Below are 112,337 nucleotides of genomic sequence, written 5' to 3'. Positions count from 1 at the left end.
CAGGCCCACTTCATGGACCTTGGCGGCCCAGCCCAGCAGTTCGCGCCAGACCCCGTCAGCCAGCTCCCAGGCATCCGCCACCTGGTCGAAGGCGTGCAGCGCCTTGCGCTCGACCCGTGCCGCCTGTTCCAGGTCGACGTGGTAACGCTCCATCAGCGAGCTGAGGGTGCGTTCGCGCACGTCTTCGTGGTGATGGCGACCCAGCAGGTCGTAGAGCACGCCTTCGCGCAGGGCGCCGTCGCAGTGGTCCATGCGTTGCAGGTCGAGGGCGTCGAAGATCGCTTCGAGAATCGCCAGGCCGGCCGGGAAGATCGCCCGGCGGTCGGGCTTGATCCCTTCGAAATCGATTTTCTCGGCATCGCCGAGCTTGAACAGCTTGCGCTTGAGCCAGGCCAGCCCTTCGGCATTCACTTCGCCGCTGCCCTGGCCGCCGGCCTTGAGGGCCAGGCCGATGGCGCGGATGGTCCCGGAGGAGCCGATGGCCTCATCCCAGGTCAGGCGGTGCAGGGCGTGCTCGATGCTCATGATTTCCAGGCGCGCCGCCGTGTAGGCCTGGGCGTAGCGGGCCGGGGTGATCTTGCCGTCGCGGAAATAGCGCTGGGTGTAGCTGACGCAACCCATTTGCAGGCTTTCGCGCAGCAGCGGCTCGAAGCGCTGGCCGATGATGAATTCGGTACTGCCGCCGCCGATATCGGCCACCAGGCGCTTGCCCGGGGTGTCGGCGAGGGTGTGGGACACACCGAGGTAAATCAGGCGGGCCTCTTCACGGCCGGAAATGACTTCCACCGGGTGACCGAGGATTTCCTCGGCGCGGCGGATGAATTCGCCGCGGTTGCGGGCTTCGCGCAGGGCGTTGGTACCGACGATGCGCACGGCGCCCAGGGGCATGCCGTTGATCAACTGGGCAAAGCGCTTCAGGCAGTCGAGCCCGCGCTGCATGGATTCTTCGGTGAGCTGACGGTCCTCGTCGATACCGGCCGCCAGCTGAACCTTCTCGCCGAGGCGCTCCAGGATCCGGATCTCTCCGTTCTGGGCCTTGGCCACGACCATATGGAAGCTGTTGGAGCCCAGGTCGATGGCAGCGATCAGGGACAGATTCTTGGCTTGGGAATGCGGCATGGTTGAAGGATCTCGGTCGATAACCTCGCCATCGTGCCACGATCAGGCCCGGACGCCAACGTAGGACGCCTGTGAGCATCAGGCCTGGGGCTTGCAGCGAGGGGGTTGGAAAATCATTACTTCAATTTTCCTACATAAATATTTCATATTGATGACTTGGGTCATGACTTGTGACGACAGCGATATTTATTAAAGTTGGCGGTGTTTGTCTATCCGTCGTACCAAGAGCGTGGCCGCTTCCGGTTTTCTTGTCAGGTGCCAGCGTGGAAACTAGCGGCCGGCGATTATGCCGGGGTGTTAATTATTTATCGGACTGCAGTCGGGAGGCCTAAGCGCTGACTCTTTTTCGGGTGTGAACCTGGATTGAATTCTGCAGTTCTGAATAACAAGCATCTGCTTACACTTGATAATAGGGAGTAGGAAAATGAAGTTGGTATCTGGATGGACGCTCGGTGCTCTGTTGGCTGTACTGGGGGTCAATGCCAACGCGGCGGACTTGTTGGTGAAGGGGACCATCGTCCCGGCCAGTTGCACACTGAGCCTGCACAATGGTGGTGTGGTCGATTTCGGGAAAATCCGTGCCGCTGAACTGAGCGCCAATGCCTATACGCGCCTGCAGCCCAGGGGCGTGCCTTTTACGGTCAATTGCGACGGCGGCACCCGGGTGGGGGTGAAGACGCTCGACAACCGCTCCAGCAGCAAGGTCCCGGGCATCCTGCAGGCGGCCCTCGGCCCGGGCTATAACGATGCCTACAACTACGGCCTGGGGACCACGGCGGTCGGTCAACGGGTCGGCGGCTATGCCCTGAGCGTGAAGGATTCCGTGGCGGATTTCCCGCTGGTCAACACCATTGTCTCGACCAATAACGGTTTGAACTGGAGCCGTGGCAACGGTGCCTTGGGCCAGTATCAGAACATCATGTCCTGGAGCGGCTTCTTCGCTACTCATCCGGCGTCGGTACAGCGGGTCAGCGGTACCCTGGAAGTTCAGCCGGTGATCAATAAGACCTCCGAATTGGATGTCACCCAGGAGCTGTATCTGGATGGCTTGGCCACGTTGGAACTGCGTTATCTCTAACTTTCGTTGATGTCAGTAATCAGGCTGCCGGCACAGGACTCTGTGCCGGCACTCTCTTTCTATGTCTGTTGAATAATAAAAATAGATTCGCAAGGAGCGTATTGCTTGAAAGTTGTGCCTCTTATGCCGATGTTCAGTTCATTGTCTATCGGTGTGCTGTTCTTTTTCCTGGGCGTGTTCTGGAGCGCCGCCCGTGCCGATGGCATGCAGCCGGAAACCACGGTGGTGATCCTCTATGAAGAGGAGGGGGAAGCCAGTATCCAGATCAAGAACACCGACAGCGGTCCGGCCTTGCTGCATTCGGCTGTCGAATCGATTCCCGAGGATCTTGAGTCGCTGGTGGTGATCACGCCCCCCGTGACCCGGGTCGACGCCGGCGAGACCCAATTGGTGCGGTTTCTCAGCGCCAACGGCGAGCCACTCAAGACCCAGCGCCTGAAACGCGTCACCTTCGAAGGTATTCCCCAGCGCAAAACCGGGCCCGGCGCTACCGTCGGCGTCACTCTGCGCCAGAACCTGCCACTGATCCTGCATCCCAAGGGACTGGCCCGGCATCCGGCGCCCTGGAAGGAACTGACCTGGCACCTGGAGAAGTCCCGGCTGGTGGTGCGCAATGACAGTCCCTATGTGGTGCGCCTGTCGCCGGAACTGGAACTCAACCCGCACAAGGTCAGCGTGATGCTGAGTCGCGATTATGTCCTTCCGGGGGAGACGCTGGCGGTGGAAATAGACACGACTCAGCCCACGGCCACCTCGGTCACGCTGCAGCCGGCGACTGTCTATGGTTTTGCCGTGGCCCGTCACGAAGCGCCCATTCTGCTCGAGGCGCTGTGACGTGGGATCCCTAGGCAAGCCGGCCCCTGTCTCGAGGCTGGCGAAGGTACTGGCGCCGCGCCGGGGCCTGGTGAGCGGGCTGGGCGTCGCGGTCTTGCTGGGACTGGGCGAGCCGGTCGCCGCCGAGAAAAAGGACGATGCGGCTGACGCGGAGTTTGACCTGTCGGTGCTTTCCGAGCGCGGTCTCGATCCACAGGTGGCCGACTATTTCCGCTCGGCGCCGCGCTTTCGTGAAGGAGCGCAGCGGGTGACGCTGGAACTCAACGGCAAGCGCCTGGGGCTGGCGGAGCTGCGTTTCGACCGGGACGGCGAGTTGTGTTTCACCTCCGGGTTGCTGGACAAGGCCGGCTTGAAGAGGCCCGACGTTGGCGCGGATGCCGATGAGGACGCCTGTCATGCCTTTGTGCGTGAGTACCCGCAGACCCAGGTCATCCTGCGACCCAACAGCGAGGAGGTTGTCCTGCTGGTGCCGACCCAGGCCCTGCGCGGACCGGAGCTCGACAGCGGGGTCTACGCCCGTGGCGGCACGGCCGGACTGCTCAACTACGAGGTGCTGGGTTTCGATACGCGCTCGCGCCAGGGCGGCGGGCGTTTCTTCTCGGCGACCACCGAGGCCGGGTTCAATGCCGGCGACTGGATTGTCCGTAGCCGTCAGTTGCACGTCTCCAATGACGGGCAAGAGCAGACCGAGCATCTGTATGCCTATGCGCAGCGGGACTTCCGACCGTGGCAGACGACCTTCCAGGCTGGCCAGATCAACAGTGCCGGGCCGGTGTTTGCTGGGGTCCGGCTTTCCGGTGTGCAATTCATGCCCGATGGCGCGCAACGAGGCCAGGCCGGGCGCGGTGTCCTGGTCGAGGGGGTGGCCTTCGACGCGTCGCGGGTCGAGGTTCGCCAGTCCGGGGCTTTGATCCATACCAGCCTGGTGCCGCAAGGCCCGTTCAGCCTGGGCGGCTTGCCGTTGCTCAATGGCACCAGTGACCTGGAGGTCAGGGTGATCGGCCAATCCGGCAGCGAGCGCCGCTTTGTCGTGCCGGCCGCATCCTTTCCGGGCGCCACGGCGGTCCAGCCCGGCTACTACATGGCCCTGGGGCGACTGCGCGGCGCCACCGGTCGCGGCGAAGAGCCGCCCTTGCTCGCCACCGGCAGCGGCACCTGGGGACTGGGCGAGGCCACGTCATTCAGCGCCGGGCTGCTGGGCAGCGATGACTACCGTGCCAGCGGCTGGGCGCTCGACAGCCGCCTCTGGCAGCAGGTCGGTGTCGGCCTGCGCAACAGCCTGTCCCATGACACCCGGCGTTCGCTGGCGGGGAGCCAGAACAGCCTGTCGTTGAACAGTCCGTTGGGGGCGGGTGTCGACCTGGACCTCAGTGCCACCCTGCGCAGTGCCGGCTATCGCGATCTGCTGCAAATCGGCGAGGTGGGGCTGGCGGACGATCCCGGCTCACGCTTCAAGCACCAGTACACCGCCGCGCTGGGCTGGTCGGCCCCGCAACTAGGTGGTTTCAGCCTCGGTTACTCGCGCAGTGTGATGTTCGACGGGAGCTTGTCCCGGCGTCTGCACGGCACCTGGAGCAAGAGCTACCGCTACGCCAGCCTGAGCCTCAGCGTGGATTCCGACGTCGGTTCGGGCGGCGACCGCCATGCCGTCGACTCGGGCCTGGGGCTGCGGTTGGGGGTCAGTGTCCCGCTGGGCGGCGACCGGCGCATCAGCAGCTACCTCAATCGCCGTGGCGAGCGCCTCGATATCGGCGGCGACTACCGCGAGCGGGTCAACGATACCCTCAGCTATGACCTGGGGCTGGAACAGGACCTCAAGGGCGACCGGCAGATCACCCGGGGCAACCTGAACCTGATGCCGCGTTACACCCAGGTCGGCCTGGGGGTGACACGCAGCGACTCCAGCAGTAGCTACAGCGGACATTTGTCCGGAGGCCTTGCGCTGCACGAGGGCGGCCTGACGTTCTCGCCCTACGCGATCCAGGAGACCTTTGGCGTGGTCTCGGTGGGCGATCTTTCCGGCGCCCGGATCACCACGCCCCAGGGGCCGGTCTGGACCGACTTCAGCGGCCAGGCGGTGGTCGCCGGTCTGCCGGCCTACCGCAGCAGCCAGTTGGAAGTCGACACCCGCTCGTTGCCACGGCGGATCGACCTGCGCAACGGAACAAAAAGCCTTGAAGCCGGGCGCGGCTCATTCAATCGGGTGGATTTCGCGGTGGTGAAGGTTCGACGGCTGCTGCTCAAGGTCACTGATGAAAACGCCGAGCCGTTGCCCCAGGGCGCCTCGGTGTTCAGTGAAGACAAGGCCTTCCTGACCACGGTGGTCGGCGGCGGCATGATTTTTCTGAGCGATGTCGAGGCCGGCCAGCGGCTCACGATCAGGCGGGCGGATCACACGGCCTGCACGCTGCCGGTCGAAATACCCGAATCCGCGGACAGCGATCGGCTTTATGAAACGGCCACGGCGGTTTGCCGGGCAAGTCAACCCTATGGAAGACCTCTATGAACTCTCGTGTCCGCGTGGTTTTACGACGTTGTTGCGTCGCGCTTGTCCTGTTTTCAGCCCCCGTCGGGGCCAATGACTGCACGCTGTCGCTGAGCCAGTCGCAGATAGAACTGGGTGCACTGCGCCCGGGAGCTTTGGTAGTGGCGCCCGGCCAGCCTGACCTGTTCCTCGGGACCCGGCGGCTGAGCCTGAATATTGCCTGTCCCTGGCCGACCTCGATGGTGTTGCGGTTCGATGGGCCGGCCGCGGGGCCGCAGGCCTTCCGTTTTGATCGCCAGGGGCGTTTCACGGTCGGCCTGAGCAATGCCCGGCTCGACGGCAAGCCGGTGAGCCTGGCCTCGGCGCAGCGTCCGGCCGAGGCCTCTGCCAGCCACCTGATGGCGCCGGGCCAGAGCCTGGTGGTGCTGGCCCGGGACCTGCCGGCCAAGGGGCGGTTTTTCTCGGCGCAGGTCGAGATCGACACGCACCTGCCGGTCAGCGCGACCCGGGTACGCGACGAGACGTCGGTCGAAGGTCGCGGACGTTTCGAACTGCTGCCGGGCGAATAACCATTCAGGCCGGCTGTTCCACGCTGCCGATAAAATTCGCCAGCTCCGGCGTCTGCGGATGGGCGAAGAGGATCTTGGGATCGCCCATTTCATGCACCTTGCCCTGGTGCATGAACACCAGCTTGTCGCCGACTTCCCGGGCGAAGCGCATTTCGTGGGTGACCATGATCAGGGTCATGCCCTCCTTCGCCAACTGGCGGACCACGCTGAGCACTTCATTGACCAGTTCCGGGTCCAGGGCCGAGGTGATCTCGTCGCACAGCAAGACCTTGGGCGACATCGCCAGGGCCCGGGCAATCGCCACGCGTTGTTGCTGGCCGCCGGAGAGACGATCCGGGAAGGCGTCGAACTTTTCCCCCAGGCCGACCCGTTCGAGCATCTGCCGCGCCAGCTCGGCGGCCTTGGCCTTGGGCATTTTCTGCACCACCTGGGGGGCGAGCATGACGTTTTCGCCGACGCTCAGGTGCGGGAACAGGTTGAACTGCTGGAACACCATGCCGACCGTTTGCCGCAGGCTGCGCAAATCGGCGCGGGCGGCGTCCAGGTAGTGACCGTCGACCTCGATCACCCCGTCGTTGATCGACTCCAGGCCGTTGAGGGTGCGCAGCAGGGTGCTTTTGCCCGAGCCGCTGCGACCGATGATCGCCACCACCTGGCCTTCCTCGACGCTGAGATCGATGCCTTTGAGCACGTGGTGATCGCCGTAATACTTATGCAGGGCAGAAACTCTAAGAAGCGGCATGCAGTCTCCTTTCCAGGTAGCGCGCACTGAGGGACAGGGGGTAGCACAGGGCGAAATATCCGAGGGCTACCAGGCCATAGATCGTGAAGGGTTCGAAGGTGGCGTTGGCGAGCATGCCGCCGGTCTTGGTCAGTTCGGTGAAACCGATGATCGAGGTCACGGCGGTGCCCTTGATCACCTGCACCGAAAACCCCACGGTCGGCGCCACGGCAATGCGCAAGGCCTGCGGCAGGATCACATGGCGCAGTTGTTCATACGGGGTGAGCGCCAGGCTCGCCGAGGCCTCCCACTGGCCGCCCGGAATCGACTCGACGCAGCCGCGCCAGATCTCCGCCAGGTAGGCGCTGGTGAACAGCGTCAGGGCGATGGCCGCCGCCAGCCAGGGCGAGATGTCCACTCCGAGCAAGGCCACGCCGAAAAACACCATGAACAGTTGCATCAGCAGCGGGGTGCCCTGGAACAGCTCGATATAGGCCCGGGCGAAACCCCGGGCAAAGCCGTTGTCGCTGATGCGCAGGACCATCACCAGCAGCCCGATCAGTCCGCCGCCGACAAAGGCCGTCAGTGACAGGGCGACGGTCCATTGCAGGCCCGCCAGCAGATTGTTGAGGATGTCCCAGAAGGTGAAATCCATCAGCGGTTCCTCGCGATATAGCGGCGTCCCAGCCAGTTCAGCAACTGGCGGATCAGCAACGCCATGACCAGGTAGATCAGGGTGGTCAGGGTGTAGGTTTCAAAGGCGCGGAAGTTGCGTGACTGGATGAAGTTGGCGGCGAAGCTCAGCTCCTCGGTGGCGATCTGCGAGCAGACCGCCGAGCCGAGCATGACAATGATGATCTGGCTGCTCAGGGCCGGCCAGACCTTGCCCAGCGCCGGTAGCAGGACCACATGGCGAAAGGCTTCGAAGCGGGTCATGGCCAGCGCCGCGGCGGCTTCCAGTTGTCCGCGCGGGATCGCCTGGATACCGGCACGGATAATCTCCGTGGAATAGGCGCCGAGGTTGATCACCATCGCCAGTACCGCCGCCTGCCACTCGGAAATCTGCAGGCCGAGGGATGGCAGGCCGAAGAAAATGAAAAACAGCTGCACCAGGAACGGCGTGTTGCGGATCAACTCGACGTAGACGCCGAAGATCGCCGCGAAGGGGCGGATCTGCCAGGCCCTGACCACCGCCCCGACAATGCCCAGGCTGACCCCGAGCAAGGTGCCGATGGCGGTCAGCTCCAGGGTGAACAGGGCGCCGCGCAACAGCAGGTCGGCGTTGTGCAGCACCGGCAGGAAGTCGAACTGATAAGCCATGGGGCGGACCTCAGGCGAGCGCGATCAGAGATCGGCCGGAAGCGGTTGCTTGAGCCACAACTGGGCGTTCTTCTCCAGGCTGCCGTCGGCCTTGGCCGTGGCGAGGATCTGGTTCACTTTTTCCAGCAGCGCCGGTTCGTTCTTGTTCACGCCGACGTAGACCGGCGAGTCCTTGAGCTTGACCTTCAGCGCCGGAATGCGTTTCGGGTTGCGTTCGGCGATGGCGACCATCACCACGTTGCCGCTGGCGATCAGGTCGACCTGCTTGGCCAGGTACGCGGCGATAGTGGTGTTGTTGTCCTCGAAGCGCTTGATGGTCACGCCTTCGGGGGCCACGGCGGTCAGCTCGATGTCCTCGATGGCGCCTCGTGTGACGCTGATGGTCTTGCCCTTGAGATCGGCCAGGCCGTTGATCGGCGCGTCCGGCGGACCGAACACCGCGAGATAGAAGGGCGCATAGGCCCGGGAAAAGTCGATGACCTTCTCCCGCTCCGGGTTCTTGCCGAGGCTGGAAATCACCAGGTCGACCTTGCCGGTGGTGAGGAACGGAATGCGGTTGGTGCTGTTGACCGGGGTCAGTTCCAGCTTGACCTTGAGTTGTTCGGCCAGCAGCTTCGCGGTGTCGATGTCCAGGCCGCGGGGTTTCATGTCCGGGCCCACCGAGCCGAACGGCGGGAAGTCCTGGGGCACGGCGACCTTGAGGGTGCCACGGGCGATAATGTCGTCCAGGCCATTGGCGTGGGCGGGGGCCTGGCTCAGCATCAGGCTGGCCAGCAAGGCAGTGAGCAGGGCGCTGCGGCGTTTGGTCATGGCAACTCTCCGAATCCAGAAGGCGATCTCTGTCCGGGGCAGTGCACAGCCCATGCCACACTTACCTCAAGCCGTGCCCCCGCTGCTGTGGCAGGGTTTTCATGGTCTTACTGGTCTGAACAGTTGCGGGGCTTTCGCACCCTTATCGAGCATGGGTTCGCGGCGTTGAACCAGCGCTGGGCGTGACTTGCCGGATCTTGCCAATAGCTTTACAACTAGCGCTTTCCCGGACTGACAGCTGAAAAAAACGATGAATTCGATCTCCCGCGCCGTCCCGGAAGTGGCGCTGCAAGCTATTCGCAAACTGATTGCCGACGAGGGTTTCGGCCCGGGGGACGTGCTGCCTTCGCAGCGCGACCTGGCACTGCGCCTGGGGGTGAGCCGGGCGTCGCTGCGCGAGGCATTGTCGTCCCTGAGTGCCCTGGGAGTGATCAGCGTGCAACCGGGCAAGGGCGTCTTCGTCCAGGCGCCGGTGGAGTTGGCGCCTGCGGCCGGTGGCCTGGCCTGGCCGTTCGCGGCCCAGGCCTCGGCGGAGGATATCTTCCAGTTGCGCTATGCCCTGGAGGGTTTTGCCGCCGGCCTGGCGGCGGTGACCTTGACCGCCGATGAGCTGGATGCCTTGCAGGACAACGTCGAGGCCTTGCGGCTGGAGCTCAAGGCCGGGGATTTCGAGGCGGCCGCGCGGCTGGATTTCGATTTTCACCGACGCATCCTGCTGGCCAGCGGTAACCAGGCCATGGCCAGTATCCTCAGCGCCAGCGCCGAGCTGTTCCTGGAAAGCCAGAAGTTGCCGTTCATCCGTGCGGAGCGGGCCATGGAAACCTGGCAGGAGCACCGCAAGATCCTCCGCGCCCTGGCGCGTCGCGCCTCGGGGCCGGCACAAAAGGCGATGCAGGAACATGTGCGCAATGCCGCCCTGCGCACCGGTATTGCCTTCGTCACGCCCGGCTGACCGTTGGTATTTGTGTGCGGGGGCCGTATTGGCTATACCCAAACTGATCATTTGTCATAGTTAGACTCAATCAACTGCGGCTTCCTGTACGTAGGAAGGACGGCTATGATGGGCAACGTTTTTTTTGGCTTACAAATCCGGAGACTTCCATGAGCAGCGATCTGATCAAACACGTTAGCGACGCTAGCTTCGACGCTGATGTACTCAAGGCCGAGGGCGCTGTACTGGTCGACTACTGGGCTGAATGGTGCGGTCCCTGCAAGATGATCGCCCCTGTGCTGGACGAAGTTGCCGAGACCTACAAAGGCAAGCTGACTATCGCCAAGCTGAACATCGATGAACACCAGGAAACCCCGGCCAAGCACGGCGTGCGTGGTATCCCGACCCTGATGCTGTTCAAGAACGGCGAGATTGCCGCGACCAAGGTCGGCGCACTGTCCAAGTCGCAACTGACCGCGTTCCTCGACGCTCACCTGTAAGGTCGGCATCGGCAAAAAAGGCCCCGCAAATAGCGGGGCTTTTTTCGTTGTCAGGGGCTAGACGTTCACAATTGCAGGTGTTACATTCGGCCCCGCACTGGTTTCTCCACTGCCCCCTGCAAGCCGTCGCCGACGCTCTCCTTTTCGAACAAGTACGCGATCCTGTCGCCTTCTCCGCGGCGCGGCCTCATTAAGCCAAAAGCTTAATTTCTCCCCCCTCCATAAATGATTACGTCATTCCTATATGAATCTGACTGAACTCAAGCAAAAGCCGATTACCGAACTGCTCGAATTGGCCGAACAGATGGGCATAGAAAATATGGCCCGTTCGCGCAAGCAGGATGTGATTTTCTCCCTGCTGAAAAAGCACGCGAAAAGCGGCGAGGAAATCTCCGGTGATGGCGTGCTGGAGATCCTCCAGGACGGCTTCGGCTTTCTCCGCTCTTCGGATGCCTCCTACCTGGCCGGCCCGGACGACATCTACGTCTCGCCGAGCCAGATCCGCCGCTTCAACTTGCGCACCGGTGACACCATCGTCGGCAAGATCCGTCCGCCGAAGGAAGGTGAGCGTTATTTCGCTCTGCTCAAGGTCGACACGATCAACTTCGACCGTCCGGAAAACGCGAAGAACAAGATTCTCTTCGAGAACCTGACGCCGCTGTTCCCGACCGTGCGCATGAAGATGGAAGCCGGTAACGGTTCCACCGAAGACCTCACCGGTCGCGTGATCGACCTCTGTGCGCCGATCGGCAAAGGCCAGCGCGGCCTGATCGTGGCACCGCCGAAAGCCGGCAAGACGATCATGCTGCAGAACATTGCGGCGAACATCACCCGCAACAACCCGGAAGTGCACCTGATCGTCCTGCTGATCGACGAGCGTCCGGAAGAAGTGACCGAAATGCAGCGCACCGTGCGCGGCGAAGTGGTCGCCTCGACGTTCGACGAGCCGCCAACCCGTCACGTGCAAGTGGCCGAAATGGTCATCGAGAAGGCCAAGCGCCTGGTCGAGCACAAGAAAGACGTGGTCATCCTGCTCGACTCCATCACCCGTCTGGCCCGTGCCTACAACACCGTGATCCCGAGCTCCGGCAAGGTCCTGACCGGTGGTGTCGACGCCCACGCCCTGGAGAAACCAAAGCGTTTCTTCGGTGCCGCGCGTAACATCGAGGAAGGCGGTTCGCTGACCATCATCGCCACCGCGCTGGTTGAAACCGGCTCGAAGATGGACGAAGTGATCTACGAAGAGTTCAAGGGTACCGGTAACATGGAACTGCCCCTGGACCGCAAGATCGCTGAAAAGCGCGTCTTCCCGGCGATCAACATCAACCGTTCCGGCACCCGCCGCGAAGAGTTGCTGACTGCCGACGACGAGTTGCAGCGCATGTGGATCCTGCGCAAGCTGCTGCATCCGATGGATGAAGTCGCTGCCATCGAGTTCTTGATCGACAAGCTGAAACAGACCAAGACCAACGATGAGTTCTTCCTGTCGATGAAACGCAAGTAAGTCGAGCAGGGCCGCAAAAGCCGGGGAAACCCGGCTTTTTGCTGTCCGGGTGTTGTTCGATTGCGCGGTATCGGGGCGAACCGGGTAAACTGCCCACCCCGAACGCCACGGATCTACGAGGCTCACGCATGCAGTATCGCGACTTGCGCGACTTTATCAGCGGCCTGGAACAGCGCGGCGAACTCAAGCGCATCCAGGTTCCGGTGTCCCCTGTCCTGGAAATGACCGAGGTCTGCGACCGCACCCTGCGGGCCAAGGGGCCGGCGTTGCTGTTCGAGAACCCCACCGGTTTTGATATCCCGGTACTCGGCAACCTGTTCGGTACGCCCGAGCGCGTGGCCCTGGGCATGGGCGCCGAAGCGGTCAGCGAACTGCGGGAAATCGGCAAGCTGCTGGCTTTCCTCAAGGAGCCGGAGCCGCCCAAGGGGCTCAAGGACGCCTGGTCCAAGCTGCCGATCTTCCGCAAGATCATCGCCATGGCGCCGAAGGTGGTCAAGGATGCGCCCTGCCAGGAAATCATCATCGAGGGCGATGACGTCGATCTCGGCAAGTTGCCGGTCCAGCATTGCTGGCCGGGCGACGTCGCGCCGCTGATCACCTGGGGCCTGACGGTCACCAAGGGGCCGAACAAGGACCGCCAGAACCTCGGTATCTATCGCCAGCAGGTGATCGGCCGCAACAAGGTGATCATGCGTTGGCTCAGCCACCGTGGCGGTGCGCTGGATTATCGCGAGTGGTGCGAGAAGCATCCGGGCCAGCCGTTCCCGGTATCCGTGGCCCTGGGCGCGGACCCGGCGACCATTCTCGGTGCCGTGACCCCGGTGCCGGACAGCCTCTCCGAATACGCCTTCGCCGGCCTGCTGCGGGGTAACCGCACCGAGCTGATCAAGTGCCGTGGCAATGACCTGCAAGTGCCGGCGTCGGCGGAAATCGTCCTGGAAGGCGTGATCCATCCGGGGGAAATGGCCCCGGAAGGCCCTTACGGCGATCACACTGGCTACTACAATGAAGTCGACAGCTTCCCGGTGTTTACCGTGGAACGCATCACCCACCGGATCAAGCCGATCTACCACAGCACCTACACTGGCCGGCCACCGGATGAACCGGCGATTCTCGGCGTGGCGCTGAACGAAGTGTTCGTGCCGATCCTGCAGAAGCAGTTCCCGGAAATCACCGACTTCTACCTGCCGCCGGAAGGTTGCTCGTACCGCATGGCCATCGTCACCATGAAGAAGTCGTATCCGGGCCACGCCAAGCGCGTCATGTTGGGTGTCTGGTCGTTTTTGCGACAGTTCATGTATACCAAGTTCGTTATCGTCACCGACGACGATATCAACGCCCGCGACTGGAACGACGTGATCTGGGCCATCACCACGCGCATGGACCCCAAGCGCGACACGGTGATGATCGATAACACGCCGATCGACTACCTCGACTTCGCCTCGCCGGTGTCCGGCCTGGGTTCGAAGATGGGGCTCGATGCCACGCACAAATGGCCCGGCGAGACCACGCGTGAGTGGGGCCGGGTAATCGTCAAGGATGAGGCCGTGACCCGACGGGTCGATGCCATTTGGAATCAGTTAGGAATAGATTGATGCGTGTGACCTTGCAGCCGTCCGGCGCCGTGCTTGAGATACGGCCCGGCGAGCGGATTCTCGACGGTGCCCGGCGCCTGGGCTATGACTGCCCGCAGAGCTGTCGCAATGGCAACTGCCATGTGTGCGCCGCGCTGCTGGTGGAAGGGCGGGTCGCGCAGGCCGGTGACGTGCGTGACCACGGCGAGTTCTACACTTGTATTGCCGAACCCCTGGAAGACTGTGTGGTGCTCTGGGATGGCGTGCTCGCGCAAGGAGAACTGCCGGTGCGCAAGTTGGCCTGTCAGTTGATCGAATGCGCCGAGATCGGTGGTGATGTCTGGCGCGTGCGCCTGCGCGCGCCGGCGGGCAAGCCGCCGCGTTATCACGCCGGCCAGTACCTGATGATCGAGCGCGACAACGGTGAGAAATCGGCGTTTTCCCTGGCCTCGGCGCCCCATGCCGGGCGCGATCTTGAGCTGCATGTGCTGGTGCGCGAAGCCAGTGCCCAGGGTTTGATCGAGCAGTTGCAGCGCAACGGCATGGCGCGGGTCGAACTGCCGTTTGGCGATACCCACCTGGCCCAACTGCCCGAGGGGCCGCTGGTGTTGATCGCGGCGGGTACCGGCATGGCGCAGATGAGCAGCCTGATCGAGCATTGCCGTTCCAGTGGCTTCCAGTACCCGGTGCACTTGTACTGGGGCGTGCGTCGGCCCGAGGACTTCTACAGGTTGGAGCATTGGGAGGAGTGGAAGCAACTGCCGAACCTGTTCCTGCACAAGGTGGTCAGTGATCTGTGTGGCTGGGAAGGGCGTTGCGGGATGCTGCACGAGGCGGTTCGCGAAGACATTGCCGACCTGTCGGGGGTGAGTGTCTATGCCAGCGGCTCGCCGGCGATGATCTATGCGACGCTGGACGCCCTGGTGAACGCCGGGATGGATGCGCATCAGATGCGTGCCGATGTGTTTGCCTACGCGCCCAGGCCTTAGTGCCTGGCGTTTGATTCTTCTGCGCCTGTTCCATCGCCTTCGCGGGCAAGCCCTGCTCCTACAGTACGGCGTCGATTGCAGATTTTGTGTACGACACAGAACTGTAGGAGCAGGGCTTGTCGGGACGCCGCACCGCCGCGAAGAGGGCTTCAAGACCGCTGCAAATCCCTCAGAAACGCACCCCGGCGGTAAGCATCGCCGCATTAAAACCCAGCAACACCACCTCCGCCGCCACCGGCCCGTAATGCGCGCCGACGGAAGGAATGATCACCGGCGCAACGCCCAGGTGATTCAGCGGGATCTTGTCGCGATATTCGCCTTTGTATCCCTGAAGTAAGCCACCTGTGACTTTCAGGTACACCGGATAGTCGGCGCTCTCGAAGCGTTTACCCGCATAGGCGTAATACGAACGCTGGCTGAACGAGTTGCGAAACGTCGCCGCCCCATAGAGAAACCCCGAGGCGTCATTGCGCTCCAGGCCGATCAGGTCCTGGTGATTATTGTGGTCAGGGTCCGGTGAGAAGTGACGGGTAACGACGCTGGTTTGCAGGTACCAGAAGCCCTTGCCAGCCGCGTCCGAATCGTTCGACGCCCAGGCGCTGGGCGCCAGCAGAAACAGGCACAGGGCTTGGATAAGGAGTGATGGGTTCATGGTCATTGGCCCCTGGTGAAAACGTAGCGATTGAAGTAGGCGGCCGTTATACGTAAGTCCAAATCGGATTATCAGATCGTGGCCTCTGAAATATCTGTAGGGGTTTTCCCGTACGCGATGTTTAGCTTATCGTTATATGATTTTGATATTTAATTTATTTGTTACATAACATTAGGCTATATGCCCATCGGACCACCGGCTTTGTATCTGCCAATCAACACCACAATGACCGACACCGTTCGCCACACGGACCGATCGTGCGAACTCGGGGCAAGACGCCTCGACCTTGGATTCAAAGGGGAGCGGTATGGGGAGCAACACGCAACAACGTTTGTACACGGCGATTTTGTCGGCACATTTGCTGACCGCCGCCAGCGCTTTTACCTTCAGCTCGACGGCTGCCGCCGAGGCGGAAAGCGCCGAAGCGCCAAAGCTCGATACCGTTATCGTCACCGGCACGCGCTCCCAGGAGCGCACGGCCAGCCAGTCGCTGTCGCCCATCGATGTGATCAGCGGCGACAGCCTGCGCGGCACCGGCTCGGATGAGCTGGGCACGGTGCTGGCGAAGTTGATTCCGTCCATCAACTTCCCGCGGCCGAGCCTGGTGGACGGCGCCGAGCTGGTGCGCCCGGCGCAATTGCGCGGGCTGTCACCGGACCAGGTGCTGGTGCTGGTCAATGGCAAGCGGCGCCACACCAGCGCCTTCGTCAACCTGGGCGGCGCGGTGGGCCGGGGCTCGGCACCGACCGACCTGAATGCGATCCCGCTGTCGTCGATCGACCATATCGAAGTGCTGCGCGATGGCGCGTCCGCCCGCTACGGCTCGGACGCGATTGCCGGGGTGATCAACATCATCCTCAAGAACGCCGACCATGGCGGTTCGATCTCCAGCAAGTTCGGTGAATACAAGAAGGGCGACGGTATCCAGCGGCAGATCTCCGGCAACAGCGGGTTCGCCATCGGTGATAACGGTTACTTCAACCTGTCCGGCGAAGGTGCCGACAACGATTACACCAACCGTGCCGGTAACGACTACCGTCCCGCCAGCATCGGTTCCACCACCTATGGCCAGCAAGTGTTCCGCCAGGGGGAGCCGGCCAGCGACGAAGGCAAGTTCGCCTTCAACTCGGCCTACAGCTTCAACGACGCCGCCGAACTCTACAGCTTCGGTGGCTACAGCAAGCGCCGGGGCGAAACCGCCGGCTTCTATCGCGCCAGCAATGCCTCGAACAACCTTCCGGCGATCTTCCCCAACGGTTATCTGCCGCTGATTCGCGGCGATCTCGAGGACACTTCCCTGGTGGTCGGCCTGCGCGGCCTGCTGACGGATAACTGGCACTACGACCTGTCCGCCAACTACGGCAAGAACCAGTACGACCTGAGCACCGAGACGATCAACACCTCCCTGGGCCTGAACACCCCGCGCAAATTTGAAAACGGCGCCCTGAGCAACGACCAGCGCCAACTGAGCCTGGACCTGTCGCGGGAATTCAGCCTCGGCTGGCTGCCGTATCCAGTGTCCGTGGCGTTCGGCGGCGAATACCTGCGCCAGGGTTACCAGATCAGCGCCGGCCAGCCTGAGTCCTATTACCAGACCGGCAGTTCCGGCCTTGGCGGCTTCCGCGAATCGGATGCCGGCAGCTATTCGCGGCATAACTTCGCCCAGTACCTGGACCTGGAAACCAACTTCACGGAAAAACTCAGTGCCTCGGCGGCGGTACGTCGCGAGGACTACAGCGACTTCGGTGCCAACGTCAGCGGCTCGTTGTCGGCGCGCTACGATTTCACCCCGCAGGTGGCGTTGCGCGGCAGCGTCTCCAACGGCTTTCGCGCACCGTCCCTGGCCCAGCAGAACTTCGCCTTTACCTCCTCGCAACTGATCGGCTCGACCGTGCAGGAGACCGGGGTGTTTCCGGCCAACGGCAAGGTGGCAAAGTTGCTCGGCTCCGATGATCTCAAGCCGGAAAAATCCCGCAACTACAGCCTCGGCCTGGTGCTGCAGCCGACGGACAACCTGACGCTGACCGCCGATATCTACCGGATCGATATCAGCGACCGCATCAGCCTGTCGTCCAACCTGTCGCTGAACAACGCGGCGATCGCCTATCTGCAGGCCAACGGTGTGGGCAATATCAACTACACCAGCGCCCGCTACTTCACCAATGCCACCAGTACCCGCACCGACGGCATCGACCTGGTGGCCAACTATCGCTACCAGCTGGACAACGGGGTGCGCTGGAACAGCACCCTGGGCTACAACTTCAATCACACCAAGGTCACCGACGTGAAGGCCAACCCGGCGATTCTCAATCAGTTGGGGGTCAATCTGTTGCGGGTCGACCGCCGTGAAGAACTCGGTCTGCTGGGTGACAGCACGCCGGAGCAGAAACTGACCCTGGGTAACGACTTCAACTACGGCAACTGGACGCTGCACACGACCCTGGTGCGTTATGGTTCTTTCACCAGCTACCAGGCCGATCCGACCTATGACCAGACCTTCAAGGCGGCCTGGCTGCTGGACCTGGCGGCGGACTACAAGCTGAAGAACTGGACCTTTACCGTGGGCGGCGACAACGTCACCGACAAATACCCGGAGAAACTCAATGCCTACGCCAGTAACGGTGGCAACCTGGCCTACAGCACTTTTTCGCCGTACGGTTACAGCGGTGCGTTTTATTACGGTAAAGTGACTTACAACTGGTAATGATCAAGAACCCCGCGCAATCCGCCATGACCGCTATCGATCCCGCGTTGTCGAGTTTGGCCTATCCGCCGCGCCTGGAACTGGGGGCGCAACTGACCCACGAGCAACTGCTCTGCTCCATGCAGGCCACCATGGCCCGGCACAAGGGCGGACCGGTCTGGCTGTTCGCCTACGGCTCGTTGATCTGGCGCCCCGAGTGCTCCGCCGTGGAGCGGGTGCGCGGGCGGGTTCATGGTTATCACCGGGGTTTGTACCTGTGGTCCCATGAACACCGAGGCACGCCGGAGTTTCCGGGGCTGGTGTTCGGCCTCGATCGTGGCGGTTCCTGTAGCGGTTTTGCCTATCGGTTGCCGGATGATCAGTTGGAGGCCTCGCTCTATGCCTTGTGGCAGCGGGAGATGCCGGTGCCGTCCTATCGGCCGCACTGGCTCAATTGCCGCCTGGCCACGGGGCAGACGGTTCAGGCGCTGGGTTTCGTGCTCGAGCGGCACTTGCCCAGCTATGCCGGTAACCTGCCGGACCATGTGCTGAACCAGGTGCTCGAAAGCGCCTGTGGGCGTTATGGCACCACCCGCGACTACGTCGAGCAGACCGCCAGCGCCCTGCGCAGCCACGCCATGCCGGATCGCAATCTGGAAGCGCGACTCAAGCGCTGCCGTTCGGCCTCGCATTAATATCACGGCGATGTTTAAAACCATTCAGTGAAATATACCGCCCTATTTTTATAATCTTCAAAAGCGCTATTTGATATCGATGTGGAAGACGTTATCAAAAAGAGAGACTCTTTGTGGGGTCGTTTTTATGTTCAAGAATTGTTTCATTATCCGCGTTCATCAATGAGCTGGGGCAGTGCTATAACGAGTGATCTTTTGCACTCGGGTAAAGCTCCATATGAAACTGAATATAGTGCGTGGGCTATCTGCCATTGTCAGTACCGGCATGCCAATACAACATGGACGAGCCTTTCAGCGTGTGGCCGACACTCATGAGTGTGTCATTGCCGTGCGGGCCGTGGGGCCTTGCGCCACGGGGTTGTTGTTGGAAAGTTATGCCACCAAGGGCTTTCACAATAAAGCCAAAAGTTGCACCTGGGGGCCGATGGCCGGGTTTGTCCTAGCGGATCCAAGATTTACCAAAAACCCGGATATCGCCAGTCAGCGTAAAGCCTTGCAAGGAGCAGTCAGTTCAGGGGGCGACGAGACGCCGTTGTATATAACCAATGAGCGACGCAAGGCACTGGAAACTCAGCTGAAGTGCATGACGCTGATGGGTGGGAATAACCAGGAAATGCGTTATATGGCGTCTGGTCCAACGGGTGTTTCCATGAGTTTCATATTGAAATATACAACGGGTGTGGCGGGCACCAAGGGCGAGGGACTCTGGGGCGTGTTTTATGGACCGCAGGAAAGCCGCCTGTCCAATAGCCTGACGGGACTCAACCAGGCACAGGATCGGACAAACCTGCTCCCGGTCATGGCCATTGTCGACCCCTATTGCCCGGTGGAGGTGCGCCAGACTTATCGGGCCGCGACCACCTGTGATTATGACCTGTGGGCGGTTTTCCCCCGGCGCAGCAGCTATTCCCGCTCAGGGGCGGACCGACGTCGGGTGCCGGGCAGTGATCGCCTGCGTCAGGGGCTGAAGTCTTTTATCCAGCATGAGGATCCCCACCTGGGCAACATCACGCCACGTATCAATCTACTCCGGACCGCGCTGAACACTGCGGTTCGTACGGAAGGCTATCAGGGCGGAGACGTGGTGCACCACAGCGACGAAGCGGGGCGTCCGCTGGTTTCGGATATCGATTTTCCCTGCCTGTTCTTTATCCCCCATGAAGAGGCCTATTGCGCCCGTAATGTGCACGATGTGAAGCACCTGCTCAGTGTGTTGAGCTTTGACTATGTCCTCGGCCTGAATCCGGGTTGGCATCGTCAATTGGGGCTCTCAGTCAGCCGGGAAGGACACTACGAGGTTTAGCGTTTATCAGCCGGGAAACGCCGGTTCATCGACCTTTTCGCTGCGGGACTCGATCAACTGCCCTTTGTGGTCAAAGCGCAGCACGATCAGCCAGTCATATACATCCTCCGGCCAATGCTTTTGCCCGGTCAGCTTTTTCGCATCGCCACCGAAGGCCTCGATCAGGTTGTCGATATGCCCGTGGTGCCAGGCGATCAGTACCACCGGCACGCTGTTGTCCTTGCCCAGGGATTTGACCAGCTTGTCGACTTCGTCGTCGGCATAGGGTTGTTCGATGGGCAGGTTCAAGCGCTGCGACAGCGGGGTGAGGGTCAGGCGTGGCCGGTCGCTTTCCTTGCTGTCGCTGGTGGCAATCAGGCGTTGCGGGGTCAGTTGTGCGCCGTCCAGCGACAAGGGATCGAAGTAGCTGGCGTAGGCCTGGGCCCGATGTTCACCCGCGGGGCTGAGCCCGCGACCCTGGTCGGGTTTTTCCGCGTGGCGGACGATCAGCACCGTGACATCGCTCAAGCCGACTTCCTTGTGGGCCATGGCCGGTGTGGCGGGTATCAGCGCCGAGAAAGCGAGTACGCCGGGGAGCAGGGTCTGTAGCAGTTTGAGCATGGATTTGCCTCGATGGGATGCAGGGGCGCGCCCGTCATGAGCGCGCCCGGGCCATGGGCAAAATATAGCGGTATTCAGGCAGCGTGCCGGGTGAAACTGTCGTCAGCGGCTCAACGCACCTGCACCACCACTTTGCCGACGGCCTTGCGCTGGGCCAGGTCATTGATGGCCTGGGCGGTCTGGGCCAGGGGATAGGTCTGCGATACCAGCGGCTTCAATTTGCCTTCGGCAAACCAGTTGAACAGTTGCTGGAAGTTGGCGGCGTTGTCCTGGGGCTGGCGCTGGGCGAACGAGCCCCAGAACACCCCGATCACCGCCGCACCCTTGAGCAGTGCCAGGTTCACCGGCAGTTCCGGGATTCGCCCGCTGGCAAAACCCACCACCAGCAGGCGGCCGTTCCAGGCGATGGAACGGATGGCCTGGTCGAACAGGTCGCCGCCGACCGGGTCGTAGATCACGTCGACGCCGTTGCCGTCGGTCAGGCGCTTGATTTCATCCTTGAGATTGTCCTGGCCATAGTTGATCAGCTCATCGGCGCCGAGGGCCTTGGCCACCGCCAGCTTCTCCGCGCTGCTGGCGGCGGCGATCACCCGGGCGCCCATGGCCTTGCCGATTTCCACGGCGGCCAGGCCCACGCCTCCGGAGGCGCCGAGTACCAGCAGGGTTTCCCCTGGCTGCAACTGCGCACGCTGCTTGAGGGCGTGCATGGAGGTGCCGTAGGTCATGCTGAAGGCGGCGGCGGTGGTGAAGTCCATGGCGGGGGGGATCGGCAGCACGTTATAGCCGGGCACTTTCACCTCTTCGGCAAAACTGCCCCAGCCGGTCAGGGCCATCACCCGGTCGCCGACCTTGAGGTGGCTGATCTTCTCGCCCACCGCGACGACCACGCCGGCCGCTTCACCACCCGGGGAAAACGGGAAGGGCGGCTTGAACTGGTATTTGCCCTCGATGATCAGCGTATCCGGGAAGTTCACCCCGGCGGCGTGTACCTGCAGCAGGATCTCGTTCTTCGCGGGCACCGGGCTGGCGACCTCTTCCAGCACCAGCGTTTCGGCGGGGCCGAAGGCTTTGCAGAGCACGGCTTTCATCGGGCTATTCCTTTGGGAGTGATGGCCGATAAGTGTAGGTGTGTGAGTCGAAGGGTCAACGAGCATGCCCCACCCTGATAGTCCGCCATAAGCTTTTGCTTGGGCAGGGCGGTGCGGGTCGCTATGCTAGGCCGCAAACCGGATAAGGAGCGAATTGTGAAAGCGTTGATCATGTTGATGTTGGCCTTGTCCCTGCCGTTGGCGGCAGTGGCGGCGGAAGAAGCCAAGGAAGGGGAAGGCGCGGGTCCGAAAGTCAGCTATATCAGCCTGACGCCGCCGTTTGTCGGTAACTATGGTCTTGATGGCAGTCCGAAACTCAAGGTCTACAAGGCCGATGTGGCCTTGCGCGTGACCGGCGAGGAAGCGGCCAAGGCGGTCAAGGCCAACGAGCCGTTGATCCGTAACCAACTGGTGGCGCTGTTCGCCCAGCAGACCGTGGATTCGATGAGCAACGTCGACGCCAAGGAAAAGATGCGCCAGGAAGCGCTGAAGCAGGTTCAGCAGGTGATGAACGACGAAACCGGCAAGCCGGTGGTCGAGGACCTGCTGTTCAATAACCTGATCGTTCAGTAAACCTAGGACGCCAGGCTCCTGCGGAAGCGCGCCAGGGCCACGCTGAAGAACACCAGGCCGATGCCCGCCAGCGCCAGCAGGTCGGGCCAGACCACGCTGACCCCGGCATCGCGGAACAGGATCGCCGACGCCAGGCTGACGAAGTGCGTCGACGGCGAGCCCTGCATCACCCATTGCAGCCAGGTCGGCATGCTGTCCAGCGGCGTGCTGCCGCCGGACAGCAGGAGCATGGGGATGATCACCGGGATCGCCAGCAGGCCGAACTGCGGAGTCGAGCGGGCCAGGGTCGCGAGGAAAATCCCCAGGGCCGTGCTGGCGAACAGATACAGCGCCGTCACCCCCAGGAACAAGCCCAACGAGCCGGCCAACGGCACGCCCAGCGCGCCCTTGACGATCACTTCCAGCGATACCCAGGTGCAGATCACCACCACCAGCAGGTTGCTCCAGATTTTCGCCAGCATGATTTCCAGGGCCGTGAGCGGCAGCACCAGCAGGTGATCCAGGGTGCCGTGCTCGCGTTCGCGCAGCAGTGCGGTGCCGGTGAGGATGATCGCCAGGATGGTGATGTTGTTGACGATCTGGATCACCGCCAGGAACCAGCCGCCCTCCAGGTTGGCGTTGAACAACGCCCGGCTGGTCAGTAGCACCGGCGTCTGGCTCGCGGCGTCGGCCTGGCCGCCGTACTCGAGGAGTTCGCGCTGGAAGATCCGCCCGATATAGCCGGCACCCATGAATGCCTGGCTCATGGCGGTGGCGTCGACGTTGACCTGCACGGTGGGTGAGCGGCCGGCCAGCAGGTCGCTCTGGAAGTTGGCCGGCACATTGATCACGAAGGTGTACTGGCCGCTGTCCAGGGCCGCGTCCAGGCGGTCGTAGGCCAACGGTGCCGGGCGCTGGAATTCCGGCGGTTGCAGGGCATCGCCCAGTTTGCGCGACAGCGCGCTGCGGTCCTCGTCCACCAGGGCGACACTGGCGTTGTGCACGCCGATCACCGAGCCGGCCGCGGGCATGTAGATCGCCACGCTGAAGGCATAGAACAGGAACAGCAGCAGGACGCTGTCATGGCGCAGGCTGGTCAGTTCCTTGATGCCGAGGCGCAGGATATGGGCGAGCTTGTGCATCAGGCCTCCTGCTTCTTGAGCATGAGCAGGCTCAGGCCGGTAAAGGCGACGAAGAACCCGAACAACGCCAGGCACTGCGGCCATAGTTCGCGCAGGTTCAGGGCCTTGGTGAAGGTGCCGACGGCGATATCGAGAAAATGCCCGGCGGGGAACAGCATGCCCATCAATGCGGCACCGCCGTCCAGCGACGAACGCGGCACGATCAATCCGGAAAACTGGATGGTCGGCAGGCTGGTGATGATCATGGTGCCGAGGATCGCGGCGATCTGGGTGCGGGTGAAGGCCGAGATCAGCAGGCCCATGCCGGTGGTTGCCAGCACATAGAGCATGCCGCCCAGGGCCAGGGTCAGGCCGCTGCCCTTGAAGGGCACGCCGAACAGCCAGCGGTTCATCGCCACCAGCAGGGCCAGGTTGATCAGGCTGACCGCCAGATACGGCGCCTGCTTGCCCAGCAGGAACTCCAGGCGGGTCAGGGGCGTGGCATAGAAGTTGGTGATCGAACCGAGCTCCTTCTCCCGAACAATGCCCAGGGCGGTGAGCATCGCCGGGATAAAGGCCAGGATCAGCGCCATGACGCCGGGGCCGATGGCATTCACGCTGACCACGTCCTGATTGTAGCGAAAGCGGGTTTCCAGTCGGGCGGCGGGGCGGGCGTCGTAGGCCGGGCTGCTTTGCGCCGCCAGTTGCTCAAGGTTGGCCTGGTGCACGGCCTCGACATAGTTGCGGCTGGTTTCGGCGCGGAACGGCATGCCGCCGTCCAGCCAGGCGGCGACCGTGGGCTGGCGCCCGGCATACAGGTCGCGGCCGAAGCCCGGGGGGATCTCCAGCGCCAGCTTGATCTCCGAGCGTTGCAGGCGCTGGTGCAGTTGCGCGGCATCGCGGATCGGGGTTTTCTCTTCGAAGTAACGCGAGCCGCGGAAGGCTTCCAGGTAGGCCCGGCTTTGTGGCGTCTGGTCCTGGTCATAGACGGCGAAGGCAAGATTTTCCACGTCCAGGGAAATCCCGTAGCCGAAGATCACCATCATGAACAGCGATCCCAGCAGGGCGAAGGCCAGTCGCACCTTGTCGCGCAGCAGTTCCTTGCCTTCGCGGCTGGCCACGGCCAGCAAGCGTGCCGGACTGAAACCGGTCTTGTTCGGTGCCAGGCCGGACGACGGCAGCGCTGTGTCACCGCTGGCGGCCTGCGGTTCCGGCGAACTGCCTTGCGCCTGCTCCAGGCAGCGGACAAAGGCGGCCTCCAGGGTGTCGCCGTGAAACTGCCGTTGCAGGGCATCGGGGGTGTCGCAGGCGAGCACCTGGCCGGCATGCATCAAGGAAATGCGGTCGCAGCGCTGGGCTTCGTTCATGAAGTGGGTGGAGAGAAAGATTGTCACCCCCTGTTCCCGGGACAGTTCGATCAGCAGGCGCCAAAAGTCATCCCGTGCCGCCGGATCGACCCCGGAGGTGGGTTCGTCGAGGATCAGCACTTCCGGGCGATGCAGTACCGCCACCGCCAGCGACAGGCGTTGGCGCAGGCCAAGGGGCAGGGCGCCGGACGGCTGGTCGGCGATCTCGCCAAGGTTGAAGCGCTGGATCAGTTCCTCGATCCGGGTCGCGCTGTCGGCCTTGGGCAGGTCGAACAGGCGCGCGTGCAATTCAAGGTTCTGCCGCGTACTGAGTTCGCCGTACAGCGAGAAACTCTGGGACATGAAGCCGACCCGCTTGCGCGTCGCCAGGTCTGCGGCGTCCACCGGTTTGCCGAGCAGCGTGGCACTGCCTTCGCTGGCGGGCATCAGGCCGGTGAGGACCTTCATCGTGGTGGTCTTGCCGCAGCCGTTGGAACCGAGAAAACCGAAGATCTCGCCGCGACCGATGGCGAAGCTGACCTTGTTCACCGCCGTGAAGTCGCCGAAGCGCAAGGTCAGTTCGTGGGCTTCGATGGCGATATCGGTCTGGCCGGCGTCCCGGGGCGGGATCACCAGGGGCTGGTTGTCGTGGCCGCTGTCGCCCTGGAAATGGGTGAATGCGTCGTCGAGCTTGCCGCTCGCGGTGCTGGCGGCCAGTTCCTGGCTCAGGCCGGCGGCGATCAGGCGGCCACGGTCGAGCATCAGGCAGTGCTCGAACTGTTCGGCCTCCTCCATATAGGCGGTGGCCACCAGCAGCGTCAACTGCGGGCGCTGGCGGCGGAATTCATCCACCAGTTCCCAGAAGCGCCGCCGCGACAGCGGGTCGACGCCGGTGGTGGGCTCGTCGAGGATCAGCAGGTCGGGGTCGTGGATCAGCGCACAGCACAGGCCGAGCTTCTGCTTCATGCCGCCGGAGAGTTTGCCGGCCGGCCGCTCGCTGAAGTGCTCAAGGTCGGTGGCGCGCAGCAGACTGTGCATGCGCAGGTCGCACTCGGCCTTGCCCAGCCCGAACAGCGTGGCGAAGAAACGGATGTTCTCGCTGATCGACAAGTCGGGGTAAAGGTTGCCCCCCAGGCCCTGGGGCATGAAGGCGATGCGCGGGTACAGGCTGCTGCGGTGGCGGCGCTCGTCGATGGCCCCGCCGAGCACCTGCAACTGGCCTTGCTGGAGTTTCTTGACCCCGGCGATCAGTCCCAGCAGGCTCGATTTCCCGGCGCCGTCCGGGCCGATCAGGCCGCAGCGGGTACCGGCGGGCAGGCTGAAGGCGATGTCGATCAGGGCCTGCTGATCGCCGTAGCGATGCTGGATGCCACTGGCTTGCAGCGCCAGGTCGCTCATTTCAGGTTGGCCGGCCAGTCCACGGGACTTGTGCGCACGTAACCGGCGCCGGGCATGCCGGGCTTGGCCTGGGGCACGGCGGCGGGTTCGGTCAGGCGCAGTTTGACCCGGAACACCAGTTTCTGCCGTTCGTCGCGGGTTTCCACTTCCTTGGGGGTGAACTGCGACTTGGCGGCGACGAAGGCGACTTTCGCCGGCAGGGGATGTTCGGGCAGGGCGTCGAGCAGGATCCGCGCGTCGTCGCCCTGGGTCAGGCGGCCGACCACGGAGGCGGGCAGGTAGAGGTTCATGTACTGGTCGTTGGGGTCGATCAGCAGCAACACCCGGCCGCCGGCGCCGAGAACTTCCCCGGGTTCGGCCAGGCGCAGCTGGATAATGCCGTCGAGGGGCGCACGCAGGCTGCTGTCATCGATTTCGCTGGTCAACTGGGCGACCTGGGCCTGGGCCGCGCCGATGGCGGCGTTGGTGGCCGAGACCTGGGCCTTGGCGGCGGTCAGCGCGGCGGTGCTGGTGTCGTAGCGGGCCTGTTGCTGGTCGATCACCTGGCCGCTGGCGAAACCGCGCTGGGACAGTTCGCGAAAGCGCTTGAGCTCCTGGCCGGCCAGCAACAGTTCGCTTTGGCGCAGTTGCACGTTGGCCTGGTTGGCGGCGAGGTTCTCGCGGGCGCGCAGCACTTCGGCTTCGGCCTGGTTGCGCTGGGCTTCGAGGGTGCGGGTGTCGAGGCGGGCGAGCAGTTGGCCCCGGGTGACCTTGTCGCCTTCGTTGACCAGCACTTCGGCCAGCCGGCCCGGGGTTTTGCTGGCGATCTGCACTTCGGTGGCTTCAAGGCGGCCGTTGCCCATGCCGAGGCCTTCGGGCAGGCGGTCGTGAAGGGACTTCCAGTAGCCGAAGCCACCGGCGGCGGCCAGCAGCACGAGCAGGGCACCGGCGAAAAGACGGGAACTGTGTTGATTCATCGACATTACGGCATCCTGCGTCAGTAGCGTCCAATTTTGACCGGATACGCGGCGAAACGCGTTGATATTGGTCAAATGAACGGCAAGCCTAACCTGAATCGGGTGGGGGATGCATGGTCGGATGATGTGTTGTCAGTGCGGGCCTCTTCGCGGGCAAGCCCTGCTCCTACAGTATTGTGTCGTACACAAGTGGGCTGAACGACGCAGGACTGTAGGAGCAGGGCTTGCCCGCGAAGAGGCCAGTCGCTTCAGCGCAAAGCCAGAACCGCAGCCCACTGCTCGGGCGTCACCGGCATCACCGACAATCGGCTGCCTTTCTGCACCAGCGGCATCTCCGCCAGCTCGGCCTGCTGCTTCAGATAGCCGAGCCCCAGCACCTTGCCAAAGGTCTCGACGTGCGCGACCTGCAACGCGCTCCAGGGATTTTTCTCGGCACTGGCCTTGGGGTCGTGATACGGACTCTCCGGGTCCAGCGCCGTCGGGTCCGGGTACGCCGCCGCCACTATCCGACCAATCCCGGCAATCCCCGGCTCCGGGCAGCTGGAGTGATAGAAGAAAAACTCATCACCGGCGGCCATCGCCCGCAGGAAATTGCGCGCCTGGTAATTGCGCACGCCATCCCAGCGTGTCTCGCCGAGCTTGGCCAGGCCTTCGATGGACAGTTCGTCGGGCTCGGATTTCATCAGCCAATAGGCCATGGTTTTGCTCCTTGGGCAATTTGTCGGGCAATTTCGGGCACTAACCGACGGTCGGTTGACGCCAGTGTTTGCGTAGTGCTTCACGTTATCGCAAAATGCCGGGATTTTAAGCTTGACGCTGCTGCACGGCCTATAACGAAAACCGTTGCTGTCATCGTGGATCATTTGCCTAGGGGGGCAATCGATGAAACGCAAACCGGATTTACTATGGATTTTGGTGATTTTGTTCGGTTTGGGCGTGGTCACTACGGGCTATGCCCAGGGCCTCTGGTCCGGCAAGAAAGACGTGCCGGTGGAAATCGTCCAGAAGCAGCCTCAGCAGTCGACTCTGTTCAAGCGCTGATCCCGGCGGTTCTTGCCGGATCCAGCCGATTCTTTATTGCGCGAAATACCAGGCGCGGTCGGTGACCGTGCCCTGTAACGGCACATCCCAGCTGGCCTGATTCAACTTCGCGACTTTCTGACATTCATGGGCCAGCCCCAGCAGCGTCGGCTTGCGCCAGCTTTGACGGCGGGCCAGGTACGCCAGGCTGCGGTCATAGAAACCGCCGCCCATCCCCAGTCGTCCGCCTTCCACATCGAAACCCACCAGTGGCAGCAGCACCAGGTCCAGCGTCCAGACCTTGCGTTGCGCGGCCAGCTTGACCCTTGGCTCAAGGATGCGAAAACGATTGGGTTGCAGCTTCTCCCCCGGCCGAATGCGCTGGAACACCATCCGCGTGCGCGGCCAGGCGCTCAGCACCGGCAGATAGGTGTGCTTGCCGCGCCGTTGTGCTTCACGCAGCAGCAGGCGCGGATCGATCTCGCCGTCGGTGGGCAGGTACAGGGAAATATGGCGGGCGCGGCGAAACAGCGGGTGTTGCGCCAATTGCCGATACAGGCCACGGGCCGCCTGGCGTTGTTCGCTGGCGCTGAGCGCGCGGCGGGCTTTGCGCAGCAGTCGTCGAAGTTGCGGGCGGGAAGGCGGCGCAGGTTCGGTCATGGCATCTGGCTTGGGCAATCGAGCGGCCAGGACGGCAACTCGTTAACACCAATGCCGGCAGTGAAAGCCGGCACTGGGTTGAAATCAGGCTCCCCGACGTACCGCTGTCGGCTTAGCCCTTGAACCCGAGAGTTCAAGGTGGAAGTTGCAGGAGGCCTTAAGGCTTTCCGTCTAGCGGACATGCGCACCGGCCCCAACGTGCAACTCCCGTGGTTTTGCGAATCGGCTCAGGGACATCACCAACTGGCAAGCACTCCAGGGAGTGGCATCAGTATACCCGAAACTCGCTGTAGGAATCAGCCTTTGCTGTTGTCCGGATCAGTGGACAGCGCCAAATCGACACGCTCGAGCAGATCACGCACCTGTTCGCGGGTCGAGCCGCTGGCCTGCACGTCCGGGCGTTCCTGGCGGTGCAGCAGGTCGTGGGTAATGTTCAGCGCGGCCATCACGGCGATGCGATCGGCACCGACGACTTTGCCGCTGCTGCGGATTTCGCGCATCTTGCCGTCCAGGTAGCGAGCGGCACTGACCAGGTTGCTGCGTTCTTCCTGCGGGCAAATGATCGAATATTCTTTATCGAGGATCTGCACGGTCACGTTATTGCTTGAACTCATGAGTCTTGCTCCAGGGCTTTGAGGCGCGAAATCATGGATTCGACCTTACGCCGGGCGATTTCGTTTTTTTCAATGAGGGTTGCGCGCTCCTCGCGCCAGGTCTTTTCCTGAGCTAGTAAGAGTCCATTTTGGCTTTTTAGTTGCTCGACCCGGGTAATCAACAGTTCGAGTCTGGCCATCAGCGCGTGCAGGTCGGTGTCTTCCATCGGGTATCCACTGAATATGACTGATGAGCGGTAGTAATCACAGCGCGGAGCAAACGTTTGGACGGCCGATGGTCTGGCTCGTGCGCGAATGCTAGGATACAAGGCCTTCATTCTAGACATTGCGCCGCTTGGCGCCTAGCCGCCCATGCCCATTCAGAATTCCCCGTATAACGCCTTTGCCACCCTGCTGAGCACCAGCGGTCATCCTGTCTCGCCCGCCGAACTTCACGGCCTGTTGCTTGGCCGCAGTTGCGCCGGTGCCGGCTTTGAAGCCGACAGCTGGCTGGTGGACGCCGCCGAGCTGCTCGAAGGCGAACCGCAAGACAACGTGCGCAACGCCCTGATCGGCCTGCAAGAGATGGTCAAGGGCGAGCTTACCAGCGATGACATGACCGTTGTCCTGCTGCTGCCCACCGACGATGCGCCCCTGACCGAGCGCGCGATTGCGCTGGGCCAGTGGTGCCAGGGTTTCCTCGCCGGTTTCGGCCTGACCTACCGCGCCAATGCCCTGAGCGCCGAGGCCACCGAGGTGCTCCAGGACCTGGCGGCCATCGCCCAGGTGCAGGAAGCCCTGGAAGAGTCCGACGACGGTGAAAGCGACTATATGGAAGTCATGGAATACCTGCGGGTCGCGCCGCTGCTGCTGTTCACCGAAATCAACAAACCGGCTGAACCGGCTGCCAAGCCTTCTCTGCACTAAGAAGCCTTCAGACAGGGAGCTCCATCTGCCCATGATCCATATCCCGAAAGCGGAATACGCCCGGCGCCGCAAGGCCCTGATGGCGCGGATGGAACCCAACAGCATCGCGATCCTGCCGGCCGCCGCCGTGGCGATCCGCAATCGTGATGTCGAACATGTCTATCGCCAGGACAGCGATTTCCAGTACCTGAGCGGCTTTCCCGAGCCCCAGGCGGTGATCGTGCTGATCCCCGGCCGGCCCCACGGCGAATACCTGCTGTTCTGCCGCGAGCGCAATGTCGAGCGCGAGCTCTGGGACGGCCTGCGCGCCGGCCAGGAGGGCGCGATCCGCGACTTCGGCGCCGACGACGCGTTCCCGATCAACGATATCGACGACATTCTCCCGGGCCTGATCGAAGGGCGCGACCGGGTCTATTCGGCCATGGGCAGCAACCCGGAGTTCGACCGGCACCTGATGGAGTGGATCAACGTGATCCGTTCCAAGGCCCACCTCGGTGCGCAACCGCCGAACGAATTCGTTGCCCTGGATCATCTGCTGCACGATATGCGCCTGTATAAATCGGCGGCGGAAGTGAAAGTGATGCGCGAGGCCGCGGCGATTTCCTGCCGTGCCCATGTGCGGGCGATGCAAGCCAGCCGCGCCGGATTGCATGAATTCAGCCTGGAAGCGGAGCTGGACTACGAGTTCCGCAGGGGCGGGGCGAAGATGCCGGCCTACGGTTCCATTGTCGCGACCGGGCGCAACAGCTGCATCCTGCACTATCAGCAGAATGACGCGGTGCTCAAGGACGGCGACCTGGTGTTGATCGACGCCGGTTGCGAGATCGACTGCTACGCCAGCGATATCACCCGCACCTGGCCGGTCAACGGGCGGTTTTCGCCGGAGCAGAAGGCGATCTACGAACTGGTGCTGGCGTCCCAGGAAGCGGCCTTTGCCGAGATCGCGCCGAACAAGCATTGGAACCAGGCCCACGAGGCGACGGTGCAGGTGATTACCGCCGGGCTGGTGGAGCTGGGGTTGCTGCAGGGCGATGTCGACGAGCTGATCGCCAGCGAAGCCTACAAGGCCTTCTACATGCACCGCGCCGGCCATTGGCTGGGGATGGATGTGCATGATGTCGGCGACTACAAGGTCGGCGATCAATGGCGCGTGCTGGAGGTCGGCATGGCGCTGACCGTGGAGCCGGGGATCTATATCTCCCCGGACAACCAGAGCGTGGCGAAGAAATGGCGAGGTATTGGCGTGCGCATTGAGGACGATGTAGTGGTGACCAGACAAGGCTGTGAGATTCTCACCGGCGGCGTGCCCAAGACCGTGGCCGAGATCGAGGCGCTGATGGCGGCTGCCCGGATCCAGGCGGCATGAGTCGGGTCAATCTGGCGATCATCGGCGGTGGCCTGGTCGGTGCCAGCCTGGCGTTGGCCTTGCAGGCCGGGGCCAAGGCCCGGGGCTGGAAGATTACCCTGATCGAACCGTTCGCCCCCGGCGACAGTTATCAACCCAGCTACGACGCGCGTTCTTCGGCGCTGTCCTTCGGCGCCCGGCAGATCTATCAGCGCCTGGGTGTGTGGCAGTCGATCAGCCCGCGCGCCGAGCCGATCAAGCAGATTCATGTGTCCGACCGCGGGCGTTTCTCCACCGCGCGGCTGTCCGCCATGGAGGAGGGCGTGCCGGCCCTGGGTTATGTGGTGGAAAACGCCTGGCTGGGGCAATGCCTGTGGCAGGCCCTGGACCAGGAAGTGATCAGTTGGCGCTGTCCGGCCGAAGTCACCCACCTGCAACCGCTGGAAGACGGCTATCGCCTGACCCTGGGGGATGAAACCCAGTTGGACTGCGACCTGGCGATCCTGGCCGACGGCGGCCGTTCCGGGTTGCGCGAGCAGTTGGGGATCGGCGTGCGCAAGCGGCCTTATCACCAGAGTGCGCTGATCGCCAATATCACCCCCAGCGAAGCCCACAACGGCATGGCCTTCGAACGCTTTACCGACGAGGGGCCGATGGCCCTGCTGCCATTGCCGGAGAATCGTTGTGCGCTGGTCTGGACCCGTCTCGGGATGGATGCCCAGCGTCTGGCCGACCTGGACGAGCGCAGTTTCCTCGCCGAGTTGCAGGGGGTGTTCGGCTATCGCCTGGGCACCTTGCGCCAGGTCGGCGCGCGGCACCTGTACCCGCTGAGCCTGGTGGAAGCCGAAGAACAGGTGCGTGCGCATCTGGTGGTGCTGGGCAACGCCGCCCATAGCTTGCATCCGATTGCCGGGCAGGGCTTCAACCTGTCGCTGCGCGATGCCCAGGCCCTGGCCGAGGCCTTGCTGGCGAGCACGGCACCCTTGGGCGACCTGAGCACCTTGCAGGCCTATCAGGAGCGCCAGCGCCTGGACCAACAGATCACCGTGGGCTTCTCCGACCAGGTCACCCGCCTGTTCGGCAATGCCCAGCCGCTGGTGGCCCTGGGGCGCAATATCGGCCTGCTGGGCCTGGACCTGCTGCCGCCGGCCAAACGCTGGTTCGCCCGGCAGGCGATGGGCCTGGGTACCCGTTCCGATGTCTAGGACGTTGCCGGGCCCGGAATGCGCCCGTATCCACACCTCGAACCCTGTAGGAGCAGGGCTTGCCCGCGAAGGGGGCCTTGAGGCCGCCAAAAGCTTCGCGGGCAAGCCCTGCTCCTACAAGGTCCGCATAACCTTCACTAAGGCTTAAAGCATGGAAATGCGCGCAGATGTGCTGATTGTCGGGGCCGGAATGGTCGGAAGTGCCCTGGCCCTGGCGTTGAAAGACAGCGGGCTGGAGATTCTCCTGCTCGACGGCAGCCCCCTGAGCGTCAAGCCGTTCGACCCGCAGGCGGCTTTCGAGCCGCGGGTCAGCGCGCTGTCCGCCGCCAGCCAGCGGATTCTCGAGCGCCTTGGCGTATGGGACGGGATCAGCGCCCGGCGGGCCAGCCCGTACCGCGACATGCAGGTCTGGGACGGCAGCGGCACCGGGCAGATTCACTTCTCGGCGGCCAGCGTGCATGCCGAGGTGCTCGGGCATATCGTCGAGAACCGGGTAGTCCAGGATGCCTTGCTCGAGCGTTTGCATGACTGCGACATGGGCCTGCTGGCCAATGCACGCCTGGAGCAGATGCGCCGCTCCGGCGACGACTGGCTGCTGACCCTGGCCGATGGTCGCAAGCTGCGCGCACCTTTGGTGATCGCCGCCGACGGGGCCAATTCGGCGGTGCGCCGCCTGGCCGGCTGTGCCACCCGCGAGTGGGACTACCTGCACCATGCGATCGTGACCAGCGTGCGCAGCTCGCAACCGCACCAGATGACCGCCTGGCAGCGTTTTACCGATGACGGTCCGCTGGCATTTTTGCCGCTGGAACGTGATGGGCAGCAGGACTGGTGCTCGATCGTCTGGTCGACCACGCCGGAGCAGGCGCAGCGCCTGATGCTGCTGGAAGAGGAGGCCTTCTGCCGGGAGCTGGAGCGGGCTTTCGAAGGTCGGCTGGGGACCGTGCTGTCGGCGGACTCACGGCTCTGCGTGCCGTTGCGCCAGCGCCATGCCAAGCGTTATGTGGCCGAAGGGCTGGCGCTGATCGGCGATGCCGCGCACACCATTCACCCGCTGGCCGGCCAGGGCGTGAACCTGGGTTTCCTCGATGCGGCGGTGCTGGCTGAAGAACTGTTGCATGCGTGCGAACGTGGCGAGCGGCTGGCGGATGTACGGGTGCTCAGCCGTTTCGAGCGGCGGCGCATGCCCCACAACCTGGGGTTGATGGCAGCGATGGAAGGTTTCGAGCGGCTGTTCCAGGCGGACTCGCTGGCACTGCGCTGGCTGCGCAACACCGGGTTGAAAAGCGTCGAGCAGATGCCCGAGGCCAAGGCGCTGTTCGTGCGCCGGGCGCTGGGGCTGACGGGCGACCTGCCGGAGCTGGCCAGGGCCTGACAGGTCTATGTAGAGGGCTGGGTTTGGCATTGGCCTCCAGGGCCTCTTCGCGGGCAAGCCCGGCTCCTACAAGGTCCGCAGCGGACCACTATTTTGTGAACGCCTCCGCCTTTGTAGGCGCCGGCTTGCCGGCGATGCAGGCGACTCGGTCTCACTGACGGACCACCGTGCAACATCTGGTAACTCCTCCGTCTCCGGTTAGGTTTGAGAAGCGAAATGTGAGTCACTATCATTTCGCGCTCATTTCGAAATCGAGAGACCGCGCCCATGTTGGCACCGAAGCGTCTACTGACTGTCCTGGCCTTTTTCCTCATGGCCAGCACCGCCCACGCCGGCGACGAAGTGGTGGTCTACTCCTCGCGCATCGACGAACTGATCAAGCCGGTCTTTGACGCCTACACCGCCAAGACCGGGGTCAAGATCAAGTTCATCACCGACAAGGAAGCCCCGCTGATGCAGCGGATCAAGGCCGAAGGCGAAAACGCCAGCGCCGACCTGCTGCTCACCGTCGATGCCGGCAACCTCTGGCAGGCGGAAAAGATGGGCATCCTGCAGCCCTTCACGTCCAAGGTGATCGACGCCAATATTCCGCTGCAATACCGTTCGTCCGCCCATGCGTGGACCGGCCTGAGCCTGCGGGCGCGGACCCTGGCGTATTCCACCGAGCGGGTGAAACCTTCCGACTTGAGCACCTACGAAGCCCTCGCCGACAAGCAGTGGGAAGGCCGCCTGTGCCTGCGCACGGCGAAGAAGGTCTACAACCAGTCGCTGACCGCCACGCTGATCGAGGTCCATGGTGCCGAGAAGACCGAGCAGATTCTCAAGGGCTGGGTCGGCAACCTGTCCACCGATGTGTTTTCCGATGACATCGCCGTGCTGGAGGCGATCAATGCCGGGCAGTGCGACGTCGGGATCGTCAACACCTACTACTACGGTCGCCTGCACAAGCAGAACCCGAACCTGGCGGTCAAACTGTTCTGGCCGAACCAGGGCGACCGCGGCGTGCACGTGAACCTCTCGGGCATCGGCCTGACCCGGCACGCGCCCCATCCGGAAGCGGCCAAGGCTTTGGTGGAGTGGATGACCACCCCCGAGGCGCAGCGCATCTTTGCCGACGTGAACCAGGAGTTTCCGGCCAACCCGGCGGTGCCGCCGTCGGCGGAAGTGGCGAGCTGGGGCAAGTTCGTGCCGGATACCTTGCCCGTGGAGATTGCCGGCAAGCGCCAGGCCGAGGCGATCCGCCTTATGGACAGGGCTGGCTGGAACTGACCGGGTAGTACAAACGCTGTGGGAGCGGAGCTTGCCCGCGATGCTTTTGGCGGCCTTTAGGGCCTCTTCGCGGGCAAGCTCCGCTCCCACAAAGAGCATCCAGTCTGTCCCTTTGCGTAGCCTTTACCGAGAACTTCCTTGGCCCATCCCGTCCAACGCCGCTGGTACCTTCCGGTATTTGCTGTCGCCGCCCTGGTACTGCTGCCGCTGAGCGTGCTGCTGTTGTCCTGGCAGTCGATCGACCTGCAGATCTGGTCCCACCTCTGGGACACCCAGCTACCACGTCTGCTGGGCAACACCCTGACCCTGGTGCTGGGCGTCGGCCTCGGTGTCACCCTGCTGGGGGTGAGCCTGGCCTGGCTCACCAGTCTCTGCGAATTTCCCGGCCGACGCTGGCTGGACTGGGCGCTGATGCTGCCGTTTGCCATCCCGGCTTATGTGCTGGCGTTTGTCTTTGTCGGCCTGCTGGATTTCTCCGGCCCGCTGCAGAGCTTGTTGCGCGAGTGGTTCGGCAGCGGCCTGCGCCTGCCCCGGGTGCGCTCCACCGGCGGGGTGATCCTGGTCCTGGTGCTGGTTTTCTATCCCTACGTCTACCTGCTCGCGCGCACCGCCTTCATGGCCCAGGGCAAGGGCCTGATGGAAGCCGCCCGGGTGCTCGGGCAATCGCCCTGGCAGGCGTTCTGGCGGGTGGCGCTGCCCATGGCGCGTCCGGCCATCGGTGCCGGCGTGGCCCTGGCGCTGATGGAAACCCTGGCGGATTTCGGTGCCGTCGCGGTGTTCAACTTTGACACCTTCACCACCGCCATCTACAAGACCTGGTACGGCTTCTTCAGCCTCTCCAGCGCCGCGCAGCTGGCCAGCCTGCTACTCCTCGCGGTGATGCTGGTGCTCTACGGCGAACGCCGCGCCCGTGGCGCCGTGCGCAGCGGCAATGAGCGCCCGCGAGCCCAGCCGCTCTATCACCTGCACGGGTTCAAGGCCCTGGCGGCCAGTGCCTGGTGCCTGCTGGTATTCGCCTGCGCCTTTGTTATCCCGCTGCTGCAACTGCTGGTCTGGTTCTGGCAGCGCGGTCGCTTCGATCTCGACGAGCGCTACACCGACTTGATCCTGCACACCCTTTACCTGGGCGTCATGGCGGCCCTGATCACCGTCAGCGTGGCCTTGCTGCTGGCTTTTGCCCGGCGCCAGGCGCCGACCCGGCTGATCCGCTCCGGGGTCGGCCTGGCCAACCTCGGCTACGCGCTGCCGGGCTCGGTGCTGGCGGTCTCGATCATGCTCGCCTTCAGCTATCTGGACCGGGTGCTGGTGATCCCGCTGTCGGGCTGGTTGGGCGGGGCGGGCAAGCCGTTGCTGCTGGGCAGCCTGTCGGCCCTGCTGCTGGCCTATCTGGTGCGTTTTATCGCCGTGGCCCATGGTCCCTTGGAAAACAGCCTGGCCCGTATCCGACCGTCCCTGCCCGAGGCGGCGCGCAGCCTTGGGGTCAGTGGGCCAGTACTTTTTTGCAAAGTGTATCTGCCGTTATTGCTGCCCGGCGCCTTGAGCGCGGCGCTGCTGGTGTTCGTCGATGTGCTCAAGGAAATGCCCGCGACCCTGCTGATGCGCCCGTTTGGCTGGGACACGCTGGCGGTGCGGATCTTTGAAATGACCAGCGAGGGGGAGTGGGCGCGGGCCTCGCTGCCGGCCTTGACCCTGGTGCTGGTCGGCCTGTTGCCGGTGATCGGCTTGATTCGTCGCTCGGCGCATCGAATCGGCTAGGTGTCATGGCTCCCCCTTGCGGCTACAATGCGCGGCATTCGGTGCGGTCCGTCTGACAGACCGGGTACGAAACAGGACTCAAGGCCCCATCGATAAAGGGCTCAAGCCGGTTTCCCACCCGTCCGCGCCTTCGCCACGCCCGGAAGGAGAAACCCATGGGACAGCGTACGCCTCTCTATGACCTGCACCTCGCCCTCGGCGCGAAGATGGTCGATTTTGGCGGTTGGGATATGCCACTGCATTACGGCTCGCAGGTCGAGGAGCACCATCAGGTGCGACGTGACTGCGGTGTGTTCGATGTCTCGCACATGACCGTGATCGATATCACCGGCAGCCAGGCCAAGGCTTGGCTGCGCCATCTGCTGGCCAACGATGTCGAGCGTCTCGACGGCCTCGGTCGCGCCTTGTACAGCGCGATGCTCAATGAGCACGGTGGGGTGGTCGACGACATGATCGTCTATCGCACCGAGAGCGGTTACCGCCTGGTGGTCAATGCCGCGACCCGTGATCAGGACATGGCCTGGATGCAGGCCCGACTCAGCGGCTATGACGTGCAACTGCACGAGCGCCCGGAGCTGGCGATGCTGGCGATCCAGGGGCCACAGGCCCGGCACAAGATCGCCGAACTGGTGAGCCAGTCCCGCTGCCAACTGATCCAGCAACTCAAGCCCTTCGAAGGCCGCAGTGACGGCGACTGGTTTATTGCCCGCACCGGCTACACCGGGGAAGACGGTCTGGAGATCATCCTGCCGGCCGAGCAGGCCCCCGGCTTTTTCAACGATCTGGTGGGCGCGGGTATCTCGCCCATCGGTCTGGGCGCCCGGGATACCTTGCGCCTGGAAGCCGGCATGAACCTGTACGGCCAGGATATTCACCAGGACGTTTCGCCGCTGGCGGCCAATATGGCCTGGACCATTGCCTGGGAACCGGCTGATCGCGACTTTATCGGGCGTGGCGCCCTGGAGGCGGAAAAAACCGCCGGCGCCAAGCTCAAGCTGGTCGGCCTGGTGCTGGAAGAGCGCGGCGTTCTGCGGGCTCACCAGGTGGTTCGGATCGCCGAGATTGGCGAAGGAGAGATCACCAGTGGTAGTTTCTCTCCTACGCTAAGCAAGTCGATTGCGCTGGCGCGTGTTCCCGCCGCCACGGCTGATCGCGCTGAAGTTGAAATTCGCGGCAAATGGTACCCGGTTCGCGTGGTAAGGCCGACGTTCGTGCGTCATGGTAAAACCCTGATCTGAATTTTCCGGCGGGCCCTCAATCGCTCCGCCACTGATACTTAAATGTGAGGACACTGAATATGAGCGATATCCCTGCTGATCTGCGTTTTGCCGAAAGCCACGAGTGGGCTCGCCTGGAAGCTGACGGTAGCGTCACCGTCGGCATCAGCGACCATGCTCAGGAAGCCTTGGGGGATGTGGTGTTCGTGGAACTGACTGAAGTCGGTACCGTGTTCGCCGCCGGCGAGGCTGCCGGTGTGGTCGAGTCGGTGAAGGCGGCTTCGGATATCTATTCGCCAGTGTCGGGCGAAGTGATTGCGGTCAACGAAGCGTTGTCCGGCGAGCCTGAGCTGCTGAACTCCGATCCGCACGGCGCGTGGATCTTCAAGCTCAAGCCGAGCAATGTGGCGGAGCTGGAGAAGTTGCTGGATGCGGCGGGTTACAAGAAGGCTATCGGCGAGTAATTCGTCAGGTTGACCGCGTTATCGTTCATCGCGAGCAAGCTTGCTCCTACAAGAGCAGGCGTGCTCGCGATCACGGTGTTACGGCTTCAAGACTGCCTTGACCGCCGCCACCGAACGCTCGACATCGGCCTTGGTCATGGCGTTGAACATCGGCAACGACACGATCAGGCGCCCGACGCGCTCTGCGATCGGGAACATGCCTTCCTTGAAGCCGCGTTCGCGGTACAGGCTCAGCAGGTGGATCGCCGGGTAGTGATAACCGATGCCGATGCCGCGCTGCTTCATCTCTTCCATAAAGGTCGCCCGCGCCGGCTGGCCGTCCTGACGCTCCGGCAGTACCAGCTGGAACATGTGCCAGTTGCTGTTGGTGAAATCCTTCACCGGTAGCTGGGCACCGTATTTCTCTTCGAAATCACTGCCAAAGCACTCGAAATAGTACTCGGCCAGCCCGCGGCGGTGCGGGGTGATGGCATCGATATGGGCAAACTGGCCCAGGCCGATGGCGGCGGCGACGTCGGTCATGTTGAATTTGCCGCCCAGCACGTCCACGTCCAGGCCGTCATGGCCGGTACGGGTCACGCCCTGCAGGCGGTACTTCTCGGCCAGACGGGCCTCTTCGGCGTTGTTCAACACCAGGCAGCCGCCTTCGGACGAAGTGATGTTCTTGTTCGCCTGGAAGCTGAACGACACCAGGTCACCCAGGGCGCCGATCTTCTGGCCGTTCCATTCCGAACCCAGGGCCTGGGCCGCGTCTTCGACGATGCGCAGGTTGTGTTTCTTGGCGATGGCGTACAGGCGATCCATGTCCACCGGCAGGCCGGACAGGTAAACCGGGATGATCGCCTTGGTACGCGGGGTGATGGCGGCCTCGACCTTGTCCAGGTCGATATTGCGGGTTACCGGGTCGATATCGGCGAACACCGGGGTCGCGCCGACTTCGATGATCACGTTGGCGGTGGCCACCCAGGAGATCGGCGTGGTGATCACTTCGTCGCCCGCGCCGATACCGGCGATGCGCAAGGCGATTTCCATGGTGCAGGTGCCGGAGTTGAAGGTGCGCACCGGACGCCCGCCGAAGTATTCCGACAGTTGCGCTTCAAAGGCCGCGACCTTCGGACCGCTGGTGATCCAGCCGGAACGCAGGACATCGCCCACGGCGGCAATGGTCGCTTCGTCGATGGTCGGTTTGGAAAAAGGCAGGAAAGGAAGTTCGCTCATGGGGTCGTGACGTCCGATGTGAAGGCCGACAGTGCTCTACCGGCAGTGAAGAGTAGACAGCAAGGCTGCAATGCTGGCGATGATACTGTTTTAAGGTGAAAATTCGGTGCTTTTTTTGCTGTCCGGACGCTGAACGAGCACGTCGGGCCGGTGCCTGGGTGTCGATCGGCGGTTTTTACCGGGCAACGCAAAACGCCGCGGGTGAGCGGCGTTCTGGTTTGTGGGTGAAGTGTTTGAATCAGTCTTCGGCGACGGTGTTCTTCGCCAGGATGGCGTTGGCCAGTTGCATGTCGGTGACCTTCAGGTCCGGGTTTTCGGCCCGCAGTTTTTGCATCGCGGCCTCCAGATAAGGGCCACGGATGCCGCCATTGCTGGCGACGAAGCTGCTGGCATCGTCCTGGGCGGCGGCCACCAGCTTGTGGTCCTTCCTGAAGGTCAGGTAGGTGGAGCCGGTGGTGGCGCCAGAGGAAAGGACGTTGCGCCAGAACTCGTCGGCCATTGCTGCGCCGACGGGAAGGGTAAACAAGGCCAATGCGACAACTGCTGTTTTGAGACGCATGAGAGTGACTCCGGTGTGGGTATCTGAAAGGTTTGATTACTGTTGTCACGCCGGAGTTCCATCGGCCTCACGCAATCCTTTCCACCCGCAGGGTACTGCCGTCCTGACCAACCACCCGGACCTGGGTGCCCACCTCGCTATCCGGCCCGATGGCCATCCAGACGCTGTCACCGACCTTGATCTTGCCGCGCCCGGCGACAATGGCGACATGCACCACGAAGGTCTTGCCGATCAGGTCGTGACCACGCTCATTGAGTCCCGGCTGGTCGCTGGGCCGGGCGTTGTTGCGTTGGCGTTTCCACCAGAGCCACGCGGTCAGGATCGACAGCACGCCGAACAGCAGCAACTGCAAGGTCCAGTGCAGGCCGGGAATCAGGTAGGTCAGGACGCCCACGGCCGCGGCGGCAGTCCCCACCCACAGCAGGTAACCGCCGGCGCCGAATATCTCGAAAATCAGCAACAGCGTGCCGAGGGCCAGCCAGTCCCAGAACGACAGGTGTTGCAGGAATTCCCACATGGGTGTTGCCTCAGGGTTTCTTGCTGTCGAAGGTGGCCTTGACGATCTCGCCGATGCCGCCTACCGCGCCGATCACCTGGCTGGCCTCCAGCGGCATCAGGATCACCTTGCTGTTATTGGCCGAGGCCAGCTTGCCCAGGGCGTCGATGTATTTCTGCGCGACAAAGTAGTTCACCGCCTGCACGTTGCCCTTGGCGATAGCCTCGGAGACCACCTGGGTCGCCCGGGCTTCGGCTTCGGCCTGGCGTTCACGGGCTTCGGACTGGAGGAAGGCCGACTGCCGGGCGCCCTCGGCTTCGAGGATCTGCGCCTGCTTCTTGCCTTCGGCGGTGAGAATCGCCGAGGCGCGCAGGCCTTCGGCTTCGAGGATTTGCGCGCGCTTGACCCGTTCGGCCTTCATCTGCCCGGACATGGCCGCCATCAGGTCGGCGGGCGGGCTGATGTCCTTGATCTCGATGCGGGTCACCTTGATCCCCCATGGCGCGGTCGCTTCGTCGACGGTGCGCAGCAGGCGCTCGTTGATGGCGTCGCGCTGGCCGAGCATGGCGTCCAGCTCCATGGAGCCGAGCACGGTGCGGATATTGGTCTGCAACAGGTTGCGGATGGCGTGCTCGAGGTTGTTCACCTCGTAGGCGGCCTGGGCGGCGTTGACCACCTGGAAGAAGCACACGGCGTCGATCTGGACCGTGGCGTTGTCGGCGGTGATGACTTCCTGGGGCGGGATGTCGAGCACGCTTTCCATGACGTTGATCTTGCGCCCGATGCGGTCCATGACCGGGATGATGATATTGAGGCCCGGCTTGAGGGTGTTGGTGTAGCGCCCGAAGCGCTCCACCGTCCATTGATAACCCTGGGGCACGACCTTGAAGCCCATGAACACCAGGGCAATGGCCAGGCCGACGAAGAGCAGGAGTACGCTACCGATTTGCATGACGATTCCCTGTTGCAAGTGTTGATCGAGAAGGCTGTTACCTTGAGTGTAACGGGGCTTGCCGGGATAAAAAGTGTTTACTCGGCAATGGACGCATGTCGTGACACTTTCATCAGCGCTGCTCGCTCTGCGGCGTGACCCGCAACACTTCCTCGACGGTGGTCAGCCCCGCCGCGACCTTTTGCGCGCCGGACAGGCGCAGGCTGCGCATGCCGTCCTTGAACGCCTGGCGACGCAGGGCCAGGAGGTCGGTATCGGCGTGGATATGCGCCTTGAGGCCGTCGTTCAGGACCAGGATCTCGTAGACCCCGGCGCGCCCGTGATAACCGGTGTCGCGACATTCCAGGCAACCGACGGCGCGCTGGGCACCGCTGGGCATCGGCGCCTGCCAGGGTCGGGTCAGGCTTTGCCAGTCGTCTTCTTCCAACTGGGTCGGCGCCTTGCAGTGCGGGCACAGGGTACGCACCAGGCGCTGGGCCATGACCCCGAGCACGGTGGCCTTGATCAGGTAATGCGGCACCCCCAGTTCCAGCAGGCGGCTGATGGCGCTCGGCGCGTCGTTGGTGTGCAGGGTCGAGAGCACCAGGTGGCCGGTGAGCGCGGCCTGGATCGCCATTTCGGCGGTTTCCAGGTCGCGGATCTCGCCGATCATGATGATGTCCGGGTCCTGGCGCATCAGCGCGCGCACACCACTGGCAAAGGTCAGGTCGATATTGTGCTGGACCTGCATCTGGTTGAAGGCCGGCTCGATCATCTCGATCGGGTCCTCGATGGTGCAGAGGTTGACCTCCGAGGTCGCCAGTTTCTTCAGGGTGGTGTACAGCGTGGTGGTCTTGCCCGAACCGGTGGGTCCGGTGACCAGGATGATGCCGTTGGGCTGGCGGGTCATGTCCTGCCAGCGGCGCAGATCGTCGGCGCCGAAGCCCAGTTGGTCGAAATCCTTGAGCAGCACCTCCGGGTCGAAGATACGCATCACCATCTTTTCGCCAAAGGCGGTGGGCAGGGTCGACAGGCGCAATTCGACTTCGCCGCCGTCCGGGGTCTTGGTCTTGACCCGGCCGTCCTGGGGTTTGCGCTTTTCCGCGACGTTCATCCGGCCCAGGCTTTTCAGGCGGCTGACAATCGCCATGGTCACCTGGGGCGGGAACTGGTAGACGTTGTGTAGCACGCCGTCGATGCGAAAGCGCACCGTGCCCTGTTCGCGGCGCGGCTCGATATGGATATCGCTGGCCCGTTGCTGGAAAGCGTACTGGAACAGCCAGTCGACGATATTGACGATATGGGCGTCGTTGGCGTCCGGCTCCTGGTCGCTGGCGCCGAGGTTGAGCAACTGCTCGAAGTTACTCGGATTATGGTTTTTCTGGTCGACCAGGCTGGCCCCGCTGACCGACTTGGCCAGGCGGAAAAATTCCACGGTGAAGCGCTGGATATCCACCGGGTTGGCCACCACCCGGCGAATCGGCAGCTTCAACACATGGCTGAGGTCGGCTTCCCAGGCCCGCACATGGGGCTGGGCGCTGGCGATGGTCACGCCGTCGCGGTCGACCGCCACCGCGAGGATCTTGTGCCGCTGGGCAAAGGCGTAGGACATCAATGAAGTCACCGCCGCCACGTTGATCTTCAGCGGGTCGATGCGCAGATACGCCTGGCCGGCATGGCGGGCCAGCCAGAGGGTGAGGTTTTCCAGGTCCAGGGGTTTGCCGGGACGACTCAGGTCGGCCAGTTGCTGGCTGGCGATGAACTCCAGCGGATGCTGCTGGGTATCGCGCGCGGTACGCCGGGTGGCCAGGGCCTGTTCGGCTGCCTCCTGGCTGATAAAACCCTGGGTCACCAGTTCGCGCAACAGCTCGTTGAGATCCAGCCAGCGGTCCTGGGGAAGGGGGGCGACGGGCATGCGGGCTCCTATTCGGTCGGTCCTGCAACCAGCGATTCAGACGTAGTCCCTGTCTGATCGTCAATTGCCAAGAATAGACGCGAGGCTGCCTGACGTTGGCGTCGATACCAAGACAAAGATTGCGATTCTTTTCAAAAAAGCCGTCAGCCCGCGGCCTGTGCGCTGTGCCGCTGTGCGCCTTGGGGCGGTTGCAGGGCCACGGAACAGACGCTGATCAGGTTGCGCATTTTTTCACCGATGACCTGGGCGCGGTGCCAGCTCAGGCCGTCCAGCACGATATCGATCGCCAGCAGTCCGTCGTCCTGTTGCGCCTGCACTTGTCGTGGGGTCAGGAACTGCAGGGCAAACAGGTTCAGCAGGCGGCAGAGCAGGTCCGGCTCGGCTTCGGCCAGCACCTGGTAGCGCACCTGGCAGTGGGCATTGCCCGCCGCCCAGACATCGGCACGGGTGGGAGCGTCATGGAGGGCTTCGGGAGAAGGCATGGTGGGTTTCCTGGGGCGGCGACGGGATAGGCTGGAGAAATTTTTACATGCCGAGCCGGGTATTTCTTATCTATGATGGGCTGATATGCTCTGATCCAGACATGATCTATTCGCTAATAGCCAGTTAGAAGGTTTTTTTATGCAAGGCGAGCTGGACACCTACGACCGCCGGATCCTGGCCTTGCTGCAAGAAGACGCCTCGCTTTCCAGCGCGCAGATTGCCGAGCAGGTGGGGTTGTCCCAGTCACCCTGCTGGCGACGGATTCAGCGGCTCAAGGAAGAGGGGGTGATCCGTGCCCAGGTGACCTTGCTCGATCGCAAGAAAATCGGCCTCAACACGCAGATCTTCGCCGAGGTCAAACTCAACGCCCATGGTCGCTCCAACTTCACCGAGTTCACCGAGGCGATTCGCGGTTTTCCGGAAGTGCTGGAGTGTTATGTGCTGATGGGCGCGGTGGATTTCCTGCTGCGGATCGTCACGGCTGACATCGAGGCCTATGAGCGGTTTTTCTTCGAGAAGCTGTCGATGGTGCCGGGGATCCAGGAGGTCAACTCCATCGTTGCCCTGTCCGAGATCAAGTCCACCACCAGCTTGCCGGTATTGCGCCCGGCCTGAAGGTTCATTGGGCAAAGATGTCCTTGACGAACACCAGGACCGGTTTGCCGTTCTGGGACAGGATCAGCACCGTGTAGCGCTCTCCCGATTCCAGCGGGCCCAGGCTCAGGGGCGCGGTGACCAGGGTACCGTCGCAGAAGCCTTGCACGGACAGCTTGACCGGGTTGACGTCGCGTCGCTCCAGCAGACCGGGGTTCAGGTCATGGAAAATCGGCTGCTCCTGCCGACCTGCACGACGCAAACCGCCGCCGGTACAGTCCGGGTCGGCGTTGATCAGCGCCAGCGACGCCTGGAGGCCATTGAAGTCTTTCGGTTGCTCGCGCACGGTCAGCAGTTCAAAGCCCTTGTCGCCGGGGACCACCACGAAGGTCACGAACTCGCCGGGGGCCAGGTTCAACTTGACCGGCACGCTGACGCCGGCACTGCTCAAGGCGCCCGTGACCGGCTTGTCGGCGGGCACCGCGGAGAACACCGAGACCACCGATGGGGCCAGTGTCGAAGGTGTCTGTTCGCCCTCCGGGAGCACGTCGAGGGGGCTGTCCAGGGCGTTGACGAAGCGGATGAAGGCCGAGTCCCGGCTCGGCCCGGTGGGATAGAGCGCGGTATCGCCGTGGGCGGCAGCGAAGCTTATCAGCGTCGCCAGGCCCAGCAGCAGTTCGCGCATCCGATTCATTTTCCCGCTGCCTTGAGCGCCGGTGCCTGCAACAACGCCTTGACGATGTCCTCGCTCCAGGTCTGGTAGCCGGTGCGGGTCAGGTGCTGGCCGTCAATGGTCGCCCACTGGCCCTTGGTGGAGAATTGCAACGAATCGATATAGCTGCATGGCGCGACGTTTTTCGACAGGAAGTCCGACATCGTCTTGACCCGTTCGTAGGTCTTGCCGTACATGCCGCCTTCGCTGCCCCAGTTCGGCCCGACCCAGACGCAGGGTGTGTGGTGGGCGGCGATGGCCTTGACCAGGCTGTCGGTCTGTTTCCAGATCCAGGCCTTGGGGAAACTCGGTTTGTCGTAGCTGGCCATGGTGTCGCCCATGACAATCAGGGTGAGGTTGGGTTTGTCGCTGTCCAGCAAATCGCCGATCGAGCGGGTCGATGCGCCGACCAGCACCGTGGCCTCGGCCGTGCCCCGGCGTTCGGCGCCGCCGCAGGGGCTGGGCGTGGCCTTGAGCCAATCGCCGGCATTGGCCCCGCAAATGCCCAGGGAGTGGACCTGAGCACCCTGCCGGCTGAGGGCATCGTGCAGCGGGTTGAGCAGGAAATCCGGAGTGGCCAGGTGGCTGTCGCCGATGATCAGGATGGTCAGGCCCGCCAGTACGGATGAGGTTGCCACGATGCACGCTCCCTGGAGTCAGTTGGAGTAAGGCGAACGATAGGGGCTGACCGGCAAGGCCATGGGCCCGGTCATCTTCTCGAACAGGTAACGCAGGTACAGCTCGGCGTTTACCTGGCGGTAGTCCTGGGCGTTATCCACCCCCAGTGAACCGCCGAGCAGCACGTTCGAGCCGAGCCGGTATTCGCCCGCCGCATTCAGGTTGTAGCCGATGCCGGTGCTGTTCTGGCCAGGATATGTGAGGTTGTTGGCGGCCTGCTCGGCGCTGTGGCCGGGAAAGTAGTCGGCGCCTTTCTGGTCGATATGCTGGACTCCCAACGCGCCGCTGAGCTTGTAAGTGAAGCGGTCGGAACGCTGGGACCAGGTGACCGGGACCGCCATGGAGAAGAACGTCTGCGGGCTGAAGTAGCCGCCGTGGCCGTAGGTGAAGAACCCCTGGTTGTTCTCGTAGGACAGGGCCGAGGTGCTCAGGCCCACGGTCAGCTTGTCGTCGGGCTGGTTGTCCAGGTACCAGTAGATCCCGCCGCCCAGTTCGGCGCGGGTGTTGGACTCGACGTTGTTGCCGACCAGCTTGTGCAGGGCGCCGTAGCCGTAGACCCCGACTTCCTGGTCGTCGTAGCCGAGCTGGGCGCGTCCGCCGTTGGCGGTCACGCCACCCCACTTCACGCCGGTCCGCCGGTCCTCGGTGCCGGCGAATGAGGTCACGCTGTCGGTGACCGGGCGCCGCGACAGGGCGATGCTGTAGTGCATGTTGGGGCTGGATACCAGCGGCTGGTCCAGGCTCACGCCGCCGATCACGGTGTTGTAGGTGAAGCCCACCGGGCTGACGCCGATATCGGCCTTGATGCCGTGCTCCGGGTTCTCCACTGCCACGGCCATACCCACGCCGTTGGCCTGCTGCGAGCCGGGGGAGCCGCTGGCCAGGCCACTGCCGAAGCGGGTGAGGCTGTCGCTCTTGACGCTGCCGGCGTGCAGCGAAACCGGCGTCACCCGCAACGCCACGCGATTGTCGCCGGCGGGCAGGTTGGCTTCGAACGGCGTTTCGACATCGGTCAGTTTGCTCAGGCCCGATTCATTGTTGTTGCTGCGCACGCTCAGGCCCTGGGCGATATAACCGCTGCGCTCCTGGAGAATTTCGTCCAGCGCGAGCTGCGCCGGGCTCTGGTTCAGGCGCGCGGGCTCGTCTGAACGGCGGCCGGGGGCAAAGGGATTGGCGCTCGGTGCCGGGTCGTTGTCCAGGCCGCTGTCGGGTACGGCGTCCGAGGCACTGTAGAGCTGCGGGGCCATGGCCGGGTCGGGTGGCATCGTATCGGCGGCCTCGCTGCCCGGCGCCAGCGGATCGGCTATACGGGTGGTACCTCGACGCGGCTGTCCGGTTTGATTGCGGAACGGGTTGTCGCTGTCGTCGTCCTGGCTGTCGAAGGGCTGGCCGTCGCGGCGTTGACCGCCTTCGATGGCCACGGCCTGGCGCAGCAGTTCGGCGGCCTCGGCACTTTTGCCCATGGCGCGGTAGGTTGCGGCGGCGCTGGTCAGCACCTTCGGCACGCCCGGCTTGAGCGCCAGGGCGGTCTTGAGGGACTTGTCGGCCTGTGCATAGTCGTGGTCCTGGGCGGCCAGGCTGGCCACGCTCAGTTGCAGGTCGGCGTTGTGCGGGTCGTTCTGCAACAGGGGTTTGTACAGGGCCATGGCTTTGGCGTTATTGCCGTTGGCGGCATACATCCGCGCCAGCGCCGAGATCGCCTGGGTGTCATGGGGGTATTGCTTCAGCGTCGGCTTGAGCAGGTCGTAGGCCCCGGCCAGATTGCCTTTCTCGCGCAACTGGTCGGCCTGCTTGATGCGGTACAGCTTCACCAGCTCGGCGTAGTGGCGGTGATCGCTGTCGTTGAGGCGAGCCCCTTGCAGGGAGCGGAGGATATCCGCGGCATCGTTGTCCTGGTCGGCCTTGAACAGGATGTCGGCGTACAGCAGTTGCAGTTTGGCGTCGGGACTGGGGGAGCGCTCCACCAGGTCGCGCATCAGGGCCACGCCCTGTTGCGACTGACCGGCGTCGATATAGGCCGCGGCCAGGATCGCCACCCGATCCGGCTTGCCGGCGGTCAGGGCCTGGCTGCGGGCCAGCAGCGCCTGGGCTTCCTGGCGCTGGCCGCGCCTGAGGTTGTCGACGGCGGCTTCGGTCTGTACATGCAGGGCGATCTCCTTGCCCAGTTCGTCCATCTCGCGGCTGCGCCTGGCCTGGGGGATGCGTGCGAGGCTGGCTTGGGCGTCCTGCCATTCACCCAGCTGGGTCGAGAGCAGGGTCCGGGTATACAGCGCATCGGGTTGGTCGGGGTGGCGTTTGAGCAGGTCGTTGACCTGGTCCTTGGCGGCCTGGGTGCGGCCTTGCCCCAGGTAGATCCGGGCCAGGGCAAAGCGCGTCCAGGTATTGCCCGGGTCGTCCACCAGGGCCTGGCGATAGGCTTGCTCGGCGGCGCGCAGGTCGCCGCGCTGTTCGGCGAGCCGCGCGACCTGGGTGGCGCGCAACGAGCGGATGGACACGGCGGAGCCCAGGCGGGCCTGGTCCGCCGGGGGAATCGAGTCGATCAGCTTGAGCGCTTCATCGGCTTTGCCCTGCTGCGAGAGCACCGCGATCAACCCGCCCAGGGCCTGGGGATCGTCGCGATGACTGGCGAGGATACGCCGGTAGCTGGCCTCGGCCTGGGCCAGTTGGCCCCGCTCGGCCTGCAAGTTGGCCAGCGCCACCTGGCTGGCCGGTTGGCCGGGGTTCTGGCGGGCGGCCTGTTCGATCATTTTCCGCGCCTGGTCCTCACGTCCGGCCTTTTGCGCCTCGCTCGCGCCGGCCATCAGCCGCCAGTAACGGACGTTGTCCAGCGCCTGTTTCCAGGGATGCCCGCCGGGCTGTTGGGTGGCCCGCAGCAGCAGGTCCTCGGCTTCGTTCAGGCGGTCCTGCTTTTGCCGCAGGACACCCAGGCCGCCGAGGGCGTCGGGGTCGTTGGGTTTTTCCTTGAGACGGGTTTGAAACGCCTGCTCGGCGGCGGCCAGGTCACCGCCCTCAAGCGCCTGCAGGCCTTGGGCGTCCTGCGGGTCGCGTTGCCAGGCGGGCACTTTGCGGGCGGGTGCCGCACTGCTGCGGGCCAGGGTCTTGCCCTTGTTCATCAGGTCGCGGATTTCCTTGTCGTTCGGGTGCGCGGCGAGGAACTGCTCGAACAGCGGGACTTGCGCCGGCGCCGGCGGGCCGATCCAGGTCAGGGCGAAGCGCCAGGTTTCGTTGGCGTCACCGCCGACATCCTTGTCCTTGGCGAGGACCGCCAGGCGGCGGATGCCTTCGGCCCGGGTGTCGAGGTTGCGGACCATGTGCTTGGCCAGGAACAGCGCCACGGCGCGGTCGTCCGGGCGTTCGCGCAGCAATCGTTCAAGACCGGCGCGGGCCTCCTGTTCACCGCCCTTGGTGTAACCCAGCAGGTAGTAATACTCGCGGGCCAGGGTGCCCTGGGGCTGGCGACCGTTCAGTAGTTGACGGTAAATCTTCACCGCGTCGTCGTATTTGTCGGCGTCCACCAGTTGCCGGGCCTGGGCCAGCAGTCGGGCCTGCTCATCGCTGCCCAGAGCAATGTCCTGTTCAAGTTGCTGGGCCTGGCGGGGCTGCGGTACCAGTGCCTGCAAACGGGCCAGGTACTTTTTCGCTTCCTCCGGCCGCTTGAGCTGGACGTTGCTCAGCCCCAGGCCATAGAGCGCTTCCGGTTGATCAGGGGCGATCAGCAGCAACTTGTTCCAGGCGTCGATGGCCCGGTCGGGGTTGTTCTGCGATTGCCAGTAGCGCCCTTGCTCGATCAATTGCGCCTGCGGATCGTCGGCCCGGGCCTGAAGGGCCGGGTTGGCCAGGGCAAACAACAACGTCAGGGTGAGGGTATGGCGCATGCCTGTTCTCCCGCGCCGTGGATTCACGACAACCGCCGTTTGGCCTGGGCCCGCAGCCCCAGGAAGATCAAGGCACAGAGCAGCACGAAGCCGATCAGGACCGCGAGCAGCATCCCGCTCAGATGCCGAGACAGCAGCAGCTGCAAGTGCCGGAACCAGCCCAGGTGACCGACGTAGTACGGCTGGTCGGCGGCCAGGGTGGTGATCTGCTTGTCCTGGATCACGGCCAGGCTGCCCTGGATCAGGTCCTTGTAGTCATCGCCACCGATCATCGCTGCGGTGACCTCGGTCAGTCGCGCCGGGTCGCTGCTGGCGACCACCACTACACTGCGGCCGTTTTTGAGCGGCGACTCGAAGCCCGCCAGATAAGGCGTGCCTCGGCCCGACCATTCCAGGGTGGCGCGGGTCTTGCGGATCGCCGCTTGCGAGTCGGGGCTGAACCAGTCGTGAATGCGCAAGGCCAGGTCGCTCAGGTCGAAGAAGTGCCGGCTGCCTTCGCTACGGGCCGGCGACGCGTCGGCCCATTGCTTGAGCAGGGGCTGGTCGTTGCCGGTGGCGAACACCAGCAGGTCCTTGTCGCTGACCCCCTCGACGTCACGGGCCTGGATCACTTGCAGGCCGGTGGCCGGATAGCCGGTGGATTCGCCGAAACGCCCGAGCACGGTGAGGAAAGCGCTGAGGGTCGCCGGCTCCTGGGTGTCGGGCATCACCACCGCGGTTTCCGAGAGGTCGGCCAGGCGGGTGAAGGGGAAGCCGCTGTCGCGGAACTTGCCCAGGTCGGGCATCGCCGTGTAGTGGTCCAGGCCGCTCAGGTCGAGGGTCGAATCGCCTTCGATCTGGCCGCGCATGTCTTCGACGATGACGTCCCGGCATTCGCCTTGTTTGACATAGTCGTACAGGTAGCGCATTTGCAGCTGCGACTCGAAGGTGGCGATGCCCAGGGGCAGGTACATGCTGGCTTCTTGCGGCAGGCTGTCGTCTTTCTTCAGCCACTCGAGCAGGTCCGGTCCGCCTTTGAGATTGGGGATCGACGGCAGCTGCATCGAGCGCACCAGGTGATCGTTGAGGTGCACCAGAAGCGCCGAGTTGGTCGAGAACTGCTGCGGTGTGTAACGGTATTTGAGCAGCAGCGGGGCGCCGCGTCCGCGCCATTCGAACAGGTCCGGCGGCAGGCGCAGGGCAATTTTGATGTCCTCGGGGCTGTAGCCGGAGACATGCAATTGCCGGGCGTCGACTAGTTCGCCGAGCTTTACCGGGCGGTCGGTGGGCAGCCAGTTGGGCGCGTCATAGGGCACGCGCACCGGCAGCGGGTCGAGGTGGTCGATCAGCGCGGTGGCCCCGGACAGCGACTGGCTGCCCAGGGCGACGGCCGTGGCGGCAATCTTCAGTTCAGCGTCGTTGCGTCCGCTGATCACCAGCAGCTTGCCATAGGGGTCGTTGGGGTTGGTCATCATGGTCACGCTGGGGCCGCTGGCCGGGTTGCTCGACAGCTCGCCCAGCGCCAGGGTTTCGCGGTGGGTGACGAAGACAATGGCATTGCCCTTGGCCGGTAGTTGCCCGACGCTGGCGGGAAAGGTCGCGGTGCGATAGCTGGCCAGGGCGCCGAACTTGGAAGCGATCGCCGCGGCGGCTTCCAGCTTGGCGGGGCTGGGGTTGGCGTCGAACACAAAGGGCAGGACCAGCGGGCGCGCGTCGTGGCGGTCGAAGAACGGCACCGGCAGCAGGGCCAGGTCATTTTTCAGGGCGATGGGCGAATACTGGATATTCAGCTGGCTGTCGTTGCCGACCCTGGCCCACAGGCTCGAGTGCAACGGGTCTTCGCACTGCATCGTGTAGTGCCCGATCAGTTGCAGGTCCAGCCGGTTGAAGTCGGTGATCAGCCGCGCGGGGATCTCGACCACCCGCTCCAGGTCCTTGCCGGCCTGCTCCCGGGGTAGCGGCAGGCTGACGGCGACCCTGTCGTTGACCAGCACGTTGATCTGCGACAGCTCGGGCAGCATCAGCGCCGAATAACCGTAATGCAGGACCACCTGGACACCGGTCACCACCTGATCGGCGCGAATCCCGAAGTCGACGCTGTCGGTCGACTCGACACCGCGCAGGTACAAGGGGTCGCGGCGTCCCAGTTGCTTGAAGGTCAGGCTGTAGCTGTTCTTGTCAGCGGCGATCACCGGTGCCTGGCCGGTGCCGGCGGCGGGGCTGCTGCGGTTGTCTGTTTGCGTCACGGCGTTGCCGGAGCCCGGATAGACGCCGCAGCAGAGCAGCAACAGGAGGGCGTAACGAATGCAGCGTCCGTCGCTGCCAGCGGAGAATATCGGGCTCATGGCGTGTCCAGGGCAGGTGCTGAGGAAGAGGTGCCGGAGCGCCGCCGTTCGAGCGCCTGGCCGGGTAATCTGAGGGTTGCCTTGAGCAACTCGGAAACGCCGTGCACGGCGATGACGCTGATCGCGCGCAAGGCCTTGAGTGGCGAGTCGGGGGTGCTGGTGCCCCAGTTCCGCGCCCAGGTGTCGGCGCGGGAGAAGGTCAGGTGGACCAGGTCGCTTTGCTGGCTCAAGGTCATCGGGTCGAAGCGGATGCCGACCGTGTTGCCGCGGCTGAAGACCACGCTGCCGTCGAAGTGATAGTGCTGCTGGTGGCGAAACAGCGAGACCCGCAGCGGTGTACCGAGGGGAATCGATTGACCTGGTGCCAGCTTCAGGCCCAGGCCGCTCTGCGAAAAGTCCTGGGTGTGGCTGTGATACTCGGTGCCGTCGGCCAGCCGCAGGCCGACCGGCAATTTCGCCTCGATCCGGGGGTCGGCCCGTACCTGGCGGGTTTCGCTGGCGACCGCGATGGCGGCGGCGCACATCAGGGCGTTGTACAGGGCCCAGACCTGGTTGAGCAGCACCGTTTCATCGGTGGTGACGTCGGCACCGAGGTAGTCGTAGACCCCGTACACCACGGCAGCGATATTCAGGACCAGCAGCACGATGTAAGGCCGGGCCATCTTCCAGTCGAAGAATCCAGGGTGCAGGTCGCCGCCCTTGTCGGTGACGTTGAAATGCCCGGATTTTGGCTTGAGTATGCCCATCAGCACCGGCGTCAGGATGTACCAGGCCAGCACCGTTTCGTAGACCTCGTTCCAGTACGAATGGCGGAAGCGCCCCTGGATGCGCGAGTTGGTCAGGTTGGCCAGCAGCAGGTGCGGCGCCGCGTAGGCGGCCACCATCAGCGGCGCGGCATGGAAGATCTGCGCGCCGAACACCAGGTAGGCCAGGGGCGCGGTGAGAAACACCAGGCGCGGGAAACCATAGAAAAAGTGCAGCATGGCGTTGCTGTAGCAGATGCGCTGGCCGAGGGTCAGGCCGCGGCCGAGCATGGGATTGTCGGTGCGGAAAATCTGCGTCATGCCGCGGGCCCAGCGCACCCGCTGGTTGATATGCCGCGAGAGGTTTTCGGTAGCCCTGCCGGCGGCTTGCGGCAGGGCCAGGTAGGCGGTGTTGTAGCCGGCGCGGTTGAGTTTCAGCGAGGTGTGGGCGTCTTCGGTGAGGGTGGTTTCGTCCATCCCGCCGATGGCTTCCAGCGGTGCCCGGCGCATCAGGGCGCAGGAGCCGCAGAACATCGCGGCGTTCCATAGGTCATTGCCGTCCTGCACCAGGCCATAGAACAACTCGGCTTCGTTGGGCACCGCCTGGTAGGTCTTGAGGTTTTTTTCGAAGGGGTCCTGGGAAAAGAACACGTGGGGTGTTTGCAGCATCGCCAGCTTGGGGTCCTTGAGAAACCAGCCCATGCTGATTTGCAGGAAGGAGCGCGAGGGCACGTGGTCGGCGTCGAAGGCGGCGATGTATTCGCCGTGGGTGACCTTGAGCGCCGCGTTGAAATTGCCGGCCTTGGCGTGCAGGTTATTGTCGCGGGTCAGGTAGTGGGCGCCGACGCTCTCGCAGAACAACCGGAATTCGTCGCGATGACCGTCATCCAGCACATAAACCTTGAGCTTGTCTGTCGGCCAGTTCATCCGCAGCGCGGCGAACACGGTGATCTTGACGATCTCCAGGGACTCGTTGACGGTGGTGATGAACACATCGACAGTGGGCCATTGCGCCGGGTCTTCGCTGAGCAGGATCGGCCGGCGCTTGAGCGGCCAGGCGGTCTGCACATAGCCGAACACCAGCACCAGCAGCGCATAGAGCTCGGCTAGCACCAGGGTGTAGCCGAACAGCATGTCGTGGAAGTTCTCCAGCTCCAGGGTCTCGGTCAGGCGCCAGTACATGTAGCGCAGCGAGGCGATCAGCGACAGGCTGATCATGGCAATGATCGGCAGGTGACCTTCGAAGCGTCGCAAGACCAGGACCGCGACCAGGCAGGCAAGGCCGAACAGGGTTTGCTGGAGCAGGTCCGCGGGCGCGCTGATCACCCCGGCCAGGACCACGGCGCAGAGGATCGCGGCGCACAGCATCAGGCCCAGGCGCAGTGGCTGCGACCATTGGCGGAGGTGGTGCAGGGCGGTGCCGAGCAGGCGTTGGACGCGGCGTTCGAAGGTCATGGGTGCTGTGACTCCAGCTGATCGTGGAGCTTGTCGGCGATGGCCAGGAGGTCCTGGCAGCCGCGGGATTCGGCGGATTGCTCGAACGGATTGAATTCATAGGCCAGCGCCTCGGCGATGGCCTCGTCCCAGGTGATCGTGCCGAGCAGTTGGGTTTTCAGTTGGCTCTCGAGGATCTGCGCGATGTCCACGGACAAGGGGTGGGCGTTGTCCACGCCGTTGATCACGAACCAGCAGCTTGCCGGCCTGTCACCGCCCAGGTGGGGCTTGATCGCCGTGATCAGGCGCTCGAGGGCGGCGTGGGAGGCCGCGTCGGGCCGGACGACGGCGATCACCAGGTCGGCCATGTGCAGCGCCTGCTGCTGATAGAGCGTGCTGCCGGGAGGGGTGTCGATGATCAGTGTGTCGTGCTTGCCTAGGGCCAGTTCGTTCAGGTGGCGGGCCAGCCAGTGCGGGTCACCTTCGAGCTGGTGTTCAAGGGCTTGTAACTGTTGCGGGTCGTTCTCGCCGAAGGCCAGCAGCCGGGTGTTGGCGTAGCCGGTTTGCGCAAGATCGTGCCAGCTGCGCTGTTCCAGGCTGGCCTGGCAGATACCTTGTGCGGGTGGGCGGGTGCCCAGGTGATGGTATTGCGCATTCTGTGGGTCGAGTTCGAGGACGATGGCCTGCCGGTCAGTGCTGTTGAGCAGGATGGCCAGGAGACTGGCCAGGGTGCTGCGGCCGACGCCGCCACGGGTCGAGACTACCGCAATGATCCGGCCGGGAACCTGGGCGGCGAGGGCCGGCTGGGGTTGTTGCGTGGCCTGCGCCTGGCGTTGCCGGGCGAGATCCTGGAGCAGTGTGCGCAGGGACGGTGCTGCGGTTGTTTCAGGCGCGCCGGTATCACCCTGGACGAGCGGCGGCGAGGTCGGTTCGGCAGGCGGGGGGGCTGGAGGCTGGGGGGCCGCAGGGGGGGGCGCTGGCGTTTCGGTGAAGACCCGGGCCACCTCGATTTCCCGATAGCGGTCGGCCTTGGCACCGAACTTTCCCATCAGGTTCGCAACATCATCGTCGTCATCTGAAGGCTGCATGACAGCACCCATCCGTACCATTCTAAGAAAATCTTGAAAGGGGACAGATACGGCTAATCACACAATGCCGTCGTGCTGCATGCCTACCGGACGGTGGGCAAACGATGGTGTTCTTAAAGGTGTCGCCTGAACGTCTTGCGATAGAACCGAAGGCACTTAGTGTTAATCCAGAGTGCTTTATTGATCTATCAGGTTCAAATGTAGACCAGATTTACCGATGCAAGAAATTTTCGGTGAGTCTGATGTCGAACAGCGTCCTGCCGAACGACACCTTCCTGTAGGAGCGTGGCTTGCCCGCGAAGAGGCCCTCACGACCGCCAAAAGCTTCGCTGGCAAGCCATGCTCCTACAGATTGCGGGGCGTTACAGACGCAACAAGGTCTTCCAGGCACGGCTCTGGAACACCGTCAGCGCCTGCTGCACCCGGGCCTCCAGCACTTCATCGCTGATATCGGTCTCGGCCAGTTGCGCCAGCTTGTTCATTTCACCGAACAGGCGATCCAGCTCCGGCAACTCCAGCACGCCACGGGCCAGATGCAGCCATGCCTGGATACGCTCGATACGCGGCAGTTGTTCGGCGAGGTCTTCCGGTTGCTGCTGGTAGCGTCCCAGTTGCAACGAGGTGGCTTCTTCGGCCAGCAGCCGTGGCAACCAGTTCTGCAACTGGGCCGCGCCCTGGCGATTACCGCGGGTGGTGCGCTCGGCGGTCCAGCTACGGGCCAGCAACCAGCGCGAGGTGTTCAGCGAGAACAGGCCCCAGCGCACATCTTCCAGCTCTTCCAGGAACTGCTCCGGCGCGGCCTTGCGCACGTCTTCGTCTTCCTGGCCGGCGTGGACCAGTGGGCGCCAGTCTTCCAGCAACGCATCCAGGGCGCTGCGCAGTTCGCTGGTGGATTGCCGTGGCGCGGCCTGGCCGAGGCTGCCGAGCAGGGCGCGCAACTCGGTCAACTGCGCGACCCAGTCCTGCAGCAAGCGCCAGTGACCATTGAAGCGATATTGTTCGGCCAGTCGCTGGCTGCTGGCGAGCAAATGCCAGCCCAAGGCGGCGAACGCATCGTCCAGCGGCATCTCGGCGCTCAACTGCGGGGCCGGCAGGCTCAGCGAATAGCTGTTGGCGTCGAACAGGCGATAGCCGCGTTCGGCCTTGCTGATATCGCACGGCATCAGCGCCAGTTTCTCGGCCAGCTCGGCGGCCAGTTCCAGCAGTGCCGACGGGTCGCCTTCGCGCAATTCCAGTTCCAGCTCGCAGATTTCTTCTTTCTGCTTGCCAGCGATGACAAAGCCCAGGTCCAGGGCGGCTTCGATCACCACCTTGGCCTTGCCGCGACCCCAGGCGATTTCGGCGCGTTCGCGGACGAAATCGGTGGTGAAGATCGGCTTCAGGGTTTTCTTGTCCAGCTCGGCCAGCGCTTCGGGCCAGCATTCGCCGTCGAGTTTTTTCACATCGAGCTTGGCCTTGGCCAGGTGCCAGTCGTACTCGTTGCGTTCCGACAGGCCGGCGACGCTCTGGCCGCGGGTCTTGAGGGTCTGGATCACTTCTTCGCCGTCACGGCGCAGGCGCAGGGCGACCTTGGCCTTGGCCAGGTCGCGCTCGGGGGTGTCGAAATACTGATTGGTCAGCTCGCGACGTTCCCAGCCACTTTTGTTGCGTTTTTTCAGCAGCGGGTGCTCGCGCAGGGCGGCGAGGGTTTCGCGGCTGACGCGGAGTTTGATTTCGGTTTCTTTCTGCATGGCCGGAAAATCCAGGATCGGGAGCGCAGCCGGGGAGAAGGGGGCTGCCTAGGCCGTGCAGTGTACAGGACAAGCGGGCGGCACGCGTCGCGGCGGTTTATTCCAGGCGTCGGATGGCTCTATGATGAGCTTCGCCTTGGAGTTCGGGAGTCAGCGTCATGCCGTTGCCGTCGATGAAAGATCAATTCGCTGCGCTGATTGCCGCGCCGTCGGTCAGCTGTACCCAGCCGAGCCTGGATCAGTCCAATCGTCCGGTGATCGACCTGCTGGCGACCTGGCTCGGCGACCTGGGTTTCAGCTGCGATATCCAGCAGGTCAGCCCCGGCAAGTTCAACCTGCTCGCCAGCTTCGGCAGCGGCCCCGGCGGCCTGGTGCTGGCCGGGCACAGCGACACCGTGCCGTTCGACGGCGCGCTGTGGCAGACCGACCCGCTGAAACTGACCGAAGTCGATGGCCGTTGGGTCGGCCTGGGCAGTTGCGACATGAAGGGCTTTTTCGCCCTGGCCATTGAAGCCGTGATCCCGTTGCTCGACCAACCATTCAAGCAGCCGTTGCTGATCCTCGCCACCTGCGACGAAGAAAGCTCCATGTCCGGCGCCCGGGCCCTGGCCGAAGCCGGCCGGCCCCTCGGCCGCGCCGCGGTGATCGGCGAACCCACGGGCCTGAAGCCGATCCGCCTGCACAAGGGCGTGATGATGGAGCGCATCGAGATTCTCGGCCGCAGCGGCCACTCCTCCGACCCGAGCCTGGGCCATAGCGCCCTGGAGGCCATGCACGACGCCATCGGCGAGCTCAAGGGCCTGCGCTGGCAATGGCAGCGCGAATACAACAACCCGCAATTCAGCGTGCCCCAGCCGACCCTGAACTTCGGCTGCATCCACGGCGGCGACAACCCCAACCGCATCTGTGGCCAGTGCTCCCTGGAGTTCGACCTGCGGCCCTTGCCGGGCATGGACCCGAGCGTGCTGCGGGCGGCGATTCGCGCCAAGCTCGAACCCCTGGCGCAACGGCACCAGGTGAAGATCGACTACGCACCGCTGTTTCCCGAAGTGCCGCCGTTCGAACAGGCCGCTGATTCGGAACTGGTCCAGGTTGCGGAAAAAATCACCGGTCATCGCGCCGAGGCAGTGGCATTCGGCACCGAAGCGCCTTATCTTCAGCGCCTTGGCTGCGAAACCCTGGTCCTGGGCCCTGGCGACATCGCTTGTGCGCATCAGCCGGGGGAATACCTCGAAATGTCACGTTTGCAGCCTACCGTGCATCTACTGCGTGAATTGATTCAACATTACTGCTTGAGCCCGGCCGCAACCTTGCGTTAAATGCACGGCTCATTGATTTTTCCTGGATACCAAGGAGAGCGCGCGTGTCGCCAAGCCTGTTCCGACGATAACCAACAGCCCGTTGTGCGTTTTGACGTTGCATCTATTTTCTATTGGCTGTTTTTTATACAGGTTCAGGTTTTATGCCCGATTACGTGAATTGGCTTCGCCATGCGTCTCCCTATATCAATGCCCACCGGGACTGCACCTTCGTGGTCATGCTCCCCGGCGACGGTGTCGAGCACCCCAACTTCGGCAATATCGTCCACGACCTGGTGCTGCTCCACAGCCTGGGCGTGCGGCTGGTGCTGGTGCACGGCTCGCGTCCGCAGATCGAAAGCCGCCTGGCGGCCCGTGGCCTGACTCCGCATTACCACCACGGCATGCGGATTACCGATGCGGCGACCCTCGAATGCGTGATCGACGCCGTCGGCCAACTGCGGATCGCCATCGAGGCGCGTCTGTCCATGGACCTGGCCGCCTCGCCGATGCAGGGCTCGCGGCTGCGGGTGGCCGGCGGCAACCTGGTCACGGCGCGGCCGATCGGCGTGCTCGAAGGCGTCGACTATCACCACACCGGCGAAGTGCGCCGGGTCGACCGCCGGGGTATCAACCGCCTGCTGGACGAGCGCTCGATTGTCCTGCTGTCGCCGTTGGGCTATTCGCCTACCGGGGAAATCTTCAACCTGGCCTGCGAAGACGTGGCGACCCGTGCCGCCATCGACCTGGAGGCGGAAAAACTCCTGCTGTTCGGCGCCGATCACGGCCTGATCGATGAAAACGGCAAGCTGGTCCGTGAGCTGCGTCCGCAGCAGGTACCGGCGCATCTGCTGCGTCTGGGCAACGATTACCAGGGAGAGTTGCTGGATGCGGCGGCGCAGGCTTGTCGGGGCGGTGTGGCGCGCAGCCATATCGTCAGTTATGCCGAGGATGGCGCGCTGTTGACCGAGCTGTTTACCCGTGACGGCGGCGGTACGCTGGTGGCCCAGGAGCAGTTCGAGCTGGTGCGTGAAGCGGCTATCGAGGATGTTGGCGGTTTGCTCGACCTGATCAGCCCGCTGGAAGAGCAGGGCATCTTGGTGCGGCGTTCGCGGGAAGTGCTGGAGCGTGAGATCGAGCAGTTCAGCGTGGTGGAGCGCGAGGGGATGATCATCGCCTGTGCGGCGCTGTATCAGATTGCCGATTCAGAGGCGGGGGAGTTGGCGTGCCTGGCGGTGAACCCGGAGTATCGCCATGGTGGTCGCGGCGATGAGCTGTTGGAGCGGATTGAAGCACGGGCGCGGGCGCAGGGGTTGAAGACCTTGTTCGTGCTGACGACCCGTACGGCACACTGGTTCCGTGAGCGTGGCTTTGAGCCGAGCAGTGTGGAGCGGCTGCCGAGCGCGCGGGCTTCGCTGTACAACTATCAGCGTAATTCGAAGATCTTCGAAAAAGCCCTCTGATCTTCATGAGCGGGTCTGGTCCTTGAGGTTTTTTGTCGGTCTCAAGGGCCTCTTCGCGGCGGTGCGGCGTCCCGACAAGCCCTGCTCCTACAGTACGTCGTCGACCACTGACCTTGTGTAGGACACGGAACTGTAGGAGCAGGGCTTGCCCGCGAAGGCGTCAATGAAGACGCCGCATCAATTACTGATTGCCAGAATACTCGCCTGGTACGACCCGACAAACACGTCGAAATCCCCCACCTCGTTCTGTTCCAGCTCAGCCTGTTGCACCAGGGATTTACGAGCCGCTTCCTCGAAGCCGGCCTGTTCTTCCTTGCTCAACGGCTGACTGCGGAAGAACTCGGCATGGGCTTGGCTCTGGCGCATCGAGAACTGCGCGAAGCTTTCCTTGTGCGCGGTCATGCTCGCCAACACCTGGGCCGATGGCGTCAGGGACGAATCCTTGACCTTGGCAAGCTGCTCGTCCAGCGCCTTGGCGTGACTGTCGCCACCGTGGCTGCGGTCCAGCAACGCCGCCAGCGGCGCGATCTTCTCCAGCAACTCGTTGGCCCATTCCTTCAGGCCCACCGCCTCACCCCGACGCTGCAATTGCAGGCCCGGGCGCCGACCTTCCTTGACCACGCTGAGGAAGTTCGAGGTGGCATTGCCGCACTCGTTGTTTTCGAACAGCGGACTGTCGTTCAGCGCGCAATACAGCAGGAACGCATCGAGGAAACGCGCCTCGGTCAGATCGATACCGGTCGGCAGGAATGGGTTGATGTCCAGGCAGCGCGCCTCGACATACTGCACGCCACGGGCCATCAGCGCCTGGATCGGCCGCTCGCCGGTGTAGGTCACGCGTTTGGGGCGAATATTGGAGTAGTACTCGTTTTCGATCTGCAGGATGTTGGTGTTGAGCTGTACCCACTCACCATCCTTGTGTGTGCCAATCTCTACGTAAGGTGCGTAGGGAGTGGCCACCGCCTTGCGCAGGCTGTCGATGTAGCTGTCCAGGTCGTTGTAGCAGGGCGTCAGGCCGGCCTGGGCGTTGCTCTGGTAACCCAGGTCGCTCATGCGCAGGCTGGTGGCGTAGGGCAGGTACAGCGTATCGGCGTCGAACTGTTCCAGCGAATGGGCACGCCCGCGCAGGAAACCGGCGTCCAGGGCCGGCGATGCACCGAACAGGTACATCAGCAGCCAGCTGTATCGGCGGAAGTTGCGGATCATCGCGATGTAGGCCAGCGACTGGTAGTCGCGGTCCGTGCCGACGAAACCCTCTGCCTGCTTGAGCACGGGCCAGAGCTGTTCCGGCAGGGAGAAATTGTAGTGAATCCCGGCAATGCACTGCATGGTCTTGCCGTAGCGCAGGGCCAGGCCCTGGCGGTACACATACTTGAGCTTGCCGATATTCGAGGTGCCGTAATAGGCGATCGGAATATCTTCTTCCGCCGGCAACGGGCAAGGCATCGACGGGCTCCACAGGTACTCGTTGCCGAGCTTGCTGTAGGCAAAACGATGGATCTTGTCCAGGCTGGCCAGGGTGTCCGCCGGGTCGGCCAGGGCGGGAGTGATGAACTCCAGCAGCGACTCGGAATAGTCGGTGGTGATTTGTTCGTTGGTCAGTGCGGAGCCCAGCTCTTCGGGGTGCGGTGTCTGCGCCAGACGAGCAACGCCGGTGACGCGCAGGCATTCACGCTCGATGCCGTGCAGGCACTGTTCGAGCAGAGAGAGGTGGTCGCGCTCGCCGAGCAGAGCCAGGCGGCGGTTGAGAAGTTCGCTCAAGTTGGATTCCTTCACGCGTCGGTCGCCCCAATATGGGGGTGGGCAAGACGGTCTACAAGGGTGAAGTTGAGAACTGGCGTGGTCGCCTGGTAAATATCAGAAAACGCCGACACTTCCTCCCTGGGTCGGAGGCAGTGAAAGGGAAAACCCCGACACTGCTTTCACAGTGTCGAAATTAACCCAAATCGAGCCAGGGCGCCTAGAGAACAGCGAAGGTGCCTTGTGCTTTCGCGACAAGTTTGTCGCCTTGGCGCACTTCGGCTTCGACCACCAGGGTGCGGCGGCCGGGGTGGATGACCGTGGCGACGCACGACACTTCGCCCTCGGCCACCGCCCGCATGTAGTTGATCTTGCACTCGATGGTCACGCTGCGCTGGTCAAAACCATGGGAGCTGGAGCAGGCCAGTCCCATGGTGATGTCCACCAGGCTGAAAATCGCCCCGCCGTGCATCACGTTGCCGCGATTGCGCAGGTGCGGCTCCAGCGCCAGGGCCACCTCGGCAACACCGGTTTCCAGGCGTTGCAGGCGGCAGCCGAGCATCTCGCTGAAAGCGCTCTGGGTGAGGCCCTCAGGAATGTCCATCAGCGTTTCTTCAACTGTTTGGCGTTGGCGAACAGCGAAGCCATGGCATTGTTGCTTGGCGCGGCCGGGGTGCTTTCCTTGCGCGGCGCGCTGTTCTGCGACGGCCGTGGTGCCGAGCCCGGACGCGAGCCACGGGCCCCGTCGACTTTCTCGCCCGGGGTGTCGCTCATGCGCATCGACAGGCCGACGCGTTTGCGCGGGATATCGACTTCCATGACCTTGACCTTCACCACATCGCCGGCTTTCACCGCTTCACGGGGGTCCTTGATGAATTTCTCGGACAGTGCGGAGATATGCACCAGGCCGTCCTGGTGTACGCCGATATCGACGAAGGCACCGAAGTTGGTGACGTTGGTCACCACGCCTTCGAGAATCATCCCCGGCTCCAGGTCCTTGAGGTCTTCGACGCCGTCCTGGAAGGCGGCGGTCTTGAACTCGGGACGCGGGTCGCGGCCCGGCTTCTCCAATTCCTGGAGAATGTCGGTGACGGTGGGCAGGCCGAAGGTTTCATCGGTGAATTTCTTCGGGTCCAGGCGCTTGAGGAAGCTGGCGTCGCCGATCAGCGAACGGATGTCGCGGTCGGTTTCTGCGGCGATGCGCTGCACCAGCGGGTAGGCTTCCGGGTGCACGGCGGAGGAGTCCAGCGGATTGTCGCCGTTCATCACCCGCAGGAAGCCGGCGGCCTGCTCGAAGGTCTTCTCGCCCAGGCGGGCAACTTTCTTCAGCGCGGCGCGGGTCTTGAACGCGCCGTTTTCATCGCGGTGGTTGACGATATTCTGTGCCAGGGTCGGGTTGAGGCCGGAAATCCGCGCCAGCAACGCCACCGAGGCGGTGTTCACGTCGACGCCGACGGCGTTCACGCAGTCTTCCACCACCGCATCCAGGCCACGGGCCAGCTTGAGCTGGGACACGTCGTGCTGGTACTGGCCGACACCGATGGATTTCGGGTCGATCTTCACCAGTTCGGCCAGCGGGTCCTGCAGGCGGCGGGCAATGGACACGGCGCCACGGATCGACACATCCAGGTCGGGGAATTCCTTGGAGGCCAGTTCAGAGGCCGAGTACACCGAGGCGCCGGCTTCGGACACCATGACCTTGGTCATCTTCATGGCCGGGTATTTCTTGATCAGCTCGGCGGCCAGCTTGTCGGTTTCGCGGCTGGCGGTGCCGTTGCCGATGGCGATCAGGTCCACCGAATGCTTGGCGCACAGGGCGGCGAGCACGGCGAGGGTCTGGTCCCACTTGTTGTGCGGCACGTGGGGGTAGACGGTGGCGTGGTCCAGCAGCTTGCCGGTGGAGTCCACCACCGCGACCTTGCAGCCGGTACGCAGGCCCGGGTCGAGGCCCAGGGTGGCGCGCGGGCCGGCCGGGGCGGCCAGCAACAGGTCGTGCAGGTTATGGGCGAAGACATTGATCGCCTCGGTTTCCGCGCCGTCGCGCAGCTCGCCCAGCAGGTCGGTTTCCAGGTGGGTGTAGAGCTTGACCTTCCAGGTCCAGCGCACCACTTCGCCCAGCCATTTATCGGCGGGACGGTTCTGGTTCTGGATGCCGAACTGCTGGCCGATCATGCCTTCGCACGGGTGCATGCTGCCCGGCTGCTCGTCGCCGACCTTCAGCGCGGAGCTGAGGATGCCTTCGTTGCGTCCACGGAAAATCGCCAGGGCGCGGTGCGACGGCATGCTTTTCAGCGGCTCGTCGTGTTCGAAGTAGTCGCGGAACTTGGCACCTTCTTCTTCCTTGCCGGCGATGACCCGGGCACTCAGGGTGGCTTCCTGCTTGAGGTAGTTGCGCAGCTTGTCCAGCAGGCCGGCATCTTCGGCGAAGCGTTCCATCAGGATGTACTTGGCGCCTTCCAGGGCCGCCTTCACGTCCGCCACGCCTTTTTCGCCGTCGACGAAGCGTGCGGCTTCGCTTTCCGGATTCAGCGTCGGGTCGTTGAACAGGCCGTCCGCCAACTCGCCGAGGCCGGCTTCCAGGGCGATCTGGCCCTTGGTGCGGCGTTTCTGCTTGTACGGCAGGTAAAGGTCTTCGAGGCGGGTCTTGGTGTCGGCCAGCTTGATATCGCGGGCCAATTCCGGAGTCAGCTTGCCTTGCTCCTCGATGCTGGCGAGGATGCTGATGCGCCGTTCGTCGAGTTCTCGCAGGTAGCGCAGGCGCTCTTCCAGGTGACGCAGCTGGATGTCATCCAGGCTGCCGGTCACTTCCTTGCGGTAGCGCGCGATGAAGGGCACGGTGGAGCCCTCATCCAGTAGAGCGACGGCCGCTTCGACCTGTTGTGGGCGGACGCCGAGTTCTTCGGCGATGCGGCTGTTGATGCTGTCCATAAAACCACCTGACAAAGTGTGAAAGCAGACGCGTCGAGGCTCTCAAGCCATCGGGACGAATCTGGTTTGGGATCAAAAGGCAGCCTTGAGACCCATGAAATCAGCACATTGCTGTGTGCCTTGGAAAATAAAGAGCGGCACGCCACAGCAATGATCAGACGTTGCCTGAGACAAGAGGCGGCGCATTATAACCAGCGTTCCGGGCTTGCGGGGATTGTGCACCCGCGCGGTGCCTTTAGAGCGTTTACTGGTAGTTGAGGAAAAATCTGCTAACAATGCACCGGATACGGATAAGGGCCGCTGGGCCCATAATGCGTGCCGAGATCAAAGGAGCATCCAATGAGCAGCACTGCAAACCCTGCTGAAGGCGAAAAAATACTCATCGTTGATGACGATCCCGGGCTGAGCAGCCTGCTGGAACGTTTTTTCACCAGCAAGGGCTATCGCGCCCGCGCAGTGGCGAACACCGAACAGATGGACCGCCTGCTGTCCCGTGAAGTTTTCAACCTGGTGGTCCTCGACCTGATGCTGCCCGGCGAAGACGGCCTGACCGCCTGCCGTCGCCTGCGCGCGGCGAACAACCAGGTGCCGATCATCATGCTCACCGCCAAGGGCGACGAGCTGAGCCGGATCAAGGGCCTGGAGCTGGGCGCCGACGATTACCTGGCCAAACCCTTCAACCCCGATGAGCTGATGGCCCGGGTCAAGGCGGTGTTGCGTCGCCAGTCGGCACCGGTGCCGGGCGCACCGGGCAGCGAAGACGAGAGCGTGACCTTCGGTGACTACGAGCTGTCCCTGGCCACTCGCGAACTCAAGCGCGGCGAAGAAGTGCACATGCTCACCACCGGCGAGTTCGCCGTGCTCAAGGCGCTGGTCATGCATGCCCGCGAGCCGCTGACCCGCGACAAACTGATGAACCTGGCCCGTGGTCGTGAATGGGATGCGCTGGAGCGTTCCATCGACGTGCAGATCTCCCGTCTGCGCCGCATGATCGAACCGGATCCGTCCAAGCCGCGCTATATCCAGACCGTCTGGGGCGTGGGTTACGTGTTCGTGCCGGACGGCGCCGCGACCAAGTGACGATGCCCGGTGCCTGTTGACGGGTGCCTGTTGATCGGTAGGAACGATTCGCCCGGGTAAACCCCGGGCGAGTCGCAATCCGCAATATGCGAGCCCGCCCGCTCGCCTCTGCAAAGTGTCCAGCGGCTGCCCATGAAAACCCCTCTCTGGTTCCCCCAAAGTTTCTTCGCCCGTACCCTCTGGCTGGTGCTGATCGTCGTGCTGTTCTCCAAGGCACTGACCCTGGTGTACCTGCTGATGAACGAAGACGTGCTGGTGGACCGTCAGTACAGTCACGGCGTGGCCCTGACCCTGCGTGCCTATTGGGCGGCGGACGAGGACGATCGCGACAAGATCGCCGATGCCGCCGGCTTGATCCGGGTGGTCAGCGGTGGGGTGCCGGAAGGTGAACAGCACTGGCCCTACAGTGAGATCTACCAGCGCCAGATGCAGGCCGAGTTGGGTGCCGACACCGAGGTGCGGTTGCGCATGCACTCGCCGCCGGCCCTCTGGGTGCGGGCGCCGAGCCTGGGTGCCGGCTGGCTGAAAGTGCCGCTGTATCCGCATCCGCTGCGCGGGCAGAAAATCTGGAGCGTGCTGGGCTGGTTCCTGGCCATCGGGCTGCTCTCCACCGCATCGGCGTGGATCTTTGTCAGCCAGCTCAACCAGCCGTTGAAGCGTCTGGTGGATGCCGCGCGGCAACTCGGCCAGGGGCGCAGCGTACGGCTGCCGATCAGTGATACCCCCAGCGAAATGACCGAGGTGTACCGGGCCTTCAACCAGATGGCCGAGGACGTCGAACAGGCGGGTCGAGAACGGGAGTTGATGCTGGCAGGTGTGTCCCATGACTTGCGTACGCCGTTGACGCGGCTGCGCCTGTCACTGGAGCTGATGGGCAGTCATGACGATCTCAGCGATGAGATGGTCCGGGATATCGAGGACATGGACGCCATCCTCGACCAGTTCCTCGCCTTTATCCGCGACGGTCGCGACGAGTCGGTGGAAGAGGTCGACCTGAGCGAGCTGGTGCGCGAAGTGGTGGCGCCCTATAACCAGAGCGAAGAGCGGGTACGCACGCGGTTGCAACCGATCCAGCCGTTCCCGTTGCGCCGGGTGTCGATGAAGCGGCTGTTGAACAACCTGATCGGCAACGCCTTGCACCATGCCGGCGAGGGCGTGGAAGTGGCGGCCTATGTTTCGGGCGACAGCAGCGCGCCGTACGTGGTACTGAGCGTCATGGACCGTGGGACGGGGATTGATCCGGCGGAGCTGGAAGGCATCTTCAATCCCTTCACCCGGGGCGACAAGGCCCGTGGCGGCAAGGGCACGGGCCTGGGGCTGGCGATTGTCAGGCGGATCGCCTCGATGCATGGCGGCAATGTCGAACTGCGCAACCGCACCGGTGGTGGCCTGGAAGCGCGGGTTCGTTTGCCGCTGGGGTTGATGCTGCCTCGCGACGCAGTGTAGAAATCAGCCTTTACCCTTGGTCCGGGTCATGTTCGGGCCGCCGTTCTTCTCGATGTGCTCGATGATGATCCCGGCCACATCCTTGCCGGTGGTCACCTCGATGCCCTCAAGGCCGGGCGAGGAGTTCACCTCCATCACCAGCGGGCCGTGATTGGAGCGCAGGATATCCACCCCGGCCACGCTCAGGCCCATCACCTTGGCCGCGCGAATCGCGGTCATGCGTTCTTCCGGGGTGATCTTGATCAGGCTGGCGCTGCCGCCGCGATGCAGGTTGGAGCGGAACTCCCCGGGCTTGGCCTGGCGCTTCATCGACGCAATCACCTTGTCGCCCACCACGAAGCAGCGGATATCGGCACCACCGGCTTCCTTGATGTACTCCTGGACCATGATGTCCTGCTTCAGGCCCATGAACGCCTCGATCACCGACTCCGCCGCCGTCGCCGTTTCGCACAGCACCACGCCGATACCCTGGGTGCCCTCGAGCACCTTGATCACCAGCGGTGCGCCGTTGACCATGGCGATCAGGTCGGGAATATCGTCCGGCGAGTGGGCAAAACCGGTCACCGGCAAGCCGATCCCGCGCCGCGACAGCAACTGCAGCGAACGCAGCTTGTCCCGCGAGCGAGCGATGGCCACCGACTCGTTGAGGGGAAACACCCCCATCATTTCGAACTGGCGCAGCACCGCGCAGCCATAAAAGGTCACCGAGGCGCCGATCCGCGGGATCACCGCATCGAAACCCTCCAGGGGCTTGCCGCGATAGTGGATCTGCGGCTTGTGGCTGGCGATGTTCATATAGGCGCGCAGGGTGTCGACCACCACCATCTCATGGCCGCGGGCAACGCCGGCCTCTACCAGGCGACGAGTGGAATACAGACGCGGGTTACGCGACAGCACAGCGATCTTCATGCAACACCTGTGGCAGAGGTAGTAGTGACCGGGAAAACCGGCTTGTCTTGAACGTATTTGTGCTCTGGATTGACCACCAACTGGCCATCGATCAGGGCTTTGGAACCGAGCAACAGGCGATAACGCATGGCTTTGCGGCAGGCGAGGGTGAACTGCACCTGCCAGACCCGGTCGCCCAGGGCCAGGGTGGTGGCGATCACATAACGCACCTGGGCATGGCCGTTGGAGCTCTTGATGGTCTTCATCGTCAGCAACGGCGCTTCGCAGCGGCGGTGACGCAATTGCACCACGCTGCCCAGGTGGGCGGTGAAACGCACCCACTGCTCACCGTCGCGCTCGAAGGGCTCGATTTCGGTGGCGTGCAGGCTGGAGGTGCTGGCACCGGTGTCGATTTTCGCCCGCAGGCCGGCGACTCCCAAATCCGGAAGCGCCACCCACTCGCGCAGACCCACAACAGTCAAATGGTCAAATGTCTTCAAAATGCTCAACCGGTGGAAAAAGGCGCTCTGGCTGCCCGGCAGCCGTAATTGCGGTATTCACGCAGAATATCGGGTAAATGGCGATAGTTATCTCTGCGACCTGTTTCAGGTCGTGAAATTACCCCCTGGATCACCTGGCATTCTAGACTGGCCAGGACCATTCAGCTTCGACGGCAACGGTAGTACAGTTCGACAATATTTCAGTTTGAGGAAGGACAGTGGCGCAGAAAGCGGAAGAGGACGACAAGGTTCGGTTGGACAAGTGGTTGTGGGCGGCGCGCTTCTATAAGACCCGTGCCCTGGCCAAGGCGGCGATTGAAAGCGGCAAGGTGCATTGTCGCGGCGAGCGCTGCAAACCGGGCAAGGAGCCACGGGTGGGCGACGAGATCCAGATTCGCACCGGTTTCGACGAACGGACCGTGGTGGTGCAGGCGCTGTCGCTGGTCCGTCGCGGCGCTCCCGAAGCGCAGACGCTCTATGCTGAGACCGAGCAGAGCCTGGCCAAGCGCGAAGCCGCGGCGGCGCAACGCAAGGCCGGTGCGCTGGGCCTGACCACCGACGGCAAGCCGAGCAAGAAACAGCGACGCGATCTGTTCAAGTTTCGTGGCAGCGGCGCCGAATAGGGCGCAGCGCGTCGCCTCAGTCCTTGACTGAGCGCCATTCGCCCCCATGTTGCTTGGTACAAATCCCGTTTGTTCATAAAATGCTCACTTCCCTGGGCAGAACACCCCTATTCCTACTTCCAGAATTGATACCTATGTCAGACCTACCGGACACCGACTACACCCAGCGCTTCATCTTCGATGACAGCGACACCCGCGGCGAATTGGTGTCGCTGGAGCGCAGCTACGCCGAAGTACTGGCCAAGCACCCCTATCCGGAGCCGATCGCGCAACTGCTCGGCGAGCTGATGGCCGCCGCGTCGTTGCTGGTCGGTACCCTGAAGTTCGATGGCCTGCTGATTCTCCAGGCGCGTTCCGAAGGCCCGGTGCCGCTGCTGATGATCGAATGCTCCAGCGAGCGCGAGATCCGTGGTCTGGCCCGTTACGACGAGGCACTGATCCCGGCCGATGCGACCCTGGCCGACCTGATGCCCAATGGCGTCCTCGCCCTGACCGTCGATCCGACCCAGGGCCAGCGCTACCAGGGCATTGTCGACCTGGACGGCGAAACCCTGTCGGAGTGTTTTACCAACTACTTCGTCATGTCCCAGCAGGTCGGCACACGCTTCTGGCTCCACGCCGACGGCCGCCGCGCCCGTGGCATGCTGCTGCAACAACTGCCCGCCGACCGCCTGCGCGATCAGGAAGAGCGCGACGCCAGCTGGCAGCACCTGACCGCCATGGCCAGCACCCTGACCGCTGACGAACTGCTGAGCCTGGACAACGAAACCGTCCTGCACCGCCTCTACCACGAAGAAGCCGTGCGCCTGTTCGACCTTCAACCGCTGCGTTTCCATTGCAGCTGTTCGCGGGAGCGTTCGGGCAATGCACTGGTCAGCCTGGGGCTGGAAGATGCCCAGCAACTGGTGGTCGAACACGGCGGCCATATCGAGGTCGATTGCCAGTTTTGCAACCAGCGCTATCTGTTCGATGCCGCTGACGTTTCGCAATTGTTCGCAGGTGCCGGCGTCGACACCCCGTCAGATACTCGTCACTAAAACGGTTCAGCGCAGGTAAATCTCCTGTCAAACGACAGAAAATAGGCGTTCTGACAGGAGGACCCTACTCTTTTTGGGCTTTTCTGGCATAATCCGGCCCACTTTTTTCGCGGTAGTAGTGCACGACTTTCTACTACAAAACGTTTGGAGCACTCGGCCAGTGGCCGACGGGGAATCTCATGACGCAAGCAAACAATGCCGTGTACACCGATCTGAGTGTTGACGATCTGGTAAAAGAAGCCCTGGCTCGTGGTGAAGGCGAACTCGCCGACACCGGCGCGCTGGTCGTGCGCACCGGTCACCGTACCGGTCGTTCGCCGGTCGACCGTTTTATCGTCGAAGAGCCTTCCACCCAGGACGCCATTGCCTGGGGCCCGATCAACCGCAAGTTCCCGGCCGACAAGTTCGATGCCCTGTGGAACCGCGTTGAAGCCTTTATCGGCGAGCGCGAGCGTTTTGTTTCCCACGTGCACGTCGGTTCCGACCCGGCGCACTACCTGCCGGTCAAGATGACCACCGGTACCGCCTGGCACAACCTGTTCGGCCGTTGCCTGTTCATCAACCCGGAAGCCGGCCAGTACAACGCCGGTGGCAAGGACGAGTGGCAGATCCTCAACGTGCCGGAGTTCGAGTGCGTGCCAGAGCGTGACGGCACCAACTCCGACGGCACCGTGATCCTCAACTTCGCGGCCAAGAAAGTCCTGATCGCCGGCATGCGTTACGCCGGTGAAATGAAAAAAGCCCTGTTCTCGGTGCAGAACTTCCTGCTGCCGGCCGTCGATGTACTGCCGATGCACTGCGCGGCGAACATGGGCGAAGAGGGCGACGTGACCCTGTTCTTCGGTCTGTCGGGCACCGGCAAGACCACCCTGTCGGCTGACGAAAGCCGTTACCTGATCGGTGACGACGAACACGGCTGGGGCGTGGGCGTGGTGTTCAACATCGAAGGCGGTTGCTATGCCAAGTGCATCGACCTGTCCGAGAAGAACGAGCCGGTGATCTGGAAAGCCATCCAGCACGGCGCCGTGCTGGAAAACGTCGTGCTGGACGCCAACAAGAAGGCCGACTACGCCGACGACAGCCTGACCCAGAACAGCCGTGCGGCCTACCCGCGCGAACTGATCGAAAAACGCGCACCGAAAAACCTCGGTGGCGAGCCAAATGCCGTGATCTTCCTGACCTGCGACCTGACCGGCGTACTGCCACCGGTGTCGATCCTCAGTGAAGAACAGGCCGCTTACCACTTCCTGTCCGGCTACACCGCACTGGTGGGTTCGACTGAAATGGGTTCGGGCGCCGGCATCAAGTCGACCTTCTCCACCTGCTTCGGCGCGCCGTTCTTCCCGCGTCCGGCTGGTGTGTACGCTGAACTGCTGATCAAGCGGATCCGTGGTTTCGGTTCCAAGGTCTACCTGGTCAACACCGGCTGGACCGGCGGCGGCTACGGCGTTGGCAAGCGCTTCAATATCCCGACGACTCGTGGCGTGATTGCCGCGATCCAGAGCGGTGCGTTGATTGGTGCCGAGACCGAGCACCTGGACACCATCAACCTGGACGTGCCATTGGCCGTACCGGGCGTCGAGACTGGCCTGTTGAACCCACGCAACACCTGGGCTGACAAGGCTGCCTACGACGAAGCGGCGAAAGCGCTGGCGGGTCTGTTCATCGAGAACTTCAAGAAGTTCGACGTGAGCGACGCGATCAAGGCGGCTGGGCCGAAGTTGTAAGTATCGGTTGCTCTGCTGGTTGAAAAGAAAGCCGCCCCTCGGGGCGGCTTTTTGGTTAATGCGGGTTTGAAAGCCAAAGTGATGGGGGACTGTATTTGTTCACCAAGAGCGTGAGGTGCCGCGACACTTTTTGAGGATCGCTTCCATCGTCGGAAGTGGTCTTTCCAGATCGGCAGGTGTGGTGTTGAAACCTGCCAGGCGAAGGCTTGCCAGGCAGTTTGATCTGCGGATTTTGTTGTAGTGATCCTGCTTTTCTTGAAAGGTCAATTTGCTTATAAGGCTTGCCTCTGGGCAGAGGTTTTAAAGTGTAACGCTAGCCCATGATTCGGGCTGGGCATGGGCGATGTATAGCGTTCATCTGCGAGCCCTGTTTCGCAGCGATTCACGTTTGGCGGAAAACAACTGCTGAGCATCTTCATCGGAAATGCTGGGGCGAGGGTCGTCGATACTCTCTTGAGCCTGGGCTTTGAACCACTTGTCATAGTGGGCGAGTAATACTTCATTGAGCCTGCCTTCATCACTGATGATGTCCGGGCGTTCTTGTAGAAAGTCCGAGTCAGCAGTGGGCAGCTCCGCCAGCGATTGCCAGCTGGGGCGCACTGGGCGCAGGGTGATTACATCTCCATTTGCCTGCTCAAGCATTGTCTGAATTGTCACCTGATTACCTCCAGAATGGATTTTCTGCGGGCTATGAGAGGCTGTGTCAGAAAGCCGAATGCAAATAATGAAGGCGCTGATACCTGCTGTGGATCAGCTCTTACCTTCATTCTCGTAGCCAGACTCTCAAAATGGGTTGTGAATTACCCAAGCTAAGTAGGTCATTTCCTATAGAGAAATGGCCTGTCTTTGAGGGGGTTACTGAGCGACTTGCCTGCTCAACGCCATCGTTCGCTGCTGGACCAGTTGCAACAGGTCGCAGCCTTCACGCACCAGCAGGTACGCGGCATTGGTGACGTGAGTGAAGTCTTTGTCGCAGGTGGTGACAAGGCTCACGCACGTCATGGTTTCCAGCAGGTCGCTGGCGGCCTGAAGGCGTTGGTAGGCGCTGGTTTGCAGGTCGTCGAGGCTGGCGTTGGTGTCGATGACCAGGACGGGAATAGTGGTGAAATTGGTGCTGAGAGGGATATAGCGATTTTGAGTATTCATAGGTATGCGCTCTGATGAGTTCCATGGATCCGCTCTCATCGTGACCAAGCGATGGGTGGCGGACTGTGCACAGGTTGGTCAACCGGCAGAGCGCACCGGCACACCCGAAGGTGTCCTGCACACAGCCGCCATGAAGCGTGCTGGCACGAAACGCGCCTGCAACATCCACTGTGGCGCTAGTGCGCACTCTGACAGGTGACCAAACCCGGTCGCTGAATTGGCAGCGACGGGGCGAACTATAGGGGGCTTCATTACGGCTCCGCAAGCCGTGGCATTTTGGATTGTCAGGTGGCTACCTATCGGTTTGGCCATTCAGCCTGCTATAGCGGTTTGATGGTGCTTTTTTCTTGACAAAATCCAACTGGCAAAGGCTACATGTCCACAGTCCATGGACTGTGGACATGTGAGGTTCTATTGAGATGAAAAGTCAAGATGTGTTGCTTCTCTTCAAATTGATCAGCTTGGAAAAGCAGGCTCAGGAAGATCTGAGTCGAGAGCGACGGCTGGAAATTTCCGAAAGCACTGGTGAGATAGGTCAATTTTTGTACGGCAATCCAGAGGACTTGTTCAGTCATCGGGACACGATGAGCTTCCATCTCTCGGACGCTTTGGAGTGGCAAGGTTGGGACTATCAGGCTGAGCCTGCTGATCAGCAGAGCGACGACAGCTACACGGTCCGAGCCTTGGCTGCGTCGTTGAGCTTGAGCAAAAGTGAAGTTTCAAACGCCCTGACTCGCTGCCGTGACATCGGTCTCGTAACGCTTGGATACGAAGACGGCCTGCCAAAGGCCAATAGTCGTGCTTTGCTGGATCTTGTGGCTAATGGGCTCAAGTACGTTTTTCCGGTAAGGCCCGGTGCGACAGTTCGCGGTATTCCTACCGGTTTTGCCGCACCGATCCTGGAAGGAAAGGTCATGAGCGGGGGCGATCTGATACCGGTCTGGCCGGATCCCAAGGGAAAAAAGAAGGGCCAGGCGGTGGCTCCGATTTACAAGACTGTCCCCGAGGCGGTCAAGCGAGATTACCTGCTTTACCACTATCTGGCATTGGTCGACGCCATACGTTTGGGAAGCCCGCGAGAAGCCGATGTGGCGAACCAGCTACTGAGAAAATGGATTCTTCATGAGTGAGCAACAGAAAGCCCTGTTGGAAATGCTGGATGTGGTCGCTCAGGCTCTGGGTGAGGAACTCTGCCAGCAGGTGGCATTTGTCGGCGGCTGCACCACGGCCTTGTTGGTGACCGATGAGGTGACGCTTGAGGACCTGCGTTTTACCGATGATGTTGATCTGGTCGTGCAACTGGCCGGTTATGCAGGTTGGCCAAGGTTGATGGAGCAACTTCGTAGTCGAGGCTTCATGGAAAGCCCTCTGGATGACGTTAATTGTCGAATGCGTCTTGGCGAGTTGAAGGTCGATTTCATGCCTTCCGACAAAGCGATTCTGGGCTACAGCAACCGTTGGTTCGATGAGGGTTTTCAGCACGCTCGGCTCCACCGTCTGCCCAGCGGTGCGCAAATACGTGTCTTCGCGCCACCCTACTTTCTCGGTACCAAGTTTGAAGCCTACAAAGGACGAGGCGGTGGTGACACGCTCAATAGCAAGGATATCGAGGACATCGTCAACCTGGTTGATGGGCGCGAGGAGTTAGTGGCCGAAGTGAGCAATGCCGCTCTGCCGCTCAAGCAGTATCTCAGTGAGCATATGACCGAACTGATCAACAACAGGGATTTTTCCTATGTGGTGCAGAGCGCCGCTCGGGGCGATCGTGGGCGTGAGGCCATTATTTTTGGTCGACTGAAGCAGATGGCAAAGGGGTAGTCAGTTCATGCCCATCGACCATGTACTGACGATTCAAGGTGGGCGAACGAGCGATAACAGGGATTGCACCGGATTTGCCTCACAGGAGCACCACCACCTTTACCTGCTGGCTGACGGCTCGACTTCGTCTTCGCAGAGCGCTGAGTTGGCCAAGGCCCTGATTGCGCATATGGAGGGTGGTTTTGGGCAATTAAGTGCAAAGCAATTGCATCCAGACAGGGTTGAAGCGGCGTTATTACAGTTGCTGAGTGAGGGGCATGACTCACTCGCCAGGGTATTTGCCCCATCAAGTACCAGCTATTTGATCGTGCTATTTACCCCTGACGAGGTCCTTGCGATTCATGCCGGAGATTGTTGTTTGGGTCGGGTTCTAGAGTCCGGTGAGGTTGAGTGGCTGACCTTGCCCCATTGCCGAGCCAACTGGCGAGGTGATTTGACCCATGCACAGATTGCGATACATGCCGACCGCCACAGCCTGACGCGCTGTTTCAGCGCAAGGCGTGAGCATTCTCCTCAGGTCAGCCGATTCCAGGTGTCAGATGGCTCGCGTTGGGTTTTGGCAACGGACGGGTTTTGGGCGGACCTTTGTCCTGTCAAACAACGGAAACATCTGGAAAGTGGTGCGTTATTGGCGCCGGATAGCGATGACGACCTGACGATTATCGACGTCCGGTTCTGACTCACTCCGCCGCGCTATATGTCTTCATCGCGGTGCAATAGCGCACTTCCATCTCTTTGCTTTTCTCATCCTGGTCGCGGTCCCAGCGCTTGCCCCATTCGCCGCACTGTTCCTTGAAAAAGACCTCCGCCGATTTGCGACATTCACGGCGCTCGGTGCTGCCGGCGAGGAAGTTGCCGCAGACGCTGGCGTTGTCGATGACGTTGTTGAAGATCCGCCATTTCGCCTGATAACGGTCGCGGCCATCCCATTCGCGAATGCTCACCGTGGCGATTTCGTATTGGCGTGTCTGCCTGGCTTCAGGTGCGTTCAAGTTGGCTTGGTAGCCCGCCAGGTAGCTGGCCGACACCAGGCCCTGGACCTTCGGGGTGGGTGGGGCTGCGGCGTGTGCTGCTGCCGCGGGCGCCTGGGTCTGCACCACGACAACCACTTGCGGTGCAGGCGCTGGCACGAGTTTGGCGGTAGGTTCTGGATGCGATACCGGCTCCACTGGCGCTTCGGACGGCTTGGCCGTTTCAATCGGCACTGGCTCATCCGCTGGCAGTGGCGCAACAGGGATCGGGTGGCTGCTGTTACGGTTGACCGTCATGTAGCCGAGCATACCCACCAGTATCAGCACCAATACCCACATTCCATAGGATTTGGGCTGCGCCGGGCGCGGTACTTTCTGTTTGGCTGGGTGCGATCCCAGCACCACGTCAAAATGTTCGGGGTGCAGGCGCTTGAAACGGATGACGCCATCGTCATCTTCTTGCTCGGGTTGGTGCATGTCGCCGCTGCCTTCCTTGGTGAGTCAGCGGGTTATCGGCGCTTTCTCGTGGGCTTTGAGGGGAGTTGCAGATTAAATCGTCAAATGGCCGTTGGCGAGTAACGATGGCTCCACAAAAATGAAATTTTCCTTTTGAAAAGCAGGCACCTCAGACAAAAAATCGGTATGTTTCCCACCAGTTTTTAGGGCGCCATCCGGTGCTCGATTTTTGCACTTAAAGGGAGTTAAGTATGTCTCTGCTTCGCGTGGCCTCGGTATTGTCGTTGTGTGCCGCCGCCTGGTCGGTCCAGGCCGGGCAATTGCCCATCGAAGTCCTCAGTGCCGTGGTCAAGGATCAGAAGATCGCCGACGCCGAAGTGCTGTTGCAGCGCAACGGTGAGCAGAACGTGGTTGGCAAGACCAACGCCCAGGGGCAGGTCGTTCTCGAGGCCAACTTCGCCGACGATGCCAGCAATCTGCTGATCATCAAGAAGACCGGTTATTCCAATCTGGTGGTCAAGTGCCCCTGCAAGGACATGACCTATGCCGTCAGTCCAGTGATGCAGAGCCTCGACGGCCTGCGCGTGGTGCTGACCTGGGGCAAGACTCCGGCAGACCTCGACTCCCACATGATTTTCCCCGGCAACAATATCTACTTCGAACAGCAGAAGGGCACCGACGCCGAATTGGACGTGGATGACACCGACAGCTATGGCCCGGAAACCATCACCCTGCAGAAGAAGCACTACGGCGAAAGCTATGTGTATGCGGTGCATGACTACACCAACGCCAACAATCCGGGCTCTCGCCAGTTGTCCAACAGCCAGGCCACGGTATTTGTCTACATGGGGCAGTCCCTGGTCCGTACCTATTACGTTCCCGTCAATCGCAGCGGCAACCTGTGGACCGTGTTCCGTATGACCGGCAACGGTGACTTCCAGGACATCAACACCTTCAGCGGTGTGACCGTGGAGGCCAAGAATGTGTTGAATGAAGTCTCGCCGCTGCTTGACGACAAGGTCGCGGTCGCCGAAGTGGCGGTCAGCTCTACGGCGCAGATCGATGCGAAGGCTCTGAATGTGAAAGGCGAGGCAGCCTACAAGGCCGGTAATCTGGAGCAGGCGATTGCCTTCTTCCGTCAGGCCATCGATCTGAACAACGGCTTCGGTCAGGCCTACAGCAACCTCGGTCTGGCGTATCAGAAGGCCGGTAATACCGCTGAAGCCATTTGGGCCAACCGCAAGGCCGTTGCCCTGGCAGCCGGCAACTCGGCCAACACCGTGCGCGCGAGCTCGTACTACAACATTGCCCGTATCTACGAAGACGCCGGGCAGTTCTCCGACGCCCAGCGTCACTACGAGTTGGCCAAGGAACAGAAAGCCAACCCGGTGTACGACACGGCGATCGAGCGGGTAAAAAATCGCTGAATCGCACACTGATCCAACCCCACAACGCGCCCTGTCTGGCGCGTTGTTCATTTCTGGGGGCCGTTACGGGGTGTTCTATCCCGCAGGACCGTTATCGGTAGGCGAGATTTGTCGGCTGCTGCTTCGCACGCTCGCCTGCCAGCCGCGTCGCCGCCGCCAGATCCATCAGGCCGCGCCCATAAGCCTCGCCCTTGGCAAAAAAACCGCTGTTGTTGGCGCTGTCGAGCAATACATCACGCAGTTGCTGGGGTGTGAGTTCGGGAAAGCGACTTTGCAGGGCGGCAAGCGCGCCGCTGACCAGCGCCACGGCGGGCGAGGTCCCGGCGGTTTCCTTGTAGCCGCCCTTGGCACTGGTGGTCAGCAAACCTTTGTCGACGCCACCATCCCCGCCCGGGACCGCGATGCACCAGCGTTCGGCCACGCCGCAGTAGTTGGACTTCTGGTTGATAAGCGTGCCGTCATTCTTCAGCGCCACCACGGCGATCCAGCCCTTTTCCAGCTCCGGCAAGGCCACGGGCAGGCCGGGTTCGGCCAGGGGTTCGCGGCGTAGCTCATTGCCCGTGGGAAAAACAAACACGGCGCCGTCGGCCACCAACTGGCGAGCAACCGGCAAGGAATCACCCATCACCTGTTTGTAGCGCGCTTCAGTGATTTCGGTGGCGGGAATGTCGTTGGCCCAGGAGTTACTCAGGATCCGGGCCCCGGCCGCGAAGCTGTCTTTCCAGGCGCGGGCGATCTGATCGTCGAAAAAGAACGGTTCGTTGTTGTCGCCGATGCGCATGGCGATCAGCTTGGCATCGAAGGCGATGCCGTGCATGCCCTGGCCGTCGCGGTTGGCGGCGATAATGCCGGCCATCTGCGTGCCATGGCCGTGGGGATCGATCAGTTCGGGGACGTCGCGCACGTAATCGTGGCCAGGTGTGGCGAGGCGGCCCTTGAATTCGGGCAGTTCGGTATTGAGGCCTGAATCGATGATCGCCACGCTGACACCTTTGCCGGTGCCGCCCTGTGCATAAAGTGTCGACGCCTTGACCAGTGCCAATGCGCGTTGGGCTTTGTATTCCGGGGTTTCGAAGCGCCTGGAGAGCGGCTCGGTCTCAGCCGCGCCCGGCTTGAGCAGGCTGGAGTCCAGGCCGGACAGGCAGCCGCTCAGCAAGAGAGGCGCCAGGAGCAGGCCGTGACGGGCCAAGCGAGAGAAGGGGCGAGGTGCGGTGTCCATATAAGCTCCTGTGCAAACGAGGGCCGTTGAACCGTCCGTTTCAACGGCGCAGTGATCGGCGACTGGGCGTCAGTCGCCAAAGGAGCTTCGATGTAACCGGCATTTCCACAGGCGCGCACTTGAGGATTTGTATCCGGGTATTGGCCGCCATCGCGCAACCGCGGCCTGCTTTGCGCTAGTCTGGCGCGCCGTAGCAGTTTGTAATGCTTGCCTCGGACCTTTTCTCGCCCGACCGCCTAGGGTTTGTTTATCCACAGCGGTCAACGGAGTGACAGCTTATGCACGACACCCTCCAGCGGGTTTTTGGTTATCCACAGTTTCGCGACGGCCAGGAGGCCGCGATCAGCGCGGTATTGGCCGGGCGTTCGACGGCGGCGATCTTTCCCACCGGTTCCGGCAAGTCCTTGTGTTATCAACTGCCGGCGCTGCTCCTGCCGCACCTGACGCTGGTGGTGTCGCCGCTGTTGGCGCTGATGCAGGACCAGCTTGCGTTTTTGCAACGCCACGGTATCGCAGCGGCGAGCATCGACTCGGCCCAGAGCCGCGATGAAGCCAATGCGGTGATGGCCCGGGCCCGCTCCGGCGAGCTGAAGATCCTGATGATTTCCGTGGAGCGCCTGAAGAACGAGCGCTTCCGCAATTTTCTCCAGCAGGTGCAGATTTCCCTGCTGGTGGTGGACGAGGCGCACTGTATTTCCGAGTGGGGCCACAATTTCCGCCCGGACTACCTGAAGCTGCCGGACTATCAGCGCCAGTTCCGCATTCCCCAGGCCTTGCTGCTGACCGCCACCGCGACGCCGAAGGTGATTGCCGATATGCAGGCCAAGTTCGCCATTGCGCCGGACGATGTGGTCACCACCGGTTTCTATCGGCCGAACCTGAACCTGCTGGTGGAATCGGTCGGCGGCCAGGACAAGCATCGCCGGCTGGTGGAATGGCTGGGCGGGCGGGTCGGGCAGCCGAGTATCGTCTACGTCACCTTGCAGAAGACCGCCGAGCAGATCGCCCAGCACCTGAGCCGCAACGAAATCCCGGCCACGGCCTATCATGCCGGCTTGCCCCATGAGCAGCGGGAGGCGATCCAGAAGCAGTTCATGGCCGGGCAGTTGAACTGCATCGTCGCCACCATCGCATTCGGCATGGGCATCGACAAGGCCGATATCCGTAACGTGGTGCATTTCGACCTGCCCAAGTCCATCGAGAATTACAGCCAGGAAATCGGCCGGGCCGGGCGCGACGGCCAGCCTTCCGATTGCCTGGTGCTGGCCAACCGCGACAGCCTCAATGTGCTGGAGAACTTCGTCTACGGCGATACGCCGGAGCTGGAGGGGATTCGTCGGGTGCTGGATGAGCTGAAGGGGGCAATCCCGGATGGCCAGTGGGAGTTCCTGCTCGGGCCTTTGGCGGACCAGAGCAATATCCGCCAGTTGCCGCTCAAGACCTTGCTGGTGCAGTTGGAGTTGCGTGGCTTGATCGCGCCGCGTTATGCGTATTTCGCCGAGTACCGTTTCAAGTTCCTGGTGGAGCCCGAGGTGTTGCTGGCGAAGTTCGAGGGCGAGCGGCGCGACTTTGTCTCGGCGATTATCCAGACCTCCAGCCGCGCGCGGACCTGGGCCACGGTGAACTTCGACGCCTTGTATCAACAGCATCAGGCCGAGCGCGGCCGGGTGGTGAAGGCCTTGGACTTCTTCCAGGAGCGGCGCTGGATCGAGCTGGAAAGCAAGCAGATGACCGAGGTCTACAGCCTGTTGGTCAGCGACTTCGATTCCCATGCCCTGAGCCTGGAGCTGTACGCCTATTTTGCCCAGCACGAGGTCAGCGAGATTGCGCGGATTCACGCGATGCTGGCCTTGTTTGCCACCGAGCAATGCCTGGGCTACCGGTTGGCCCGCTATTTCGGCGACGAGCAGGCGCCTGAGCGCTGTGGGCATTGTTCGGTATGTCACGGGCAGGTGGCGTGCCTGCCGGAGCCGCCGGCGTTGCCTGCTCTTGATCAGCGCGACTTTCCGGGGCTGTGCAGTGGTTTTATCCACAAGCACCAGGAGCACAACGGGCATTCGCCGAGTGCGGAGTGCCTGACGCGCTTCCTCTGCGGTATCAGCGTGCCGTTGTTTACGAAGTTGAAGGCCAGGGCGCTGCCGGGGTTTTCGGCGCTGGAGGCCTATCCCTATGCCGATGTGCGGGAGTGGGTCGCGGCCTGGTCCCTTGAGGGGCAGGCCGCCTAGGGGCTACCGAGGGCGCTGCGTCTTATTGCACAACCGGTCGGTCACTGAGCACGGCGTACTCGTCGCCTTCCAGCGTAAAGCCTGCGACTTCGTGCATGCCCAGGCGTTCATGGGCTCGCAGCGAGGCGGTGTTGTCCCGGCGTATGAATAGAATCGCTTCACGACCGGGGCAATGCCGCTGAAGTTGCGCGTAGAGCTGCGGCAGCAGGCCTTGGCCTCTTTCCGTGCTGGCGATGCAGGCGGGGCCGTACACGTAGGCGTCGGGCGTACCCGGCCATGCGCTCAGCATGGCCTGGATCGATGGCGGCGCGGGGTGCATATCCTTCGGCGCGCTGAACAATACGCCAACGACACGGTCATCGCGGAAGGCAACCACCACGGGGGAGCCGCCAAGGGCCATCTGCCTGACCTTGTCGAGAGGAAACTCTCCGGTCAGCGATCCGCCCTGGGAAGGGGAATTGGCCTGGAGCAGTTGGGCGATACCCTCGATATCAGCAGCGGTAGCAAGGTTGATCCTGTACATGGGTGGTCTCCTGGGGGGAGGCGAACCTACTGCATGGATGGCGCCCAAGTTTTTATATTACGCCCGGATTTCGAGCGTTGCAGGCATGGCCGTGTTGCCTTCAGTTTTCAGGCGGCGCGGTTGGCAGGTTCTGTCCCACCGCCAGCCCGGCGCGGATCGCGGCCAGCGCGGCCTGGTAGTAGGCCTTGCCTTCCGGCGACTCGGCAAAGGTGCTGAACTCTTCCAGCTCCGGGTCGGACAGGCCGCGATAGACGTAGAGCAGGGTGTTATCCAGGTCGTTGCCGATCTGTTCCATCAAGCGTTCGCGCTGGCCGTTCAGCATGCTTTGTGCCGCGCCGGCACCGAGCAGCCCCGGAATCATCGAACTCAGGCTGTCGGCCGCGACGCCGGCGATGGCCAGGCTGACTTCCGCCCCGGCTTCGCGCGCCGGCAGCGCACGGCCCAGGTGGTTGATCAGCAGGCGCCGGGTGGCACTGGCTTCGATATGCGGCAGGCCCTTGGCGTTCTTGGCCAATTGGTCGCGGCGGGTGGCGAGCAGTTCGGCGGAGACGATCTTGCGCCCCAGCGGTGACTGGAAGAACGTCAGGGCCGGCTTCGGGTTGGCGAGGTTCTGGCGCAACTGGGCCTCGGCCCGCTGGTCCATGGCCTGGGGCGCGAAACGCTGGTTGCTGTTGCTCACCAGCGCGTCATAGACCGCCGGTGGCAGGCTGTTGCGGTACTTTTGCTGGGCGGCGCTCAGGGCATCGTTGAAATGCGCGCGTTGTTCCGGCCAACCGGCGACCCGGTACAACTGGTCGTGGTTGTCTGCCCAGGCGGGCAAGGTGCAGAACATCAATAGCGAAAAAAGCAAACGGCGCATAGGGACTCCTGTCTACAGCCGGCTATTGTCCCGGCGAGCGCGGTACTTGTCGAGAATTCCTGTAAGTCGTTCGGGGGGCTCTGTCGGATTTCCGGGCTTCTGGATACTATGCGCGGCATGCACATTCCCTCTGATCACCCGCTGCTGTTACGTATCGTCGACGACCTGGCCGAGCGTGGCTGGTCGCAGCAGAATATCTTCCTGCCGCAGGCGCTGACCCTGGCCCTGGCCGCCGAGTGCCGCCAGCGATCCGCCGAGGGCGAGCTGACCCCGGCTGGCGTGGGACGCGGGCCTGCCCAGGAAGTGCGCGAGGGAATTCGTGGCGATCATATCCAGTGGCTGGAACCCGGCCAGACCAGGCCCTGCGATGAATACATGGGGTTGATGGACGGCCTGCGCGAGGCCCTCAACCGTGGCCTGTTCCTGGGGCTCGAGGATTTCGAAAGCCATTTCGCGCTGTACCCGCCCGGAGCCTTCTACAAAAAACACGTGGACCGCTTCCGTGATGATGATCGACGGACGGTGTCGGCGGTTATCTACCTGAACGATGCCTGGTTGCCGGAGCACGGCGGCCAATTGCGTATGTACCTTGACGACGGCGTGGAGCATGACGTGGTTCCGACCGGCGGTTGCCTGGTGCTGTTCCTCTCGGGGGAGGTGCCCCATGAAGTCTTGCCGGCGACCCGTGAACGCCTGTCACTGACCGGCTGGTTTCGTCGGCGCGGGAGCGATCCGTTTCCATGAAGCAGAAGATTCTGGTCAGTCGCTGCTTGCTGGGGCATCTGGTTCGTTATGACGGTGGCGCCAGCGGGCCTTACGCGCAGCTGTCCCAGTGGCAGGATGAAGGTCGGGTGGTGCCGTTGTGCCCGGAAGTGGCCGGTGGCCTGCCGACGCCCCGTGCGGCGGCGGAGATTCCCGGCGGGCAGGGCGCGCAGGTACTGGAAGGACTGGCCCGGGTGATCACCACCGAGGGCGAGGATGTCAGCGACGCTTTTCTCTCTGGTGCGTATCAGGCGCTGGAGTTGGTGCGGCGGCATGACATCCGTATCGCGGTGCTCAAGGCCAACAGCCCGTCCTGTGGCAACCTGTTGACCTATGACGGGACCTTCAGTGGGGTGAAGGTTCGCGGCGAAGGGGTGACGGCGGCCTTGTTGAAGCAGGCCGGCGTGCAGGTGTTCAGTGAGTTGGAACTGCCTGACGCGCTTATCGCCCTGCAGGTCCTGGAGCATCACCCGAAGCCGTAAACCGCTGGCTCACGGCTTCGGCGGCTGAGTCGCATCTATCCCGAACCACTTCTTTGAGAGCGCCGCGAGGCGCCCGTCCGCCTTCATGCGCTGCAGCGCATTGTCCAGGCTTGCCTGGAACGCCGGGTTACCCTTCTGAAACGGAATCGCCAGGGCCACTGTCGGCCCGTCGGAGTCCTCCGGAACCAGTGGTAGCGAGCTGTCGCGCATGGCGAAGGGGATCTGTGTCGGCGGTTCTTCCCGGTGTGTGATCCATTTCATGCTGGGATAACCATAAGGCTCGCTGAAGTCGTAACGTTTTCTCAGTTCTGCAGTCATAGGCATGTGGTTGATGGCGACATCGTACTTTCCACTCTCGACGCCTTGCAGCAGGTCGGTGACGTCGGTGGGGACAAACGAGGCCTGCACGTCGAGTTCCCGGGCCAGTTGTTCGCCCAGTTCGACTTCGAAGCCGGTCAGGCGCCCGTCTTCGGTAAAGCCGAAGGGTCGCATGTCGCCTTCCAGGGCGATGCGCAACTCGCCCCGGTCGTTGACGTCATCAATCAGTTCAGCCTGGACGAAAGGGCTGACGAAAGGCAGTAAAATTAATAGGCCAGGCAGAAAACCCATGGTCGCTCCCGAATTGGAATACAAATATGTACCGCGCCGTTCAGGCACGCTTTGCTATGTTATTGAGTGCCTTGGACCACAAATCGCCACAAAGTTGTCATAACCGTACTGAAATTGCGGAAAACTGGAGAAGTTAATGAAAACCTTAGTGTCTCGTGTTGCGTTGGCTACTGTTTTGCTGGGTTCTTCGATGCTGGCGGTTGCGGATGATCTTCCGCGTATTGCGGCACCCAAGGACGCCAAGGTCTTTATCGTTTCGCCGAAAAACGGCGCCACGGTCGACAAGACCTTCACGGTCAAGTTCGGCATGAAGGGCCTGGTGCTCAAGCCGGCCGGTGACGAAACGCCAGGCTCCGGTCACCACCACCTGCTGGTCGACCAGAAGGCCCTGCCGGACCCAGCCCTGCCGATTCCGGCGACCGACACCGTGATCCACTACGGCAAGGCCCAGACCGAAACCCAGCTGACCCTGACCCCGGGCAAGCACACCTTGCAACTGGTGGCGGGTGACAAGGGGCATATGCAGTTCAATCCGACCGTCGCCTCGAAAGTCATCACCGTCAACGTGAAGTAAATCCGTGTCAGAAAAAAAGGGAGGCCCTCGCAGGCCTCCCTTTTTTCGTCCAGCGCTTGAGGCTTAGAACAACACGCGGGACCGGATGGTGCCGTTGATGTGTTGCAGCTTCTCTTGCGCCAAGTCCGAGTACTCGGCGTCGACGTCGATCACCACGTAACCGACTTTCTCGTTGGTCTGCAGGAACTGACCGGAGATGTTAATGCCGTTTTCCGCGAAGACCTTGTTGATTTCGCTCATCACACCCGGGATGTTCTGGTGGATGTGCAGCAGGCGATGCTTGCCTGGGTGAGCCGGCAAGGCCACTTCAGGGAAGTTCACGGACGATACCGAGGTACCGTTGTCGCTGTACTTGACCAGCTTTTCCGCCACTTCCAGACCGATGTTGGCCTGGGCTTCGGCGGTCGAGCCACCGATGTGCGGGGTCAGGATCACGTTGTCCAGGCCACGCAGCGGGCTTTCGAACTCTTCGTCGTTGGAGCGTGGCTCCACCGGGAAGACATCGATGGCCGCGCCGATCAGGTGCTTGTCCTTGATCGCGTTCGCCAGGGCGTCCAGCTCGACCACGGTGCCGCGCGCGGCGTTGATCAGGATCCCGCCTTTCTTGATTGCGCGGATTTCCTTCTCACCGATCATCCACTGGGTCTCGGCGGTTTCCGGAACGTGCAGGGTGACGATGTCGGACATGCCCAGCAGGTCGGTCAGGTTCGAGACCTGGGTGGCGTTGCCCAGCGGCAGCTTGGTCAGGGTGTCGTAGAAGAACACCTGCATGCCCAGGCCTTCGGCCAGAACCGACAACTGCGTGCCGATCGAGCCGTAACCGATGATCCCCAGCTTCTTGCCGCGGATTTCGAAGGAGTTGGCCGCGCTCTTGATCCAGCCACCGCGATGGCAGGAAGCGTTCTTCTCGGGAATGCCGCGCAGCAACAGGATCGCTTCGGCCAGCACCAGCTCGGCAACGGAGCGGGTGTTGGAGTACGGGGCGTTGAACACGGCGATGCCGCGCTCGCGAGCCGCGTTGAGGTCGACCTGGTTGGTGCCGATGCAGAAACAACCGACAGCGACGAGTTTCTTCGCGTGTTCGAAGATGTCTTCGGTCAGTTGGGTGCGCGAGCGAATGCCGATGAAGTGGGCATCGGCGATCTTTTCCTTCAACTGGGCTTCTGGCAAGGAGCCAGTCAGGTACTCGATATTGACGTACCCGGAGGCCTTGAGGACGTCCACGGCGGATTGGTGGACGCCTTCGAGAAGAAGGAACTTGATCTTGCTCTTATCGAGAGAAGTCTTGCTCATCTGCGTAAACCTGTGTCCCGGAGAAAAATGGCAGGGAAATGGACAGCTTGAGCTGACCGCGCGGCGTGATCGCCGGCACCGCAGATCGGCCTGATAGCACGCTTCTGCGGGGGGCGTATGCTAGCATATGCGACCCGCAAACACTCATTCTGCGACGTGAAGCGTCCTCAGGATGACCATGAATTGTTCGAGAGTTCTGTCGATGACCCATCCTGCCCTGATTGATGAGCTGAAGACCCTGGTTGAGCCTGGTAAGGTCCTGACCGATGCTGACTCCCTGAATGCTTACGGGAAGGATTGGACCAAGCATTTCGCTCCCGCGCCGACGGCCATCGTGTTCCCGAAGACCACCGAACAGGTCCAGGCCATCGTGCGCTGGGCCAACCAGCACAAGGTCGCGCTGGTGCCATCGGGCGGTCGTACCGGGCTGTCCGCCGCGGCCGTGGCGGCCAACGGTGAAGTGGTGGTGTCCTTCGACTATATGAACCAGGTGCTGGACATCAACCTGACCGACCGCACCGCGGTTTGCCAGCCGGGCGTGGTCACCGAGCACTTGCAGAACGTGGCCGAAGAAAAGGGCTTGTACTACCCGGTGGACTTCGCTTCGGCCGGTTCCAGCCAGATTGGCGGCAATATCGGCACCAATGCCGGCGGGATCAAGGTGATTCGCTACGGCATGACCCGCAACTGGGTGGCCGGCATGAAGGTGGTGACCGGCAAGGGCGATGTGCTGGAACTGAACAAGGACCTGATCAAGAACGCCACCGGCTACGACCTGCGCCAGCTGTTTATCGGCGCCGAGGGCACCCTGGGTTTTGTGGTCGAAGCCACCATGCGCCTGGACCGCGCGCCGAAGAACCTGACCTGCATGGTCCTCGGCACCCCGGATTTCGACTCGATCATGCCGGTGCTGCACGCGTTCCAGGGCAAGCTGGACCTGACCGCCTTCGAATTTTTCTCCGACAAGGCCCTGGCCAAGGTCCTCGGCCGTGGCGACGTGCCGGCGCCGTTCGAAACCGACTGTCCGTTCTACGCCCTGCTGGAATTCGAGGCGACCACTGAAGAAGTGGCCAACCACGCCCTGGAAACCTTCGAGCACTGTGTCGAGCAGGGTTGGGTGCTGGACGGCGTGATGAGTCAGAGCGAAACCCAGTTGCAGAACCTCTGGAAGCTGCGCGAGTACATCTCCGAGACCATTTCCCACTGGACGCCGTACAAGAACGACATTTCGGTCACTGTGTCGAAAGTGCCGGCGTTCCTCAAGGAAATCGACGCCATCGTCGGCGAATACTACCCGGACTTTGAAATCGTCTGGTTCGGTCACATCGGCGACGGCAACCTGCACCTGAACATCCTCAAGCCGGAAAACCTGAGCAAGGACGAGTTCTTTGCCAAGTGCGCTACCGTGAACAAGTGGGTGTTCGAAACCGTCGAGAAGTACAACGGTTCGATCTCCGCCGAACACGGCGTGGGCATGACCAAGCGCGATTACCTGACCTACAGCCGTTCCCCGGTTGAAATTGAATACATGAAAGCGATCAAGGCGGTGTTCGATCCGAACGGGATCATGAACCCGGGCAAGATCTTCGCGGTTTGAACCAGAAGTCACTGATGACAAAGACCAGGAGTCAGTCATGAGCTATCAGCACCAGTATGTCGACGGTACCCGTATTCACTTTCCTCTCGGCAAGGTGGTATGCATCGGCCGTAATTACGCCGAGCACGCCAAGGAACTGGACAATCCGGTGCCGACCGAGCCGTTGCTGTTTATCAAGCCGGGCAGCTGCGTGGTGCCGATCGAGGGTGGTTTCAGCATTCCGGTGGACCGTGGTTCGGTGCATTACGAGGCCGAGATTGCCGTGTTGATCGGCAAGCCGCTGTCCAACAAGCCGAGTGTTGAAGAGGTTCTGGATGCCATTTCCGGGTTTGCGCCGGCATTGGACCTGACCTTGCGCGACAAGCAGGCGGAGCTGAAGAGCAAGGGCCTGCCCTGGGAAGTCGCCAAGTCGTTCGACGGTGCCTGCGTGCTGTCGCCGTTCGTGGTGGGGAGTACCTTCCCGGACCTGACCCAGATCGGCATTCGCCTGACCATCAACGGTCAGGTTCGCCAGGACGGGATCAGCAGCGACATGCTCAACCCGATCGTGCCGATGATCCAGTACATGGCCGCATGCTTTTCGTTGCAGGCCGGTGACGTGATCCTGACCGGTACGCCGGTGGGCGTCGGCCCGCTGAATGCCGGGGATGAGCTGGTACTGGAATTGCCGGGCGCCAGCCGCTTCAACAGCAGCGTCCGTTAATCCCGACGCCCTCCTGTAGGAGCGAGCTTGCTCGCGATGATGGCACAGACACCGTGGGGCATCAGGCGCCCCGCGTTATCGTTAACGCCCATCGCGAGCAAGCTCGCTCCTACAGAGGGGGGGCGGTGCTTGCCTCAGGCCTTGAGGGTCTTCACGCCTTCGCTGGTGCCCAGCAGCAGCAGGTCCGCCGGACGCGCCGCGAACAGGCCGTTGGTGACCACGCCGACAATCGCATTGATCTGGCTTTCCAGCTCCACCGGGTTGGTGATCTGCAGGTTGTGCACATCCAGAATGATGTTGCCGTTATCGGTCAACACGCCCTCGCGATACACCGGATCACCCCCCAGTTTCACCAACTGGCGCGCCACATGGCTGCGGGCCATGGGGATCACTTCGACCGGCAGCGGGAAAGCGCCGAGCACCGGGACCAGCTTGCTGCCGTCGGCGATGCAGATAAAAGTCTTGGCCACGGCCGCGACGATCTTCTCGCGGGTCAGGGCCGCGCCGCCGCCCTTGATCAGGTTCAGGTGTTCGTCGCTTTCGTCGGCGCCGTCGATGTAGAACTCCAGATCGCTGACGGTGTTCAGCTCATAGACCGGAATCCCGTGGCCCTTGAGGCGCGCGGCGGTGGCTTCGGAGCTGGCGACCGCGCCGTCGAAGGCGCCCTTGTGTTGCGCCAAGGCGTCGATAAAGCAGTTGGCGGTGGAGCCGGTGCCCACGCCGATCACGCTTTTGTCATCGAGCTTGGGAAGGATGAAGTCGACAGCGGCTTGGGCCACGGCCTGTTTGAGTTGATCCTGGGTCATGCGGGCTCCGAAAGCGGGCAGGGGGTGTGCGAAAGGCCGGCATTATAAGCGTCGGGGCGGGGAAGGTCATTGTCCGTTTGGCCGCAGGCACGGGCAATAAAACCTCAGGAACCCTGTGGTCGTTGCCGCAAGCGCTGGGTTAGACTCCTCGGTCCCTGTCCACACCCGCCAGCGATGCCTTCCGATGCTTGAACAGTACGTCAAGAAGATCCTCACCTCGCGCGTCTACGACGTTGCCGTGGAAACCCCGTTGCAGACCGCTCGCCAGCTCTCCGAGCGGCTGGGCAACAAGGTCTGGCTCAAGCGCGAAGATTTGCAGCCGGTGTTTTCCTTCAAGATTCGCGGTGCCTACAACAAGCTGACCCAGCTTAGCGAGGCCGAGCGCGCCCGTGGCGTGGTCACGGCATCGGCGGGCAACCATGCCCAGGGCCTGGCCCTGGCGGCCAAGGTGCTGGGGGTCAAGGCCACCATCGTGATGCCCAAGACCACGCCGGAAATCAAGATCGAAGGCGTGCGCTCCCGGGGCGGCAAAGTGGTGTTGCATGGCGACTCTTTCGCCGAAGCCCTGGCCCATTCCCTGCGGCTGGTCGAGGAAAAAGGCTACGTCTATATCCACCCCTACGATGATCCGCACACCATTGCCGGGCAGGGCACCGTGGCGATGGAGATTCTGCGCCAGCATCCGGGCCCGTTGGATGCGATCTTCGTTCCGGTCGGTGGCGGCGGCTTGATTTCCGGGATCGCGGCCTATGTGAAGTACCTGCGGCCGGAGATCAAGGTGATCGGCGTCGAGCCGGATGACTCCAACTGTCTGCAGCAGGCCATGGCCGCCGGCGAGCGGGTGATCCTGTCCACCGTGGGGTTGTTCGCCGACGGCGTGGCCGTGGCGCAGATCGGCCAGCACACCTTCGATATCTGCAAGGACTATGTCGACGAGGTGATCACCGTCAGTACCGACGAGATCTGCGCCGCGATCAAGGATATCTACGACGATACCCGCTCGATCACCGAGCCTGCCGGCGCTTTGGGCGTGGCCGGGATCAAGAAGTACGTCGAATCGCGCAAGATCACCGGGCAGACCCTGGTGGCCATCGACTCCGGCGCCAACGTCAACTTTGACCGCCTGCGCCATGTGGCCGAGCGTGCCGAGTTGGGCGAAGGGCGCGAAGCGATTATCGCCGTGACCATTCCGGAGCGGCCGGGCAGTTTCAAGGCGTTCTGCGAAGCCATCGGCAAGCGTCAGATCACCGAATTCAATTACCGTTATCACACCGGCCACGAAGCGCATATTTTCGTCGGCGTGCAAACCCACCCCGACAGCGATCCACGCAGTGCCCTGATCGACAGCCTGACCGGCCAGGGTTTCCCGGTGCTGGACCTGACCGACAACGAGCTGGCCAAGTTGCATATCCGTCATATGGTCGGTGGCCATGCGGCCCGTGTCAGTGACGAGATGGTGTTGCGCTTCGAATTCCCGGAGCGCCCGGGGGCGTTGTTCAACTTCCTCAACAAGCTCGGCGGGCGCTGGAATATCTCGATGTTCCATTACCGTAACCATGGCGCCGCTGATGGCCGGGTGGTCGCGGGCCTGCAGGTGCCGGAGGAAGAGCGTCATCTGGTGCCGGCGGCCCTGGCGGAAATCGGCTACCCGTATTGGGATGAAAGCGATAACCCGGCGTATCGGTTGTTCCTCGGCTGAAACACGGTGGATGGCTGCTAAGCTGATGGGCAGGTTCCATTCTGAAAGGCAGCGCGTAACCTTGTAGGAGCCTGGCTTGCCAGCGAAGCTTTTGACGCTCTCATGGGCCCCTTCGCTGGCAAGTCATGCTCCTACACGGGATGTGTTCGACTCTGCATCTGATTGCTGCTCGAAAGTTGATCGTAAAACCAAGGAAACGATGAAATGGAAACCCTCACTGCCTTGAAACTGCTACACGGTGCGGCGCCGGTGCTTTTGCTGGGCAGCGCGCTGGCGGTGACGATCAGGCTTTGGCGCGGACGCCGTGCCGGCGATACAACCATTCAAAATCACACTTTGCAGCGTCCCTGGTTCTTCGTTTGGGGGCTGATGGCGCTGTGCCTGGCCGTGCTGCCGGTCAGTGGCTGGTGGTTGGTGCACCTGTCCGGTTGGCCGTTGGGGCAGACCTGGCTGCTGGGTTCGAGCGTGCTCTACACCCTGTGCACCCTGAGTTGGGTGTGGCTGGTGGTCCGTCTCAATCGCCTGCGCCGTGGTATCACGGCGCGGCATCCAGGGTTTACGCTGGCCCTGGCGATTTTCACGGTTGTCGGTTTTGTCGCTATTGCGGGCCTGATGGGCGCGAAACCGGTTTAAGCCGTCAGGCCGGGGATTTGCCATGAAGGTGCTTCTGGTGGGGGCCACGGGGTTCGTCGGCCGCCATTTGCTGGCGGCGTTGAGTACCGCCGGTCACGAAGTGATCGCCACCAGCCGTGATCATCACCTGCGCTCGCTACCGGGGGTCGAATGGCAGGTGCTCGACCTGGATCGGTTGGCCGAGGACTCCAAGCATTTCATCCTGCCCCATGGTATCGATCTGCTGATCAATGCCGCCGGGTTGCTGAGTACTGATGAGCAGGCACTGCGCCTGACCCAGGACCTGGGCACCCGGGCGCTGTTCGACCTGGCGGCGCGCCGGGGCGTGCGAGTGCTGCATATTTCCGCGCTGGGCGCCGGCGAGCAGCCGGATGTGCCGTTCCTGGCGAGCAAGGCGGCGGCGGATGATTACCTGATGACGCTCGGCGTGCCGGCCGTGGTGCTGCGCCCCTCGTTGCTGCTGGGGGCCGGCGGGGCCAGCAGTGCCTGGCTGGCGCGCCTGTCGCCCTGGCCGCTGATCCCCTGGCTGGACCTGCAAGCGCGCTTGCAACCGCTGCATATCGACGATTTGTCCGCCGCCGTGCTGGCCTTGCTGCGGCATTGGCCGGCGCACTCCCAGGTGTTGCCGCTGGTGGGGCCGCAAGTGCTGACCCTGGCGCAAGTGCTCGATCAGTTGCGTGTGGCCCAGGGCTGGGGGCCTGCGCGGTATGTGAAGGTGCCGGGGATCTTGTCGCGTGCCGGTGCCTGGCTGGGCGAGCGCCTGGGCTGGCGGGCCTTGAATCGCCAGAGCCTGCGCATGGCCCAGCGTGACAATGTCGCCGGTCCCGAGGCGCTGGCCGAGGTCTGTGGTTACCGCGCCGCGCCGCTCTCCACTCGCCTGCAGGACTGGCCGAACGCCGGCCAGAGTGTCCAATCGGCGCTGCGGCCGTTGCTGCTGGCGGTGATGCTGTTGATCTGGCTGGGCACGGCGGTGGTTTGCCTGGGGCCGGGTTATGACTGGAGCCTGCGGATCATGGCCGAGGCCGGGGTAAGCGGGGACTCCGCAGCGATTGCGGTCTACGCCGGGTCGCTGTGCGACGGGCTGCTGGGCCTGGGGATGTTGTTCCGGCGTACGCGCAAGTGGACGTTCCGGGCGCAATTGCTATTGATGGGGGCCTATACCCTGATTATCAGCTTCGTACTGCCGCACTACTGGTTTGACCCTTATGCCGCCGTCGCCAAGAATCTGGTGCTGATGGTGGCGACCCTTTGGCTGCTTTGGACCGAACCGCGTCGATGAGTGCTTACCTGCTGCTGAAAACCCTGCATATCCTGTCTTCCACCATTCTTTTCGGCCTGGGTGCCGGTTCCGCGTATTACGCCTTGCGCGCCTGGCGCACGGGCAACGTCGAGGTGATTGCGGCGACCTTCAAGCACCTGGTGTTCGCCGATTGGGCTTTTACCACCACTACGGCGGTGTTCCAGCCATTGAGCGGGCTGGGGCTGATGTACCTGGCGGGCTGGCCGATCCAGCAAAGCTGGCTGGTGTGGAGCCTGGGCCTGTTCGTGTTGGCGGGGATCTGCTGGTTGCCGGTGGTCTGGTTGCAGATCCGGGTGCACAGAATGGCCGAGCAGGCCTTGCACGCGGGAGCGGCGATGCCGATGCAGGCCGAGACCTATATGCGCTGGTGGTTTGTGCTGGGCTGGCCGGCGTTTTTGTCGTTTATGGCGATTTTTTATCTGATGGTCGCCAAGCCGGTCTGATCTGACACCGAGTCGCCTTCTTCGCGGGCAAGCTCCGCTCCCACATCGGGTCCTGAGTCGTACGCACCTTCTGTGCACGGCACAAATCTAATGTGGGAGCGGAGCTTGCCCGCGAATAGGCCATCAATCGCGCAGCGTAATCACCGGCCATCCACGCTTCTCGGCTTCGGCCCGCAGATTCGGATCCGGGTCCACCGCCACGGGATTGGCCACCTGCTCCAGCAACGGCAGGTCATTCATCGAATCGCTATAGAAATAGCTGTCTTCCAGGCCATGCCCGGTTTCTTCCAGCCAACGGTTCAAACGCGTCACCTTACCCTCGCGAAAGCAGGGGATATCGGTGCTGCGCCCGCTGTAGCGGCCGTCGATCATCTCGCACTCGGTGGCGATCAGGGTCTCGACCCCCAGCCGCGCGGCAATCGGTGCCGTGACAAAACGGTTGGTGGCGGTGATGATCACCAGCTTGTCGCCGGCGTCGCGGTGTTGGGCCAGTAACGCCAGGCCCTTGGGCAGCACGATGGGTTCGATGCAGTCGCGCATATAGTCGCGATGCCACTCGTCCAGTTGCGCCATCTCGCTGCGGCCGAGAATTTCCAGGCAGAAATTCAGATACTCGGCGTTGTCCAGGCGGCCCGCCAGATAATCCTGGTAGAACTCGTCGTTGCGGGTTTTATAGGCCACCGGGTCGAGAATCCCCCGTTCGCAGAGGTAATCGCCCCAGGCGTGGTCGCTGTCGCCGCCCAAAAGTGTGTTGTCCAAGTCGAATAAAGCCAGACGCATTGCGGTTACTCGCTGATAAGCCTGTAAAAAGGCCTCCAGAATACGGTCTTTTCACAAGAGTGCACATAAGGTAGGAAGGCTCGTTGCTGCTTTCACAACCTTTGTGGAACAATGCGATGACATGCGTTTGCGAGGTGGTTGCCGTGATCGACCCCGATGGTTTCCGTCCTAATGTCGGGATAATTCTGACGAATGATGCTGGGCAGGTCCTCTGGGCGCGCCGCATCAATCAAGATGCATGGCAGTTTCCGCAAGGCGGGATCAACCCGGACGAGACGCCTGAAGACGCTTTGTACCGTGAATTGAACGAAGAAGTCGGCCTGGAACGCGAAGATGTGCAAATTTTGGCCTGTACCCGGGGCTGGTTGCGCTATCGTTTGCCGCAACGCCTGGTGCGTACCCACAGCCAACCGCTGTGCATCGGCCAGAAGCAGAAATGGTTTCTCCTGCGCCTGCTCTCCAACGAGCAGCGGGTGCGGATGGATTTGACCGGTAAACCGGAGTTCGATGGCTGGCGTTGGGTCAGCTATTGGTACCCGTTGGGCCAGGTGGTGACATTCAAGCGCGAGGTCTACCGTCGCGCGCTCAAAGAGCTTGCCCCGCGCCTGTTGGCGCGCGACTGACACGGAGTTCGACCCCGAGCCATGCTCAATACGCTGCGCAAGATCGTCCAGGAAGTTAACGCCGCCAAGGATCTCAAGGCGGCGTTGGGCATTATTGTATTGCGCGTCAAAGAGGCCATGGGCAGCCAGGTCTGCTCGGTCTATTTGCTGGACCCCGAAACCAACCGCTTTGTCCTGATGGCCACCGAGGGCTTGAACAAGCGCTCGATCGGCAAGGTCAGCATGGCGCCGAACGAAGGCCTGGTTGGCCTCGTGGGTACGCGCGAAGAACCGCTGAACCTGGAAAACGCCGCCGATCACCCGCGGTATCGCTACTTTGCCGAAACCGGCGAGGAGCGTTATGCCTCCTTCCTCGGTGCGCCGATCATCCACCATCGCCGGGTCGTCGGCGTGTTGGTGATCCAGCAGAAAGAGCGTCGCCAGTTCGACGAGGGCGAAGAAGCCTTCCTGGTGACCATGAGCGCCCAGTTGGCCGGCGTTATCGCCCATGCCGAGGCCACCGGTTCGATCCGTGGGCTGGGGCGTGAAGGCAAGGGCATCCAGGAAGCCAAGTTCATCGGTGTGCCGGGTTCGCCGGGTGCTGCGGTGGGTACGGCGGTGGTCATGTTGCCGCCGGCGGACCTGGACGTGGTGCCGGACAAGGCGATCGCCGATATCGATGCCGAACTGGCGCTGTTCAAGACCGCCATCGAAGGCGTGCGTGCCGATATGCGCACGCTCTCGGCCAAACTCGCGACCCAGCTGCGTCCGGAAGAGCGCGCGTTGTTCGACGTCTACCTGATGATGCTCGACGATGCCTCCCTGGGCAGCGAAATCACCAACGTGATCAAGACCGGCCAATGGGCCCAGGGCGCCTTGCGCCAAGTGGTGACCGATCACGTCAACCGTTTTGAACTGATGGACGACGCCTACCTGCGTGAGCGCGCGTCGGACGTCAAGGACCTCGGGCGCCGGCTGCTGGCCTACCTGCAGTCTGAACGCCAGCAAGCCCTGGTCTACCCGGACAACACCATCATGGTCAGCGAAGAGCTGACCGCGGCGATGCTCGGCGAAGTACCGGAAGGCAAGCTCAAGGGCCTGGTCTCGGTACTGGGTTCGGGTAACTCCCACGTGGCGATCCTGGCGCGGGCCATGGGCATTCCAACCGTCATGGGCCTGGTGGACCTGCCGTACTCGAAGGTCGACGGCATCGAGATGATCGTCGACGGCGCCCGTGGCGAGGTGTTTACCAACCCCAGCGAAGTGCTGCGTAAGCAATACGCCGGTGTGGTGGAAGAAGAACGCCAGCTGTCCGAGGGCCTGGACGCCTTGCGCGAGCTGCCGTGCGTGACCCCGGACGGCCATCGCATGCCGCTGTGGGTCAACACCGGCCTGCTGGCGGATGTGGCCCGGGCGCAGCAGCGCGGGGCCGAAGGTGTCGGCCTGTACCGCACCGAAGTGCCGTTCATGATCAACCAGCGTTTCCCGAGCGAGAAGGAACAGCTGGCGATCTATCGCGAGCAGTTGTCGGCGTTCCATCCGCAACCGGTGACCATGCGCAGCCTGGACATCGGCGGCGACAAGTCGCTGCCGTATTTCCCGATTGAAGAAGACAACCCGTTTCTCGGCTGGCGCGGTATCCGCGTGACCCTCGACCACCCGGAAATCTTCCTGGTACAGGCGCGGGCCATGCTCAAGGCCAGCGAGGGCCTGAACAACCTGCGGATCCTGCTGCCGATGATCTCGGGCATCCACGAGATGGAAGAGGCGCTGCACCTGATCCACCGGGCCTGGGGCGAGGTGCGCGACGAAGGCACCGACGTGCCGATGCCGCCGGTGGGGGTGATGATCGAGATTCCGGCGGCGGTCTACCAGACCCGCGAGCTGGCACGGCAGGTGGACTTCCTCTCGGTGGGCTCCAACGACCTGACCCAGTACCTGCTGGCCGTGGACCGCAACAATCCACGGGTCGCGGACCTTTACGACTACCTGCACCCGGCGGTGCTGCAAGCCTTGCAGAACGTGGTGCGTGACGCCCATGCCGAAGGCAAGCCGGTGAGTATCTGCGGCGAGATGGCCGGTGATCCGATGGCGGCGGTGCTGTTGATGGCGATGGGCTTTGACAGCCTGTCGATGAACGCCACCAACCTGCCGAAGGTGAAATGGATGCTGCGCCAGATCAATCTGAGCAAGGCCCAGGAACTGCTGGCCCAGGTGATGACCATCGACAATCCGCAGGTGATTCGCAGTACCTTGCAGTTGGCGCTGAAGAATCTCGGGCTGTCACGGATGGTGGTGCCGACTGTCACGCATTGAGAGGGCGGAGCTAGACCTTTAGCTCCACCTCTCCCAGATGCCCGCCATACGGCCCGAAGCTGCGCTCCATGAGATGGCGCGTGCCATCGGCGTGGCTGATCAGCACCGTGCTGGCCCGGGTGCCGTAGCTGGGGCTGGCGATAAACACGCTCGACAGCAGACTCTCGGTTGTCTGTCCCACTCCGGTGTCCGGCAACTCGGCAAGCGGCGCGATCGTCGGGTCGCCGAGCATCGCCAGCAATGCCTCCGGTCGCGGATCCGCCAGTTCCCAGGACAGCGCCGCGCGGGCCTTGAGCAGTTTCGGCCAGGGCGTATCGAGCCCGGCATTGGACAGCCCGTAGACACCCTCCGCCAGTTGGCGCGGTTCACCCTCGTGGGAATTGAGATGCCACAGCGCATCCGCTGTTCCCAGGAGCAGGTTGAACCCGGCATATTCTGCCGATCTTGCGCGAATTTCGGCTAAATACTCATCAATCGGCAGGTCTTCGGTGAGAAAACGCGCCACCAACTCTCCCCGTGAGCGCCGGGCCACCGGCTGGTGCGGATTGCGGATATTGGTCAAGGCCGCAAAGCGCCCCCGGGCCCCGATCCCCAGCCAGGTCCCGCCCGCCTCCAGATCACGCCCCGCATACACCTGCGGCGCTTCCGGCCATTGCGCCAGGGGCAGGCTTGGTCGGGCATAAAATTCGTCACGGTTGGCCGCGACGATCAGCGGCTGGGCATGGCCCGGGCGCCAGGCAAAGACAATCAGGCACATCAGGTGGTCCTCGATGTTTTTGCCCACTCTACGCAGGGTATCCATCGCCATCCAGTAGAGCCGTGTCCCTCCTTCCGTTACCATGCCGGACTTGTTTTGCGGGGTCGCGCATGGAATTTCTGCTCTATCTGGTCTTGGGGGCCTGCGCCGGCGTGCTGGCCGGGCTGTTCGGCGTGGGCGGCGGGATCATTATCGTCCCGGTGCTGGTGTTCAGTTTCACCCTGCAAGGGTTCGATCCGCTGATCCTCACGCACCTGGCGGTGGGCACGTCCCTGGCGACGATCATTTTCACCTCGTTCAACACCATTCGCGGGCATCACAAGCGCGGCGCGGTGCTCTGGCCGGTCTTTGCCTGGATGGCCGTGGGCATCCTGCTGGGCTCGGGCCTCGGCGCATTGACTGCCAAGGCCATCGCCGGCCCGCACCTGCAGAAGATCATCGGCGTGTTCGCCCTGGTGGTGGCGGCGCAGATGGCGCTGAACCTCAAGCCCAAGGCCAGCCGCAGCGTGCCCGGCAAGTTCGGCCTCGGCCTGGCGGGGGCGTTTATCGGCTGGGCCTCGGCGATTTTCGGGATCGGCGGCGGCTCCCTGACCGTGCCGTTCCTGACCTGGCGCAGCGTGCCGATGCAGCAGGCGGTGGCGACGTCCTCGGCCTGTGGCTTGCCGATTGCCCTGGCCAGTACCTTGAGTTTCATGATCCTGGGTTGGCACGATCCATTGTTGCCGGCCCACAGCCTGGGCTTTATCTATTTGCCGGCCTTGCTCGGGATTGCCCTGACCAGTATGTTTTTTGCTCGCTTCGGTGTGCAACTGGCACACCAGCTGTCGCCGCTGTTGCTCAAGCGGCTGTTTGCCGGCCTGTTGTTCATTGTCGGCCTGAAGTTCCTGATCTGAGCCACAGGCTCGGTTCAGTCATGCCGACGCAATATTGGCTTAATGGCGCGGTTGCAACATGACCCGCCGGCCCGGGCGATTGCTGTTCGCCGGGCCCTGAATTTTTACTCTATCGAGGAGTTGCAATGCTGCCTTACCCGCAGATTGACCCGGTGGCCCTGGCCATCGGCCCGCTGAAAATCCACTGGTACGGCCTGATGTACCTGGTCGGCATTGGCGGTGCGTGGCTGCTGGCCTCCCGGCGCCTGAACCGTTTCGATCCGACCTGGACCAAGGAGAAACTCTCCGACCTGATCTTCTGGCTGGCCATGGGGGTCATCGTTGGCGGGCGCCTGGGTTATGTGCTGTTCTACGATCTGAGCGCCTACCTGGCCAACCCGACGCTGATCTTCGAGGTCTGGAAGGGCGGCATGGCGTTCCATGGCGGCTTTATCGGGGTGATGGTGGCGGCCTGGTGGTTTGGCCGGCGCAACGGCAAGTCGTTCTTCCAACTGATGGACTTTGTCGCGCCGATGGTTCCGATCGGCCTGGGTGCCGGGCGGATCGGCAATTTCATCAACGCCGAGCTATGGGGCAAACCGACCGACTTGCCGTGGGCGATGATCTTCCCGCCGTTCAGCGACCCGGCCCAGTTGCCGCGTCACCCGTCGCAGCTGTATCAGTTCGCCCTGGAAGGCGTGGCCCTGTTCGTGATCCTCTGGTTGTTCTCGCGCAAGCCGCGGCCGACCATGGCGGTTTCAGGCATGTTCGCGTTGTTCTACGGGATCTTCCGTTTTGTCGTCGAGTTCGTCCGGGTGCCGGATGCGCAGCTTGGCTACCTGGCGTTCGGCTGGGTGACCATGGGGCAGATCCTCAGCCTGCCGATGATCATCGGCGGCCTGGGCTTGCTGTGGTTCGCCTATCACCGCGCCCCGACTACACCGGCCGCGAAAGACGCCGCGCTTTAAATTCGAATCGGGGCTCGCGGGCCCCGTATTCAAGGATGCAGGTAACTCATGAAGCAATATCTCGAACTGGTCGCCCATGTCATCAAGAACGGCACCAAGCAGGCCAACCGTACCGGCGTGAACACCATCAGCTTTCCCGGGGCCATGCTGCGTTATGACCTCCAGGAAGGTTTTCCGGCGATCACCACCCGCAAGATGGCGTTCAAATCCGCTGTCGGCGAGATGTGCGGTTTTCTCCGTGGGGTGAACAACGCCGCCGAGTTCCGCGCGCTGGGCTGCAAGGTCTGGGACCAGAACGCCAACGAAAACGCGCAGTGGCTGGCCAACCCGTTCCGCCAGGGCGAAGACGACCTGGGCGAGATCTATGGGGTGCAATGGCGTAAATGGCCGGCGTACAAGCAGATTGCCAAGAGCAACGTCGCGGCTATCGAGCAGACCTTGAGTCAGGGTTATCGGCAGATTGCCGAGGGCGAGGAAAACGGCCAGACCTATGTGGTGCTGTACAAGGCCATCGACCAGGTGCGCCAGTGCGTCGACACCATCATCAAGGATCCGGGTAGCCGGCGGATTCTGTTCCATGGCTGGAACTGTGCGCAGCTGGATGAAATGGCGTTGCCGCCGTGTCATTTGCTGTATCAGTTCCATCCGAATGTGGAGACCAAGGAGATTTCCCTGACCCTCTACATCCGTTCGAATGATCTGGGGTTGGGCACGCCGTTCAACCTGACCGAAGGCGCGGCACTGCTGAGCCTGATCGGGCGCCTGACCGGTTATACGCCGCGCTGGTTCACCTATTTCATCGGCGATGCCCATGTGTATGAAAACCACCTGGACATGCTCAACGAACAGCTGACCCGCGAGCCGTTCCCGATGCCGAAGTTGGTGATTTCGGACCGTGTGCCGGAGTTTGCCAAGACGGGTGTTTATCAGCCGGAGTGGCTGGAGCTGGTGGAACCGGGGGATTTCTCGCTGGAAGGCTACCAGCACCATGCGCCGATGACGGCGCCGATGGCGGTCTAGTTCGGCTCGGTATCGCGTCGTCTGCTTCGCGGGTAAGCTCCGCTCCCACATTGGATTTGCGTCGTACACAGAAGGTGTGCACGACTCGGGGCCTGTGGGAGCGGAGCTTGCCCGCGAATAGGCCCTCAATGCCCGTGACTTCTGCCGACATGTGAATGCTCTTCAGCCGCCACCACGCTGCCGCTGACCTCCAACCGCTGCAAGATCCCGCACTGATCCAGATCCGGCCCGCCGCCACAACGCTGGCGCAGATCCAGCAACTGCGTCTGCAACGCCAGCAACCCGTCGATCCGTGCCTTGACGTGATGGATATGCTCATCAATCAGCGCATTCACGCTTTCGCATTGATCCTGCGGGCTGTCGCGCAACCCCAGCAAACTGCGAATCTCCTCCAGCGTCATGTCCAGGCTGCGGCAGTTGCGGATAAAGGTCAGGCGCTCCACATGCGCCTGGGTGTACAGGCGGTAGTTGCCCTCGCTGCGCGCCGGTTCCGGCAGCAGGTTTTCCTTCTCGTAATAACGGATGGTTTCCACCTGGCAGTCGGTGAGTTTCGCCAGTTCGCCAATCTTCATCGTTCGATCTCCGAAAAGGGTGCTTGACCCTATAGTGGCTACAGGGTGTTCACTTGGCAACAAGCACTTTCAGGGACGCACCCATGAGCGACTCCATCCACACTTCGCACAAGCCTGCCGGCGATCATGCCCATGCTGGCCACGATCACGATCACGATCACAAGCATAGTCACGACCACGGCCATGACCACGGTCAGGCCGATAAGCCCGCGCCTCGGTCTTTCCGTGTCCTCCAGCCGGTAAAGGCTTCCCACTCCCATGGGGCGGCCGGGCATGCCCACAGCTGCTGTTCGACTGCCGAGGCCCCCGCGCTGATCAAACTCAGCGAGACCACCAGCGCCGACGCACGGTTGAGCCGTTTCCGAATCGAAGCCATGGACTGTCCCACCGAGCAGACGCTGATCCAGAACAAGCTCGGCAAGCTGGCGGGCGTGCAGCAGCTTGAGTTCAACCTGATCAACCGGATCCTCGGTGTGACCCATGACCTGTCGTCGACCACGCCGATTGTCGACGCCATCAAGTCCCTGGGCATGCAGGCCGAGCCGTTGGAAGAGGGCGCAAGCGCCGAAACTCCAAGCCAGCCGCCGGTGAAGAAACCCTGGTGGCCCCTGGCTTTGTCCGGTGTCGGCGCCCTGGTCGCCGAAGTGATTCACTTCACCGCCGTGGCCCCGACCTGGGTGGTGGCAATCATCGCGCTGGTTTCCATCCTCAGCGGCGGCCTGACCACCTATAAAAAGGGCTGGATCGCCCTGAAAAACCGCAACCTGAATATCAACGCGCTGATGAGCATCGCCGTGACCGGCGCGGTGCTGATCGGGCAGTGGCCGGAAGCGGCGATGGTGATGTTCCTCTTCACCATCGCCGAACTGATCGAAGCCAAGTCCCTGGACCGCGCGCGCAACGCCATCAGCGGCCTGATGCAGATGACGCCGGAAAAGGCCACGGTGCGCCAGGATGACGGCGAGTGGGTCGAACGTGAGGTTAAAAGCATCGAACTGGGTGCCTTGGTCCGGGTACGTCCTGGTGAGCGCATCGGCCTCGATGGCGAAGTGGTCTACGGCAGCTCCAGCGTCGATCAGGCACCGATCACCGGCGAAAGCCTGCCCATCGAGAAGAATCCGGGCGACAAGGTCTTTGCCGGCACCATCAACCAGGCGGGTTCACTGGACTATCGGGTGACGGCCGTCGCGGGCAATTCGACCCTGGCGCGGATCATCCATGCCGTCGAGCAGGCTCAGGGCGCGCGGGCGCCGACCCAGCGGTTCGTCGATACCTTCGCGAAAATCTACACCCCGGCGGTGTTCGCCTTCGCCCTGGCGGTGGCGGTGCTGCCGCCGCTGTTCATGAACGGCCTGTGGTTCGACTGGATCTACCGGGCGCTGGTCCTATTGGTAGTCGCCTGCCCGTGCGCGTTGGTGATCTCGACCCCGGTGACCATCGTCAGCGGCCTGGCCGCCGCCGCCCGCAAGGGCATTCTGGTCAAGGGCGGGGTCTATCTGGAAAGCGGGCACAAGCTTGATTACCTGGCCCTGGACAAGACCGGGACCATCACCCACGGCAAGCCGGTGCTGACCGACTATCTGGTCCTCAACCCACTGTTCGTCGAGACCGCGCCGTTGATCGCCGCCAGCCTCGCGGCGCGTTCCGATCACCCGGTGTCCCTGGCGATTGCCAAGGATGCGCAGGACAAACAGTGGACGCTACGTGACGTCGAAGCCTTCGAAGCCCTGGCCGGGCGCGGTGTGCGCGGCGAGGTCGGCGGCAAGGGTTATCACCTGGGCAACCATCGCCTGGTGGAAGACCTCGGTCTCTGCTCGGCGGCCCTGGAGGAAAAACTCTTCGCCCTGGAAAAACAAGGCAAGACCGTGGTGTTGCTGCTCGACGCCTCCGGCCCGTTGGCGCTGTTCGCCGTGGCCGATACGGTCAAGGCTTCCAGCCGTGAGGCGATCCGCGAGTTGCACGCGCTGGGGATCAAGACCCTGATGCTGACCGGGGACAATATCCACACCGCCTCGGCCATTGCCGCCCAGGTCGGGATCGACGAGGCCCGTGGCGATCTGTTGCCCACCGACAAACTACAGGCCATCGAAGAGCTGTATGCCCGTGGCCATCAGGTCGGCATGGTCGGCGACGGTATCAACGACGCTCCGGCCCTGGCCCGTGCCGAGATCGGCTTTGCCATGGCCGCCGCCGGTACCGACACCGCAATTGAGACCGCCGATGTCGCCCTGATGGACGATGATCTGCGCAAGATTCCGGCTTTCATTCGCCTTTCGCGCCAGACCGCGCGTATCCTCAGGCAAAATATCGCCCTGGCCCTGGTGATCAAGGCGATCTTCCTGGCGGTGACTTTCCTGGGGCTGGCAACCATGTGGATGGCGGTGTTCGCCGATATGGGCGTCAGCCTGCTGGTGGTGTTCAATGGGTTGCGCCTGTTGCGCAAGTAAACGAATGAGAGGGTGATGTGCTGAGTGCCGAGCTGAAGGCGTTTTATATGGTCGCTCGCCTGGGCAGCATCACCCTGGCGGCAAAAAAGCTCGGGCTCAGCCAGCCCACGGTGACCACCCAGATCCGTCATCTGGAAAGCCAGTACTCGGTCGAGTTGTTCTATCGCGGCGGTCGGCGCTTGAGTGTCAGTGAAGACGGCGCGCGCTTGCTGCCGATGGTCAAGGCGCTGTTGCAGCAGGAAGCCGATATCGAGTTTTTCCTGCGCAACGCCGGGCAGGTGCAGGGCACCTTGCGCATTGCCGCGACGGCGCCGTATTACATCCTCGATCTGGTGAAGGCCTTTCGCGAACGCCTGCCGCAGGTGGAAGTGTCGGTGGAGATCGGCAACTCCCAGCAGGTGCTGGAGGCGCTGGAGGATTATCGGGTCGATGTGGCGGCTTCGTCGCAGTTGCTGGAGGACCCGCGGTTGATCCGCCGGGTGCTGGGCAGTGATCCGCTGGTGTTGGCGGTGCATCGCAATCATCCACTGGCGGTACATGATCATGTGCCGCTGAGCGCGCTGGCCGGGCATTGCCTGTTGATGCGAGAACCGGGTTCGACCACCCGGCATCTGACGGAAGAGCTGTTGCGTAATGCGCAGGTCAGTTATGGCCCGCTGCTGGAAATCGGCAGCCGTGAGTCGATTCGTGAGGCGGTGCTACGCAATATCGGCATCAGCATCATTGCCCGGCAGGAGGTCCCTCACGACCCGCAACTGCGGGTGCTGACCATCGAGAATGCCCCGCAGATTCCCGAATACCTGTATTGCCTCAAGGAACGCAAGGCGGCGCGTTTGCCGGCGGCGTTTCTGGGGTTGGCGCAGGAAATGGCGCCGGTCTGAGAGAACCATGGTGAATGGCCGTCTGCTGCGCAGCCGTTCGCGGGCAAGCTCCGCTCCCACAGGTTTCGCGCTGTGTAGAGGATATTTGTACGACGCATTCATTGTGGGAGCGGAGCTTGCCCGCGAAGGCGTCGGCCCAGGCGACTCAAGTCTTCAACCCAAATCTACCAATACCACTATCGGTAGCTTTGGCCTCATTGCCACATAGCCTACGCATTCCCTCCCTAGCATGACCCTCATCCGCTAGATGAGGTCCGTCCATGAACAACTCGATCGCCAACGCCCTGGCCAACCCCGGCGCCCCGATGAAGGTCCGTGGGGTGCGCAAGCGCTTCGGCGCCTTCACCGCGCTGGACAACGTCTCCCTGGACGTGGCCGCCGGCGAGTTGGTCTGTCTACTTGGCCCGTCCGGCTGCGGCAAGACCACCTTGCTGCGTTGCATCGCCGGCCTTGAACGTCAGGACGACGGCGAGCTGTTCCTCGGCGAACGCAATGTCTCCGATCTGCCACCCCAAGCCCGCGACTACGGCATCCTGTTCCAGTCCTACGCGCTGTTCCCGAATCTGACAGTCGAGGCGAATATCGCCTACGGCCTGGCCGGCAGCGGTCGCGAGGTCACCCGCAAGCGTGTCGGTCAGATGCTGGAACTGGTCGGCCTGCTCGGCAGCGAAAAGAAATACCCCGGGCAACTCTCCGGCGGCCAGCAACAGCGTGTGGCCCTGGCCCGCGCCCTGGCCCCGGCGCCCTCGTTGTTGCTGCTGGATGAGCCGATGTCGGCCCTCGACGCCCGGGTCCGCGAGCATCTGTGCACCGAGCTGCGCCAACTGCAACGCAACCTCGGCGTGACCACCCTGATGGTCACCCACAACCAGGACGAGGCCATGCTGATGGCCGACCGCATCGCCGTGATGAACAACGGCAAGGTCGAGCAGTACGCCACGCCCCAGGAAATCTACGACAGGCCGGCCACGCCGTTCGTCGCCGAATTTGTCGGCCAGGGCAACTGGCTGCCGTTCCAGCGCAGCAGCGACAGCCATGCGCGGGTCGGTGGCATGGATGTGCGCCTGGCCGATGGCACCGCACGGGCGGCTTCCGGTCGGCTGTTCTGCCGCCCCGAGGCGATCAACGTCAACCCGCCGGTGCATGAGGAAAACCTGTTTCCGGCCCGGGTTCGCGAGATCACCTTCCTCGGCAATCGCTGCCGCATGAGCTTCGAACTCAACCAGTTGCCCGGTCATGCGCTGTTGGCCGAAATCGGTCCGCAGGACATGCCACGCCTCGGTGCGCCGGATATCTGGGTGGCATTGCCGCCGCGCAGCCTCCAGGTGTTTGCCTGAGATGGCCGCTGAAATCAGCCTGGCCCTGTCCCGGCAGTCGAGCGTGAAGACCGCCCGGGTCGGCCTCGGCGACCGTCTGTTCGTGGTCGGCGGCAAGCTGCTCTGGCTCTGTCTGCTGGGTGTGGCGGTGCTGCTGCCATTGCTGGCGATCTTCTGGCGCGGTTTCAGCAGTGAAGCCGGGCAGGGCGGTGGCTGGATCGCGGCAAAGGAACTGGTGAACAGCGACAATTTCCACTGGCTGCTGGGTAATAGCCTGAAGGTTTCCCTCAGTGTGGCGGCCATCGTCGTACCCCTGGCCTATCTGTTTGCCTACGCCCTGCAACGGACCCTGATTCCCGGCAAATCCCTGTGGCGCGCCCTGTCCCTGTTGCCGCTGATGGCCCCGTCGATGCTGCCGGGTATCGCCCTGGTCTACCTGTTCGGTAACCAGGGCCTGCTGCGTGGCCTGCTGTCGGAAAATATCTACGGTTTCTGGGGAATAGTCCTCGGCGAAGTCATCTACACCTTTCCCCATGCCCTGATGATCCTGATCTCGGCCTTGTCCCTGGCCGATGCGCGGTTGTTCGACGCCGCGTCGAGCATGGGCGCCAGTCCCTGGAAGGCGTTTCACAGCATCACCTGGCCGGCCAGCCGCCAGGCGGTATTCGCCGCCTTCTGCCTGGTATTCACCCTGACGATCACCGACTTCGGCGTGCCGGTGGTGGTGGGCGGCGACTATCAGGTGCTGGCGCTGGAGGCCTACAAGGCGGTGGTCGGCCAGCAGCAATTCGGGCGTGGCGCCTTGATCGGCATGATCCTGCTGTTGCCGGCGCTGTTCAGTTTTGCCGTTGATGCCTGGCTGCGCCGCCGTCATGGCGAGGCCATGAGCGGGCGGGCCCAGGTATTCAAACCGGCACCGTCACGCTGCCGCGACGCCTGCTACCTGGCGATCGTGCTGTTGATCTGCGCGGTCCTGCTGCTGGTATTCGGCATGGCGGTGTACTCGTCGCTGGTGAAGTTCTGGCCGTACAACCTGTCGCTGTCGTTCAGTCACTACGCCTTCAATGCGACCACCGGCAGCGGTTGGCTGGCCTACCGCAACAGCCTGACCCTGGCCCTGAGCACAGCATTGATCGGCAGCGGGCTGATTTTCACCGGGGCCTACCTGATGGAGAAAACCCGCAGCCAACGCGGCCTGAACCTGGCCTTGCGCATCCTCGGTTTCGTGCCGATGGCGGTCCCGGGTTTGGTCCTGGGCCTGGGCTACGTGTTCTTCTTCAACCTCAATGGCAACCCGCTGAATGTGTTCTACGGGACCATGACCCTGCTGGTGGTCTGCACCATCGCCCATTACCTGACCACCGCGCAGATGACCGCCACCACCGCGTTGCGCCAGCTCGACAACGAGTTCGAAGCCGCCGCGCTGTCGCTCAAGGCACCGCTCTACCGGCACTACTTGCGGGTCACGTTGCCGATCTGTCTGCCGGCGTTGCTCGACATCGTGCGTTACCTGTTCGTCTCGGCGATGACCACGGTGTCGGCGGCGATCTTTCTCTACAGCCCCGACACCATCCTCGCGGCGGTGGCGGTGCTGAATATGGACGACGCCGGCAATGTCGGCGGTGCCGCCGCCATGTCGAGCCTGATCCTGTTTACCTCGGTGGCCGTCTCGCTGCTGCTGGCCTGGGCGTCGCGCGGCGTGTTGCGCCGCTCCCAGGCCTGGCGGCAGACCGAGCCCGGGCATTGATCCCGCCACAACCCATTTGCCCAACCCCACCACACTCATCAAGGAACCGCACCATGTTCAAGCCCCTGGCTCTTGCCGCTGCTGTCCTCACTGCTTTCAGCCTGAATGCCTTTGCCGCGAAAACCGAACTGACCGTGTACACGGCCCTTGAGTCCGAGCAGTTGACCGCCTACAAGAAAGCTTTCGAAGCGGCCAACCCGGACGTGGAAATCAAGTGGGTGCGCGATTCCACCGGCATCATCACCGCCAAGCTGCTGGCCGAGAAGGCGCGGCCGCAGGCTGACGTGGTCTGGGGCCTGGCGGCTTCCAGCCTGGCGATCCTCGATCAGCAGGGCATGCTGCAAAGCTACGCACCCAAGGACCTGGGCAAGATCGGCAACCACTATCGCGACGCGGCGAACCCGCCGTCGTGGGTTGGCATGGATGTCTGGGCCGCGACCATCTGCTTCAACACCGTCGAAGCCGAGAAGCAGCATTTGACCAAGCCGGTGAGCTGGCAGGACCTGACCAAACCCGAGTACAAGGGCAAGATCGTGATGCCGAACCCGGCCTCGTCCGGCACCGGTTTCCTGGATGTCAGCGCCTGGTTGCAGACCTTCGGCCAGGAGCAGGGCTGGAAGTATATGGATGAGCTGCACCAGAACATCGGCCAGTACGTTCACTCCGGTTCCAAGCCGTGCAAGCTGGCGGCGTCGGGTGAATTCCCGATCGGTATTTCCTTCGAATACCCGGCGGTGCAGCTGAAGCGCCAGGGGGCGCCACTGGACATCATCCTGCCGAAGGAAGGCCTGGGTTGGGAGATCGAGGCGACTGCGGTGATGAAGGGCACCCCCCATGAAGAGGCGGCGAAGAAGCTGGCGGACTTCTCGGCCAGCCCTGCGGCCATGGAGCTGTACAAGGAAAACTTCGCCGTGTTGGCACAGCCGGGTATTGCCAAGCCGCAGACCGAGTTGCCGGCGGACTACGAGCAGCGCCTGATCAAGAACGACTTTGCCTGGGCGTCGAAGAACCGCGACGAAATCCTCACCGAATGGCGCAAGCGTTATGACGGCAAGTCGGAGAAGTTGCCTCAGTAACATCCTTGCTTGACTCGCGGGCCTCTTCGCGGGCAAGCCCTGCTCCTACAAGTCTGTGTCGGACACATCATGTACGTACGACGCGAACCTGTAGGAGCAGGGCTTGCCCGCGAACCGCGCAGCGGCCATTCCCCTCAGGACCCACCCCATGACAAACCACAACGACATCCTTATCGTCGGCGCTGGAATCCTCGGCCTGTCCCACGCCTACGCCGCCGCCCGACGCGGCCTCAAGGTCACGGTCTTCGAGCGCAGCGCCACGCCCCTGGGCGCTTCGGTGCGCAACTTCGGCCAGGCCCTGGTCACCGGCCAGCCGCCGGGCATCATGTCCGAGCTGTCCCGCGCCAGCCGTGAGATCTGGGCCCACTGGGCGCAGCAGGCCGGTTTCGCCCTCAAGCGCAACGGCTCGTACCTGTTCGCCCGTACCGAAGCCGAAGAACATCTGCTGGACGCCTTCTGCGCCGGTCGCGCCCGGGAACAGGGCTACCGCGTCGAACTGCTGCGCGGCGCGGCGCTGAACGATCTCTACGGCGGCCAATTCAGCCATCACCGCGCCGCGCTGCACGGTCTGGACGACCAACAGCTCTATTCCCGCGAAGCGATCCCGACGCTGATCGAGTACCTGCAACGGGACCTGGGCGTGACCTTCCACTTCTCGACCCTGGTCCGCGAAGTCGAGTCCGGCCAGTTGCACAGCACCGCCGGCACCTTCCGTGGGGAACAGATCATCGTCTGTTCCGGCCACGATTATCAGACCCTGCTGGCCGAGCCCATCAGCCAGTTGCAACCGGGCATCTGCCGCCTGCAAATGCTCCGCGCCCGACCCCAGGTCGAGCTGAACCTGCAACACGCGTTGCTCACGGGCCTCAGTTGCGTGCACTACGGCGCCTTTGCCGATCTGCCGGAAGCGGCGGCGGTCCAGGCCGAGATCCTGCGCGACAGCCCGCACCTGCATGAACACGGCATTCACCTGCTGATCAGCCCGACGCCTTATGGCGACCTGATCATCGGCGACTCCCACCACTACGGCAGCGATGCCTCGCCGTTCAATGCCGAACAGGTCGATACCTGGCTGCTGGAACTGGCCGAGCAGACCCTGGGCTGCAAGGTGCAGGTGCTGGAGCGTTGGCAGGGGGTCTACGGCTCCAGGGGGCCGGGTCCCTTTTCGTTCCTCCGGGCCGTGCCGGGCGTGAGTGCCGCGCTGATGCACACCGGGGTTGGCATGAGCGTCGGTCCGGCCCTGGCCGAAGGCAATATCGCCCATTTGCTGGGGGAGTCGGCATGAAGTCCGTCGAGCAGGTGCTGGATGAGGTCTTCGGCCTGTACCAGCAGTTCGGCAGCGCCGACTATATCGGTGAGCCGGTGTCCCAACTGGAGCATATGTCCCAGGCCGCGCAGCTGGCGCTGGACGAGGGCTTCGACGATGAAGTGGTGCTGGCCGCGTTCTTCCACGATATCGGGCATATCTGCCCGACCGGCGAGCGGCCGACGGGGGATATGGGCGGCTATGGCGTGGTCAGTCACGAGCGTCTTGGCGCGGACTATCTGCGTCGGGCGGGCTTCAGCGAGCGGCTGGCGCGACTGGTGGAATATCACGTCCAGGCCAAGCGTTTTCTGACATTGCGTGAGCCCGGATACTACGACTGCTTGAGCGAAGCGAGCCGGCGTACCCTGGAGTACCAGGGCGGTGTCATGACGGAAGAAGAGGCTCGGCAGTTCGAGCAGGATCCGCTGTGTGCCGTGAGCCTGCGGATGCGCCATTGGGACGAGCAGGCCAAGCTCAAGGCCGTGCCGGTGATTGATCTGCGGCTGTTGCGCGACAAGGCGGAGAAGTTCCTACGTTGATTCTGGAAAAGTGACCACAGGTCCATGCGGATTTGACGTGGGATGCCAGAGACTATTCGGATATAAATAAATACGACCTTGGCTGAAGATGACTCTCGCAGTTCAAGCACGGCGCGCCGTTGCGGAGCTGCCTGAAAGTTCGATTCGACGGTGCTCTCGCCGCACGACTCGATGTTGTCTTCATCCAATAATAATGCCGAGGTCTACATCTATGCTGGAAGCAACCCAACAAGAAAACACCCTTCAGGAAATGACCCTCGAAGAGACCCAGGACGTTCGTGGTTCCGGGTTCTTCACCGATTTCGGTCCGCTCCTCGACCAAGCGGTCGACTGGATCTCCGAAGGCCTGAAGAAAGCCAGCTGATCCCGCTGCCAGGGCGATAGCTATCGCCCATTGTAGGAGCCGGCTTGCCGGCGATGGCGTCCGGATGGGCAACGCGAGACCTTATGGCCGCGTCACCAGCCAGCCGGCTCCTGCAGGGTGCCCTGTGTCCTCAAGGCTGTATTCCCTCATCGATCGTCATCGGCGCAAGCCCTGGCGTTTCGGTTGTCATGCACGAGTCCCCCTATGCTTGAGTTGGGCAAGGTCGCGCCGCGAACGGCGCTGGCACCCGTGGTCTTCGCCTGGTTCGTCTGCCTGTTTTTCGCCGGTGGCCTGGTCCTGCTGTTTATCGGCAACTACGCGAAGAAAGAAGATGTCCCGGGCCGGATCCTGACCCGCGATGTGGTGCGCATCACCAGTGAACGCCCCGCCCATATCCGCGAAGTGCTGGTGGAGGCCGGCGACTCGGTGAGCAAGGACCAGCCCCTGGTGCGTATCCGCACCCTGGAGCCGGAAAGCTTCAACGAAGGCAGCGACAAACCCCTTTCCGCCCAAAGCGCCGAGCGTCTGGGCAGCTTGCTGGACGATGCCACGGGCGATGAACGCCAGGCCCGTTCGGCCCATGAAACCCAGAAAAAACTCCTGCAATTGCAGATCGAACAACTGCACAAGGATCTGCAACTCACCGCCACCATCAAGCGCTCGATCCAGCGTCGGGCCGCGATTGCCCAGGAAAATCGCCAGCGTCATGAACGCCTGGCCGCCGAAGGCGCGGTGTCCGTGGCGGCGCTGAACGAGGCGATCGTCAAGCACGAGGCTGTGCTCCAGGACCTGGCCAATAACGACCTGGCCCAGGCCAGCGCGCAGCAACGGATCCTCGAACTGGAGCAGCGCGGCAGCGAAGCCGATCACACTCTCAGCAGCCGCCTCAGCGATCTCGCCCGGCAACGCCATGACTTGCGCGAGCGTTTGGAGAACCTCAACAAGAGCCAGGAATATGTCCTGTTGTCCCCCGTCGAGGGCGTGGTCGATGCCGTCTCGGTGTTCCCCGGGGCCCGGGCCCAGGGCGGCCAGCCGATGATGTTGCTGCGCATCAGCCGGGC

The 112,337-nt window shown here is 62.8% G+C and carries 104 protein-coding genes and 1 other RNA gene (2 of these 105 cut by a window edge); 58 read left to right on the top strand and 47 right to left on the bottom strand.

The window, feature by feature from the left end; translation table 11 throughout:
* Positions 1-1,119: the 5' portion of an exopolyphosphatase gene (gene ppx, locus M5C01_RS08610; RefSeq protein ID WP_152736718.1), read on the bottom strand. 384 nt of this gene lie to the left of the window's left edge; only the first 1,119 of its 1,503 coding nucleotides appear in the window; its start codon is at positions 1,117-1,119; its stop codon lies off the left edge, out of view.
* Between the two features lie 424 nt (positions 1,120-1,543).
* Between ppx and M5C01_RS08605 the strand changes: the two genes are divergently transcribed.
* The 4 genes from M5C01_RS08605 to M5C01_RS08590 all read left to right on the top strand — a co-directional run bounded on the left by M5C01_RS08605 (position 1,544) and on the right by M5C01_RS08590 (position 6,085).
* Positions 1,544-2,197: a DUF1120 domain-containing protein gene (locus M5C01_RS08605; RefSeq protein WP_103496075.1), complete on the top strand. Its 654-nt coding sequence runs from the start codon at positions 1,544-1,546 to the stop codon at positions 2,195-2,197.
* A gap of 129 nt (positions 2,198-2,326) precedes the next feature.
* Positions 2,327-3,031, top strand: a complete 705-nt coding sequence (locus M5C01_RS08600) for a fimbria/pilus chaperone family protein (protein ID WP_103496109.1) — start codon at positions 2,327-2,329, stop codon at positions 3,029-3,031.
* Position 3,032: 1 nt separating this feature from the next.
* Entirely contained in the window at positions 3,033-5,537 is a 2,505-nt protein-coding gene (locus M5C01_RS08595; RefSeq protein WP_248764296.1) for a fimbria/pilus outer membrane usher protein, read from the top strand.
* Positions 5,534-6,085 carry a hypothetical protein gene (locus M5C01_RS08590; RefSeq protein WP_248764295.1) on the top strand — a complete coding sequence of 184 codons (552 nt, stop codon included), beginning with the start codon at positions 5,534-5,536 and terminating at the stop codon, positions 6,083-6,085. The genes M5C01_RS08595 and M5C01_RS08590 overlap by 4 nt, the downstream gene beginning before the upstream one ends.
* Before the next feature lie 4 nt (positions 6,086-6,089).
* On the opposite strand, the gene M5C01_RS08585 is transcribed toward M5C01_RS08590, so the two are convergent.
* Genes M5C01_RS08585 through M5C01_RS08570 form a run of 4 tightly spaced genes read right to left on the bottom strand, consistent with a single transcriptional unit; the run spans position 6,090 to position 8,936 of the window.
* Positions 6,090-6,827, bottom strand: a complete 738-nt coding sequence (locus tag M5C01_RS08585; protein ID WP_152736720.1) for an amino acid ABC transporter ATP-binding protein — start codon at positions 6,825-6,827, stop codon at positions 6,090-6,092.
* Entirely contained in the window at positions 6,814-7,464 is a 651-nt protein-coding gene (locus M5C01_RS08580; protein WP_177101013.1) for an amino acid ABC transporter permease, read from the bottom strand. The genes M5C01_RS08585 and M5C01_RS08580 overlap by 14 nt, the downstream gene beginning before the upstream one ends.
* Positions 7,461-8,126, bottom strand: a complete 666-nt coding sequence (locus M5C01_RS08575) for an amino acid ABC transporter permease (protein ID WP_100942099.1) — start codon at positions 8,124-8,126, stop codon at positions 7,461-7,463. The genes M5C01_RS08580 and M5C01_RS08575 overlap by 4 nt, the downstream gene beginning before the upstream one ends.
* Positions 8,127-8,150: 24 nt before the next feature.
* Positions 8,151-8,936 (bottom strand): transporter substrate-binding domain-containing protein, encoded by a 786-nt coding sequence (locus tag M5C01_RS08570; protein ID WP_100942098.1) that lies wholly within the window; start codon positions 8,934-8,936, stop codon positions 8,151-8,153.
* A gap of 250 nt (positions 8,937-9,186) precedes the next feature.
* On the opposite strand from M5C01_RS08570, the gene M5C01_RS08565 reads away from it, so the two are divergent.
* The 5 genes from M5C01_RS08565 to M5C01_RS08545 all read left to right on the top strand — a co-directional run bounded on the left by M5C01_RS08565 (position 9,187) and on the right by M5C01_RS08545 (position 14,434).
* Positions 9,187-9,888 (top strand): FadR/GntR family transcriptional regulator, encoded by a 702-nt coding sequence (locus tag M5C01_RS08565; protein ID WP_103496081.1) that lies wholly within the window; start codon positions 9,187-9,189, stop codon positions 9,886-9,888.
* Between the two features lie 149 nt (positions 9,889-10,037).
* On the top strand, positions 10,038-10,367 hold the full coding sequence (gene trxA, locus M5C01_RS08560) for a thioredoxin TrxA (RefSeq protein WP_152736721.1): 330 nt from the start codon (positions 10,038-10,040) through the stop codon (positions 10,365-10,367).
* 244 nt (positions 10,368-10,611) lie between these two features.
* Complete coding sequence (gene rho, locus M5C01_RS08555; RefSeq protein ID WP_100942095.1) at positions 10,612-11,871, top strand: transcription termination factor Rho; 1,260 nt, start codon at positions 10,612-10,614, stop codon at positions 11,869-11,871.
* A gap of 128 nt (positions 11,872-11,999) precedes the next feature.
* Positions 12,000-13,466 carry a 4-hydroxy-3-polyprenylbenzoate decarboxylase gene (gene ubiD, locus M5C01_RS08550; protein WP_100942094.1) on the top strand — a complete coding sequence of 489 codons (1,467 nt, stop codon included), beginning with the start codon at positions 12,000-12,002 and terminating at the stop codon, positions 13,464-13,466.
* Positions 13,466-14,434, top strand: a complete 969-nt coding sequence (locus M5C01_RS08545) for a CDP-6-deoxy-delta-3,4-glucoseen reductase (protein ID WP_152736722.1) — start codon at positions 13,466-13,468, stop codon at positions 14,432-14,434. Before ubiD ends, M5C01_RS08545 begins: the two co-directional genes overlap by 1 nt.
* Before the next feature lie 169 nt (positions 14,435-14,603).
* On the opposite strand, the gene M5C01_RS08540 is transcribed toward M5C01_RS08545, so the two are convergent.
* The gene (locus M5C01_RS08540; RefSeq protein WP_218586062.1) at positions 14,604-15,086 is read right to left on the bottom strand and encodes a sn-glycerol-3-phosphate transporter; all 483 of its coding nucleotides are present in this window, start codon (positions 15,084-15,086) and stop codon (positions 14,604-14,606) included.
* Positions 15,087-15,393: 307 nt separating this feature from the next.
* Between M5C01_RS08540 and M5C01_RS08535 the strand changes: the two genes are divergently transcribed.
* The 3 genes from M5C01_RS08535 to M5C01_RS08525 all read left to right on the top strand — a co-directional run bounded on the left by M5C01_RS08535 (position 15,394) and on the right by M5C01_RS08525 (position 19,767).
* The gene (locus tag M5C01_RS08535) at positions 15,394-17,790 is read left to right on the top strand and encodes a TonB-dependent receptor (RefSeq protein ID WP_152736723.1); all 2,397 of its coding nucleotides are present in this window, start codon (positions 15,394-15,396) and stop codon (positions 17,788-17,790) included.
* Positions 17,791-17,816: 26 nt separating this feature from the next.
* Positions 17,817-18,464, top strand: coding sequence for a gamma-glutamylcyclotransferase (locus M5C01_RS08530; protein WP_103496086.1), 648 nt, complete (start codon positions 17,817-17,819; stop codon positions 18,462-18,464).
* Between the two features lie 217 nt (positions 18,465-18,681).
* Positions 18,682-19,767, top strand: coding sequence for an anthrax toxin-like adenylyl cyclase domain-containing protein (locus M5C01_RS08525; RefSeq protein ID WP_152736724.1), 1,086 nt, complete (start codon positions 18,682-18,684; stop codon positions 19,765-19,767).
* A 6-nt stretch (positions 19,768-19,773) separates the two neighbouring features.
* Here the strand turns inward: M5C01_RS08525 and M5C01_RS08520 are convergent, their stop codons facing one another.
* Together M5C01_RS08520 and M5C01_RS08515 are read right to left on the bottom strand one after the other, a co-directional pair.
* Positions 19,774-20,367 (bottom strand): flagellar basal body-associated protein FliL, encoded by a 594-nt coding sequence (locus M5C01_RS08520; protein WP_152736725.1) that lies wholly within the window; start codon positions 20,365-20,367, stop codon positions 19,774-19,776.
* Between the two features lie 110 nt (positions 20,368-20,477).
* Positions 20,478-21,455 (bottom strand): NADPH:quinone oxidoreductase family protein, encoded by a 978-nt coding sequence (locus M5C01_RS08515; protein ID WP_152736726.1) that lies wholly within the window; start codon positions 21,453-21,455, stop codon positions 20,478-20,480.
* Between the two features lie 156 nt (positions 21,456-21,611).
* Here M5C01_RS08515 and M5C01_RS08510 point away from each other — a divergent pair, with 156 nt between their 5' ends.
* Positions 21,612-22,028 (top strand): flagellar basal body-associated protein FliL, encoded by a 417-nt coding sequence (locus M5C01_RS08510; RefSeq protein ID WP_177100897.1) that lies wholly within the window; start codon positions 21,612-21,614, stop codon positions 22,026-22,028.
* Between the two features lie 2 nt (positions 22,029-22,030).
* Here M5C01_RS08510 and M5C01_RS08505 read toward each other — a convergent pair whose 3' ends face one another.
* From M5C01_RS08505 to M5C01_RS08490, 4 genes are all read right to left on the bottom strand, one after another.
* A complete protein-coding gene (locus M5C01_RS08505) occupies positions 22,031-23,149 on the bottom strand; it encodes an ABC transporter permease (RefSeq protein WP_152736728.1) in 1,119 nt (372 codons plus the stop codon).
* The gene (gene rbbA, locus M5C01_RS08500) at positions 23,149-25,872 is read right to left on the bottom strand and encodes a ribosome-associated ATPase/putative transporter RbbA (RefSeq protein WP_152736729.1); all 2,724 of its coding nucleotides are present in this window, start codon (positions 25,870-25,872) and stop codon (positions 23,149-23,151) included. Before rbbA ends, M5C01_RS08505 begins: the two co-directional genes overlap by 1 nt.
* Positions 25,869-26,834, bottom strand: a complete 966-nt coding sequence (locus M5C01_RS08495; protein WP_152736730.1) for a biotin/lipoyl-binding protein — start codon at positions 26,832-26,834, stop codon at positions 25,869-25,871. The genes rbbA and M5C01_RS08495 overlap by 4 nt, the downstream gene beginning before the upstream one ends.
* Positions 26,835-27,076: 242 nt before the next feature.
* Positions 27,077-27,526: an EVE domain-containing protein gene (locus tag M5C01_RS08490; RefSeq protein WP_152736731.1), complete on the bottom strand. Its 450-nt coding sequence runs from the start codon at positions 27,524-27,526 to the stop codon at positions 27,077-27,079.
* A 184-nt stretch (positions 27,527-27,710) separates the two neighbouring features.
* Between M5C01_RS08490 and M5C01_RS08485 the strand changes: the two genes are divergently transcribed.
* Entirely contained in the window at positions 27,711-27,869 is a 159-nt protein-coding gene (locus M5C01_RS08485; protein WP_103496095.1) for a hypothetical protein, read from the top strand.
* Positions 27,870-27,902: 33 nt separating this feature from the next.
* Here M5C01_RS08485 and M5C01_RS08480 read toward each other — a convergent pair whose 3' ends face one another.
* The 4 genes from M5C01_RS08480 to M5C01_RS08465 all read right to left on the bottom strand — a co-directional run bounded on the left by M5C01_RS08480 (position 27,903) and on the right by M5C01_RS08465 (position 29,328).
* On the bottom strand, positions 27,903-28,508 hold the full coding sequence (locus tag M5C01_RS08480) for a 5-formyltetrahydrofolate cyclo-ligase (protein WP_152736732.1): 606 nt from the start codon (positions 28,506-28,508) through the stop codon (positions 27,903-27,905).
* Positions 28,509-28,594: 86 nt separating this feature from the next.
* Positions 28,595-28,773: non-coding RNA, 6S RNA (ssrS, locus tag M5C01_RS08475), on the bottom strand.
* A 31-nt stretch (positions 28,774-28,804) separates the two neighbouring features.
* Positions 28,805-29,122 (bottom strand): cell division protein ZapA, encoded by a 318-nt coding sequence (locus M5C01_RS08470; protein WP_103496097.1) that lies wholly within the window; start codon positions 29,120-29,122, stop codon positions 28,805-28,807.
* A complete protein-coding gene (locus tag M5C01_RS08465; RefSeq protein ID WP_100942079.1) occupies positions 29,119-29,328 on the bottom strand; it encodes a TIGR02449 family protein in 210 nt (69 codons plus the stop codon). The genes M5C01_RS08470 and M5C01_RS08465 overlap by 4 nt, the downstream gene beginning before the upstream one ends.
* 145 nt (positions 29,329-29,473) lie before the next feature.
* On the opposite strand from M5C01_RS08465, the gene M5C01_RS08460 reads away from it, so the two are divergent.
* From M5C01_RS08460 to gcvH, 8 genes are all read left to right on the top strand, one after another.
* Positions 29,474-30,028: a YecA family protein gene (locus tag M5C01_RS08460; RefSeq protein WP_152736733.1), complete on the top strand. Its 555-nt coding sequence runs from the start codon at positions 29,474-29,476 to the stop codon at positions 30,026-30,028.
* 31 nt (positions 30,029-30,059) lie between these two features.
* Complete coding sequence (pepP, locus tag M5C01_RS08455) at positions 30,060-31,394, top strand: Xaa-Pro aminopeptidase (RefSeq protein ID WP_152736734.1); 1,335 nt, start codon at positions 30,060-30,062, stop codon at positions 31,392-31,394.
* On the top strand, positions 31,391-32,578 hold the full coding sequence (ubiH, locus tag M5C01_RS08450; protein WP_152736735.1) for a 2-octaprenyl-6-methoxyphenyl hydroxylase: 1,188 nt from the start codon (positions 31,391-31,393) through the stop codon (positions 32,576-32,578). The genes pepP and ubiH overlap by 4 nt, the downstream gene beginning before the upstream one ends.
* A gap of 157 nt (positions 32,579-32,735) precedes the next feature.
* The gene (locus M5C01_RS08445; protein WP_178129714.1) at positions 32,736-33,953 is read left to right on the top strand and encodes a 2-octaprenyl-3-methyl-6-methoxy-1,4-benzoquinol hydroxylase; all 1,218 of its coding nucleotides are present in this window, start codon (positions 32,736-32,738) and stop codon (positions 33,951-33,953) included.
* 267 nt (positions 33,954-34,220) lie between these two features.
* The gene (locus tag M5C01_RS08440; protein WP_152736737.1) at positions 34,221-35,222 is read left to right on the top strand and encodes an extracellular solute-binding protein; all 1,002 of its coding nucleotides are present in this window, start codon (positions 34,221-34,223) and stop codon (positions 35,220-35,222) included.
* A 138-nt stretch (positions 35,223-35,360) separates the two neighbouring features.
* On the top strand, positions 35,361-36,977 hold the full coding sequence (locus M5C01_RS08435; protein WP_152736738.1) for an iron ABC transporter permease: 1,617 nt from the start codon (positions 35,361-35,363) through the stop codon (positions 36,975-36,977).
* A gap of 155 nt (positions 36,978-37,132) precedes the next feature.
* Positions 37,133-38,215, top strand: coding sequence for a glycine cleavage system aminomethyltransferase GcvT (gene gcvT / locus M5C01_RS08430; protein WP_152736739.1), 1,083 nt, complete (start codon positions 37,133-37,135; stop codon positions 38,213-38,215).
* A 59-nt stretch (positions 38,216-38,274) separates the two neighbouring features.
* Complete coding sequence (gene gcvH, locus M5C01_RS08425; RefSeq protein WP_103496104.1) at positions 38,275-38,658, top strand: glycine cleavage system protein GcvH; 384 nt, start codon at positions 38,275-38,277, stop codon at positions 38,656-38,658.
* A gap of 78 nt (positions 38,659-38,736) precedes the next feature.
* Here the strand turns inward: gcvH and M5C01_RS08420 are convergent, their stop codons facing one another.
* The 6 genes from M5C01_RS08420 to M5C01_RS08395 all read right to left on the bottom strand — a co-directional run bounded on the left by M5C01_RS08420 (position 38,737) and on the right by M5C01_RS08395 (position 44,259).
* Positions 38,737-39,876: a DegT/DnrJ/EryC1/StrS aminotransferase family protein gene (locus tag M5C01_RS08420; protein ID WP_103496105.1), complete on the bottom strand. Its 1,140-nt coding sequence runs from the start codon at positions 39,874-39,876 to the stop codon at positions 38,737-38,739.
* Positions 39,877-40,114: 238 nt separating this feature from the next.
* The gene (locus M5C01_RS08415) at positions 40,115-40,435 is read right to left on the bottom strand and encodes a DUF2388 domain-containing protein (RefSeq protein ID WP_103496106.1); all 321 of its coding nucleotides are present in this window, start codon (positions 40,433-40,435) and stop codon (positions 40,115-40,117) included.
* A gap of 67 nt (positions 40,436-40,502) precedes the next feature.
* Entirely contained in the window at positions 40,503-40,952 is a 450-nt protein-coding gene (locus M5C01_RS08410; protein WP_152736740.1) for an NfeD family protein, read from the bottom strand.
* A 10-nt stretch (positions 40,953-40,962) separates the two neighbouring features.
* Positions 40,963-41,883: an SPFH domain-containing protein gene (locus M5C01_RS08405; RefSeq protein ID WP_103496108.1), complete on the bottom strand. Its 921-nt coding sequence runs from the start codon at positions 41,881-41,883 to the stop codon at positions 40,963-40,965.
* A 112-nt stretch (positions 41,884-41,995) separates the two neighbouring features.
* Positions 41,996-43,777 (bottom strand): GspE/PulE family protein, encoded by a 1,782-nt coding sequence (locus M5C01_RS08400; RefSeq protein ID WP_152736741.1) that lies wholly within the window; start codon positions 43,775-43,777, stop codon positions 41,996-41,998.
* A 143-nt stretch (positions 43,778-43,920) separates the two neighbouring features.
* Positions 43,921-44,259, bottom strand: coding sequence for a hypothetical protein (locus tag M5C01_RS08395; RefSeq protein WP_152736742.1), 339 nt, complete (start codon positions 44,257-44,259; stop codon positions 43,921-43,923).
* 139 nt (positions 44,260-44,398) lie between these two features.
* Between M5C01_RS08395 and M5C01_RS08390 the strand changes: the two genes are divergently transcribed.
* A complete protein-coding gene (locus M5C01_RS08390; RefSeq protein ID WP_103495529.1) occupies positions 44,399-44,875 on the top strand; it encodes an Lrp/AsnC family transcriptional regulator in 477 nt (158 codons plus the stop codon).
* 4 nt (positions 44,876-44,879) lie between these two features.
* On the opposite strand, the gene M5C01_RS08385 is transcribed toward M5C01_RS08390, so the two are convergent.
* From M5C01_RS08385 to M5C01_RS08355, 7 genes are all read right to left on the bottom strand, one after another.
* Positions 44,880-45,548 (bottom strand): alginate O-acetyltransferase AlgF, encoded by a 669-nt coding sequence (locus M5C01_RS08385; protein ID WP_152736743.1) that lies wholly within the window; start codon positions 45,546-45,548, stop codon positions 44,880-44,882.
* Positions 45,545-46,204 carry an SGNH/GDSL hydrolase family protein gene (locus M5C01_RS08380; protein ID WP_103495531.1) on the bottom strand — a complete coding sequence of 220 codons (660 nt, stop codon included), beginning with the start codon at positions 46,202-46,204 and terminating at the stop codon, positions 45,545-45,547. The genes M5C01_RS08385 and M5C01_RS08380 overlap by 4 nt, the downstream gene beginning before the upstream one ends.
* A gap of 18 nt (positions 46,205-46,222) precedes the next feature.
* The gene (locus M5C01_RS08375; RefSeq protein ID WP_152736744.1) at positions 46,223-50,119 is read right to left on the bottom strand and encodes a cellulose biosynthesis protein BcsC; all 3,897 of its coding nucleotides are present in this window, start codon (positions 50,117-50,119) and stop codon (positions 46,223-46,225) included.
* 23 nt (positions 50,120-50,142) lie between these two features.
* Positions 50,143-52,443: a cellulose biosynthesis cyclic di-GMP-binding regulatory protein BcsB gene (gene bcsB, locus M5C01_RS08370; protein ID WP_152736745.1), complete on the bottom strand. Its 2,301-nt coding sequence runs from the start codon at positions 52,441-52,443 to the stop codon at positions 50,143-50,145.
* Positions 52,440-54,641, bottom strand: coding sequence for a UDP-forming cellulose synthase catalytic subunit (bcsA, locus tag M5C01_RS08365; RefSeq protein ID WP_152736746.1), 2,202 nt, complete (start codon positions 54,639-54,641; stop codon positions 52,440-52,442). The genes bcsB and bcsA overlap by 4 nt, the downstream gene beginning before the upstream one ends.
* Positions 54,638-55,708: a cellulose biosynthesis protein BcsQ gene (gene bcsQ / locus M5C01_RS08360; RefSeq protein ID WP_152736747.1), complete on the bottom strand. Its 1,071-nt coding sequence runs from the start codon at positions 55,706-55,708 to the stop codon at positions 54,638-54,640. The genes bcsA and bcsQ overlap by 4 nt, the downstream gene beginning before the upstream one ends.
* A 362-nt stretch (positions 55,709-56,070) precedes the next feature.
* On the bottom strand, positions 56,071-57,438 hold the full coding sequence (locus M5C01_RS08355) for a CYTH domain-containing protein (protein WP_152736748.1): 1,368 nt from the start codon (positions 57,436-57,438) through the stop codon (positions 56,071-56,073).
* 158 nt (positions 57,439-57,596) lie between these two features.
* On the opposite strand from M5C01_RS08355, the gene argE reads away from it, so the two are divergent.
* Positions 57,597-58,757: an acetylornithine deacetylase gene (gene argE / locus M5C01_RS08350; protein WP_152736749.1), complete on the top strand. Its 1,161-nt coding sequence runs from the start codon at positions 57,597-57,599 to the stop codon at positions 58,755-58,757.
* Between the two features lie 143 nt (positions 58,758-58,900).
* Positions 58,901-60,199, top strand: a complete 1,299-nt coding sequence (argA, locus tag M5C01_RS08345) for an amino-acid N-acetyltransferase (protein ID WP_152736750.1) — start codon at positions 58,901-58,903, stop codon at positions 60,197-60,199.
* Positions 60,200-60,376: 177 nt separating this feature from the next.
* Here the strand turns inward: argA and gshA are convergent, their stop codons facing one another.
* The 3 genes from gshA to M5C01_RS08330 all read right to left on the bottom strand — a co-directional run bounded on the left by gshA (position 60,377) and on the right by M5C01_RS08330 (position 64,867).
* Complete coding sequence (gene gshA, locus M5C01_RS08340) at positions 60,377-61,960, bottom strand: glutamate--cysteine ligase (protein ID WP_103499806.1); 1,584 nt, start codon at positions 61,958-61,960, stop codon at positions 60,377-60,379.
* 199 nt (positions 61,961-62,159) lie between these two features.
* Positions 62,160-62,543, bottom strand: coding sequence for a PaaI family thioesterase (locus M5C01_RS08335; protein ID WP_152736751.1), 384 nt, complete (start codon positions 62,541-62,543; stop codon positions 62,160-62,162).
* Complete coding sequence (locus tag M5C01_RS08330) at positions 62,543-64,867, bottom strand: Tex family protein (RefSeq protein WP_152736752.1); 2,325 nt, start codon at positions 64,865-64,867, stop codon at positions 62,543-62,545. The genes M5C01_RS08335 and M5C01_RS08330 overlap by 1 nt, the downstream gene beginning before the upstream one ends.
* 339 nt (positions 64,868-65,206) lie before the next feature.
* Here M5C01_RS08330 and ompR point away from each other — a divergent pair, with 339 nt between their 5' ends.
* Positions 65,207-65,947: a two-component system response regulator OmpR gene (ompR, locus tag M5C01_RS08325; RefSeq protein WP_100942051.1), complete on the top strand. Its 741-nt coding sequence runs from the start codon at positions 65,207-65,209 to the stop codon at positions 65,945-65,947.
* Between the two features lie 132 nt (positions 65,948-66,079).
* Positions 66,080-67,393 carry an ATP-binding protein gene (locus M5C01_RS08320; RefSeq protein WP_152736753.1) on the top strand — a complete coding sequence of 438 codons (1,314 nt, stop codon included), beginning with the start codon at positions 66,080-66,082 and terminating at the stop codon, positions 67,391-67,393.
* Positions 67,394-67,396: 3 nt separating this feature from the next.
* On the opposite strand, the gene rimK is transcribed toward M5C01_RS08320, so the two are convergent.
* Positions 67,397-68,302, bottom strand: coding sequence for a 30S ribosomal protein S6--L-glutamate ligase (gene rimK, locus M5C01_RS08315; protein WP_100942049.1), 906 nt, complete (start codon positions 68,300-68,302; stop codon positions 67,397-67,399).
* Positions 68,299-68,781 (bottom strand): ATP-dependent zinc protease, encoded by a 483-nt coding sequence (locus tag M5C01_RS08310; RefSeq protein WP_152736754.1) that lies wholly within the window; start codon positions 68,779-68,781, stop codon positions 68,299-68,301. Before M5C01_RS08310 ends, rimK begins: the two co-directional genes overlap by 4 nt.
* 218 nt (positions 68,782-68,999) lie before the next feature.
* Between M5C01_RS08310 and M5C01_RS08305 the strand changes: the two genes are divergently transcribed.
* From M5C01_RS08305 to M5C01_RS08295, 3 genes are all read left to right on the top strand, one after another.
* Positions 69,000-69,404 (top strand): S4 domain-containing protein, encoded by a 405-nt coding sequence (locus M5C01_RS08305; protein ID WP_103497977.1) that lies wholly within the window; start codon positions 69,000-69,002, stop codon positions 69,402-69,404.
* Positions 69,405-69,538: 134 nt separating this feature from the next.
* Complete coding sequence (hslO, locus tag M5C01_RS08300) at positions 69,539-70,441, top strand: Hsp33 family molecular chaperone HslO (protein WP_152736755.1); 903 nt, start codon at positions 69,539-69,541, stop codon at positions 70,439-70,441.
* A gap of 179 nt (positions 70,442-70,620) precedes the next feature.
* A complete protein-coding gene (locus M5C01_RS08295; protein WP_103497975.1) occupies positions 70,621-72,168 on the top strand; it encodes a phosphoenolpyruvate carboxykinase in 1,548 nt (515 codons plus the stop codon).
* Between the two features lie 99 nt (positions 72,169-72,267).
* Here M5C01_RS08295 and M5C01_RS08290 read toward each other — a convergent pair whose 3' ends face one another.
* The 3 genes from M5C01_RS08290 to M5C01_RS08280 form a co-directional block, all read right to left on the bottom strand.
* Positions 72,268-72,444, bottom strand: coding sequence for a YhfG family protein (locus tag M5C01_RS08290; protein WP_248764303.1), 177 nt, complete (start codon positions 72,442-72,444; stop codon positions 72,268-72,270).
* Between the two features lie 78 nt (positions 72,445-72,522).
* Entirely contained in the window at positions 72,523-72,825 is a 303-nt protein-coding gene (locus M5C01_RS32955) for a hypothetical protein (protein WP_152736758.1), read from the bottom strand.
* Positions 72,826-73,023: 198 nt separating this feature from the next.
* The gene (locus M5C01_RS08280; RefSeq protein WP_152736759.1) at positions 73,024-73,314 is read right to left on the bottom strand and encodes a hypothetical protein; all 291 of its coding nucleotides are present in this window, start codon (positions 73,312-73,314) and stop codon (positions 73,024-73,026) included.
* Positions 73,315-73,733: 419 nt separating this feature from the next.
* Here M5C01_RS08280 and M5C01_RS08275 point away from each other — a divergent pair, with 419 nt between their 5' ends.
* From M5C01_RS08275 to M5C01_RS08265, 3 genes are read left to right on the top strand one after another with little or no spacing between them, the layout of a single operon-like run.
* On the top strand, positions 73,734-74,444 hold the full coding sequence (locus M5C01_RS08275; protein WP_152736760.1) for a hypothetical protein: 711 nt from the start codon (positions 73,734-73,736) through the stop codon (positions 74,442-74,444).
* On the top strand, positions 74,437-75,132 hold the full coding sequence (locus tag M5C01_RS08270; RefSeq protein WP_152736761.1) for a hypothetical protein: 696 nt from the start codon (positions 74,437-74,439) through the stop codon (positions 75,130-75,132). Before M5C01_RS08275 ends, M5C01_RS08270 begins: the two co-directional genes overlap by 8 nt.
* A 7-nt stretch (positions 75,133-75,139) precedes the next feature.
* Positions 75,140-75,811 (top strand): protein phosphatase 2C domain-containing protein, encoded by a 672-nt coding sequence (locus tag M5C01_RS08265; protein ID WP_152736762.1) that lies wholly within the window; start codon positions 75,140-75,142, stop codon positions 75,809-75,811.
* A gap of 1 nt (position 75,812) precedes the next feature.
* Here M5C01_RS08265 and M5C01_RS08260 read toward each other — a convergent pair whose 3' ends face one another.
* Positions 75,813-76,580: a hypothetical protein gene (locus tag M5C01_RS08260; protein WP_152736763.1), complete on the bottom strand. Its 768-nt coding sequence runs from the start codon at positions 76,578-76,580 to the stop codon at positions 75,813-75,815.
* Positions 76,581-76,810: 230 nt separating this feature from the next.
* On the opposite strand from M5C01_RS08260, the gene M5C01_RS08255 reads away from it, so the two are divergent.
* A complete protein-coding gene (locus M5C01_RS08255) occupies positions 76,811-77,986 on the top strand; it encodes a tetratricopeptide repeat protein (protein ID WP_152736764.1) in 1,176 nt (391 codons plus the stop codon).
* A gap of 91 nt (positions 77,987-78,077) precedes the next feature.
* On the opposite strand, the gene M5C01_RS08250 is transcribed toward M5C01_RS08255, so the two are convergent.
* Positions 78,078-79,205, bottom strand: coding sequence for a S8 family peptidase (locus M5C01_RS08250; protein WP_152736765.1), 1,128 nt, complete (start codon positions 79,203-79,205; stop codon positions 78,078-78,080).
* A 278-nt stretch (positions 79,206-79,483) separates the two neighbouring features.
* On the opposite strand from M5C01_RS08250, the gene M5C01_RS08245 reads away from it, so the two are divergent.
* Positions 79,484-81,430, top strand: a complete 1,947-nt coding sequence (locus tag M5C01_RS08245) for an ATP-dependent DNA helicase RecQ (RefSeq protein ID WP_152736766.1) — start codon at positions 79,484-79,486, stop codon at positions 81,428-81,430.
* 22 nt (positions 81,431-81,452) lie between these two features.
* Here the strand turns inward: M5C01_RS08245 and M5C01_RS08240 are convergent, their stop codons facing one another.
* Together M5C01_RS08240 and M5C01_RS08235 are read right to left on the bottom strand one after the other, a co-directional pair.
* Positions 81,453-81,953 carry a GNAT family N-acetyltransferase gene (locus M5C01_RS08240; RefSeq protein WP_152736767.1) on the bottom strand — a complete coding sequence of 167 codons (501 nt, stop codon included), beginning with the start codon at positions 81,951-81,953 and terminating at the stop codon, positions 81,453-81,455.
* Between the two features lie 100 nt (positions 81,954-82,053).
* Entirely contained in the window at positions 82,054-82,812 is a 759-nt protein-coding gene (locus M5C01_RS08235; protein ID WP_152736768.1) for a DUF2059 domain-containing protein, read from the bottom strand.
* 108 nt (positions 82,813-82,920) lie between these two features.
* On the opposite strand from M5C01_RS08235, the gene M5C01_RS08230 reads away from it, so the two are divergent.
* Both M5C01_RS08230 and M5C01_RS08225 read left to right on the top strand, forming a co-directional pair.
* Entirely contained in the window at positions 82,921-83,556 is a 636-nt protein-coding gene (locus tag M5C01_RS08230) for a 2OG-Fe(II) oxygenase (RefSeq protein WP_152736769.1), read from the top strand.
* Positions 83,553-84,056, top strand: a complete 504-nt coding sequence (locus M5C01_RS08225) for a DUF523 domain-containing protein (protein ID WP_152736770.1) — start codon at positions 83,553-83,555, stop codon at positions 84,054-84,056. The genes M5C01_RS08230 and M5C01_RS08225 overlap by 4 nt, the downstream gene beginning before the upstream one ends.
* 9 nt (positions 84,057-84,065) lie before the next feature.
* On the opposite strand, the gene M5C01_RS08220 is transcribed toward M5C01_RS08225, so the two are convergent.
* Positions 84,066-84,665: a transporter substrate-binding domain-containing protein gene (locus M5C01_RS08220; protein ID WP_152736771.1), complete on the bottom strand. Its 600-nt coding sequence runs from the start codon at positions 84,663-84,665 to the stop codon at positions 84,066-84,068.
* Positions 84,666-84,801: 136 nt separating this feature from the next.
* Here M5C01_RS08220 and M5C01_RS08215 point away from each other — a divergent pair, with 136 nt between their 5' ends.
* Complete coding sequence (locus tag M5C01_RS08215; RefSeq protein ID WP_103497960.1) at positions 84,802-85,239, top strand: DUF4399 domain-containing protein; 438 nt, start codon at positions 84,802-84,804, stop codon at positions 85,237-85,239.
* A gap of 63 nt (positions 85,240-85,302) precedes the next feature.
* Here the strand turns inward: M5C01_RS08215 and serA are convergent, their stop codons facing one another.
* Positions 85,303-86,532: a phosphoglycerate dehydrogenase gene (gene serA / locus M5C01_RS08210; protein ID WP_103497959.1), complete on the bottom strand. Its 1,230-nt coding sequence runs from the start codon at positions 86,530-86,532 to the stop codon at positions 85,303-85,305.
* Positions 86,533-86,734: 202 nt separating this feature from the next.
* On the opposite strand from serA, the gene M5C01_RS08205 reads away from it, so the two are divergent.
* Positions 86,735-88,129: an FAD-binding oxidoreductase gene (locus tag M5C01_RS08205; protein WP_152736772.1), complete on the top strand. Its 1,395-nt coding sequence runs from the start codon at positions 86,735-86,737 to the stop codon at positions 88,127-88,129.
* 37 nt (positions 88,130-88,166) lie between these two features.
* The gene (locus tag M5C01_RS08200) at positions 88,167-88,832 is read left to right on the top strand and encodes a fumarylacetoacetate hydrolase family protein (protein WP_152736773.1); all 666 of its coding nucleotides are present in this window, start codon (positions 88,167-88,169) and stop codon (positions 88,830-88,832) included.
* Positions 88,833-88,966: 134 nt separating this feature from the next.
* Here M5C01_RS08200 and rpiA read toward each other — a convergent pair whose 3' ends face one another.
* Positions 88,967-89,638, bottom strand: a complete 672-nt coding sequence (rpiA, locus tag M5C01_RS08195; protein ID WP_103497956.1) for a ribose-5-phosphate isomerase RpiA — start codon at positions 89,636-89,638, stop codon at positions 88,967-88,969.
* Positions 89,639-89,753: 115 nt separating this feature from the next.
* Between rpiA and ilvA the strand changes: the two genes are divergently transcribed.
* From ilvA to M5C01_RS08175, 4 genes are all read left to right on the top strand, one after another.
* Positions 89,754-91,337 (top strand): threonine ammonia-lyase, biosynthetic, encoded by a 1,584-nt coding sequence (gene ilvA / locus M5C01_RS08190; protein WP_103497955.1) that lies wholly within the window; start codon positions 89,754-89,756, stop codon positions 91,335-91,337.
* 204 nt (positions 91,338-91,541) lie between these two features.
* Positions 91,542-91,970, top strand: a complete 429-nt coding sequence (locus M5C01_RS08185) for a DUF2269 family protein (RefSeq protein WP_152736775.1) — start codon at positions 91,542-91,544, stop codon at positions 91,968-91,970.
* Positions 91,971-91,992: 22 nt separating this feature from the next.
* Positions 91,993-93,249 (top strand): SDR family oxidoreductase, encoded by a 1,257-nt coding sequence (locus M5C01_RS08180; protein WP_152736776.1) that lies wholly within the window; start codon positions 91,993-91,995, stop codon positions 93,247-93,249.
* A complete protein-coding gene (locus tag M5C01_RS08175) occupies positions 93,246-93,713 on the top strand; it encodes a DUF2269 domain-containing protein (protein ID WP_152736777.1) in 468 nt (155 codons plus the stop codon). Before M5C01_RS08180 ends, M5C01_RS08175 begins: the two co-directional genes overlap by 4 nt.
* Positions 93,714-93,836: 123 nt before the next feature.
* Here the strand turns inward: M5C01_RS08175 and M5C01_RS08170 are convergent, their stop codons facing one another.
* A complete protein-coding gene (locus tag M5C01_RS08170) occupies positions 93,837-94,493 on the bottom strand; it encodes an HAD family hydrolase (RefSeq protein ID WP_103497951.1) in 657 nt (218 codons plus the stop codon).
* A gap of 143 nt (positions 94,494-94,636) precedes the next feature.
* Between M5C01_RS08170 and M5C01_RS08165 the strand changes: the two genes are divergently transcribed.
* Together M5C01_RS08165 and ptsP are read left to right on the top strand one after the other, a co-directional pair.
* Positions 94,637-95,116 carry an RNA pyrophosphohydrolase gene (locus M5C01_RS08165; protein ID WP_040071746.1) on the top strand — a complete coding sequence of 160 codons (480 nt, stop codon included), beginning with the start codon at positions 94,637-94,639 and terminating at the stop codon, positions 95,114-95,116.
* Between the two features lie 21 nt (positions 95,117-95,137).
* Positions 95,138-97,411: a phosphoenolpyruvate--protein phosphotransferase gene (gene ptsP / locus M5C01_RS08160; RefSeq protein ID WP_100942022.1), complete on the top strand. Its 2,274-nt coding sequence runs from the start codon at positions 95,138-95,140 to the stop codon at positions 97,409-97,411.
* 10 nt (positions 97,412-97,421) lie between these two features.
* On the opposite strand, the gene M5C01_RS08155 is transcribed toward ptsP, so the two are convergent.
* Entirely contained in the window at positions 97,422-98,168 is a 747-nt protein-coding gene (locus M5C01_RS08155; protein WP_152736893.1) for an NRDE family protein, read from the bottom strand.
* Positions 98,169-98,278: 110 nt separating this feature from the next.
* Here M5C01_RS08155 and M5C01_RS08150 point away from each other — a divergent pair, with 110 nt between their 5' ends.
* The 3 genes from M5C01_RS08150 (at position 98,279) to M5C01_RS08140 (ending at position 101,028) form a co-directional block, all read left to right on the top strand.
* On the top strand, positions 98,279-99,061 hold the full coding sequence (locus M5C01_RS08150) for a sulfite exporter TauE/SafE family protein (protein WP_103497950.1): 783 nt from the start codon (positions 98,279-98,281) through the stop codon (positions 99,059-99,061).
* Positions 99,062-99,186: 125 nt separating this feature from the next.
* Complete coding sequence (gene lgt / locus M5C01_RS08145; protein ID WP_103497949.1) at positions 99,187-100,008, top strand: prolipoprotein diacylglyceryl transferase; 822 nt, start codon at positions 99,187-99,189, stop codon at positions 100,006-100,008.
* Positions 100,009-100,056: 48 nt separating this feature from the next.
* The gene (locus M5C01_RS08140) at positions 100,057-101,028 is read left to right on the top strand and encodes a thymidylate synthase (protein ID WP_152736778.1); all 972 of its coding nucleotides are present in this window, start codon (positions 100,057-100,059) and stop codon (positions 101,026-101,028) included.
* Positions 101,029-101,153: 125 nt separating this feature from the next.
* On the opposite strand, the gene cadR is transcribed toward M5C01_RS08140, so the two are convergent.
* A complete protein-coding gene (cadR, locus tag M5C01_RS08135; protein ID WP_103499658.1) occupies positions 101,154-101,600 on the bottom strand; it encodes a Cd(II)/Pb(II)-responsive transcriptional regulator in 447 nt (148 codons plus the stop codon).
* A gap of 83 nt (positions 101,601-101,683) precedes the next feature.
* On the opposite strand from cadR, the gene M5C01_RS08130 reads away from it, so the two are divergent.
* The 9 genes from M5C01_RS08130 to M5C01_RS08090 form a co-directional block, all read left to right on the top strand.
* Entirely contained in the window at positions 101,684-104,047 is a 2,364-nt protein-coding gene (locus M5C01_RS08130) for a heavy metal translocating P-type ATPase (protein ID WP_152736779.1), read from the top strand.
* Between the two features lie 17 nt (positions 104,048-104,064).
* Entirely contained in the window at positions 104,065-104,928 is an 864-nt protein-coding gene (locus M5C01_RS08125; protein ID WP_178129704.1) for a LysR family transcriptional regulator, read from the top strand.
* Positions 104,929-105,188: 260 nt separating this feature from the next.
* Complete coding sequence (locus M5C01_RS08120) at positions 105,189-106,265, top strand: putative 2-aminoethylphosphonate ABC transporter ATP-binding protein (RefSeq protein WP_152736781.1); 1,077 nt, start codon at positions 105,189-105,191, stop codon at positions 106,263-106,265.
* Position 106,266: 1 nt separating this feature from the next.
* The gene (locus M5C01_RS08115; protein WP_152736782.1) at positions 106,267-107,991 is read left to right on the top strand and encodes a putative 2-aminoethylphosphonate ABC transporter permease subunit; all 1,725 of its coding nucleotides are present in this window, start codon (positions 106,267-106,269) and stop codon (positions 107,989-107,991) included.
* Positions 107,992-108,044: 53 nt separating this feature from the next.
* Positions 108,045-109,067, top strand: a complete 1,023-nt coding sequence (locus M5C01_RS08110) for a putative 2-aminoethylphosphonate ABC transporter substrate-binding protein (protein WP_152736783.1) — start codon at positions 108,045-108,047, stop codon at positions 109,065-109,067.
* 148 nt (positions 109,068-109,215) lie between these two features.
* Positions 109,216-110,352, top strand: coding sequence for a TIGR03364 family FAD-dependent oxidoreductase (locus M5C01_RS08105; protein ID WP_152736784.1), 1,137 nt, complete (start codon positions 109,216-109,218; stop codon positions 110,350-110,352).
* On the top strand, positions 110,349-110,912 hold the full coding sequence (locus M5C01_RS08100) for a phosphonate degradation HD-domain oxygenase (RefSeq protein WP_152736785.1): 564 nt from the start codon (positions 110,349-110,351) through the stop codon (positions 110,910-110,912). The genes M5C01_RS08105 and M5C01_RS08100 overlap by 4 nt, the downstream gene beginning before the upstream one ends.
* A gap of 211 nt (positions 110,913-111,123) precedes the next feature.
* A complete protein-coding gene (locus M5C01_RS08095) occupies positions 111,124-111,276 on the top strand; it encodes a hypothetical protein (protein WP_177100966.1) in 153 nt (50 codons plus the stop codon).
* A gap of 204 nt (positions 111,277-111,480) precedes the next feature.
* Positions 111,481-112,337: the 5' portion of an HlyD family efflux transporter periplasmic adaptor subunit gene (locus tag M5C01_RS08090; RefSeq protein WP_248764294.1), read on the top strand. It continues 424 nt past the right edge of the window; 857 of the gene's 1,281 nt are visible here — the first part of the coding sequence; it begins with the start codon at positions 111,481-111,483; its stop codon lies beyond the right edge, outside the window.

The sequence above is a fragment of the Pseudomonas sp. MWU12-2319 genome (assembly GCF_023242525.1).
GTDB classification, from domain to species: domain Bacteria; phylum Pseudomonadota; class Gammaproteobacteria; order Pseudomonadales; family Pseudomonadaceae; genus Aquipseudomonas; species Aquipseudomonas gingeri_D.
Note: the sequence above shows the minus strand (reverse complement) of the source record. Positions and strands in the feature narration are given on the sequence as shown.

What these genes read in the sequence shown, in the direction of transcription:
- M5C01_RS08605 (WP_103496075.1), top strand. Translation starts at nt 1,544, where the DNA reads ATGAAGTTGGTATCTGGATGGACGCTCGGTGCTCTGTTGGCTGTACTG.
- M5C01_RS08600 (WP_103496109.1), top strand. Translation starts at nt 2,327, where the DNA reads ATGTTCAGTTCATTGTCTATCGGTGTGCTGTTCTTTTTCCTGGGCGTG.
- M5C01_RS08590 (WP_248764295.1), top strand. Translation starts at nt 5,534, where the DNA reads ATGAACTCTCGTGTCCGCGTGGTTTTACGACGTTGTTGCGTCGCGCTT.
- M5C01_RS08585 (WP_152736720.1), bottom strand. Translation starts at nt 6,827, where the DNA reads ATGCCGCTTCTTAGAGTTTCTGCCCTGCATAAGTATTACGGCGATCAC.
- M5C01_RS08575 (WP_100942099.1), bottom strand. Translation starts at nt 8,126, where the DNA reads ATGGCTTATCAGTTCGACTTCCTGCCGGTGCTGCACAACGCCGACCTG.
- M5C01_RS08570 (WP_100942098.1), bottom strand. Translation starts at nt 8,936, where the DNA reads ATGACCAAACGCCGCAGCGCCCTGCTCACTGCCTTGCTGGCCAGCCTG.
- M5C01_RS08565 (WP_103496081.1), top strand. Translation starts at nt 9,187, where the DNA reads ATGAATTCGATCTCCCGCGCCGTCCCGGAAGTGGCGCTGCAAGCTATT.
- trxA (WP_152736721.1), top strand. Translation starts at nt 10,038, where the DNA reads ATGAGCAGCGATCTGATCAAACACGTTAGCGACGCTAGCTTCGACGCT.
- rho (WP_100942095.1), top strand. Translation starts at nt 10,612, where the DNA reads ATGAATCTGACTGAACTCAAGCAAAAGCCGATTACCGAACTGCTCGAA.
- ubiD (WP_100942094.1), top strand. Translation starts at nt 12,000, where the DNA reads ATGCAGTATCGCGACTTGCGCGACTTTATCAGCGGCCTGGAACAGCGC.
- M5C01_RS08545 (WP_152736722.1), top strand. Translation starts at nt 13,466, where the DNA reads ATGCGTGTGACCTTGCAGCCGTCCGGCGCCGTGCTTGAGATACGGCCC.
- M5C01_RS08540 (WP_218586062.1), bottom strand. Translation starts at nt 15,086, where the DNA reads ATGAACCCATCACTCCTTATCCAAGCCCTGTGCCTGTTTCTGCTGGCG.
- M5C01_RS08535 (WP_152736723.1), top strand. Translation starts at nt 15,394, where the DNA reads ATGGGGAGCAACACGCAACAACGTTTGTACACGGCGATTTTGTCGGCA.
- M5C01_RS08530 (WP_103496086.1), top strand. Translation starts at nt 17,817, where the DNA reads ATGACCGCTATCGATCCCGCGTTGTCGAGTTTGGCCTATCCGCCGCGC.
- M5C01_RS08525 (WP_152736724.1), top strand. Translation starts at nt 18,682, where the DNA reads ATGAAACTGAATATAGTGCGTGGGCTATCTGCCATTGTCAGTACCGGC.
- M5C01_RS08520 (WP_152736725.1), bottom strand. Translation starts at nt 20,367, where the DNA reads ATGCTCAAACTGCTACAGACCCTGCTCCCCGGCGTACTCGCTTTCTCG.
- M5C01_RS08515 (WP_152736726.1), bottom strand. Translation starts at nt 21,455, where the DNA reads ATGAAAGCCGTGCTCTGCAAAGCCTTCGGCCCCGCCGAAACGCTGGTG.
- M5C01_RS08505 (WP_152736728.1), bottom strand. Translation starts at nt 23,149, where the DNA reads ATGCACAAGCTCGCCCATATCCTGCGCCTCGGCATCAAGGAACTGACC.
- rbbA (WP_152736729.1), bottom strand. Translation starts at nt 25,872, where the DNA reads ATGAGCGACCTGGCGCTGCAAGCCAGTGGCATCCAGCATCGCTACGGC.
- M5C01_RS08495 (WP_152736730.1), bottom strand. Translation starts at nt 26,834, where the DNA reads ATGTCGATGAATCAACACAGTTCCCGTCTTTTCGCCGGTGCCCTGCTC.
- M5C01_RS08490 (WP_152736731.1), bottom strand. Translation starts at nt 27,526, where the DNA reads ATGGCCTATTGGCTGATGAAATCCGAGCCCGACGAACTGTCCATCGAA.
- M5C01_RS08485 (WP_103496095.1), top strand. Translation starts at nt 27,711, where the DNA reads ATGAAACGCAAACCGGATTTACTATGGATTTTGGTGATTTTGTTCGGT.
- M5C01_RS08480 (WP_152736732.1), bottom strand. Translation starts at nt 28,508, where the DNA reads ATGACCGAACCTGCGCCGCCTTCCCGCCCGCAACTTCGACGACTGCTG.
- M5C01_RS08470 (WP_103496097.1), bottom strand. Translation starts at nt 29,122, where the DNA reads ATGAGTTCAAGCAATAACGTGACCGTGCAGATCCTCGATAAAGAATAT.
- M5C01_RS08465 (WP_100942079.1), bottom strand. Translation starts at nt 29,328, where the DNA reads ATGGAAGACACCGACCTGCACGCGCTGATGGCCAGACTCGAACTGTTG.
- M5C01_RS08460 (WP_152736733.1), top strand. Translation starts at nt 29,474, where the DNA reads ATGCCCATTCAGAATTCCCCGTATAACGCCTTTGCCACCCTGCTGAGC.
- pepP (WP_152736734.1), top strand. Translation starts at nt 30,060, where the DNA reads ATGATCCATATCCCGAAAGCGGAATACGCCCGGCGCCGCAAGGCCCTG.
- ubiH (WP_152736735.1), top strand. Translation starts at nt 31,391, where the DNA reads ATGAGTCGGGTCAATCTGGCGATCATCGGCGGTGGCCTGGTCGGTGCC.
- M5C01_RS08445 (WP_178129714.1), top strand. Translation starts at nt 32,736, where the DNA reads ATGCGCGCAGATGTGCTGATTGTCGGGGCCGGAATGGTCGGAAGTGCC.
- M5C01_RS08440 (WP_152736737.1), top strand. Translation starts at nt 34,221, where the DNA reads ATGTTGGCACCGAAGCGTCTACTGACTGTCCTGGCCTTTTTCCTCATG.
- gcvT (WP_152736739.1), top strand. Translation starts at nt 37,133, where the DNA reads ATGGGACAGCGTACGCCTCTCTATGACCTGCACCTCGCCCTCGGCGCG.
- gcvH (WP_103496104.1), top strand. Translation starts at nt 38,275, where the DNA reads ATGAGCGATATCCCTGCTGATCTGCGTTTTGCCGAAAGCCACGAGTGG.
- M5C01_RS08420 (WP_103496105.1), bottom strand. Translation starts at nt 39,876, where the DNA reads ATGAGCGAACTTCCTTTCCTGCCTTTTTCCAAACCGACCATCGACGAA.
- M5C01_RS08415 (WP_103496106.1), bottom strand. Translation starts at nt 40,435, where the DNA reads ATGCGTCTCAAAACAGCAGTTGTCGCATTGGCCTTGTTTACCCTTCCC.
- M5C01_RS08410 (WP_152736740.1), bottom strand. Translation starts at nt 40,952, where the DNA reads ATGTGGGAATTCCTGCAACACCTGTCGTTCTGGGACTGGCTGGCCCTC.
- M5C01_RS08405 (WP_103496108.1), bottom strand. Translation starts at nt 41,883, where the DNA reads ATGCAAATCGGTAGCGTACTCCTGCTCTTCGTCGGCCTGGCCATTGCC.
- M5C01_RS08400 (WP_152736741.1), bottom strand. Translation starts at nt 43,777, where the DNA reads ATGCCCGTCGCCCCCCTTCCCCAGGACCGCTGGCTGGATCTCAACGAG.
- M5C01_RS08395 (WP_152736742.1), bottom strand. Translation starts at nt 44,259, where the DNA reads ATGCCTTCTCCCGAAGCCCTCCATGACGCTCCCACCCGTGCCGATGTC.
- M5C01_RS08390 (WP_103495529.1), top strand. Translation starts at nt 44,399, where the DNA reads ATGCAAGGCGAGCTGGACACCTACGACCGCCGGATCCTGGCCTTGCTG.
- M5C01_RS08385 (WP_152736743.1), bottom strand. Translation starts at nt 45,548, where the DNA reads ATGAATCGGATGCGCGAACTGCTGCTGGGCCTGGCGACGCTGATAAGC.
- M5C01_RS08375 (WP_152736744.1), bottom strand. Translation starts at nt 50,119, where the DNA reads ATGCGCCATACCCTCACCCTGACGTTGTTGTTTGCCCTGGCCAACCCG.
- bcsB (WP_152736745.1), bottom strand. Translation starts at nt 52,443, where the DNA reads ATGAGCCCGATATTCTCCGCTGGCAGCGACGGACGCTGCATTCGTTAC.
- bcsA (WP_152736746.1), bottom strand. Translation starts at nt 54,641, where the DNA reads ATGACCTTCGAACGCCGCGTCCAACGCCTGCTCGGCACCGCCCTGCAC.
- bcsQ (WP_152736747.1), bottom strand. Translation starts at nt 55,708, where the DNA reads ATGCAGCCTTCAGATGACGACGATGATGTTGCGAACCTGATGGGAAAG.
- M5C01_RS08355 (WP_152736748.1), bottom strand. Translation starts at nt 57,438, where the DNA reads ATGCAGAAAGAAACCGAAATCAAACTCCGCGTCAGCCGCGAAACCCTC.
- argE (WP_152736749.1), top strand. Translation starts at nt 57,597, where the DNA reads ATGCCGTTGCCGTCGATGAAAGATCAATTCGCTGCGCTGATTGCCGCG.
- argA (WP_152736750.1), top strand. Translation starts at nt 58,901, where the DNA reads ATGCCCGATTACGTGAATTGGCTTCGCCATGCGTCTCCCTATATCAAT.
- M5C01_RS08335 (WP_152736751.1), bottom strand. Translation starts at nt 62,543, where the DNA reads ATGGACATTCCTGAGGGCCTCACCCAGAGCGCTTTCAGCGAGATGCTC.
- M5C01_RS08330 (WP_152736752.1), bottom strand. Translation starts at nt 64,867, where the DNA reads ATGGACAGCATCAACAGCCGCATCGCCGAAGAACTCGGCGTCCGCCCA.
- ompR (WP_100942051.1), top strand. Translation starts at nt 65,207, where the DNA reads ATGAGCAGCACTGCAAACCCTGCTGAAGGCGAAAAAATACTCATCGTT.
- M5C01_RS08320 (WP_152736753.1), top strand. Translation starts at nt 66,080, where the DNA reads ATGAAAACCCCTCTCTGGTTCCCCCAAAGTTTCTTCGCCCGTACCCTC.
- rimK (WP_100942049.1), bottom strand. Translation starts at nt 68,302, where the DNA reads ATGAAGATCGCTGTGCTGTCGCGTAACCCGCGTCTGTATTCCACTCGT.
- hslO (WP_152736755.1), top strand. Translation starts at nt 69,539, where the DNA reads ATGTCAGACCTACCGGACACCGACTACACCCAGCGCTTCATCTTCGAT.
- M5C01_RS08295 (WP_103497975.1), top strand. Translation starts at nt 70,621, where the DNA reads ATGACGCAAGCAAACAATGCCGTGTACACCGATCTGAGTGTTGACGAT.
- M5C01_RS08280 (WP_152736759.1), bottom strand. Translation starts at nt 73,314, where the DNA reads ATGAATACTCAAAATCGCTATATCCCTCTCAGCACCAATTTCACCACT.
- M5C01_RS08275 (WP_152736760.1), top strand. Translation starts at nt 73,734, where the DNA reads ATGAAAAGTCAAGATGTGTTGCTTCTCTTCAAATTGATCAGCTTGGAA.
- M5C01_RS08270 (WP_152736761.1), top strand. Translation starts at nt 74,437, where the DNA reads ATGAGTGAGCAACAGAAAGCCCTGTTGGAAATGCTGGATGTGGTCGCT.
- M5C01_RS08265 (WP_152736762.1), top strand. Translation starts at nt 75,140, where the DNA reads ATGCCCATCGACCATGTACTGACGATTCAAGGTGGGCGAACGAGCGAT.
- M5C01_RS08260 (WP_152736763.1), bottom strand. Translation starts at nt 76,580, where the DNA reads ATGCACCAACCCGAGCAAGAAGATGACGATGGCGTCATCCGTTTCAAG.
- M5C01_RS08255 (WP_152736764.1), top strand. Translation starts at nt 76,811, where the DNA reads ATGTCTCTGCTTCGCGTGGCCTCGGTATTGTCGTTGTGTGCCGCCGCC.
- M5C01_RS08250 (WP_152736765.1), bottom strand. Translation starts at nt 79,205, where the DNA reads ATGGACACCGCACCTCGCCCCTTCTCTCGCTTGGCCCGTCACGGCCTG.
- M5C01_RS08245 (WP_152736766.1), top strand. Translation starts at nt 79,484, where the DNA reads ATGCACGACACCCTCCAGCGGGTTTTTGGTTATCCACAGTTTCGCGAC.
- M5C01_RS08240 (WP_152736767.1), bottom strand. Translation starts at nt 81,953, where the DNA reads ATGTACAGGATCAACCTTGCTACCGCTGCTGATATCGAGGGTATCGCC.
- M5C01_RS08235 (WP_152736768.1), bottom strand. Translation starts at nt 82,812, where the DNA reads ATGCGCCGTTTGCTTTTTTCGCTATTGATGTTCTGCACCTTGCCCGCC.
- M5C01_RS08230 (WP_152736769.1), top strand. Translation starts at nt 82,921, where the DNA reads ATGCGCGGCATGCACATTCCCTCTGATCACCCGCTGCTGTTACGTATC.
- M5C01_RS08225 (WP_152736770.1), top strand. Translation starts at nt 83,553, where the DNA reads ATGAAGCAGAAGATTCTGGTCAGTCGCTGCTTGCTGGGGCATCTGGTT.
- M5C01_RS08220 (WP_152736771.1), bottom strand. Translation starts at nt 84,665, where the DNA reads ATGGGTTTTCTGCCTGGCCTATTAATTTTACTGCCTTTCGTCAGCCCT.
- M5C01_RS08215 (WP_103497960.1), top strand. Translation starts at nt 84,802, where the DNA reads ATGAAAACCTTAGTGTCTCGTGTTGCGTTGGCTACTGTTTTGCTGGGT.
- serA (WP_103497959.1), bottom strand. Translation starts at nt 86,532, where the DNA reads ATGAGCAAGACTTCTCTCGATAAGAGCAAGATCAAGTTCCTTCTTCTC.
- M5C01_RS08205 (WP_152736772.1), top strand. Translation starts at nt 86,735, where the DNA reads ATGACCCATCCTGCCCTGATTGATGAGCTGAAGACCCTGGTTGAGCCT.
- M5C01_RS08200 (WP_152736773.1), top strand. Translation starts at nt 88,167, where the DNA reads ATGAGCTATCAGCACCAGTATGTCGACGGTACCCGTATTCACTTTCCT.
- rpiA (WP_103497956.1), bottom strand. Translation starts at nt 89,638, where the DNA reads ATGACCCAGGATCAACTCAAACAGGCCGTGGCCCAAGCCGCTGTCGAC.
- M5C01_RS08185 (WP_152736775.1), top strand. Translation starts at nt 91,542, where the DNA reads ATGGAAACCCTCACTGCCTTGAAACTGCTACACGGTGCGGCGCCGGTG.
- M5C01_RS08180 (WP_152736776.1), top strand. Translation starts at nt 91,993, where the DNA reads ATGAAGGTGCTTCTGGTGGGGGCCACGGGGTTCGTCGGCCGCCATTTG.
- M5C01_RS08175 (WP_152736777.1), top strand. Translation starts at nt 93,246, where the DNA reads ATGAGTGCTTACCTGCTGCTGAAAACCCTGCATATCCTGTCTTCCACC.
- M5C01_RS08170 (WP_103497951.1), bottom strand. Translation starts at nt 94,493, where the DNA reads ATGCGTCTGGCTTTATTCGACTTGGACAACACACTTTTGGGCGGCGAC.
- ptsP (WP_100942022.1), top strand. Translation starts at nt 95,138, where the DNA reads ATGCTCAATACGCTGCGCAAGATCGTCCAGGAAGTTAACGCCGCCAAG.
- M5C01_RS08155 (WP_152736893.1), bottom strand. Translation starts at nt 98,168, where the DNA reads ATGTGCCTGATTGTCTTTGCCTGGCGCCCGGGCCATGCCCAGCCGCTG.
- M5C01_RS08150 (WP_103497950.1), top strand. Translation starts at nt 98,279, where the DNA reads ATGGAATTTCTGCTCTATCTGGTCTTGGGGGCCTGCGCCGGCGTGCTG.
- lgt (WP_103497949.1), top strand. Translation starts at nt 99,187, where the DNA reads ATGCTGCCTTACCCGCAGATTGACCCGGTGGCCCTGGCCATCGGCCCG.
- M5C01_RS08140 (WP_152736778.1), top strand. Translation starts at nt 100,057, where the DNA reads ATGAAGCAATATCTCGAACTGGTCGCCCATGTCATCAAGAACGGCACC.
- cadR (WP_103499658.1), bottom strand. Translation starts at nt 101,600, where the DNA reads ATGAAGATTGGCGAACTGGCGAAACTCACCGACTGCCAGGTGGAAACC.
- M5C01_RS08130 (WP_152736779.1), top strand. Translation starts at nt 101,684, where the DNA reads ATGAGCGACTCCATCCACACTTCGCACAAGCCTGCCGGCGATCATGCC.
- M5C01_RS08120 (WP_152736781.1), top strand. Translation starts at nt 105,189, where the DNA reads ATGAACAACTCGATCGCCAACGCCCTGGCCAACCCCGGCGCCCCGATG.
- M5C01_RS08115 (WP_152736782.1), top strand. Translation starts at nt 106,267, where the DNA reads ATGGCCGCTGAAATCAGCCTGGCCCTGTCCCGGCAGTCGAGCGTGAAG.
- M5C01_RS08110 (WP_152736783.1), top strand. Translation starts at nt 108,045, where the DNA reads ATGTTCAAGCCCCTGGCTCTTGCCGCTGCTGTCCTCACTGCTTTCAGC.
- M5C01_RS08105 (WP_152736784.1), top strand. Translation starts at nt 109,216, where the DNA reads ATGACAAACCACAACGACATCCTTATCGTCGGCGCTGGAATCCTCGGC.
- M5C01_RS08100 (WP_152736785.1), top strand. Translation starts at nt 110,349, where the DNA reads ATGAAGTCCGTCGAGCAGGTGCTGGATGAGGTCTTCGGCCTGTACCAG.
- M5C01_RS08095 (WP_177100966.1), top strand. Translation starts at nt 111,124, where the DNA reads ATGCTGGAAGCAACCCAACAAGAAAACACCCTTCAGGAAATGACCCTC.